The organism is Acinetobacter terrae, from assembly GCF_013004375.1.
Lineage (GTDB): Bacteria > Pseudomonadota > Gammaproteobacteria > Pseudomonadales > Moraxellaceae > Acinetobacter > Acinetobacter terrae.
Genome location: NZ_JABERI010000040.1, coordinates 1 through 115,343 on the forward strand (window position 1 = coordinate 1; position 115,343 = coordinate 115,343).

Below are 115,343 nucleotides of genomic sequence, written 5' to 3' on the forward strand. Positions count from 1 at the left end.
GATGCATGGATATTTGTGGTCATAAATTAAGTCCCCACTTATTTTTAAGTGGGGACTAACATAAGGCTAATTAGAGAGATTGGTAAGGAGGTGCTTTGCCGGATACTTACGGTATTTGGTGGAGGTGGCGGGAGTTGAACTCACTAGAGTTCAACTATATCAAAAACTATCTAATATAAGCCTTTGTAAATTAAGTATTTCAAGCTTTTCTATTTGATAGTCTTTGATAAATATTAAAAAAAGTGTGGCAAAAAATGTGGCAAAGAATATTTAATTACATCTCGTATAAATACATAACTAATTTTTTTGTGTACAAGCCGTGTACAAAAAAATTTATGTGTAAATGGGAGTTGAACTCAGGATTTATCTTTAAATCAGATGGCCTGTGTTGCACAAACCTACCGTTAAGACCTTATTCCACAATATAATTTTCAGATGAAAATATCATCATTTTTACAATTAATAAGATGTAACGATATTTTATTCATTGTGATTCAATTTTTTAATCTGTACTTTTGTTTTGGACTTTTAGGTTTATCAGGGAGAGTACACTCTATCAACCCCGCTTCTAATGCTGGGTTTAAATAGTTTTTTTTGGAATGTTGCTCGATGTGATAGATCCAGTAAAGACATCAGCTCACTAAGACTATATTCGCTCTGCTCAATACTTTCAATTAAGCGCTTAACTTGGTCGCCAACTTGTAGCTAGCTTGAACCATATCTTGATCGCTCGTGGTAGATGCAACGATTGCATCTAAGATCATTTGCAGAATAAATTCAATAAATGGTGATGAATCTAAACGGTCTGTACTAACCTGAAGTGCATCATAATAAGTTTTTTGGTTTTGATAAATCAGGCTTTCTACAGGAATATTGAGAAAAATGGGATTCCACTGGCTTAATATTAAAGTTTGCCATAAAGGCCCCATACAGAACGCTATCGAAATAGACGGAAAAGATTCGGTTTACGCATTAACTTAATCGCTGCACTGGTAAACTGAATCAACTTGCAATAACGACTTTCGCAAGAGATCTAATGATGTATCTTCAAAATGAGGCTGTCTCGCGTCTAAAATACTGGGAGCAGCCCCAAAAAAAAAGAAAAAAGTGGGATGAAATAATCATCCCATATCAATTCTATATTACTTAATAACATAGAACGTAACAGGCTATAATGTTTTCCTAGTTCGTATTAACAGAACCTGAAAAACTAATTAATAAATTAAATACAGATTTTATTACTATCACTTCCGTTAAAAAATTTGCCTATTATCATTTATGAAATCGGATTATCTATCAGTAAGTAATCAAAATAACCAGAGCCATTTAGATCTTTACTTGTTATAGCACCTCTATCAAGTAATGAATTATATACTTCGCACGAAGTCTCTGGCAGTAAAGCGCAGTTATGACAAGCAGCCAAGTTCATTCCATTAGGCCCTTGCCCCCCATCATAACCAACCTCACGACAAATTGGGTCTGAGCTACACCAATTAGAACTTTCAATTGCTTTTTTAATGATTGGTTCTAGTGTTCCAGGCGTAGCCATTCGAACTAAACCGCCCAATGATCCTTCACTATCTCCAGAAGCGGTATATATTAAAATGCCATACATTTCCATATCGTTAGCATTATTAACATATAACCTTTCTCTTAATGAAGCAGTGCTATATCCACATTCAAAGATAAGCTGATTAATCAAAAGATGAGCAAAAGTATGAATCAAAAGAAACTCAGGACTAAGTTCTTCTAAATGATGAAATAGGCTTGAACTATTTGCTCTATTAGCTAGTTTTTTAAATGATTCATTTAAAATAAAATTCTTAGACCATTGTTTTATTAGATCTGCTTTAAATTCTAAAAATATACCTTCACCATATACTTTTACTGCTGGCAACCAATTAGATTCTTTATTTGGAAAAGCTCTTAAGGCTTTCTTATAGTTTTCAACTGTTCGGTTATTTTGAGACTGGATACGATCGAAACCATATAGAGCATTCGTAACAGTTAATTCCTTCACCTGTGTTACTGCTGAAAAGTACTCTGTAAACCAATCATCAAAAGAAGATATAGATAAAGGTTTAGTTACCAGTACGCCCTCTTTAATTTCACTGAAAAATTTACGATGTTCTTGAAATCTATATTCAGCCTCAGATTCGATATCATTATTAATTACTGACAGAGCTTGATTTTGTTTCTCTAAATATGAGGTTACATCATCCTTTGAAAACTGATGACTTAAAGCCATAACTAACATATTAATTTTATGATTTAAATCTCCACAAGAATTAATTAACTCTTTATCATCAGTTGACAATTTTTCATAAGCTGCTTCTATTTCCAAGTTTTTTGAGTCAGAGTCATCTTCAAGTTGTGGAATTAAAATAGAAGACTCTGTTTTTGAAAAATAAATGTTTGTAGATTGACGTAAGGCACCTACCAATGGGGCATCGCAAATTTCAGAATGATTATGCCCCAACCAAGGTGAATATCCTGGGCAAGCAATGCCTTTTTGCTCTAAAGTTGATGTCATCTTCCCTTGAAGATCAGAGTCCTTGGTAAAAATTCCAGATAGTGAAACAGCTCTGGAGTTATGTGTCTTACATCTCACTTTTACATCTGAAACAGAAGCACTTCCGGTCCCTACCAAAGCCAGATCACATGACTCCGTACAATTTGACTGATTATGATGGTTTAACCACGCAACCCATGGAAAGTCCTGTAAATGCCCATTACTACAACAACTTACAAATCTGGCTTGATATGCAGGAGCCTTACATTCTCCGCATTTCACTTCATTCTCATCAATAGCAGATACTTTTATAAGTTTCTGGCAGGATGTATTACTACAGATATGCCAGTATGGAAAACGAATACCGGGGATAGGCGCATCAATTTTATGCCCTTCATCTAATATCACAGCATTTGGAGGTATTCTGAAATGATCTACATTCAATCTTTTAGCCAATCTAGAATCTTTAAATATATATCTTGAAATCAATGACTTACTTAAAGACTCTGTTGTTCCTGATTTGGTGTACCAGTAATCTAAACCACATGCAATTATTGAAATACCATCCTTATTAATCTGCATCGCTCCAGGTCCAAAAGTATGAATAAGCTGACCTTTTCTTGTTCTTACTTCACTCTTTTTACTCATCAAAGTAACCCTCATCTTGTTGATAATGTTCATAGACATCTGTAATCCACAAACTGGACTCAGCATCTACATTCCTCATACTGGTTGGACATGGGATTTTATTTTTTGTAATGCCCATTGATCCTAAAGGATAAAGTAGATCAGTCTGCTTTGGCTCACTATCAGGTATTAACTGGCCCCACTCATTATAAGTTTGCTTTTTCCGGTCCCAATTTTTAATAAAATTATTAAACATCTTCGTAATATCATCAAACTCATCATCATTCATGGTGTGTTTTCTGAGATTAAAGAACCTCTCCGTCCACTGTTTAATAACTGAAAGATCAATGTTTGTGGGTTTTGCTTCTATATGAGAAAATTGTCTCACGTTAGCGACTGTAATTGCTTCCAATCCTCGTTTTAATGCAGGTCTAGAGAATGGAGTAACTGTAGAAGGTTCAACTTTTGCATACAGCCGTTGGTGATATGCACGAAAATCTTCATAATGTGATTTATCTCGTGGCTTTGAATTATTATAAATAGTGACAACAAGACCTGGTATATCAGGTCTACGACCTACTCGGCCTGACACCTGAATATATTGTGCAGTTGTCTTAGGCTGACCAATAATTGACATTACTGATAGTCTATCAATATCAACACCTACTTCAATAATACTTGAAGCCAGACAAAAAGCTTGTACTTTATAATTTTGGCACAGGTCATAAAACTTTTTAGCATTTTCAGGCAATTTTGCTTTAGGTGTTTTATTTTTCAAACCTAAATACAATTTCTCAAAATGATAATAGTTTTCCAAACTAACTTTATTATCCCTTTCGATACATTGAATCAATTGAGATATTGATTCTTTGAATTCGGAATGTTTCTTTTCAATTTCTTTAAGCTCAGCAACTAACTTGTGAAAAAAATTAGAATCCGCAAGCTCGGAATTATTAAGTTTTTCCTCAAGAGCAACTATCGCTTTAGGAATATCATCATCCTTTAGTCGACTCGTTAACTCCATACCTCTTTCATGAACATTTCTTCTTGGTAAAAGCCAACGTGGATAACGTCTTTTCTGTTCCAAGAGATAACTTACTATATCCGATTGAAATAAGGTTATTGCACCACCTAACTCTCTTATACTGTTGTAAAAAGCGAGTAACGTAACCCATGGATCCCTATCTTCTACTTCAACCCTATTTGCAGCGAAAAGTAATGCAGATTGTGTTCTAACTTGAGTAGTTAAAACAGAACCTAACCCTGGAGCACAAACTCCAACATATTTACGTCCTGGCAGTAATTTCCCATTCTGATCTCGAGCATATCTAGCAAAAAAAGAATCCTCTGCATCAACACCAGCAGGAGGAAAAATACTAACATTTTTGCGTCCATATATACCTTCTATTTGATCTTGATAGCCTTTAGTTGTTGCAGTCGCACAAACAATTTTAGGCTTTGAAGAACCGTCAGAACACATCTCTTCAATAAGAGGTTCATAAAGAGCGACCATAGAACCTAATGGTCCAGAAATCAGATGTAACTCATCCTGAATAATTAACTGAGGTGGTAATGCGAATCTGTTTCCATCATTATTTATACCAAAAATACTTCTTATTTTAGGCTGCCAAGCGAGCATGGCAAATTTATCAACCGTTGCAATTACAACTGATGGACGCTCTTCATAAATATCTTCATCAATTACAAAAACAGGTACTTGTTTATGAAATACACAAGTTGGATCTACACAAGAAAAGATAACTGAATTAGTTTGCTTATCAGCTTTATATCCAACTACTGTTTTTTTGAAGTTTTTATTAGTATTAACAATACCCATCTGACTTGCACAATAAGGGCAACGATCTAGTAAAAAGGGGTTGTTAAATTCTTTTCCAGTTTCAACATTTCTTTTTAATTTTTTAAGATCATTAATTGCATTTTCTTTAGTATTCGGAGTGTTTTTCCCTCCGACCCATAATCCAATACTGAATCTTTTACCAGGTATTTTTTCTTCCTGGCGAATAACCTCAAGGCAACAAATTAAAGTCGCCGCTCGTTGTAATTGTTGGGCTGTAAGAAGGCGTAACGTATAACGCATCAGGACTTGAACACCATCTGCCTTCTCACCTAACTGCAATCTTTTAAAGAGAAGTGTAAAAGCGGCTAATCCAAGGTATGCCTCTGTTTTTCCGCCACCAGTGGGGAACCAAATTAAATCTACCTTTTCATGATCAGGATGTGCATTATCAATAGCACCTTGAATACACATTAATAGGAAACCGATCTGAAAAGGTCTCCAAATACCCTGTGCATGGATATTTTCATGGAATGGAGTGGCTACAAAAGCATGTCCCCCTGAATCTTTATCAAAATTTACAGGACGAATTTTTTTTGGAGCATGTTTCTGTTGTTGCAACATTGCTTTATTTGCTAATTTAAAAGCACGCTGTATCTCAGGATACTCACATACAAGTTTATAACCTGCATTGATTCTTGCTAAAGCTTCTTCACAGTTTTTAATATGTTCTTTTGCTGTAAGTTTCAACTCATTACTTAGTTCAGATTTATCAATGTAATCTTTATTCTTTTGAATCCATTTATTATATGCTGTTATCATTGACCGAATTTGTTGATCACCATCACCATCTGGTGTGAAATTCGCTAGCGCTTCCATAGTTATTTTAAGTTTAATGCCATTTTCAATTTCAACGTCAGATGAAATACTTGGAGTCTCAAATGCAGGAAGTGCTTCTGTAAAAACCTCTGTAACGCTATTACATTCAGTATATGCAGCTTTATTCCAGTTACATGCAATACCATGTCCTCTCGCAAAAACAGGTGCTTTTCTATAGAGTAACTGGTTACTTAAGTCATCCTTACTATCATTTATCAATTCAGGATATGGAAGAATTGCAGGCTTATTTAAATTAGGTACATTAATACTTAATTGTGTTTGGAATAAACTTTGTCTATTTCGATTAATAAATTTACTACTAGACTCTGTATCTTGTTCCGTGTGACGATTAACAACTGCAACCGTAATTAAAAGCTTTCCTTTGTGCTGTCTTACTACCCCCTCTACATAAAATAATTTTAAGAAATCTTCAGAAGGTTTATCAGATTCATCATATAAATTATATTTAAAACTACTCTTTAAATCGGCTACTTTTTTTCCAAAATTCACTTGAATTGGCTTACGATACCACCATGTATCTTTTAATATTTTTCCTTTTTTTGTTTCATATTTAATATCAAAATCTTTATAAAATGCACCTGAGATATTAAAAACCAATTCATCAGTTTGTATTGAATCCAATAGAAATGATAAACCAATACTGGATGGAGCTCTAGCATTAGCTAAAGATATATCAAAATCATTATTATCATCATAGGTAGATTTTTTTTTTAAATTCTGTCTTTTTCTACTTACTATATCGCCTTCATCAAAATCTTCTGTTTTTTCATCTATAATAATTTCTGAGGTTTCTACACTCATGGAGTCCTGATCGGATCCCATAGGATATATTACGCCTACCCCATATCGCTGAATTGGATAAACTTTAAGTATCTCTTCTTTATCATTTTTTGTCACATATGGTACGTCAGGATTTGTTAATAATGTGCTATTTAGTACATCAAGCTCTTCTCCATATGGACAGGGACCTAATAGTTCTTCCTGTAAGGTCTTAAATATTATTTCATCTCTAACGATAGCGCCCCTACTCATTACTTGTTCCTCTGTAAATATAAATATAATGTTTTTTCAACTTTTTTATGGAAAAGGTAGTGCACAGAATCTGTTGCACGACTAGCCCCCGTAAATAACATTCTTTTTGCATCATCTGATTCAATTTCATCAAAATCTGTAAGAATAATTACAGGAGCTTCCAATCCCTTAAACTTATGGATTGAGGTATATCTTAAACAATTTAAATCCAAATCGTAAACGCTTAGATTTGCATTTATATTATCTCTGTGAAGATGCAATAAACTTTTAGATTCTGCCAATTTTGAAAGGATAACTATATCAGAATAATGAAAACCTTCTTTTAAACAGTTTTGGATAATTTCATTTACCTTCTTTAGTTGTTCTGATTGATTTGAATACATATAATATTTCGATACCAATATTGGTGGATATTTTCGAAGGTACCCAGAGTAAGGTGAATCCATTGATAAAATATTTAAATTCACACGTGTAGATGCTTCTGTATTTCTACAATTTTTCTTAAGTTTGAAGTGTACAAACCCAGAATTCCTATCTCTTAAGTTTTTTATAAAATCACTTTCTGATAATTTTTTTGTATAGATATTTTGATAAACAAAATCACCAAAAATATGCCAGCAACCTTGTGTCAAACCTTTTTTAAGTAATAAATCTAGACAATCAAGCCATAGATTATTCCAAATAATATCCTGTGCTTCATCAACAATTAACAAATCATAGCTTTCATCTTGAGATTTATTAATTATATTAGTATATGCTATTTGTGGTAAAAGATGATTCCAATATTTTTCATCATTATCATTTAATGTATTGACGTCAAAATCATAACCTCTCATTAATGAATGTAAAGTTGAAACTTTAATACTAGCCCAACTTTCAAGTTTATTTTTCAGAAAATCACCAAGTAATTTATTCATACAAACAAATAAAACTTTTTTTCCTTCACGAGCTGCACGAATTGCGGATTCAACAGCAATAAAAGTTTTACCTGTACCTGGTGCTCCATTAAATAAAACACATGGATGATCAGCTAATGAGTCAAGAGCTTCATACTGTTCTGAAGTAAATTTGAATAGTTCTTTCTCTATTATGGAACTATTACTTTCCAACTGTATACTTGGTTCAATATTTGGACGTAAAATTTTAATCAATCTAACCATATCATTTGAATCAGGCCGATTACTTTCTACCAACCAAGATAAGTTATTTTTTCTTGAAATTTCTTCTCTAAATTTTTTTATTCTATTTTTAAGTAACTCAGATAGCCTAGTGTTTCGAAACTCTTTACAAGATACGTAACTATTTTTATGAACTTCAATACTTACAGGATGAAACTCACAGTGAGTAAAAATAACTAATGGAAATATTGGAATATCTCTAAATTCTATATTCTGATCAGTAATATAATTTTTTAGACTAAATAACGTTTTATTTAATTGGACAAATGGACTAATTGAACCATTTTTATCGGTCCGACCAAGATGCCAGACTCCATCTTCAACCTTAATTTCAAGATGAGATTTAATCTCAATTGCTAAAATTCCAAGTTTAGGAATAATAACTATAAAATCCAATTCACCCATTACTCGAGTTTGATGATAAGCAACATTTAATGAATGTAAGACAACCCAATTTTTAATTTCTTCATCCCTTGAGATTCTTTCAAAAAAAATCTTCTCTCCCGGACTTGAATTATTATTTAAATCAAATATTCGAGGAATCATTTTTGGCATAATTATTAACCTAATGTGATAATAGAAAAACTTATTCCGTCAACTTCATAATTAGATCCAAGATTATCAATAGATTTAATTTTTTTAAGGAAATCAATAACTATTTCTTGCCCAACTACTCTTTTCTCATGCCCCTCACTTATGGAATCTCCCCTAAGCTTCTTGGCTAGTTCAAAGAATCGATCTATCTCTTCTTTATCAGTTATACCTGCGAACAGTAAAACAGCCTTATAATCCTCAAAACTTCTGGGAGCTATATTATCAGGACTACACCAATTTTTAATATTCTGCATAGTAGCTTTCATAGCACCTAATTTTTCCAATTTAGATATTAAAATTTCTAAATTAGGATAATCTCTTAATGGTTTTTTCCATTTTTCCATAATAGATTTCTTAGCACGATTTAAGTTTTCAGAAGTTAAATTTATAGTATCAATTTCCTTAATAAGGTATTTAACATTATGAATTTGATTTGAGTTTTCAAACACTGAAAAACCAATCACTCCTTTATAATCAATAGTTAAATACTGCTTATTGCATTCAATCCAATGGGTATTACCATCTTTATCCTTTATATCTATGGAGCACAATATTCTTTCATTATTAAATAACTCTACATTTTCAAAATTTGATTTTAAACCCTCATAAAATTTAGAATTATCTTCTTCATTACTAGAAAATTTTAAATTAAATTCATAACCACCATCTATTTCAGTAGATGGTTTTTTTATAAACTTAATATTATCAATCTCTGCCTCTATTGAACTATTATCTGGAGCTTTAAAAACCAAGCTTGAATACGTTTGATTATAAATAAATTCAGGATGTATGAAAAATAAATTTTTTGCTGGTGGTAAAATTATTAACTCTGAAATCCATGAAATAGGAAGAAATGTAATAATAGGTATATTAAAATATTTTTCCTTTATTTCATCCTTAAAAATAGGCTGTATGAAATCAATTAGATCACGGTCCTTCAGAATAGAAAATATATAATCCCATTGATTTCTCTCTACCAATAAACCATATTTATTAAAGATATTATTTAAAATTAAATTTTCCAGCACTTCCCCAATTATTACTAAAGGATTAACATACTTAAAACACTTATAAATTATTTTTGCATTTTCCCTAAGATCAGATCTAGAAAGCCCTCTTTTCACAACCTCTCTTATATTATTGATATCATCATTATATATCTCCCTTACAGAAATATACTTATTCACAATTAACATACATTTTTTAGTTATATCAATAACTTGATATTCTTCACCTGCAGTTTTTCTTATTTCAGAAATTGCATGAACAAGTAATGATAAAGGCTTATAATCATAAGGAATAAAAAAAATATTTGCCTGTTCAAAACTTGGAAAGAACATACTCATTTAACTACCTCCTTCATTATCGTAGCAGTTAAAATTGTTTTATTAAAACCAAGTCTTTTTAATTCTTCTGACACATTATCAAAATCAACATAAACTAAATTTTTTTCTGAATATAAATCATCAACCTGCATTATCAAATCTTTAAAATTACTATTAAATGGGGATATAATTATTAAAAACCTACCTTTATCAATATTTTCAGGAACCTCATTTACCCAAATCTGATTTGGATAATTACTTCCATTAAAGCTTTGTGACGTATATATATCTAATGCACTAATATTACTGTTTTTTATTGAACTATTAAGAGCACACTGCATTGAAAAATTTGGATATAAATCAATACCAAGTGGCATATTTTTCCAGTAGTTTACTTTTGATTTAGCATCTCGACCAACAATTACAGGAAATAAAGAGTTTGATAGATTTTTCAAATCTTCTTCTACAATATTACGTTTTCCTAACCAATCTTTCTCAACTTGATATGGAAAAACTTTACCTTCCGACTCTATCTCAGAACATTTACTTGCGTGTCTTTCAGGTTCACAAATTGAATTTGCACGTGGTTTACGACGCCTAAAATAATAAAACTCCCCCCCTTCAAACACAACAGTTTCATCAATTACTGCGTGAAAATACCCCTTACTTTTGTCTTTTTCAGGCAACAAAATACAAGTTCCAGAAAGATAAGGTGGAGAAATGTCAACTTTCGCCCCATGACAAGCAATCAAAGCTGTCAAATATGGGTTTTTAGAAAGAATTGCTACACACTTGAACTCTTTTTCTAAAAAAAGTTTTCTTGAAATTGTATAAAATAATTGATATTGCTTTGGTAATTTTTCCAAGTTCATATTAATTTAATTAATCAAAAGATATAAAAAAGTATTTAGTTTTATTGATTATACTATAAATTATTTTTTATACTAAAAATTATAAAAATATTTTTTAGTATTTCTAAAATGATTCAATAACTTTATATTATGAAGTAAAACTAAACAGTTTATTTACACCACAGCTATCAAATAAATAATTTTATTTTTTTAAAATTATAGCTACAGAAAAGCAATTAGCTATATATATTAGACCTCTGACGAAAGTATGCTTTTACCTAATTTTTGAATCAGCTAAAACCTTATAAAATATAGCTTGCGGCTGTTTAAATTTTGACTAACGCAAGAGGTCTATTAATTCCATCCACTTACTTAATTCTTTCAATACAGAATTAATCATGTTATCCCTCTCCAAAATAATTGAAGCAGATCATATCATGTATTAGCAGTTGAGCTGGATTTAACATTCACAAGTTATCAACATTAATCTTAGTATGCAATTTTTAAAATTTAGAGTGAAGATCAAGTAAATTTTCTTATGGAGCTTCTAGCTTCAAAAAAGTATTTCAAGTATCTACTTTAGAGTAAAATTCTAATTTTAACTTAAAGCAAATTACCAATTATGAACAGATTTATAATGCAAATCCTTTTCAGCTATTGTGTGATTGATAAGACCTGGTATCATGCATGTGTTTTTTAAGTTATCAGGCTACTATGAAAGATAATGATATTTTAGTGATTGATCTGTTCTCTGGTCCTGGAGGATTAGGTGAAGGATTTGCATCTTACCAAAATAATAATGAAAAACATCCTTTCAAAATCGGTATGTCTGTTGAAAAAGATCCACATGCTCATATGACACTGACTACTAGAGCTTTTTACAGGCTTGCAAAACAAAAAGACTGTCTAGAGGGTTACTACCAATATTTAAATGGCAAAATTTCCAGAGCAAAGCTTTTTGAATCACATAAAGAAATTTATGAATCAGCTTTTCAGGAAACATTAGAAGGTCCTTGTGAATTAGGTAAAGATAATGATCAAATTCATAACAGAGTAGATGATTTAGTAAAAAACCATAAAGGACCTAAAATTTTAATTGGAGGACCACCTTGTCAAGCTTATAGCTTAGCTGGCCGTTCCCGAAATGCGGGTAATAAAAACTATGTACCTAAAGAAGATCATCGTCATTTCCTTTACAAAGAATATTTGCAGGTTTTATCAATAGCGCAACCTGATATTTTTGTAATGGAAAATGTGAGGGGCATTCTGACTGCAAAAGTTGATAATCAATTAATATTTCCTCAAATTCTTAATGACCTGCGTAATCCATCAAAGATTACCGGATCCGAGAGTTGCCCTTCATATCGAATATATTCCCTTGTGGAGAAAACCAAAGATACTTTAGATAGCTCTGCTCCAGCCAACCTGAACCACCTGATTAGATCCGAAGAATTCGGGATTCCTCAAGCAAGACACCGAGTTATTCTGCTTGGAGTAAGAGAAGATATTAAACAGATACCTGATATCTTGGATAAAAATATTTATCCTAAAGTTTCGGTTAAAGAAGCTATTGGCGATTTACCTAAATTACGAAGTGGATTATCAAAAAAAGTTGATTCTTATGACTCTTGGCAGGAAGTTGTTTCAAAAAATGCAGAGACATTAAGCAAATTACATAATATCGGTGTTGATGTTAATAAAACAGATCTTCAACCATATGAAGATTTAAAAAGAAAAGAAACTGTTCATAAAAATAAATCATCAAACCAGTTGCCAGACCATTTGAGAAAATGGATTCTTGATCCTGAGCTAAATCTAGTACTCAATCATGAGACGAGAGGACATATGGAGTCAGATCTGCTCAGATATAGTTTTTGTGCATTACATGGCGAACAAAGAAGATTCTCACCTAAAGCCGAGAATTTCCCGGCTGAACTTGCTCCTCAACATCAGAACTGGAATTCCGGGTCTTATAATGACCGCTTTCGTGTCCAGATTTCTACCAAAGAAGCCACTACAATAACAAGCCATATTTCAAAGGATGGTCATTATTTCATTCATTATGATCCAAAGCAGTGTAGAAGTCTTACTGTAAGGGAAGCCGCTAGATTACAAACCTTCCCGGACAATTATATATTTGAAGGAAATCGTACTAATCAATATACGCAGGTCGGAAATGCTGTCCCCCCTTTTCTAGCGCGCCAGATCAGTGAAATTGTGTTTTCATTGTTAAAAAAACATTATAGTAATTTATAAAAATTGAAGTCCGATGTTCAGTCATAACTGAGTGAACATCGGACTTGCTGCATGGTCATTAATCCTAAAAGCGAACTTAAACAATTTCAATAAAAGAACTCTCACCACGTAACCATTCGGAAATAATATTAATTACTCTACTTGGATCTTTGGTTGCACCCCTAATACTACATTCCCATACAACACATACTCTCCAGTCATTATCTAATAATAATTTTATTGATTTACTATCATTAAACTGGTTCTTGGTTATTTTTTCTTGCCAGAATTCAGTTCTGGTAGCAGGTAATTTAAATAAATAGCAATTCTTATGGCCATGCCAAAAACAACCATTTACAAAAATGGCAGCCTTATATTTAGGTAGAACAACATCAGGCTTACCGGGTAGATCCTTTACATGAAGGCGGAATCGAAATCCTTTTTTATGTAGTAATTTACGGATTAATATCTCAGGTTTTGTGTTCCGGCTTTTTATACCAGCCATCATACGACTACGAGTGGAGCTATCAACAATATCTGTCATAAGTTTGACCTTTTATAGATATCGACTTTTACATATTGGATTCAAGCTACGCGTACAATAATATAAAAACCAGCTAAAACTTATTTGAGTACATACTCCCAAAATTAGGATGATTCACCACTGAACAATATGAAAACTTCTATCAACAGTAAGGATGTTTAAAAATCTGATCTTCAGTGATCGTCATAAGTGAAAATCAAGTTCTGAAGCTCATCTTCCGGAGCTTTACAGAATTCTCTAATCCTTTCAGCTACTGTTTCTGGACCGGTAAACTCTTCATCTGCATAATTACTGTAATCAAAGAGTACTTCCGCCATCCGAGGATATCCACCAACTGCGGAAGGGATCCGTACGGCCGCTCAAATTAGAGGTGACTTAAAGAAAAAAGCCAATTGGGGAATTTTAACGGAAAAGGACATTGCTGAAGCAAAAGGCATAGATGTTGCAGAAACTGAGTCAACAAATGATGAGCAGGTTTTATTCCAAGATGTCGCTCAAAAGTTTTTGAAGTTCTCTGTCGCAAACAAAGACTCTAAGAATGGCTACCGTAAGATTTTAGAATGCCACTGGATGCCCTATTTTGCGCTGACACCGATCACACAAATTACGACCGAAGATATTGAAGAAGTGATCATTGATCGTGATTTTAAAACAGCTAAAACCTTTAATAATTGCGCCACCCCATTGCGAGGCATTTTTGAGGTTGCGTTTAAGCACAACATTATTTCTGAAAATCCAATGAATAAGATTAAAAATCGTAAAGTTCAAGTGGAAACACCAGATCCATTCACACGAAAGGAAATGGAAACATTATTAAATTGGCTAGATCAAAGCTTAGAAGCTGAGGATCGATTTTATCGTTGGTACTTTGAACTTGCCTTTTGGACAGGCTGCCGTCCATCAGAAATGATCGCACTCAGAGAGAGTGATATCGATTGGTTTAACGGTACGTTCAAAGTCAGTAAAAGCCGTGTGCGTGGCTTAGAGAAAAAAGTGACGAAGACACATACATCTAGAGAAGTTTATTTAAATGAAAGGTCTAGTTTAGCATTGAAGTCCCTGATCCAATTTAAGAAAGATCAAGGTTACACATCTGACTATTTAATGCTTTGTCCTCAAACTAAGGAACCTTTTTTTAATGAGAAACCACCTAGAGAGCGTCTTGTCGCTGCTATGAAAGCCTGCCAAGTTCGTCATCGTCCTGCATATAATGCACGGCATACCTATGCGACGATGTTACTGATGGATGGCGTCAATCCAATGTTTGTTGCTGACCAACTTGGACATAGTTTACAAATGCTAATTAAGCGATATACAAAGTGGCTGCATGGAGACAAAAACAAGCAAGAAATAGCAAAATTAACAGTGGAACGCACTGTTTAAACTCACCAAACTCGACAGTTCTTGAAATGAAAAATGTGGCAAAAGTGTGGCAAATAAAAAAGCCACTCGATTAAGTGGCTGATTTATAACAAGAATTTTGGTGGAGGTGGCGTCAATTGAACTCAAAACCTAACCAATTCATTTTAAACATAATTTTACAAATATAAATATTCATTGACCCAATTTTGACCCAACTTAGATTTAGTGCATTGAATCACTTTAATATCTTGTTCAAATCCAATTTCAGGATTTGAAATGGTGTACGGCATTATAGCAGAACATTATACTTAAAATAAATGCAACGCTATAACATTTCAATTAACTCATTATGATATTAATAATCACCTCAACCTCATTATGATTCAATTTTTAATTTGTATTGTTGCTTAGGACTCTTAGGCTTATCAGGAAGGGTGCGTTCAACCACACCTGCTTCTAATGCTGGAGTTAAATAATTTTTTTGGAATGTTGCTCGGTGGGACAAGTCTAATAGAGCCATCAGCTCAGTTAGGCTATATTCCTTCTGCTCCATATTCTGGATGAGACGTTTAACTTGATCGCTAACTTGTACGCTAGCTTGAGCGGTATCTTGATCGCTAGTATTAGAACTGAATATTGCATCTAGAATAATCTAAAGAATAAAGTTAATAAATGGAGCTAAACCTGAACGATTTATGCTTTCTTGGTAGCTCGCAACAAGGGCTTTAATGGCTGTTTTCTTTATTCGTAGTAGTTTAGCCACCAGATTTATATAACAATGACAGCCCGGTCACTTGATTTGACTTTTTACTCTATCTAAATTACTAATTAAGCTTATCTAAAACATTGATTTAATTAATATTATTTTAACTTTTGATTTATTTTTTAGTTAAATATTGATTTATAATTGTGTATAATAGTCAGCAGAAACTAGCTGTAGTTTCTGAATGACATCCTCCATGGTCATTATTTATAGCCCACATCGTCTTTCCCCAGAGTGGGCTTTTTTTTGTATGGAGGAAAGTCATGTCCCTTATTTTAATTCAATTCCGCACTAGCGCTATATGCAGACAGAGGATGTGGGTGGGTTTAGGACATTCAGTTAAAAAGACGGTGACCGTATGATTAAGAAAATCATTAAATCTATTTTTTGCAGGCATGATTACAAACTGATTCGAACTATTCATGGCGATCAAATTAACCACATGAATGCCCGTAGTGAATGGCAATGCGAAAAGTGTAAATGGGTCACATATAGTCATTATTTGGATCGAATTAAATAAACCCTGTACAAGTAAAGTGATACAAGATTTGAAGTTGCTAGATTCACTCAAGGAATGGATCATTTTTAATTTTCTTGTATTCAAAGAAAATTAATATTGAAGCCAAAATCAGTAATCCCCCAATTGCTAAAAAGAACAAATCTTTTAAATAAAGTCCAATCCCGAAGCTAAGAACACTTGCTATTAAAAAGCATACTAAAATTGACAATAAAACAATGTATTTCATGATGAATGTCTCATTAATATTTTCATAGTGCCAACTATATAATAATACTATTAATTCATGTTAATCAGTAAGTTATATTTTTTTAGGCGTATTTCTGCACAAACGAACCTTGCTAAGGTTTTTAATTTCTGCGAATGTATTTTAAAGTGTCGGTTACACAAATGATGATGACTATTGAATAACTCTATCGAATCGAATGTTTGAACATACTATTCTCTTGGTTGAATAAGTGATGGATCGCAATGAAAGATGAAGAAAACCCAACATGAGCTTGTATCGTTTATCTATCCTAAATCCTATCAACCTGCTTATATCAACATTAAGTAATTTGAAAATGGATATAAAGAATCCCCGCAAAATGCGGGGATTCTTTTGTTTAATCCATACTTTTTAACGGGTATTATTTACCGCCAAAAACGTATGACACACCTACACGACCACCAACTTCACTACCACCAGCAAAACCAAGTGCTGCACTTACAGAAGTACGGCCATCAGCAAATACACTTGCAACACCTAAAGCACCTGCAGACTCACCTTCATAGTGACCTACACCACCAAATACTGCGAACTGACCAGCACCGATGTTAGGAATTTGTTGTTGAGCCGCTAACGCGATAGCGATACCACGGTAAGAAGTTTTCTCAACATCATCAACACGTGAATTCAACTGGTTCACACGTGAATTTACATTGGCTACTTGTGTATTTGTATAAGCATTTGCAGATACTAAAGTTGCTGTATCGCCTGCATCAGCATAAGTTTTAGCAGAAGATAAAGTTGCTGCATCGCCACTCACCATTGCTTGATTTACACGAGCAAATTCAGCTGTCGCTTCAGAACGTAAAGTTGCAGCAGTTGTAGCTGTAGTTGCATTTGCTGAAGCTAAAGTAGCAGTGTCACCATCAACGATTGCTGTGTTTACACGAGCAGATTCAGCTGTCGCTTCAGAACGTAAAGTTGCAGCAGTTGTAGCTGTAGTTGCATTTGCTGAAGCTAAAGTTGCTGCATCGCCATCAACAATTGCTGTATTTACACGAGCAGATTCAGCAGCAGCTTCGTCACGCAAAGTTGCAGCAGTTGTAGCTGTAGTTGCATTTGCTGAAGCTAAAGTTGCTGCATCGCCATCAACAATTGCTGTATTTACACGAGCAGATTCAGCAGCAGCTTCGTCACGCAAAGTTGCAGCAGTTGAAGCTGTAGTTGCATTTGCTGAAGCTAAAGTTGCTGCATCGCCATCAACGATTGCTGTATTTACACGAGCAGATTCAGCAGCAGCTTCGTCACGCAAAGTCGCAGCAGTTGAAGCTGTATTTGTATTTGCAGCAGTTAATGTAGCAGCATCGCCATCAACAATTGCTGTATTTACACGAGCAGATTCAGCAGCAGCTTCGTCACGCAAAGTCGCAGCAGTTGAAGCTGTAGTTGCATTTGCTGAAGCTAAAGTTGCTGCATCGCCATCAACAATTGCTGTATTTACACGAGCAGATTCAGCAGCAGCTTCGTCACGCAAAGTCGCAGCAGTTGAAGCTGTAGTTGCATTTGCTGAAGCTAAAGTTGCTGCATCGCCATTAGCAATGGTAGTCGCCAAATCTTGGCCATCTAAAGTAATTGATGAAGCAGATACATTCCCCGTTGTAACATCTTTTGAAGTAACGACTGTTTCAAACTCACCAGTTACATCTTTGCTACGAACCGTTAATGCTGTCTCACTACCAGCAGTTTCCTTACCAACAATAATGGTATCTTCAGCTACTTTTTCCAAATCCAAGGTTGTTGTTTGACCAAGTGGTGAATTTGGACCATAAGTTGCCACACCATTTGCATCATAACTAATGTCAGCAGTATATTGATCTGTAGTGGTTGTTGTGCCTTTCTCAACTTTCGAAGAGAATGTTAAATTATTTTCATTATAAACTTGAGACTGAGTATTAACAGTTACAGCATCTGTTTGTTCTTTAGTTTGAAGCAAGGTATCTGGACGACCATCACCATTAACATCTGCACCAAATTCTGGTGTTGTGGCTGGAGTACCCGCCTGATCAGTTATTGTTGTAGATTTAACGTTGTTTACAGTCACTTCACCATTTAATTGGCTTGGACCATTTACTGTTAATGAAGCAGTTGTTACACCAGCAGCAATACCATCTGTGATTGCTGTATCAGCCGCAGCACGTGTTGCAGCTTCAGTACCAATATTTGCTTGTAATTGAGTATCTGCTGCTAAACGAGTGGCTGCTTCTGCATTAATATTGTTCTGTAAAACTACATCTGCTGCTGCACGAGCATTTGATTCAGCTGTATCAGCCGCAGCACGTGTTGCTGCTTCTGCATTAACAACTTCAGCAAACCCGATTTGCTGTAGTGCCTGCGCACTTAAATTTACCCCATTTAAGCTACTGACACTTAAATTGCCATTGATTGTAGTGTCAGTGTTAATGACTGTTCCACCATTGAAATTATCATCAGCTGTAATTAAAGCTACAGTACCTGGAACACCCGCTGCACCTTTAAACACATTAAAAGAGCCATAACTACCGTTATTATTATCCGCGTAAATATTTACATTGCTTACGGCACCAACATTTACATCTTCATAAGCTGAAATATTAACATTCCATGGATCCACACCAGCATCCACTGATGACTCAGTGATAGTTGTTGCTTGGGTAGCCATAGACATACCCATTGCTACGGCTAATGCAGTCAATTGAAAAGATTTTTGTAAACTCATAAATAGCTCCGATTTTTTATAAAAAGACTGGCTTACCCTAGGATGCTGTAAACCAGTAAAACTCTGATCAAGGCGTGGTTATTAGAAGTCTTCACCAATCCACCTCTAACCATCACCATGGTTACGAGCTAATCATATACAAAAAGAAACACTGTTATCAATCAATATTTGATTTATATTTAGATTGGAATTTTAAATTAATAGTTATGATAATTATTAAATTTTAAAAATTATTTATAATCAATAGCTTTATTTATTTTTTGAAAAATATATAATTGAGTTTATAAACTAATAATTGATAAGAACAAAAACTATTTAAATTTTTTGAATAATTAAGTTTGATTAACAAATAAATTAAGCGAGCAAGTCATGTTTTTCAGTAGAAATACCTTATGCTTAAAGGAATGCAGGTTTGTTGACATACATCACAAATTTAGTTTTTTAATTGACACATTTATTCTTTTCATTAATTTTACTTAAAAAAATGTACAATTTAATAAACAATTTAATAAACAATTAAGTATAAACAAGTATAAAATACTAAAATGTATAAGGTTTATTTCGCATTATGAGTAATCAACAAGAAAAAAAGTTATTTGCTGAACGACTAAGTAAAGCTTTGACGGAAGCTAAGCACCCTATTAGTCCTACATACTTATCAAACGAATTTAATCATCGTTATGATGGTCAACCTATTAGCGTCCAATCTGCAAATAATTGGCTATTAGGCAAAGCCATACCCAATCAAGACAAGCTTGCTATATTGGCTTTATGGTTAAACGTCTCCAATCAATGGTTACGTTTTGGTGATGTTGATCAAACCAACACACTTAATATAAATTCTTCAAATTCGGCTGATTTAGATTTCTTTTTTAAATTCAGACGCCTGAATAATTCACAAAAAAAAATCATCATTTCACTTATAAATGAATTTATTGAATGATCTATTGTGATAGAAGCTTCATATAGTGTTGCTTCTCCCTCTTATAAACTTCAATTATTTCTTCAGATTCTTTTAATCTTTTATACAAACTCTTAAGCTCTTGCTTTTTAATCACTACTGATTCAGTACAGTTGTTGCAATAACCCATGCAACTCTTGTTTATTTTTTCCATATTGAAAAGTAATAAATTAATAATTGATCAAATCATAAACCAGTTTTTAAATAAAACCAACAAAAAAACAACATTTATATACCTTTGTATAAGAATATATTACCTATTATAAGAAATAAAAATTATCTATATCAATATCTTAATTTAAACAAATATTCTAAAACCCTCCACTTGAACAAAAAAAATTCCCGCAAAATGCGGGATTTTTTTCAGATCGGATGATCAGTATGAATTACATCATGCCGCACAACTGCGTCGTTACGTATAACCTTGCATTCCTATGGTGTACAAGAAATTGTTTTTAAAAAGATTTGTGTTACCTGACATCACCTTGATACACATGACATTACAAAATTCTGTGAGTAACCTTGTAAGTAACAAAACTAGTTATAAGACTTTACTCACATCTACATGTTAAATAATCTTAAAATCAAACAATTGAAAGCTAAAGATAAAATATATCGTATCGCAGACCACTCTGCTTTATGCATTGAAGTAAGAACATCAGGACGTAAGTTTTGGTGCTACCGCTATTGGTATCTGAATATCACTAAAATATTGACGATCGGCTCCTACCCTGAGATCAGTTTGTCCTACGCCCGTGACAAGACAAAAGAATACCGAGGGTATGTGCTTGCCAAAAATCCGGACCGATCCAAGAACAGAAGAAAGAAATTGCTTTAGCAATTGAAGCAACTCAACAGACCTTTAAAAGCATTTCAATCGAGTATTTAGAAAAGTACCAAAAAAGTCACTCAAAAGAGTGGTACGAAAATAGACTTCGATATTTCAAAAAAGATATTTATCCCGTGATTGCAAATAAGCCGATCAATGAAGTTAATTCGAATGACATTCGTATCATTTTAGACAATACGATCGCACACATAAGAAAAAGTAAGAGAGGTACTGTAGAAGTCAAAGCCACATATGTCAGACAAATCTGCTCTGAAGTAATGCACGCAATCATCACCTTACGGATCATTACTTATCCAACATCCGCTTTGAGGCGTTATATCAAGTGCTCCCCTGTTAAACATGCAAAAGTATTAAAAGACAGGGACAAAAAAGTTATTCTCCCACTCCTTCAGAATTATGGTGGTTGTACCAGCATAAAAAATGCATTACTTACTGCCCTTTATAGTATGTTGAGAACTATAGAGATACGCAGAGCTAAGTAATCAGTGAGATAACTAATCCACTAGTTCTTTTAAATTCTGCTTTGCTGTATCTTTAATTTTAAATATACGAAAGAAAGTGCATTGTTCAAAGTTATAGATGGCTTAAAAAATATGAAGCTATTGATCAGTGAATGGCTTATAGGAAAAAATGAAGCATTGATCGAATGCACCTCTCATACAGTTTTGTAGGAGTTGCAGCCTTATCCATTCATCTTGGGCATTCATCTTGGGCATTCATCTTGGGCATTCAATAAAATTTATAGTTCAAATCGTTTGCACTGACCCTGTAGTTTTAGACCCATTGGTTAACAAATAACACAACTTATACATAGAGTTTTCATGCAATAGGGCTAACTTATAGTTGTTTTTGTGATATAAATCACATCGCTTTTTCTCATTAAAAGTTTGAATTCACTACAATGGTTTTAGATCTCCATGCAGACATATATTCCTTATCATCTTAGGGTACAGTTAAAACAAATCGACCCTATTCTTGATAAACATTGGCAGCAACAACTGAATTCTATTCTATCTACGACACCGCAAGCACTACATCAAAAAATAGAAGACCAGTATCTAAAAGCAAAAAATATCTCATGGAATTACCTGAACCAAACTTTTGAGTTTAAAGGCCATATCAGCCTCAAAGAACTTCAGCTCAACACGCAAAATTCCGAGTTACTACAACTTGCGCACAGAATTAATACAACCTTTAGCTATCTACAAAGCTATCAAACTGACTTCCAGATTGCAGATTACTTAGAAACTATTGTTCGTGAGATCAATCAAATCGATTTGGACAATCCAAAAGACATTCAAGCACAACAACTGATCAAAAAAGCATTTCTGTATGATGCAGCCCTCATCATTCGAGAATTAAATTTTTCTGTTTCTGAAAATCACCGTCACTTGAATATTGAACAAGTCCGTACCTTTATCTTTGAAGTCTTTATGAAAAGTGAAATTTTGGGAAGCTGGTTTGCCCATATTTTACCGAGTGAATATGCCGATCAGGAACTGGCCATTTTTCAGGATTATTTTATTCGTGAACAACAGGTGCGTGATTTTGAAATTATCAAAACCTTTCAATATTATTTTGTCCTGAGCAGCTCTTATGACAGTTCAATTTCCGCTTATTCAATTCGCCGCTTTTTAACCGAAGAAAGCTTTGGTAAAGAAGATAGGTTCTATATCAGTGGTTTGGTTCTGGTTCCGCAACAGCTTAATCAACCAAATTATTTTGAAAATTTCAAACAGCTCATGACCCGAATTATTGGCATTCAGAGCAAAATGAATCCACATATTGTAGAGCTAGTTGAATCGCTACACGAGTATAACCATCAACGGCTCATCCCGAGTTTGAAAGAAATCTTAAATATTCAAAGTTTTTCCATCGAGCATTTGGTCAAAGAACATCTAGAAATTTTAGAGAAAGATTTATCCTTAAATATTCTCGAACCTTTCCTAAAAGGATTAAAAAACAGCGTTCAACATACTGATGAATTAGAGTTTTGTTATTTAAATATTTTAAGATTAATCAATGAATTTCTACATCAACTTGAAATTTTATCGCAGGAGCCGATTCTGCAGTTTAATCCCCATGCACGCCTGTTTAAATATCGGTTAATTGCCTATTTAAAATTATTGGAACAGCGACGAGCACAAATTTTTGTGCTCTTTCATGATGAGTTTCACTATCAGCAACATGTGCGAGAGGTTTCAGCACCCACTCAGGAAATGAGAGAATTGCTCAATGATGCGATTGAGCAAACTCGTCAGATCCAACAACACATACGCCAATTAGAACGCGAAACGCAAAATAAACAAAATGCCAGTTTCATTAAACGGCTCTTTAAAAAGCCTGAAAATCATGAATTTAAGATCAATGAATTAAAACAGAATATTATTCATGTTCGAGATCGTTGCTATCTCAGAATTATTGCTCTTCAAAAACAGACCACTCAGGTAAGTGTGTATTTAGAAGCAAAAAATTTAATTCCGGTGGACTCCAAAATGCGCCATTATGCCTTTGCCAATGGTGAAAATGGGGTGACACGTTTACCGCTGCTGTTACAACTGCCTGAAGAGCGTAATAGCTTCAATATGCAGAGCATGCTCTTGGCTTTAAACTATGAATTTATGCTCTCAGCAAAAGCTTGGGGAATTTCACAGAAGACTTAGAGCCTGTTCAATTAGCAACCTGAGTAGCCAACAAAGTTAGTGGTTACCCAATCAATAGATTTTTCTCAATAATGTATAATGAATTAGAAAAAAAATTAACTATACTTTTATAATATTTCCAAGAATTTTTCTAATTCTTCTTGGTTATATTCACCTTCTAGCATATAAGTCTTTAAATGCAGTTCTATTAACTCATTCATAAGACCATTGAGTGCCCCTTTAATAGCAGCTACTTGTTGTAATATTGCTATACAAGGTACATCTCTATCCGTGACTGCACCATGAATAGCATTAATCTGCCCCTGTAATCTTCGAATTCTATTTAAAACTTTTTTGTCACTATGTAAATGACCCATAGCTTTGCTCTGCAATTTTTAATGTATTGAGATTGAAAATATTTCATTTCTCTTATAATCACTAATAACATCTGATCTTTTAAACCCTAGGATGGGTTTGATAAAATCAATCTATTTTAATTGAAATATTGAATAATAAGTGTGATAATTTTCACTATTTATTAAAATTTGTATATTTATCTCTCATGTATAATAAATTTAGCAAACAATCTCATAAATTTAAGGGTTTTACACTTATAGAGCTCATGGTGACTATCGCAATTGTGGCAATCTTGGCCGCAATTGCACTCCCTTCATACCAAAATTATATTAAAAGGTCTAACATTAAAGCTGCTCAGACAGATCTAGTTACTTTGAGCTTAGTCTTTGAAAATTACTATCAACGTAATTTATCTTATCCTAATCAGGACTATACAACTACAAGCGCACTTAGTGCTTCCACTGCGTTCCCGCAATGGTCTGCAAGCAAAATAGATATTTTTGAATTCTCTAGCACCAAAGTAGATAGTGGAAAAGGTTATGAATTAAAAGCAACTGCGAAAGATTCTAGCAATCTTAAGGGATGTATTTTAAAACTATCAAATACCAATTTGAGAACTGCAACAACTAGCTGTGATGGTAAAACCACATGGTAAGTTTTAAGCTAAAAGAACGTGGTGTAAGCCTTATGGAGCTTATGATTACAATCACGATATTAGCTATCTTAGTCGTAACTGGAACTTCATTAACAGCTTTATGGTCAAAACAAGCAGAACTAGATAAGGCTACAATGTCTTTAAAAAGTGCGATGAGTTTAGCCAGATCAACAGCAATTCGGAACGAGTTTCCTCAAAATTCAGATTACGCTGCCAGTCAAATTTGTTTTGATCAAAATAAGAATGAACTTTCTGTACATAAAGCTACAGCAACAGAATCAGCCAGTTGTACTACTACTGTTGTATTCAGTTACCCATTAAGTTCGACTATAGAAATAAAAAACGCTAACAACACTGATTTCAAATGTTTTTCTTTTAACAGTTTCGGTCAAATTACGACTGAAATTACCGGAAATTGTAAAACCAACTTATCACTTACGATAAGTAATGGATCTCTCAATGAAACCAATAATCTCATCTAAATCAAACCAAAAGGGTGTTGGCTTATTAGAAGCTCTTATTGCAGTAGCATTATCAAGCATTGTAATTTTGGGTGCTGTATATAGCACTGGTCGGATGCTGAAAAGCCAGCAGCAAAATAATTTGCAATACATTGTAATTAATGAGTTACGTACCAAACTACAGAGTGCGACAGTTGAACAAAAAGAGGCTTGGTGTACAGGTACTTCACATCCCACTATTACTCTGCCCAACGAAACAGAAGCTATTGAAATAACTGTAACTTGTGAATCAATTGAAGTTACTGTTAATAATGCTGCTAATCCGACTTATAACAAAACAATCACTGAAAAACAGCCTATTAAATTTGAAATTGAAAGCGCTTCTTTAGGTGGGAAAGTTACTGTGGGAGAGGCACTAAAATGAAGTATCAATCAGGCACAACATTAATCAGCTTATTAGTAGGTTTATTGATTGCAATGCTATGTATCCTTGCCCTACTCAGTTCTTATCGCACGATAGTTAAAACTGGTGTTGAGTCTCGTATTGCAGCAACTCATGATACACAGTTACAAGCTGGCCTAACTACAGCACAGATGTTTTTGCAAAATGCAGGTTTTGGCTTAAACGGCTCTAATAATCTATTAACTACAACCATTCAAGTTGGATCAAAAAATATGTCAGCTGTGTTATGGCGTTATAAGAATGGCACCCAGATGATTTGCCAAGGACTTGCTGATACTGAAAGTTCAGATAATAAAAAAAGACTATTTGTTTTACTTGAAGGTTTTGAAAATGATAGTGATGCTCCGTGTAATGAAACACTAAATTTAGGTTCATTTAAGTGGAAAATAAAAAGTACCTTGGCCCATTTAGAAGATTATTCTACTGACAAATCAAATCCTAAGCAGATCACATTCAACCAAACAACATCTACCTGCACTCCCTTTGGAGCAGGAACAGTAGAAGAAAGTCCCCAGCACCCTTTGATTATTATTTCTGCAAAAACAAGTACTCAAAAAAATGCAGGATTAGAATCAGTTCAAGTTCCTGTTTGTCTTTTAAACATTCAGTCTTAATGGGGAAATCTTATGACAATAGAAAATAAACAGATTCCACATACACAACGTGGCTTTGCGACGGTTCTCGTAGTTCTACTTGTTGGATTGGCTGTTGCTGCTTCGGCATTAGGAACAGCTTATTATATTAACACCTCTCAAAAAAGTTTAATTTCAAGTCATGCTTTAACTAATGCTCAATCCGGGGCATGGACGGGTGTAGAAATTTTTAGAAAGTACTTAAATAGTCTTGATGCTGCAGGTATCTTATCATTAGATGGACAAAATTTAACTCTTAATGTCCAAGATGGACGTGAACTAAAAGTAAGTAATATCGCTATCCAAACAGTTACTGATGCTGAGCAATACCGTGTGACTGCAAATATTCAAAATATAAGTACCTCCTCAGATGCATCTTCAACTATACAAACTGTTTATGAGGTTTCCTTAGTTCCAGAATCCTCTACAGAAGATTCAGATACTGGAAATACCATTTCATTCCCAAGTGCAATGAATTTTTATGGAGATCTTGATGCAAATGGTGGTATTAGTTTCTCAAATGCTGGGGATCGCGCTGTAGTAAATGTTGCTGGAGACTTTCGAACAGGTTCAGGATTATCAGGAATTAAAGAGCTCAAAGTGTTAGGGGATGTTGATATCGCTGGTGGAGGAATCACAGGGTTAGAAAATATTTATTCAAATGGTAATGTTACTTTAAAAGCTAGCGGAACAGCCTCTCTAGTTTCTGCTAAAGGTAAGGTAACAACAACTGGTAGTGTAGCTGTTAATGATATTTATGCTGATGAAGATGTAAGCATTGGTAGTAGCGGAAACTTTAATAGTATTGATACGAAAGCTTCTCTTTCAGTTAATGGAAATGCCAATATTACTAAAGCAACGGCAGGAAATAAAATCACCGTTAAAAATGGAACTATTTCAAATGCATTAGCGAATTCAGATATTGAATATAATGTTTGGAATGAGATAGTTGTAGCTAAAAGTGGAAATATATTCAATTGTGTAAGTAAAAATTGGAACAACTATAAACAGATATCTGCAGTTGGTTTTAAGTCTTGTCCTGATGATAAATCTGGGAAATTTACTTATTTGACCGCTGGCACGAAAGTAGCATTTCCAACTGGCGCTCTAGTCACAGTTACAATGGCCCAAAAGCCGCTCATTAATGCACTAGACTATGAAGAACAGGCTAACTATGTATTTAGTGTTAATAACAACAATCAAATTATGGTCTATGTTCGTAATGTTGAAGGTATTAGTGAAGGGAATTACCATCTTGGAAAAGTAAATATTAACTATTCCCAATCATGGGGCTATTTATGTAAGAACGTAGATGCTAATAATTTCTGTACAAGTACTGTTGTTGGTAATTTTGCAAAAAAATATGGCTGGGTAAATGAAATTATCACATATTCAAATGGTGTGTGGACACTAAAAGATACACAAAATACAGAAACTTCGATTGCTAGTGGGGTTTTGTTATTTAAAGGTACATCAGTTAATTTGAGTATGGGTAATTATGCCAATACTATTATTTCTACTGGTGACATCAGATATGGTGGAAGTATTACTCTAAAAGCCCCTAACTACGCAGGTGCAACAGTAGTTTGTGGTTCAAATTATTTTTCAAGGCCACAAAATTTATGCAGCTCACAAAGTAGTCTAAGTTTAGCGAGTATAGGCAATATCGCATTAATTGCGGGTTCTTGTACTGATGCAAGCTCTTTAGAAACATGTAGTGCGAGTTATGTTGGCGGCAATATTAAAGTAACAGCTCAGGCATCAATTGAAGGAAATATTATAGCTGGCAATAGTTTAGATACATCAGGACAAACAGTTATCAAAGGTTCCATCCTGGCTGCTGCTCTAGGAGCAAATAATCAATCTAAAATGAGCGGATCAACCACTATTGATTTTAATGGTACAACCAGTACGGATACGACTATTAGTGTGCCAGGTAAAGAAGATCAAGAAGAAGTAGAAGACGAGACCACAACTCAAAGGGTTAGAATCAAATGGGCTAGATATATTTGAGAGGAAAGCCATTGCTAGAATATACAGAAGTTTAAGATAACATTTAGGTAACTAGATTTCTCAAAAAATGGTAGCACGGTTGCCATTTTTTGGACCTGTAAATAATTTTTTTGTATTTTCTTTTTTATAAATTAAAGGTAAGTATCTCGTTAAATACGATATAGCTGATCAATTAAAGTTAAAATGATTTCTTAGATGGTGGCAGTTGAACTGACATTATTTTTTTATAATTAACAGCAAGATATTAAAAGAAACTCACAAATAAACATCCAATATTTACCCATAAAATATAAAGAAGATGGCTATAAGGCCTTCTTCTTTTACTATTAATCAAAATGCAATTTCAAAATAGTTTCATGTACGCCTTGATGCACAATTTCAAACCTTTCTGATCGATTGATCTGAAATGCGCCATGTGATAATTCGAAACAAAAAAAAGCTGGATCCGCAAGTAACTCGTTCAGTGAAATGGTTTCTCTTTGATTAGAGTACATTACAGACTCACATAGCCAAGTAGCAAACACCGGATCGTGTAACTTAATTTTTGCTAAAGATTTTACTTTAGCTTTATCTGAACAATCTAATATATTCCATTGGTTTAAACTTTGGAGAAACCATTGTCTCACACAATTGTTTATCCAATTTATTTTAATAAGGCTATCATAAATTGAGACACGGTTGAGAGATAAGCATACCTGTATAGTTAATATTTAGTTTTCATTCTAATAACGTTAATTTAACGTAAATATTAATGTATTGAATAATATTTATATAAACGTTAATATTATAAATAATAAATTTACAGAAAAATGAAATGATATAACATTTCATAAAGTGATGGTTTTTATGGCTAGACCAATGCAAAATTTTGAAGATTGGTGCAAAACTGACACCGAACTAAAATTGATTTTTTTTAGAGACTTGGTTCAATCAAGAGTACTTATCTATCATGTAAGTAATGGTAACGAGTATTTTCTAGATGCAAGTTGCCCAAACTATGTTCCTAATTTTGTTATTAAACAAAATCAATTCACTTCTCAATCACCCTCCCCTATAAGCAATTACCCGAATCCTGCATTCGATCAAGGTTCATACTCAAATCAAGCTTCTGTTCAATGTAATCCTCCCACAACACCATCCTTCACAGAAAACAATCCATACCCTGGAGCACAATCTCTTTTGGAATATAAATCCGAAAAGTTTTCAATAGCCATTACCCCAATTCTTTTCAAAAAACTAAAAGAAAATTTCAGGTTATTTAAATATAAACAAAATAATAAAATAAAAAATCGGAAAGTTTACAACTTCAACCTGGAAGATAAAACAATTGAAAGACTTGATAAATATATACAAAAATATGAATTAATTAATCGAAATCAGGCTTTAAATTTTTTAATGGATAATGTAAAAAAAGCAAATATTCTAAATTTTGATTCATTAATTAAGCGACTTAATATAAAAATTGAAGAATTAACTGAAGATTTAACAAATACCTATAAGGAAATAGATAATTTATCAATTGAAAATGCAAAATTCAAAGACTTTAATTTCATAAAAGAAGCTTTTATAGAAAGTTTATTAGACCAGAATACCAAAGCCTCAAATGAAACCAATATAGTTTCTCGTAAAGAAATTGAACTCAAACTGAATGAGATAATAAAAGATATCCAGCTTAAACAAATAAATAAAAATCCTATATCAAACTCAACTAAGCCTATGCAACAAAGAACTAGTGATGTAAAAATTGCTATAAATTACGAAAAACCTGTTATTGTTAAGAAGATAAGGTAACACTCTAATAAAGACTAGTTTTTTATTAGCGTGTTAGAATGACCTAATACTACTTAAAACCATCTAATTCAAATAAATGGTTAGACCATATACTTAATGGACTTATCGGTTTTACTGGGGCCAATAGAAACTCCTCCCTGATAGCTCTAGAAAGTATATTTAGAGAAACCCATCACTATCACTCTACATACTCTAGACTAGAGAAATTTCGAAATTCTGCGGCTAAATTGAGTAAGCTCGCTCTATATTTGAGGATTTGATAGTTAGTATCAAATATAAGAAAGTTACCTTTGTTTGATTAAGATTCGATATTTTCTTAAAAACGGATAACTTTCTATTTTTAGTAAGAATTTTAGATAAATTCGGAACTAATAAATTTTAGCATTCTACCAACCAGCCCGTCACCTGCTCCCCGTACCACTCTATTAACCTTACCCTTTCATCCCAATATTGCGCTCGGTTATATGCCGAGCGAATTCTATTTTGAGGCACATGAGCAAGCTGGCGTTCAATGGCATCTGGATTAAACAGATTCGATTCGTTTACGACTGTACTGAATAGCGATCTAAAACCATGTGTGGTCATCCGACCTGCATAGCCCGAACGTTTGATCACGGCCAAAATAGACTCGCTACGCATAGGTTCTTTGTTATTTAAACGATGTGGAAATAGCAGTTCCTGATTATGGGTAAGTCTCAAAGCCTGAAGCTCGGCAATCATCATGTCCGTCAACGGTACACGATGTGGAAGACGGTTCTTCATCCGCTCTTCAGGGATATCCCACTTACGTCCTTCTAGATCAAATTCTTCCCAGCGTGCTTGCAGCAACTCACTAACCCGAACGCCTGTCAGCATGATCAGAATAATGGCATGATGTGTTTGAGCATCACTTGGGTATGCTCTAACCTTCCTTAAAAACTCCGGCATCTCAGTAGCAGTAAGCGAAGCTAAGTTTTTGACTCTTTTGTTCTTGAGAGCATAGACCAGATCACCTGCCGGATTATCATAACGATAGCCATGCGCAATTGCGTACTTCATGACCATGCCACAACGAGACAAGGTACGTTTTGCAATTTCAAACGCCCCTCTAGCTTCAATCTTCTTAATGATCTGCAGAATCTCCGGTGCCTGAATTTGATTAATACGCTTATTAGCAAGAGCAATATAAAGCTCATCCAAGGAAGCTCGAACATTACTAATATGTTTGGATGACCAAGTTTCTTTTTGATTATTGAACCAATCCTCTGCGACCTCCTTAAAGTAAGGCTGCTCCTCTTCGACCTCAACTGTATTCTTGAGTTTATATCTCAGATCAAGCGCTATCTCTCTTGCACGCTTTAAACTCAGTTCAGGATATACACCTAATGCTTTGGACTTCCTTTGTCCATTTTCCGTATACCGGATAGACCAATATTTTTTCCCATTTGGATCGATTCGTAAAGACAGACCATTAATATCAGAAAGGCGGTACTGTTTTTCCTGCGGTAGTGCTTTTTTACATTGCACATCAGTAAGTGACATATCTTTGTCCCACATAATTAAACTTATTTAGTGGGTCAAATTGTCCCAATTTTGACCCCCAGAAAGCAAAAATAGGGTCAAACAGCTTAGGATAGGGTCGGACAATACAGCCAATAAAAAAGCCTTTAAACATTGAGTTTAAAGGCTTTTTTAGATTCCGATGGATTACTTCGGAAAGAATTTTGGTGGAGGTGGCGGGAGTTGAACCCGCGTCCGCCAGCATTACGCTCGAGAATACTACATGCTTAGATATCGTCTATTGTTTTAACTCTTTGTGACCCGACGAACAGGGTACAAATCGCGATCCTCTTAATTTAGTACAAAGCCCCGAGGCTTGACTTTATACGGCCTTGTGTGCGTGCGCTTCAGTCGGTCTCTCTAACCACAAGTATTCGGAGAGGCGGACAAGCTGCCCTTAGGCAGCTAGAGCGTATGATTCGTCGTTTGCGACTAAAAAATGCAAATTTGATTTACGAGAGAAAATGCGCTCTCGGCATGCATCTATGAGTTTCATCACCAGCGTCGAAGCCAGAAACACCCCCAAAGTACAAAGCGATCATAGCATAAATGTTAAAAATTACGACCTCTTTTCTAAACATTTACACAACTAGATGCGCTTAATTACATTATTGCGCTAATATTTTACTTTTCAAGTCAATTAAAAGAAAAAATTATGAGCTATTTACTTGCACTCGATCAGGGAACCACTTCTAGTCGGGCGATTATTTTTAATGAACATGGGCAAGTGCAGGCAACCGCTCAACGTGAAATCCATATCAAGACACCACATTCGGGTTGGGTTGAGCAAGATGCCCAAGAAATCTGGACAACGCAAATTGCTGTGGTGCAACAAGCACTCGCCTCTGCCCGCATTCTTGCCAAAGACATCAAAGCCATTGGGCTGACTAATCAGCGAGAAACTACGGTCATTTGGGATAAAAGAAATAGTCAGCCACTCGCCCCTGCCATTATCTGGCAAGATCGTCGTGCAACCGAATGGTGTAACCAGCTCACACAACAAAATTTGCAGGATAAAATTCAGCATAAAACAGGTTTACGTATAGACCCCTATTTCAGTGCTGGAAAATTGGTTTGGTTACTGGAAAATGTAGATGGCTTGCGTGAACTTGCCGAACAAGGACATGTGGCTTTTGGTACTGTCGATAGCTGGCTGATGTGGAACTTGACTCAAGGTGCTGAACATGTGATTGAAGCCAGTAATGCGTCACGTACCATGCTGATGAATCTGCAAACTCAAACTTGGGATGAAGAACTGCTTGAGCTGTTTAATATCCCCCATTCAATTTTACCCAAAATCATTTCCTCAGATAGCTACATTGCCGACACTGCCACCGGTCTGCTCGGTGCCAATATCCCGATTACCGGTATTTTAGGCGATCAGCAATCTGCCTTGTTTGGTCAATCTTGTTTTGATGTGGGCACTGCGAAAAATACCTACGGTACGGGTTGCTTCATGTTATTTAATACCGGTCATCAAGTTCAATTTAGTCAAAATAAATTACTCAGTACACTTGCATGGCAATGCCAAGACCAAACCACTTATGCACTGGAAGGCAGCGTGTTTATGGCAGGCGCCATTGTGCAATGGCTACGTGATGGTTTAGAGATTATTCAAAATAGTAGCGAAGTTGAAAAACTGGCTTGCCAAGTGGATGATACTGACGGCGTTGTTTTGGTACCTGCTTTTACAGGACTTGGCGCACCACATTGGGACAGTGAGGCTCGTGCTCTACTTTGCGGAATGTCTCGCGGAACCAATAAAGCCCATATCGCCCGTGCTGCCTTAGAATCGATTGCTTTTCAAGTATCCGATGTGCTCACGGCGATGCAATCCGATATTAGCCATCCCTTGAAAGAGCTACGCGTAGATGGGGGGGCAAGTAGAAATGACATGTTGATGCAATTCCAAGCGGATATTCTCAATGTTCCGGTGCTACGTCCTAAAATGCTGGAATCCACTGCATGGGGTGCTGCTGCTATGGCAGGCTTAAAAGCCGGTGTATTTTCCAATCTGTCAGAGATTTCCGAATCTTGGCAATTAGACCGTGCATTCGAACCGAATATGCAGGCTGATCAGCGTCAAAGCCGTTTAAGTCAGTGGCAAACCGCTTTAAAACGGACACGATCAGATATATAAAATTTAACTGCAATATTTCTTGCCATAAAAAACCGCTAAATTCAGCGGTTTTTTATGTCTTAAAGGATGAGCATTAATGCGCGTGACCACCGCCACCCAAACCCAATTTAGGTCTTGGCGCAAGCCAGACAATTAAAGCAGCAAAAACAAAAACCATCGCTAAAATTAAAAACACATGATTGGCAGACAAAGTTAAGGCTTCTTTATCCACCAGACTCGATATATAGCCCAGCGCACCTTCTGAACTCATGCCACTTTGCATCAAGGTATTTTGCACCTCATCCACATGCAAGTTGGAAACCATCTCACTACGTGCAACTTTGGCGTGATCATCCCACAAGGTTACGGCAATGGAAGCACCGATTGCCCCAGCCATGGTACGCAGGAAGTTCATTAAGCCAGCAGCAGATGCCATTTCATGTGGCTGCACCGAAGCCAATGCCATATTGGACAAAGGAATAAAGAAAAATGGCACAGCAAAGCCTTGCAGAATTTGTGGCCATGCCAATGCCATAAAATCAGAATCCGTGGTCCAGAACGCACGCATCAAGGTCACTGCAGCCAAAAGACTTAAACCAAAACTGGCTAAAATCCGTTGGTCATATTTGGTCGCCATCTTTGCCACAATCGGTGACATCAGCAAACTGCCAAAGCCCATGGTCGCGGTTAGATAACCTGCCCATGTAGCGGTATAGCCCAAGTTGATTTGTACCCACTGTGGAATGAGGACAATACTGGAGAAGAAGGCCCCAAAGGCAAAGGCTAAAGATAAGACCGAGAAGGTAAAGCCACGATATCTAAAAATCTGGATATTGACCACGGGATGCCGTTCGGTGAGCTCCCAGATAATAAACAGAACTAACCCGACGACAGTAATCACGGCCAAGGCACAAATAAAGCTACTATTAAACCAGTCATTTTCATGGCCGAGATCAAGCATTAACTGTAATGCGCCAATCCATAAAATCAGCAAAAACAGCCCAATGGTATCAATTTTAATTTTAGAAATTAAAGTTTCCGCAGGTTTTAATAAACGTAATGCGGCAATCGCACAGAATATTCCGACTGGAATATTGATAAAGAAAATCCAGTGCCAGGACAAGTTATCACTAATCGAACCGCCTAAAATCGGGCCAAGAATCGGTCCGACTACGGTGGTCATCGCCCACATACCCATGGCTTGAGATTGCTTTTCCGGCGGGAAAATACGCATCAACAAGGTTTGACTGAGCGGCATGATTGGCCCACCAAACAAGCCTTGTCCAATCCGGCACATCACCAACATTTCCAAACTGGTGGATAATCCACAAAGAACGGAAAAAACCGTAAAGCCAATCAGACTGATCACAAACAGCCGCACCGCACCAAAGCGCCCTGCGAGCCATCCTGTCAGCGGTACACAAATCGCTTCTGCAACCGCATACGAGGTAATGACCCAAGTCCCTTGCGAACTGGAAACTGCCAGACTGCCTGTGATATGCGGCACTGAAACATTGGCAATGGTCATATCCAAAACCACCATAAAGTTGGCCAAAGCCAACACAAGGGCAGCAAGGATCAGGCGTCCCCCTTTCAGGTCGCCAAATGGTAGGTAATTATTATTCATCAGCCACTACTTCAAAGCGATGTTGATTTTCGCTTCCATCGACAAGCCGACCCGTAAAGGATGCTCGGCCAGTTCTTTAGGATCGAGTGCAATACGTACCGGTAAACGCTGAACCACTTTAATCCAGTTGCCGGTCGCATTTTGTGCAGGAATTAAGGCAAATGCGGAGCCTGTACCGCCCGAAAAGCCAACTACTGTGCCGTGAAACTCAACATCATCGCCATATAAATCAGAAGTAAGAATCGCTTTCTGTCCGGCTTGTACCTTTGCCAGCTGGCTTTCTTTAAAGTTGGCATCGACATAGAGTTTATTAATCGGCACCAGCATCATTAACACAGTACCTGCAGCAACACGTTGTCCAACCTGAATATTTCGACGCGCAATCACCCCATCAAACGGCGCTTTAATTTCAGTGCGTTCTAAATCAAGCAACGCCTGTTTCAATTTTGCCTGAGCAATCAGTACATCAGGCGTCGAAGTTTCATTACTGCCACGAATCAGCGCTTCATTTGCCGCTAAAGTACTTTGTGCGGCTTTTTGACTCGATTGCGCCTGAGCCAAGCCGGCTTTAGCCAAATCCAAACCAGCCTGAGCTTTATTCACGGCACTTTGTGCAGTACTGAGTTCTTCTTTCGAAATCGCACCTGATGCACTGAGCTGTGTACGACGGGCCAAATCATCTTGGGCTTTATTTAGCTCGGCTTGTGCTTTAGCCACCTGAGCCTCTGCACTATGAATGCCGTCATCACTGACAAAAACCTGTGAATTTAATGCACTGCTATTGGCTTGAGTTTGTTTGTATTGACGTTTTGCTTTCATCAATTCTGCTTGCGCCTGTGCAAGCGCAATTTCTGCATCACGATTGTCCACCCGAACCAAGACATCGCCCTGTTTAACCTGCTGAGTATCGCTGACCAGTACCTGCCCGACTTGACCATTCACCATGGAGGTGATGGATGCCGTTTCTGCACCGACATAGGCATTATCGGTAGTGACTGAACGATTTAAAAATAATGCCCAGATTGCATATAAAATCACTGCAATAATAAAGATCAACGCGACCAAGCTTAAGGCTTTCTTGCGTTTTGTTTTTGCAGCAGTGTCGGAAATGTCTGCGTCTGGTTGTGTTTCTGGCAGGGTATTTTGCGCATCTGTCATCGATTATTCCTAAATCCAACAGACTTGGTCACTACACATCATATTTGTCGTTCTGATTGATCAGAAACGAACAGCTATGCAAGACAAGTGAATGTCATGAGATGGTGTCGATGAGAAAGTCATTTTTTATTTAATATTGCTGCGCATTTTAATGACAAAAAATCATGATGCGATAATAAAAATGTAACTCATCAGTCTTTAAAACGATTTCGGCACTGAATTTCCATTCAATGCCAAATATTTTTGTTACATCTACTGAGTTTAATTTGCCTACTTTAAGGCAAACTTAATAGGCATAAGATGCGATCGCCGTGGCAATCGGCTTATCTTCATCATTGACCAAGGTCATCCGCATGGTGCAGCCCTTACGCCCCAAACGTAAGGTTTCAGCGCGAGCAACAAAACATTTGCCACGACCCGGAGCCAAATAATCAACCCGCATATCGACCGTTGCCAAGCGAGTGACTTTTTTAATGGTATCCGGCAGGTCGGCAGCTTCTGTCTTTCGATATAACTCGCCCATCGCAACAATACCGCCGATACTGTCCAAAATCGTTGCTGCTACACCGCCGTGTAAAATTTGAAAGGCAACATTGCCAATCATAAAAGGCTGCATTTCAATATAGGCTTCAATTTGTCCATCAACGACACGCATGACCATCTCGTTGTGTTTGAAGTAAGGAGAACTATTGAATGCATGACACAACTGCTTGAGGACAACATCAATATCCACTTTCGAGCCCAAATGAATATTCCCTGTCCAATGTTTATCTGAATTACTCATAATCTGCTCGAATACCTTAATTTGAGAAATAGCTATTAACTTTTGCCCCAAAATTTTATTCTAGGGCTACAATAGCCATAGTTTAATACTGATCATTGAGATTGTTATGACTTATACGTTCAATCGTCCTGCATTTCCTGCTACGCGCATGCGCCGAATTCGAAAAAATGAAAAATTACGGTCTATGGTACGTGAAACCCAGTTGACGACAGATCATCTCATTTACCCAGTATTCGTACTTCCGGGGCAAAACCAAACCCAAGATATTCCAAGCATGCCGAATGTTCAGCGACTTTCTGCTGATCTGCTGTTAAAAAAATCAGAACGCTTGCTTGAATTGGGGGTTTCTAAACTCGCTTTATTCCCTGTCACACCACAAAAAGATAAAAGCTTAACGGCTGAAGCTGCTTGGGATGAAAATGGTCTGGTTCAAAATACCATTCGCCTGTTAAAAAAAGAATTACCAGAAATGGTATTGATCACTGACGGCGCACTGGATCCTTATACCACGCACGGTCAAGACGGCATTATTGATGACACGGGTTATGTGCTGAATGATGAAACGGTTGAATGTTTGATTAAACAGGCTTTAAGTCATGCTGAAGCCGGTGCAGATGTAGTCGCGCCAAGTGACATGATGGATGGCCGTATTGGCGCGATTCGTACTGCACTCGAGGCCAATGGTCATATCTATACCAACATCATGGCTTACTCGGCTAAATATGCATCGAGCTTCTACGGTCCGTTCCGTGATGCGGTCGGTTCATCAAGTAACCTGAAAGGTGGCAACAAATACAATTACCAGATGGATATCGGCAACCGTTCCGAAGCATTGCATGAAATTGCACTGGATATTCAAGAAGGTGCAGACATGGTGATCGTGAAACCGGGGATGCCTTATCTCGATATCGTGCGTGAAGTGAAAGATACTTTTGGTGTCCCAACTTTCGTTTATCAAGTTAGCGGTGAATACGCAATGCTCGCTGGTGCCATTCAAAATGGCTGGTTATCAGACGATGTGATTATTGAGTCATTGATGAGTTGCCGCCGTGCCGGTGCCGATGGCATCTGGACTTACTTCGCTGAAGAAGCTGCGCTTAAACTCAAAGACATGAAATAAGGATTAGTGGCACAAGCGATGAAAATTGCCATTATCGGAGCAGGCATTAGCGGTCTATTGTCTGCTTTAGAACTTGTGGAACAAGGATGTTCCGTCATCATTTTCGATCAGCAGCAAGCAGGCAAAGCTGCTTCGTGGGCTGGTGGAGGCATCCTTTCTCCGATGTATCCATGGCGCTATCCACGCGCGGTGAATCAATTAGCGCAATATGGCAAGTCGCTGTATTTAGAATGGAATGAAAAATTAAAACCTGTTACGGGCATTGATTTTGAAATCCATGATACTGGTATGTTGATTTTAGATGAAAGCGATTTTGACATCGGACAGCGCTACGCTCAGCAGTTTGATGAACCGATGCAGCAATGCCAACTTATCCAACAGCCCCAACTGCAGCAGATCAATCCGCATATTTCCGCGCAATTTAGTCAGGCGCTGTATTTTTCGCAGTTGTCTAATGTACGTAATCCACGCCTGCTCAAATCCATCATCAGCTATTTAAAACAGCATCCGCGCGTACAGTTCCATGAAAATACCTGGGTGGATCATTTTCATATTCAACAACAGCGTGTGACCTCTCTTCAGACCCAATCCGGTCAACAGATTCAGGCCGATCAGATCGTCATTGCAACCGGCGCATGGTCCGCGCACTGGTCACAACAATTGAATATGACCATTCCGGTCAACCCTGTTCAGGGACAAATGCTGTTGTTTAAAACGCCTGAACAGTGGTTGCCGACCATCTGCATGAATAAGGTGATGTACCTGATTCCACGTCAGGACGGGCATGTGGTCTGTGGTTCCAGTATGGATGAACTGGGTTTTGAACATCGGCCCAATATGCAAACCCAACAGAATATTTACAAAGCCTGTCTGGAGATGGTGCCGGAACTTGAACGGTTTCCGATTGTGAAGCAATGGGCAGGATTAAGACCGAGTTCGCCTACCGGTGTGCCCTATATCGGAAAAATGCCAGAGCTTGACAATCTATGGGCCAACTTCGGACATTTCCGTAATGGCCTATGTATGGGACCAACTTCTGCACGCTTATTACGACAGCTGATGCTTGAGCAACCCACATGTGTAGATCCTGCCGCTTTTAGCACTCAGAGATTAAAATCTGAAGTTTTAACCACCCGCTAAAATATCAGCCAAAGTCAGTTTTAAAGTAGGATATTTAAACTCAAATCCCAGTTCCTGCAATGCTTTTGGTTGTACATATTGACCGTTCAAAACCAGTTGTGATTGTTCACCCAGCATCCCCTTCAAAACAAAAGCCGGTAAACAGAATAAAGGTTTACGATGCAGTTGCTGCGCAGCTGTTTTAGCAAATTGCCCTTGGGTCATTTTTTCGGGACAGACCACATTAAAAATTTGCGTGCTGGTTTCATTTAGCATTAGAAATTCAATTGCCCGCAGTACATCCTGAATATGTACCCACACGACCGGTTGCCGCCCATGTCCAATTCGCCCCACCATATTCAGTTTAATCGGCAACAGCATACGTGGAAGAATGCCCCCATTCTTTGCAAAAACAATACCGAAGCGCACGATTTTAGTGTTCTGTTGGTGGAAACTTAATGCCGCCTGTTCCCATAACTGACACAGTTCCGACATAAAAATAGATTGTGGTGCAGACTGTTCGGTACAAACTTCTGACCATTGTTCGGTCGGATCAATGCCGTAATAGCCCACTGCAGAACCTGAAATAATACGTTTCGGAAAAATCTGTCGTTTTTCTAAATATCTGTACAGCTGATGGGTCATTTCAACCCGACTCTCAATGAGTTGCTGCTTTCTCTGTGCTGTCCAGCGCGCTTGGCCAATATTTTCACCAGCCAGGTTAATCACATAATCAATCCGATCTGTTTTAAGGTCCTCTAGACTCTGAACCCATGTGAGATCGGGATGATTGGATATCTTGTTTTTCTGACGGGTCAGCCCAAACACCCCATAATCACGTGCCAATAAATAAGGCAGTAGATGCGAACCAATAAAACCACTTGCACCCGTCACCAGTACGTTTTCTTTTAGCATTCGACCACCTCACTTGAGTATTCCTATCTATAAAATAGGATCATTTTTAATTCAAGCGTATAGCAATTTATCTTAGCCAAACATTTTTTTTGCCATACGTTGTGCCTGTTTACCATAAAACCAATAGGTTAAAAGGTAAAGTGGCGTAGCAATCAGTAAAAACATAATCAATACGATGCTTATAAATTGCGTATTTTTGAGATATAAAAGGAAATTCTGCCAAACTTCGGGATCGCCTTTGGAAAAAATTAAAATCCCAAGCAATAAAAATGCAAGGTTATAACCCCAAAAAATCAGACTGAACCCTAAAGTTATTTTTTTTCTTTCTTGCTCGCTTGGTGCACGTTGTTGTTGTTTTAAAAATTTATACAGTACTAAAATCATTGCAGTTAGATAAGGAACAATGGTAAGAATACCGCCCATGCCTGTAGGCAGTAAAGCTGCTAGCACACCGCAGATACAGGTGAAAATAAAACAAAAAAAGAAAAACCATAAAAAATATCGACTTAGTGACACCGCATACCTGCATAAGCAACTTTTAGACTACCAGTATAGAAAAAAATGAGTTTTTTTTCATTTTATTGTCAACCAATCTGTAATCCCCTGCGTTATATAGGGTAAGAAGTTCATAAACCCGTTAATTTGTACCGGCATCCACAATATTTTCGGTGAACTTTTCCTAAAGCAATAAACTTGGTTTCAAGTTTTAGTACGGAACAGCAGCCCAAGCTAAAACTTGCGACAGATTTTTTTTGACCGACGATTTCATCATCACTCGAATCGTCGGTCTTTTATTTTCTACAGTATATTTTTTATCTATCGATTTTTTATAAAATCATTCTTGTTAGATCATCCTATTCATATTTACTTATATTCTTTTACCTCATAAGAAAAGCTAGAGGACATGAAAAAATCATAACAGTAAAAAAGCTATTATCCCCCTACTAATTTTTAAATTAACTGTGAACTTATTTCTCCAAAAATAAATTTATTATCTTGAAATTATTGAAAAAATAATTAGAATACCGATGTTTTTATGTTTTATATTAATTATCGGGGTACTTATGAAAAAATTACTAGCAGTTGCTTTAGCAACTACAGCAGTTGCCTTCTCTGGCTGTTCAATCCGTATGGCGGATATGACTGTAGCTTCTACTAAAAACTACAATATTAATTCAAATCAATTTGTAAAAGGTGAACGTGTTCGGGCTGAAGATAAAGTACCTGTAGTGCTCTTTCCACTTGGTATTCCTAACTTTAAAACAGCAGTAGACAGAGCTATCGAGAAAAACCCTTGTTCAGTTGCGTTGTCAGATGTAGTTATTACTCAGTTAAATCAAGCATTTATTTTCGGTCAAATCGGCTATCGTGTTGAAGGCACTCAAATTCTTGATATGTCTCAACCGAACTGCAAAAAATAAAAAGTCATATTACTTTATAAAAAACCCTCGTTAATCGAGGGTTTTTTATAATTCAAATAAAGTTATTTCATTCCAAAAATGAGTTTTAACCCAAGCAAAGTCATCACCCCACCTGCAATACGATCAAATAGTGCTTTGAATTTTAAATAGACTTTTCGTGGACCTTCAGCTGACAAAGCGACTGCGACCAATGAATACCAACCTGCATCAATAAAGAAACACAGCACCGGCAAAACCACATAAAAATAAGCAGGAATATCTTTGGGTAAAAGTGCCGTAAAAACACTGGCCAAAATAATCGCAATTTTGGGATTACTCATTTGCGTAATTAAACCCAAACGGTATGCCTGTTTGTAACTCATTGGTTGAACTGAAGTATCTACCGAATCCATTGGCTCTTTAGCATGTTTAATAATTTTAAAAGCCAACCACAGCAGATATAAACCACCACAGATTTTTAAAGCCAAATACGCAGATGGCACAGCCAGTAAAACGGCTTGCAAACCCATCACGGCAAGTAAACCAAATATCGCTGCGCCTGTACCTGTACCTAAAGCAGTAAACAAGCCATGCTTACGTGAAATCGCAATTGAATTTTTAGCTACGTAAATAAACGTTGGTCCTGGGCTGATTGCACCCAACATTAAAGCCAAAGTAATTGAGCCTAATATCAATAATGATTCCAATGCTATTTACCTTAAATCATGAGGGAAAATGTGTTGGCCAATTCTACGTGTTTTATATTCTTATTGCCGTAATAATTTTATGTTTCTGCTCGATTCAAAAATCCAATTTTAGATAGATATAAAATACAACTGATGTTTTTATTTAAGCATCATCTACACCACAGTTGGTACATATTGAGCGCGTACCAGACCTTTTTATAAAGTTCATAAGGATTTAAATAGGGCAAACTGTTTGCAAAAATTAAGGCATCTATTCAAATTTCCGCAAATCTGGCGTAGATACCTTAATTTCGTTCCAGTCTCTTACTGTTGAACCACCGGCTTGGTTTCGCGGGCGTTGAGCTCTGAGAGACGATAATCACTATCATGAACTGGCATACCGCCAATAATCATGGTTCGAACTTCGGTTTTCGGCTTGTTATAGTCATCTTTTGCATCACAAGCTGTCAGCAACAACAGCAAGCAAACGGATAAACCCACGGATAGCTTTTTCATCACATATCCTCTTTTTTCATCATTGTTATATTTTCTAGCTTAGCACCAATGTGTATTTTTTGATCGTTTTTTTATTTTTTTAATTCAACTATTTAAAATATTTTACAAATAAGCATAGATCGCAAATCTACATACACAGAAATGTCTGTTCGAAATTTATTTCAATCAACTTACTTGTAAAAATTGAACGCCTTCACTTTCGCATGTCTGTAATGATCTCCATACATACACAGTCTCAAGCAAATAATATGACTGTAGATAAAAATATTTTGCGTACAATACAATTGAATATTCAAGGATAGTGATGAGATGTTTGATCAGATTGCACAGTCAGTGGCCTACCAAAAAATTAATCTTGATGCTGCTGTTTCAGTCACGGTTAAGCGGTTAGATCAGATCCATCCGCAAATTTCCGGCAATAAATTTTTTAAACTGAAATACAACTTTTTAGAAGCACAAAAACAAGGTTTAAATAAAGTCCTGACCTTTGGCGGAGCTTATTCCAATCATATTGCTGCAACAGCATATGCAGCACATTTATTTGGTTTCAAAAGCGTGAGTGTTATTCGTGGTGAAGAACTGGCAGCCAAACCATTAAACTCTACTTTAGCCACGGCGCAACAGTTTGGCATGCAACTGCATTTTGTTTCGCGTGAACAGTATCGTTTAAAAGATCAGCCCGAATATCTTGCTGAATTAACACAGCAATTTCCTGAACATTTTATTATTCCTGAAGGTGGAACCAATCCGCTTGCCATTCAAGGCTGCAAGGAAATTTTAAATGCCGAAGACCTGGAAAATTATGATGTGATCTGCTGTGCTGTGGGTACAGGTGGAACTATTTCAGGAATCATTGAAGCAAGTTCAGCGCATCAAAAGGTTCTGGGTTTTTCAGCGTTAAAAGGTGATTTTTTACAGCATGAGGTAAAACAATGGACCACGCAAAAAAACTGGCAGATGACCGATGCTTATTGCGGTGGAGGTTATGCCAAAACCACGCCGGAGCTTTTACAATTCATGCAGTCTTTTGAAGTCGAGCACAAGATTCCTTTAGAGCAGGTCTATACCGCCAAAATGATGGTCGGTTTATTTGATTTAATTGAACAAAATTATTTTACACGCGGCTTGCGTATCTTGGTGATTCATACTGGTGGCTTACAAGGTCGGTACACTGGCTAAGATCAAGCCTGAAATTAGCAGCAAAATTGTCTATAATGCCCTGCTTTTATCTCCCGTGAGTTGTCCCATGTCTACAAATCAGTACGATGTCATTGTTTTAGGTGCAGGTGCATCAGGTCTGATGTTGGCATATATGGCGGCACAACGTGGTCGTAAAGTCTTGGTGGTTGAAAAAGCCAACAAAGTCGGTAAAAAAATTCTGATGTCTGGTGGTGGTAAATGTAACTTTACCAATCTGTATGTCGAACCTGAAAATTACATTTCACACAATCCGCACTTCGTTATTTCAGCGCTGACTCGTTATACCAACTGGGACTTTATTGGCTTGGTGTGCGAACACGGCATTGAATATGAAGAGCGCAAACACGGTCAGCTCTTTACCTTAAACGGCGCTAAAGAAATTTTAGCCATGTTATTGGCTGAATGTGATAAAACCGGTTTGGTTGATATTAAAACCAGTTGTGAAGTGAAAAGTGTAACCCCTGTTGAAGGTCAAGGTTTTCAAGTGGCAACTTCTATGGGTTATTTTCAAGCTGAATCTGTGGTGGTGGCAACCGGTGGTTTATCGGTGCCGACCCTAGGGGGTTCAGGGATTGGTTATGAGATTGCCAAACAGTTTGGGCATCATGTCCATCCCACCCGTGCAGGTTTAGTGCCCTTTACCTTTTCGGATCAATTCAAAGAAGTTACTACCCGTTTAAGTGGGAATGCAGTAGATGCAACCCTATCCAATGATTTAAACAGTTTTACCGAAGCCCTGCTGTTCACCCATCGCGGTTTAAGTGGGCCAAGTTCACTACAACTCTCCAATTATTGGGATGTCGGTCAGCGCTTTAATATTAACTTCCTGCCTTATATCGACCTGGTTGATTTCTTTAAATCGAAAAAAGCCAGTCAACCGAAAGTCTTATTACGGACTTTGTTAAATGAGCATCTTCCTAAAAGTGTGGTACTGGAATTACAAAATTTAATCTGGGCTGAATCGGCAGATATGGCAATTGGTAATTTGAGTGATGAAAAACTTGAACAGATTGCTCAGCGCTTGCATGCTTTTGAAGTTAAACCCTCAGGAACTGAAGGCTATCGTACTGCAGAAGTAACTTTGGGCGGTGTGGATACTACAGAAGTTTCATCCAAGACTATGGAAAGTAAAAAGCAAAAAGGTATTTACTTTGTCGGTGAAGTTCTTGATGTATCCGGTCATTTAGGTGGTTTTAATTTTCAATGGGCATGGGCGTCTGCACATGCCGCATCGCAATATGTTTAAAAAATACAGATTATTCTAAATAATCTGTATGTAATAAACGAACAGGTTTAGCCTGCTGTAAACGAGTAATTGTGATCTCCATTTTCGCAATTGCTTGTGCTTCAGATGAAGCTTCAGCAACGTTCAACATAGTCGCAAGTGACTTAAAAAATTTATTTAATAACATTATGATCTCCTTTTATTATTACCATTCATACATCCAGGTATGATCTACAACATTTCATTCATATTAATCTAAATGCTTATATTCTATGAAATAGTTATTTTATAAATAGCATAAAAAGCCAAGAAAAACGATCATTTTTTAGCTATTTTTCATTTTGGTTTTCTTGTGACTTATCCACTGAATAATCACGCTTTACCTGTTTATGTGCTTGCTTCGCTCTAGCAAATACAAATTTATAAGCACTGATAAAGAAACCTGCGGTAATTCCTGCAATCACAATCGGTGCGATAAATTTATTCGGTTCTTTTTTTGACATCATGATCTCCTTTTGAATATTAAATAAAAGACCGACCACATTGATGTGATCGGTCTGCTACAAAACTTATAGGCTATTTAGGGTCATCTTTAGGATGAATATCAACATCTTGTTCAGGTTCACCTGTTGAACCATACGGGTTATTTAAAGGCTTATGTTCGGGATCGACCTGTAGACCATTATCAGATGGAGTAAGACGCACATCATTGGTTGATGTTGAACTCTCTACTATTGTCGATGGAGGTGGTGCGCTTGAAGATGTTTTAGGGACATCCGGTTGATAATCTGGATTAGGATGTTTTGCTTTCTCTTTGGCTTTATTAATCAAGTCAGTCAATACGCGCTCAGCAGGCTGACGACCGCCTAAACCAAAGGCCAAAGCAAATGCCACTGCCACAGCACCCAGTGTTAAACCAAAGGCAAGATTCACGATAGAATCGGCAATACCCATTGCACGTAAACCCATGGCAATCACTAAGCCCATAATCAGGATACGCACCAAGTTTGCTAACCATCGTGAACTGTTATATTCACCACGTCCAATGACTTTCGCGACCAAATTTGCGAGCCAGAAGCCGATCATCAAAATAACAGCGCCCAGTAAAATATTGGCACCGAACTGGATAAACATCGAAATAAGCGCACTAACCTGTTCAAAACCAAGTCGGTTTGCTGCCTCAGAAACTGCAAATAACATGGTAAAGAAAACAATCATGTAACCCACAATGCAAGACACTTTAGTGGTGCCTAAAAAGCGTTGTGCATCCATTTTGGCAGGTAATTCATCAACACCTGTTCCAGCCAATACGTCAACCACCAAATTGGCCACGAAACGTGAAACCACATAAGCCAAAATTAGAATCAGACCAGCCGCAATAATATGCGGGATGGCATTCATAATCTCATACAACATCGCAGTCGCGGGTTGTGAAATGGCTTGAATACCTAAGGCTTCAAATGCAATGATGAGGGAAGTAATAATAATGATGGCGAAGACAAATGAACCCAGAACTTTTGGCAAATTAGAATTTTTTAAGAAACCAATTTTTTGTGCCTCATGCTGCAAATTCAGACTGCCAACCAAACCTTCTACAATACCGCGTACAATTTTTGCCAAGATATAACCGACAAAAACAATAACAGCAGCAATAAAAATATTGGGTAAGAATGAAACGACTTCATTCAGCATATTCTGTATCGGGAATAACAGCCCGTTGAGACCTAAAATAGACAATACAATCGGTAGGAATAACAATAAAATAAGCCAATAGACAATATCGCTAATATTTTGACTGATTGGACTAACACCAACATCCGCACTCAATTTTTCATCTAGCTTAGTACGGTCAAGCAGTTTTTGCATCCCTACTTTAACCAGATTAGCCACAATCCAGCCAATAAAACCAACTGCAACTGCAGCTAAAAGTTGTGGAATAAACAATAGGAATTGCTGAATCATATTGCTAAATGGGCCACTCACACTGGTGAGATTAAGCACATTTAATGCACCTATGACCGCAATAATCATCACGATCCAAAATACGACACGCGATACGATACTTTCAATATTTGAGCGATGTCCAGTTGCACTTGAAAGTCTTTGATTTGTTCCTATTTTTTCTAAAACTTTTTTAACTCCTGCTGCAATAATAAGAGCAAGAATCCAACCAATCAATAAAATAGCAACAGCGGCTAGAATGGGATGGAATTGATTCCAGTAATACATGGCATCAAATTCTCCCCCTCTAGGGCCTCCAGAAAAATATTCATTCATGTTGTATTTCCTCTTGTTATTACTTATTGAAGTCTTACGGCGATGAATCGCTTTATTATCTTGACTAAGTTATCTTGACTAAGCCTATTGAGCGTGAGCCGAACCAAAAATCATCAGGTTAAAAACACATTAGAATTTGCTTATTTTTTATTCAATACAAACCATCACAAATACAACAAAAGCGCACATTAGATTGCACAAAAGCCCTAGTCTTTTCAGACTAGAGCTTTAATAAAAAGAGAGTTTAAGTTTCAAGTTAATAGTCTTTTGCAGTGGCCGTATCTTTATCGGTAGCAACTGCTTCATCACCCGGTGTACCGGTTGTCGTATTATTCGGTGTCGCTGTTTGGGCTGAAGGATTAGGATGTCCAGGAGGGGCATCTTTAGGATCTGGTTTGGGATCCGCAAACATGTAAGCGAGTAATGCAATAAAGAAAACACCCACAAGAATTAAAATATAAACAGGCAAACGTTTCTTCTGCGATTTTTCTTCTGGAGTGATTACATGAGGCGGTTTATTGAAATCATGTGTCATATTCCTATCCCCTCTTTTTTGTCATGTCCGTATTTTTATATTAGCAATACTTGTTGCTCTGTTATGTGTAGAAGCATAGTGACATGGTGAATACATGTAAATTTCACTTAAGCAGCTTAAGTTTAAAAAATACGTTTGGGATTGGTTGGAGCGACTGACTCCACAACCATCTCATGTTCATCTTTCAGTTTGACACCAGAAAGTTGCAACTGTCGTGATTTTTTCATCAGTGCCATTAAACGCTGAATGGCAATTAATTCCGATAATCCAGCAGGACGAACATTGGAAATACAATTACGCATGGCATCATGGCAGCCTTTATAGGCATTCCAAGTATAGTAAATTCCCATACTGTCGGGGGAACTCAGACCTGGGCGTTCACCGATCAGCATCACCAACATTTTGGCGTTTAGAATCTGCGCGACTTCATCACCCAATGCCACACGACTTCCCGTTGCAATGACCAGAGGTGCGATAGACCAACCTTCATTGATGCAAGACTGGTGTAATTCTGCAATAAAATGTGGCGCATTATCTTCAATGGCACGTGCAGATAAACCATCACCCGTCACAATCACCACATCATATTCTGCTTGATGTTGCTGTTGATATTGTTTTAATAATTGTCTGGATGCTTCCGACAGTTCCCGACCTAAATCTGGGCGTTTTAAATAAAGGTCTTTATCTTCTGCACAACTGGAAATATGCAAAATATCGCTGTTCGGTTTCGCCAACTTTTCCACTAATGCCTGAACATCAAGAACTTTTAAAACTGCATCTTTGGCCTGCGCATGTTCCAGTTGAAATTCCAATGAAGGCTTGGTCGGTTGACTGCCACCAACGCGTCCCAAGGCAATTCGGGCATCGGTAAACTGTTTCAGTTGTTCCCAGGCATTTTGCGTAAGTTCGGGTTGAAATTGAATATCGTATTGAACTTTCATTCTTAAACCCTCAACTCATGACAGGATTAAACGGGAAAACTTTTCTGGAAGTTGGCTTGGCCATTGCAGTTGTGAGGACTGCTGTTTTAAAATTCCCTGTTGTTCAAGCCAAGCTGAAAACTCAGGGGCAGGTTGCAAACCTAATAACTGGCGAATGTATAAAGCATCATGAAAAGAGGTGGTTTGATAATTCAGCATCACATCATCTGAACCAGGAATACCCATAATAAAATTAATGCCGGCATTGGCCAGCAAAGTTAACAGCACATCCATATCATCCTGATCGGCATCGGCATGGTTGGTATAGCAAATATCACAGCCCATCGGCAGACCCAGTAATTTCCCACAGAAGTGATCTTCCAGTCCAGCACGGATAATCTGTTTGCCGTTATATAAGTATTCAGGTCCGATAAAACCGACCACGGTATTAACCAAAAAAGGATGATACTTTCGAGCCACGGCATAGGCACGGGCTTCCATCGTTTGTTGATCCACCCCGTGATGGGCATTACTGGATAAGGCACTGCCCTGTCCGGTTTCAAAGTACATCACGTTTTGTCCAAGCGTGCCGCGCTTTAAACTTAAAGCAGCTTCATAGCCCTCCTGCAACATGGCTAAATCAATCCCGAAAGCGCTATTAGCGGCTTGTGAACCAGCTATTGACTGAAACATTAAATCGACCGGAATGTTTTTATTGGCCAGTTCTATGCCCGAACTCACATGGGTCAAGACACAAGACTGGGTCGGAATTTCATATTCATGAATAATATGATCCAGCAGTTTCAGCAGTTCTGATAAATTTTGAAGATTATCGGTAGCAGGATTAATGCCAATTACGGCATCACCATTGCCGTACATCAAGCCGTCTAGAATACTGGCCGAAATACCGAGTAAATCATCGGTAGGATGATTCGGTTGTAATCGGGTTGATAATCGCCCTTCTAGACCAATAGTGTTACGAAATTGCGTAATCACCCTGCATTTTTTGGCGACCAGAATTAAATCCTGATTGCGCATAATTTTGCTGACTGCAGCCACCATTTCAGGTGTCAGACCAGATTGTAAATTTTGCAATTTTTCTGTGGTTGCATCCTCACTCAACAGCCAGTTGCGAAAGTCTCCCACAGTAAAATGGGCAATTGGATAAAAAGCCAAGGCATTATGTTCATCTATAATTAAACGAGTCACTTCATCCTGCTCATAATCAATCAGCGTTTCATTTAGAAACTGCTTGAGCGGTACGTCTGCCAGACACATCTGCGCTGCGACCCGTTCTGTTGCATCGTGTGCTGCAATTCCTGCCAACTGATCTCCTGACCGTTCAGGCGTAGCTTTTGCCATCAATGTTTTTAAATCCACAAAAACATAATGATGATGGGCAACATTGATTTGATACAACATGATGCATTGCTCCTGATTCTATAATTATTATTTCAGTTCCTGTTCCGCTGCCTGAATATTGGCAAACTCTTCTTCTGGCGTTCCGGCAACCAATTGATTTCGGCTATATAAGAAGAAATAAGCAATAAAGGCTGCATAAATTGCTGCCGCCATCAGCCACACTTTTGGGTCAACCACAAAGCCTGCCACAACCGCAATGGCGGCAAGAACCAAAGCAATCGATGCGGTGATGATTCCGCCTGGTGCTTTATACGGACGTGGCATATCCGGTTTTGAAATTTTTAGTTTGATGTATGCCATCATCATCAGCACATAAGAAATGGTTGCACCAAAAACAGCCATCAAAATAAGCAGATCACCTTCTCCGGTTAAAGACAGCATAAAACCAATCATACCCGGAATGATAATCGCCCAATGCGGAGCATGGTTGTTATTTGTTAAAGAGAGTTTTTTCGGTAAATAGCCTGCGCGTGACAGCGCAAAGACTTGACGAGAGTAGGCATAAATAATCGAGAAGAAACTCGCAATTAACCCTGCCAAACCGACAAAGTTCACAAAGCCTGCAAGCCATGTATTTTCGCCATATACTGCTTTTAAAGCATCAACCAGTGGTGCACCTGAATTTTTTAAAGTATCTGCACCCGCTGCACCAGTCCCTAAAACCAAAATGCTTAATGCAAAAATGGCTAGGATGACCATGGAACCGATTAAGCCACGCGGTAAGGATTTATGTGGTTCTTTGGCTTCTTCAGCGGCTAAAGGTACACCTTCTACTGCAAGGAAAAACCAGATTGCATACGGTACTGCTGCCCAAATTCCTAGATATCCCAAAGGCAACAATGAGCTGGAACCGACTGCCTCAGTATTTACTGCAATGTTAAACAAGTTTTCACTATTGAAATACGGCGCCATGGCGAAAATAAACACCAATAAGGCGACAGCGGCAACGGCGGTAATCATAAAAATGATTTTTAAGGCTTCACCTGCACCTTTTAGATGCATTCCCATAAACAGCAAATAACAAATGAGATAAATAACCCATCCACCAATGCCAAATAGCGACTCGCAATAAGCGCCAATGAAACAGGCAATCGCTGCAGGGGCAATCGCATATTCAATAAGAATCGCAGTTCCTGTGAGATAGCCACCTAAAGGCCCAAATGCAGTTCGGGCAAAACTATAACCGCCGCCAGCTGTGGGCAACATAGTCGACATTTCCGACATCGCCAAACACATACACAGGTACATAATAGCCACGATCACGGTGGCAATGAACATGCCGCCCCATCCGCCCTGAGCTAGACCGAAGTTCCAGCCAGCAAAGTCACCCGAAATCACATACGCTACACCCAGACCGACCAACAACAACCAGCCGACTGCACCTTTTTTTAATTGTCTTTGGGCAAAGTATTCTTCTGCTGTATTTCCCGCTATTGGGGCATTCTCGATGACATCTTTAACATCTGACATACGCACCTCTTATTTTATCTAATCAATAAGAGCGTTATGCATAAGCCATACCAATTTTAAAATTTGGTAAAAAAGCGGATGAACCAACTATAATATGGAAATAAATAAAGGGGATTTTTATCTTTGATCTGGAATGAAGATGAATCTGGCTTTAGGTGCTGAAAAAGCTAAAATGAGCTATAATTATGCACCTTGTTTTTCATGCTGCTTAACTTTATGGCGTATCGACAGCAATCTGTAACGCTTGATCTGGACACTGATGTCACTCATCAATGTAGCTTGCATTACACTCGTGATGAACATCTCATTGGGATTATTGAATTTAATAAACCCAGTTACGTGCTTAAATGGGGTGATCTAGAATATTTTCGTCGTCGTACAGAAGAGCTTTCAGTGATGCCTTTCCCTGAATGCATTAACGCGATGGTGATCGATATTCGTAATATCGCACCTTTTTTAGACAATGAAGTGCCGATCATTCCTTGGCGTTTATTGGAAGAAGAATGCCCAATTCGTTTGGTGGTTCCACAAGATCGTCTTGAACATTATTCAGGTCTGTTTGAACCGACTTGGCTGACTTCGGACGTTGAAACTGCGATCCAAGAAATTCGTGAATATATCGATATGTTTGTACATTAATGATAATTATTAGATTTACTTTATATATCCCTCTTTAATGAGGGATTTTTTTATGGCTTCATTTAATGAAATTCCCTCGCCTTTTAGGAGATGAGGAATATATTCCGCAAGGAAGATGTCTATTAAATCTATATCCCCTTACGCAAAAGTATTGCTCACCTTTAAAAAGAAGAAAGAAAAATAATCTCTTTTCTGAGCTGTACTCCTAAGTACCCCTCATCCCAACCCTCTCCCTCAGGGAGAGGGAGTAAAATCATTTACCTTCTACCAATAATTTTCGACTGCAATATTACCTTCACCACGACGATTCATCTTTAAACCACGTGCCTTTAATGCTTCTTTAGTATCTTCTACCATTTGTGGGTTACCACAGAGCATGACGTGACTGGTTTCAACATTAAATTCCACACCTGCCGCTTTTTCTAATTCACCATTTTCGATCAGTACAGGCAAGCGGTCATGTAATGCTGCGTTTGGATCACGGGTGATAATCGGGATAAATTTAAAGCCGCTATGCCCTTCACCAAAAGTTTCTGCAATTTCCTGAATACGCTCTACATAAGCCAATTCAGCTTCGGTTCGTACACTATAAACCAGATTAATCTTTTGATATTTAGACCATGTTTCGAAATCTTGCAGCATGGATAAAAATGGTGCCAAGCCTGTGCCCGTAGCGAGTAGCCACAAATCATTCGGTAACGGAAGCTGATAACGTGCCAGCGTTAAGAAACCATAGGGTATTTTTTCCAAGTACAATTCATCGCCGACTTGCAGATGTTGCAAATTCGAAGTGAAGGCACCCGCTGGAACCACAATTGAAAAGAATTCCAAGATTTCATCAAAAGGTGATGACACCACAGAATAAGCCCGAACCACCAGCTCATCTCCCACTTTTAAACCAATACGCGCGAATTGCCCTGCGGTAAATTTAAAATGCGCAGGTCGTGTCATGGTAAAACTGAATAAGGTATTGGTCCAACGGTGTACAGATAAGACTTTTTCTAAGCTAAATTTTTCAATTGACATGATTTCAACGTGGCATGAAAGACTGCGCTCATGGTAGCATGACAACATAATTTATTAATATTTTTTAAATGTTAAGGCTCTATTCATGCGCATGACTTTACGCCAGTTGGCTGTTTTTGTAGCAGTCGCCCAAGAAGGCACAGTAACCAAAGCCAGTGATGCCGTAAAACTCACCCAAAGTGCTGCAAGTATGGCTTTAGCAGACTTAGAAGATGGCTTAGGCGCTCCGCTGTTTGACCGTTTGGGTAAACGCTTGCAATTAAATGATTTAGGTCGTTATCTCTTGCCACAAGCTTTAGAGATTTTAGGTCGTTGTGATGCTTTTGAGCAAGCGGCAAAAGGCGAACTACAAAGTATCGACTTGCGCTTAGGGGCAACGCTGACCATTAGTGACTATCTGATTCCAGACCTGATGGCAGATTTCCTTCAAATTCAGCCACAAGCGCATTTACAACTTCAAGTCGGCAATACCCGCCAGATGATTGAAGCCGTGAACCAGTTCCAACTGGATTTAGCACTGATTGAAGGTTCATGTCACCTACCACAGCTGCAATGTATCCATTGGCGTGATGATGAACTTGCGGTGTGCTGTTCACCAAATCATCCGCTGGCGCAAATTGAACGCGCATTAACCCCTGCTGATTTTGAAGCGGCAGGCGTAGAATGGATTTTACGTGAAGAAGGTTCAGGTACCCGTGAAGTCTTTGATAACGCGATTTTAAAAGACTTACCCGATGCCAATATCCGTTTAACCCTTGGTCATAATGAAGCAATTCTGAAAATTGTGGCAGGTGGTATCGGTATGTCATGTATTTCTAAACTGGCGATTGAACCTTTGCTTGAAAAAGGTCAGTTGGTCATTTTAGAGACACCGTTCTGGCAACTTACTCGTCCATTGTTCATGTTAGTACATCGTCAAAAGTATCAAGGTCCGGGTTTAAAAGCCTTCATGAAATTCTGCGAAGAATAATTTAAAGTCATAAAAAAGCGCCTAGATGGCGCTTTTTTTATTAGCGTCCGAATTGGCGCTCGCAAGGTTGACCATCATTATTACCATCCATTTGAGTTCCCGGACAGTTTCTTAAAAAGAATACCGCTTCTTCATAAGAACGCATTTGTGAACAATGAGTACGTCCATCACACTTAAATTGTGAAGACTGCTGATGTTGCACACCATTTTGTTTATCAATACTGGCACTGACTTTTTCTGAACGTGGTTTATTAGTCGAATATGTTTGATCTTCCAGATTACGGTGCCCCTGTTCAGACAGTACCTCTACCGGCAAATTCCCCAAAGCTTCTCGCTGCTGTTCCACAAATTGTGCCTGTTGTTCAATCAATTGTTGTGCTTTCAATTGTTGTGCCTGTCTATAATCTTGATATTTGTTATAAACCAACACGGCTAGCACAGCGATAACGATTAGCCCAACAATCGTGAAAATACCACCTTTAGGGCTACGTTTATTAAAACGTGGCGAAGCATTGTGATTCGCATAAGAACGTTGTGGTAGATGTGCTTCTAAATCTGCTGTGTTCTGCTTTAAATCTAAACGAACAATCTGATCAGCTTTTAATTTGCCGTTATCTTCGACAATACGAAACTTTAACTTTTCCCCTATTTTAGGTTCGACACTTTTATTGGGAAAATCCTTGATATGAAAAAATAAATCTTTCGACTCCCCCTCAATTGCAATAAAGCCAAAGCCACGCTCTGTGATGTAGCTTTTAATTTTCCCCTCAATAAACATTTCAATCTCTTATTGTTTAAATCTTATGCCGAGGATTGTAATAAAAAAAGCGCCTAAATGGCGCTTTTTAATGAGCATTTTAATCATCTAAATAAAACAATGAGATGACGCAAATTTATTCAATCAACGTTTGAAGTTTGATAACAACGCTGTTGAAATGGCTTCATTGTGTTCCAATATTTTTTTCTGTTTGGTTTTGGCTGGATTTGGATCAACACGCTCAATACGTGTTGCTTTCATCTTCTCGCCATTTTCTTCAAGCACAAATTTTACTTTTTCATTGCGTTTTGGCTCAACCTCTGTGGCTGTGGCAAAATCTGAGATATGGAAAAATATATCTTCACCTGCCATTGAAATAAAACCGAATCCTTTTTCAGGATTGTATTTGAATACTTTGCCGAATCTATATTCTAATTTCATGAACTTTACTCTAATCTGTAAACGCTATTACTACAGTATATAAAAAAAGAGGCGTAAAGCCTCTTTTTTCGTTCTTTAAAAAGATCAATTAATCTTTTTGTACAGAACCAAAGATTTTATCGCCCGCATCGCCAAGACCCGGAACGATATAACCATTTTCATTCAAACCATCATCAATGGATGCGGTAAAGATGATGACATCAGGATGAGCCGCTTCAACGCGTTTGATCCCTTCCGGTGCAGCAACCAAAACCATGACACGGATATCTTTACATCCGCTTGCTTTCAATACATCAATCGCAGCAACCAGTGATGAACCTGTTGCTAACATTGGATCAATAATCATCGCAAGACGGTTTTGCACGTCTGGTACCAATTTTTTGTAATAAGTACGTGCTTCTAAAGTTTTTTCATCACGTTCTAAACCCAAAACCGATACTTTTGCACTTGGAATAAGATTTAAGAAACCATCCAACATGCCAATACCGGCACGTAAAATTGGCACAACGGTAATTTTTTTACCGACAATACGATCTACCGTTACTTTACCGTTCCAGCCATCAATTTCATGGTCACATACCGGCAAATCTTTGGTTGCTTCATAAGTGAGAAGCATGGTGACTTCTTGTGCTAATTCGCGGAAGTTTTTTGTACTAATGTCTGCACGGCGTAGCAAACCAAGTTTATGTCGAATGAGCGGATGACGGATTTCATGAATAGCCACGGGAGAACACCTAAAAGATGAGATAAAATTACTTCTATTATAAATGTTTTTTATAGCTCTTATAAACCGAAAAGCCCCCTAAGTTAGGAGGCTTTTTGGTTAAAATTAATCGTTTTTTTAGATTACTGCTGAGAAAGCATGAAATGCAGTGGAGATAAAATCTCTGCTTGAAGCGCTAACTTGATGATTGGGTCTGGGTAAATACCGATAACCAATACCGCTAATGCAGCAGCAAGCACCATAATACCACCCACTTTTTGACCCCAATGTTTATCAGCATCAATACGTGGAGTATCTGGTGGAGTCATGTACATCACCACCATCACACGGAGGTAATAATACAAACCAATACCAGAACCAACGATGATCATTGCAGCAAGGAACCAATGTTGCGTTGTTACCGCAGCCATTACTACCAAGAACTTACCAATGAATCCCGCAGTAAGTGGAATACCGGCAAGAGACAACATCATTACAGTCAAAGTTGCTGTTAGGATTGGACGACGCCAGAACAAACCACGGTAATCCGCCAGACTTTCTGCTTCATTGTCATTGTTGTACGGGCTAGACATTAACGCGACCACACCGAACGCACCAATCGTTGTCAACACATAAGTGATCACATAAACCGTTACGTTGCCAAGGCTTGCATAAGTCATGCTGATTAAACCAATCAGCAAATAACCAAAGTGTGCAATTGAAGAGTAACCCAAGATACGTTTCAAGTTGACTTGACGTACCGCAAGGAAGTTACCGACCAAGATTGAAAGCACCGCAATAATCGTGATGATTGTTACGATTGAATCAACCAGGATTGCACCTGAAGAAAGTAAATAACGTACAAACAAACCGATGGTTGCAACTTTCGCAACAGTCGCAAGGAATGTTGCGATTGGCGCTGGCGCACCTGCATAAACGTCTGGCGTCCATTTGTGGAACGGAGCAAGAGACAATTTAAATGCAACAGCACAGATGATTAAGCCTAAACCTAAAATCACCATCGGTTGCTGAATCGCTTGCATTAACGCTTGAACATTGTCATAGAAAGACAATGAACCAGTATAAGCATAGATATATGCCATACCCATCAACAACATTGCAGAAGCAGTTGCTGAAAGAACCAGGTATTTAATACCTGCTTCTAAAGAGCGTGAGCGTTGATGCGTATATGCCAACAGACCGTATACAGGAATCGACATCAGCTCAAGGCTAATGAAGAAAGATGCATAGTGAGAGCTTGCAACCATGAGCATTGCACCCGCTACCGAGCACAACATCAAGATATACAGTTCTTCACGGTTATCTTTGTAGTTTTCAATATAAGCGTGTGACAAAGTACAACAAGCAAGGGCTGCAACAATAATCACCAGTTGATAAAGCATGCTAAATGGATCAACCATAAACATGCCCATCACGTTCGATGGTGCAAATGCCCCACCAAACATAGCGAATAGGATATATACCAAAGCAAGGTTTAAGCCCACTACAGATGCTGTTGCAATTAAATTATGGTTACGTTTAATTGCAATAAGAAGCATCACAACGATCGCAGTTAAAGCCACGATCATCACAGGAGCTAATGGCATAAGCTCAGAAAATGACATTGTGAAGTTCATGGCTTATTGGATCTCCACATTTTGTTGAGATACGACCTGTTGAGTCGCATCGACAACTTCTTGAACTGGGATATAGCTATTTGCTAACCACGCCATGCTTGAATTTGAAATATCAAGGAAGCTTTGTGGGTAGATACCAAGCCATAGTAGAGCAACGGCACAAACCAACAAAATAACAATCTCACGTGAATTTAAGTCTTTCAGTGGGTTTGTATAATGTTGTTTTTGCTCTTCGTTTGGCGTACCAAACATTGCTTTGTGGATAAGGATCAAGCCATAAAGACCTGCCAACACCAAACTGATTGCTGCCAAAATGGTAAAGGTTGGAAATTTTTGGAATGAACCCATAAGAATCAGGAATTCACCAATAAAGTTACCCAGACCTGGAATACCAACAAGGGCCGCAACAAAGAACATCAAGAAGAATGGAAGGTATTGGAACTGACCACGAATACCGCCCATTTTACGCAAGTCACGGGTATGTAAACGTTCATACACTTGACCACACATAATGAACAATGCAGCAGATGAAATACCATGTGCCAACATCATGATCATTAAGCCCTGGAACGTTAAAATATTACCTGCGTAAAGCGCAAGTAACACAAAGCCCATGTGCGAAATAGATGTGTAAGCAAGTAAACGTTTCATATCAGTTTGTTGGAAAGCACACCAAGCGCCGTAGAACACACCAATTAAACCGAAGATGATCGCGATGTCTGCAAACTGTGCAGAAGCCGCCGGGAAGAACGGAATAACGAAACGAAGCAAACCGTATGCAGCTGTCTTAATCAAGATACCTGCCAAGTCGACAGAACCTGCTGTCGGAGCTTGAGCATGCGCATCTGGTAACCAGCCGTGCAATGGGAACACTGGAAGTTTTACAGCGAAACCAATGAACATACAAAGCATCAAGGCATAAGCCACTGATGGTAACTGTGCATCAAGCGTATTCGCCACACCTAACAAGTAGTTGTAATCAAATCCGATCATGCCTGTCATCATGTAACCGTAAACCACGAGGCCTAGGATACCGATGAGCATGATTAAACCTGCTACTTGGGTATAGATGAAGAACTTGGTCGCTGCATATACACGTGATTTGTTGTCCGCCCCCTTATGACCCCATAACGCAATCAGGAAGTAGATTGGTACAAGCATCATCTCCCAGAAGAAGAAGAACAGGAACAAGTCAATCGCTAAGAATACACCGATCACCCCACCCAAAGACCATAAAAGGTTTAAGTGGAAGAAGCCAACGTTCTTTTGAATCTCACCCCATGAACATCCAACTGCAAGTACACCCAGTAATGCAGTCAAGCCCACCATAAGAAGTGAAAGACCATCCACCGCCAAGTGAATGTTAATGCCTAGGGTTTGAATCCAAGGCACCATGAATTCAGCAGCCCAAGTTGGAACTTTAGCGCCTAATTCATAGTTATAAGTACCCGATTGCCAAAGCGAAACAGTTAAGCCCAGTGTTACGAGCATACCGATTAAAGCAATATAACGTGGCAATTTGTCATCGAACTTGTCGACTAACCAGCAAATAAAACCTGCAATGAACGGTACCAGGATCAGCGCGGGTAAAATCCAGTTGTTTGTGATTTCCATCTTATTTCCCCACTACCTGAATCACGATCAAGATCATCAGCAATACCACTACACCGAGTGACATACTTGATGCGTATTCACGCAATGAACCTGTCTGACGTGAGCTTGTGAAGCTATGACCACCTTTAACAATGGCAGGAAGCACTAACCACAAACCATCAATTGGATCACGACCTAAAATTTTCGCGATAAGCAAATATGGTTTTACAAATACGATGTTATACAACGCATCAAAACCGAGTGCATTACGGCAAATATTGGCAAGACCCGCACCCAATGTAGTTTCAGCAAAAGCTTTAACTGCTTTGTAAGCAAAGGCAAACAGGATCACGCCCACTACAAGACCGGCAAGTGCAATACCCACTGCTGTATATTCAGCACCGTGTACACCCGCTTCAAGTGCTTCAGGAATAATAAACGCCGGAATTTTCGCAGAGTTTAAAATTGCTTCTACTGGTGCTTTTAAGAAATAAGCCAAACCAGTTGAAAGCACCGCTAAAATACCCAACGGAGCCCAATAAGTCGCGCCTTTGATTTCGTGATACGGTGTGTTTTCTTTACCAAAGAATACAACCCAGATTAAACGGAATGTATAGATTGAAGTTAAGAATGCACCTGCAACACCTACCCAGTACAAGCTGTTATATACAGGAAGATTTGCAATGTGGCTTTGTGCCCAAACTGCACCAAGGATCGCATCTTTCGAGAAGAAACCGATGGTTAAGAATGGAATTGCAGCCAACGCACCGCCACCAATCGCGAAGCAGGCAAACAGGAATTTGTTATGTTTGAACAAGCCACCCATTTTGAAGATGTTTTGTTCGTGGTGGTAAGCCATAATCACCGCACCAGACGACAAGAACAATAATGCCTTGAAGAATGCGTGTGAAAGCATGTGGAATAAACCAGCTTGGTATGCTTCAGCACCGACAGCCATAAACATATAACCGAGCTGACTCATGGTTGAGTAAGCCAAAATACGTTTGATGTCTGTTTGAACCAATGCAGCAAAACCAGCAACAATCAATGTTACAGCACCCGTGATCGAGATGAACATCATCACTTCAGGTGTCATTTCAAACACAGAGAACATACGGCAGCACAGGTAAATACCTGCAGTTACCATTGTTGCAGCATGGATCAATGCAGAAACAGGTGTAGGACCTGCCATCGCATCGGCTAACCATGTTTGTAATGGAATTTGAGCAGATTTACCGGCAGCACCCAAGAACAACATTAAAGATGTCCAGATCGCAAGTGAATGGTCACCCGCTAAAACTTGAGGTGCATTGGCAACGATTGTTCCGATATGCAAAGTACCAAATTGTTGGTAAAGCAAGAACAATGCGATCAGCAAGAATACGTCACCGATACGCGTTACGGTAAATGCCTTGATTGCCGCAAAACCATTTTCAGGTTTTTGGTAGTAGTAACCAATTAGCAAGTATGAGCAAAGACCCACGCCTTCCCAACCCAAGAACAATAACGCCAGGTTATCGCCAAGTACCAATAACAACATGCTCGCTACGAACAGGTTGAAATAAGAGAAGAAACGCGCGAAGTCTTCATCACCATGCATGTACCATGATGCAAAGATGTGGATTAAGAAACCTACACCCGTCACCATGCCCATCATCAGTAATGATAGACCGTCTAGATGCAAGCTCATGCCCGGTGCTAAACCACCAACGTTGAACCAAGTCCAAAGATGTTGAACTTGAGCAACTGAGCCATTCTCGACAAAGCCCATACCAGCAATCAGTGCAAATAAAGCAGAAAGACCTACTGAACCTACCCCAATAATGGCTGCCACACTTTCAGGAAGCTTGTTACGCCCCGCCGCTAAAAGGATAAAACCAATGAGCGGAAATAATACTGTTAAATATAAATAACTCATCCGCGCATCTCACTAGCAGCATCCACATCCAAATGATGGAAGCGATGGTAGAACTGAAGGACGATCGCAAGACCAATACACGCCTCTGCAGCAGCAAGAGTTAAAATCAGGATGAACATGATTTGTCCATCTGGTTGTAACCATGCGCTACCCGCTAAAACAAACGCAAGTGCAGCTGCGTTCATCATCACTTCAAGGCTCATTAACATAAATAATAGGTTGCGTCGCACCATTACACCGTAAAAACCGAGTGCAAAAAGAATGGTTGCAACGATCAAACCATGTTCTAAAGGGATGTTGCCCATTATTCTTTTTCCTTTTCTGCACTTGGTTCACGTTTACCTAAATGGAATGCTGCAACCAAGGCTGCAAGCAATAACATCGCGGCAACTTCTACCAATAGTAAGTAGTGAGTAAAGAGCGCTGTACCAACAGCTTTAGGTCCAATCACTTCTGTGCCCATGACAGGACCAGCAGTGGTGTAATCTGAACCGAGCATCCAAACAAGCACTAAGCCCATAAGGAAACTCACCATTGCAGGATATGCCCATGCAGATGAAGTGAGCCACTTACGTTCCTGATCAACTGTATGTTGACCAAGATTCAGCATCATCACCACAAACACGAACAACACCATGATCGCGCCTGCATAAACAATAATTTCCAGCGCACCAGCGAATGGTGCACCGACGATCATGAACATACCCGCAACTGCAAGTAGAGACACGATCAAGCTAAGCAATGCATGTACAGGATTCGCGTTGGTGACAACGCGAATCGTAGAGACAATGGCCACAAGTGCCATCAAATAAAATGGCCACATCATGGTAATAAGCTCCGTACGTCAACAGGCGCGCTTTCGCGTTGTGCTTGACCTTTATCTTTACCTGCTACAGCCATACCGGATACGCGGTAGAAGTTGTAGTCAGGATATTTACCAGGACCTGAAATGAGCAAGTTTTCTTTCTCATAAACCAAGTCTTGACGAACATATTCGCCTAATTCGAAATCTGGTGTCATCTGAATTGCAGTCGTTGGACATGCTTCTTCACACATACCGCAGAAAATGCAACGAGAGAAGTTGATACGGAAAAACTCCGGATACCAACGACCATCTTCTTTTTCTGCTTTTTGCAGTGAAATACAGCCCACCGGACAAGCAACCGCACATAAGTTACATGCAACACAGCGTTCTTCGCCATCGGGGTCACGTGTTAATACAATACGACCACGGAAACGCGGCGGAACAATTTGTTCACCTGGTACTTCTGGATATAAAATGGTGTCACGTTTACGTGTCACGTGGCTGAAAACCATCCACAATGAACGTACGATTGACCCGAATCCAGCTAGAATTTTATACATTTTGTACTCCCTGCTGTCCTAGGCCTGATTCATCAGAATCACAGCACCAGTCACCAACAAGTTGACCAACGCCAATGGCAAACAAATCTTCCAACCAAAGTTCATCACCTGGTCATAACGTGGGCGCATTAACGAGCCACGTGCCAAGACAAACATCATTACAAAGAATGCTGTTTTGATAATGAACCAGAATACTGGTGGAATAAATGGAATTTCTAGGTTGAATGGCGCTAACCAACCACCGAAGAATAAAGTTACGATCAGTGCTGAAATAAGAACCACATTGACATATTCTGCAACGAAGAACATACCCCATTTCATACCGCCGTATTCGACATGGTAACCTTCCGCCAATTCTTGTTCAGCTTCTGGTTGGTCAAATGGATGACGATGCGTTACCGCCACACCAGCAACAATAAAGATCAAGAAACCCAAGAATTGAGGAATAACGAACCAGACATCACGTTGTGCTTCAACAATCTCACGCATGTTGAATGAACCCGCAATTGCGACTACACCCATCAGCGAAATACCCAAGAACACTTCATAAGAAATGGTTTGAGCTGCAGAACGAAGACCACCCAATAACGCATATTTGTTATTTGAAGCCCAACCACCAAAAAGCACTGCGTACACTGCAATACCGGCCATTGCCATAAAGAACAATAACCCGATACTCATGTCAGCAACACCCAGTGTTGGACTTACAGGAATCACCATGAACGAAAGTACCGCAGTTGCCATGGCAACTGCTGGTGCTAAACGGAAAGTGAGTTTGTCAGCAAACTTAGGTGTCCAATCTTCCTTAAACATGATTTTCAGCATGTCGGCAACGATTTGGAACATCCCCCCAGGACCAACACGGTTTGGACCGTAACGGTCTTGCCATAATGCAAGTAAACGACGTTCGATGAATGACATCAACGCAGCGACAAGCACCACCACAAGCAAGATCACAATTGCTTGAACTACAGAGTAAGCGATTGGCCAGTTCTCAGCCCAAAGCGGTGTTTGACGTATTAATTCTTGTTCCATGAATTACACTCCTACCGCGACTGATACAGGCTCTGCAAGTGAAACCGTTGGTGCAAGACCAATTGGATAACCAATATAACCTGTAGGTAAATATTCAATCACTTGAACTGGAAGGCTAATGCTTGCCTCACCTGATTTCACAGTAATTTTTTGACCGTCTTGAACATTTAAGCGTGCTGCATCTTGTTCACCTACTGCAAATACCGCTTCAGGAATACGCGATTCCATTGCAGGTGTTTTTACAGTGAACTCACCAGAACCGAAAATGTGGTGCATCGGCACTAAACGGAAGCTTTCCGGATGCGTAACGACTGGCGTTGGAGCAACGAAAGTACGTGAAGGACGTTTTTTCAAATGATCGAATAAACGAACGCCTGAATCACCACCTTTTAAGTGACCACCCACGTTGTCTTGGAATTTGTTCCAAGCTTGTGGAGAGTTCCAGCCCGCAGACCATGCAAATGGTACCAGCGCTGATGGTGTTTGATTCCCCACGTAACCTTCCATAGAGAATGTTAATGCAGAATCGATATCGATCGGTTGTTTTGGTTCATGTACCGATAACGGCGCACGCATTGCAGTACGACCTGAATAACGACGTGGTTCACGCGCAATTTTCAAGCCATGCACACGGTAACCCGCATCTGGAGCTACATCTCGAATCGCTTCAAGTGCAGGAACATTTTTCGCAACAGATTCAATCACGTCATCCAGCAATGTCCATGAAATCGCCTTACCTTGTAAGCCAGTTTCAAGGGCATGTAACCAGCGCCATGATTCTTTAATCGCATATTCTGGTTTGTAGTAGCTTGGGTCATACACTTGGTAGAAACGTTGTGCACGGCCTTCCTGAGATACTACAGTACCATCACCTTCCGCGAAGCTTGCCGCTGAAAGTACAATCGATGCTTTCGCAACCGTTGCGGTTTCAGCATGATCAAGCACGATCACTTCATTTGCTTTGTCAAATGCTGCATCAACTTGAGCTGTTGGTAAACGACGGTATAAGTCATTTTCAACCACGATGATTGCATCATAATCTTGAGCGAATGCTTGTTCTAAGCTTAAACCACCGAAGATTGCCAAGCCCATTGAGTTCACTTCAGGAACAGTCAATGTAAGACCCGCATTTGAACCAAGGTTTTGCGCAACTTGTGCAGCCGCTTCCAGGATTGCAGGGTCTTGCAAGCTTGTACCCGAGATGATCAATGGTTTTTTCGCAGCTTTTAATGTGTCAGCAATGGTTTGCGCAAATGCTTTCGCATCGTCATCCAAACCAGTGATGTTCTCACCAGCAACTGCCGCAGCAACCGCAAAGCCTAAACGCGCGATGTCGTTTGGAGAAGCAACCACTTCGCCTGTCGCAACATCAGATAAACGAGTTTGCGTAGCAGCAAGGATGAAAATCGGAGATTTCGCATCTTGACCAATACGTTGTACCGGTTCAGCCAACCACTCTTGAGTACGACGTTCTGCAGCCATTTCTTTGGCTTTGTTTTTCGCAGCTTGGCGAACAGACAATGCCATGCGTGGTGCAGTTTGAGTTAAGTCTTCACCCAAGATCAACACTGCATCGTAGCTTTCGATTTCACGCATCGTCGGATTATAAACACCCTCGGTTTGCATGATAGAAGCCGCAAGTTCAACCAGGTTCTGCTCTTTTTGAGACAGACCTGTAGAGAAGTTGTCTTGACCTACCAGTTCGCGAAGCGCGAAGTTAGATTCAAGAGATGCACGTGGAGAACCAATACCCAATACTTTTTTGCCTTGGATACTTTCAATCACGGTATCAAGCGCCTGATCTACAGAAACTGTAGTCACGTTTTCACCTGAACGGAATTGTGGTTGACGTGGACGATCTTCACGATTTACATAACCGGTACCGAAACGACCTTTATCGCAAAGGAAGTATTGGTTAACGTCACCGTTAAAGCGGTTTTCTACACGACGCAGTTCACCATAACGCTCACCCGGAGATATGTTACAACCTGAAGAACAGCCTTGGCATACGCTTGGCGCATACTGCATGTCCCATTTACGGTTATAGCGTTCTGAGTGAGTTTTATCGGTAAATACACCTGTTGGACAGACTTCAGTCAAGTTACCCGAGAATTCAGATTCTAGAGTTCCTGATTCAGGACGACCGAAGTAAACACGAGAAGCGCTCGCATAGACACCAAAGTCTGTACCACCTGCGTAGTCATTGTAGTAACGAACACAGCGGTAACATGCGATACAACGGTTCATTTCATGAGAAATGAATGAGCCTAGCTCTTGGTTGTAATGCGTACGTTTGGTGAAACGGTAGCGACGACGATCGTGCTGTGTCATCACCGTCATATCTTGTAAATGACAGTGACCACCTTCTTCACACACTGGACAGTCGTGTGGGTGGTTGGTCATCAAGAATTCAACAATAGAAGCACGGAAATCTTTCGCTTCTTTGTCTTCAATCGAGATGTAGGTATTGTCAGATGCAGGCGTCATACATGACATGACTAAACGACCACGCGTATCTTCTGGATTCGCGTACTGAGTCACGGCACATTGACGGCAAGAACCGACAGAACCTAAGGATGGATGCCAACAAAAGTATGGGATGTCAATACCAAGACTCAAACATGCTTGTAGCAAGTTTTCCGAGCCGTTGACTTCATACGATTTGCCATCGACATGAATTGTAGCCATAGTCGAATTCCTTAAGCTTGTTCTACGTTGCTAGTTTGAGCGGCGGCATTGACTACCTTCGCTTCAAATTCGCCACGGAAATGTTTGAGTGCGCCCATAAGCGGTTCCATTGCACCTGGAGCGTGAGCACAGAAAGTTTTACCAATCCAAAGCTTACGAGTAAGCTCTTGTAAGTGGTCGATATCTTCTTTCTTACCTGTACCATTTTCCAATGCTTTAAGCGCTTTAACCGCCCAAGGTAAACCATCACGGCAAGGCGTACAGAAGCCACATGATTCACGCGCAAAGAATTCTTCAAGGTTACGTGTTGCTGAAACCATACATTGGGTTTCATCAACCACCATCAGCAAACAGGTACCTAAACGTGAACCTGCTTTCATGATGCTTTCTGCATCCATTGGCAAGTCGATATGCTCTGCTGCCAAGAAGTCAGTAGAAGCACCACCTGGTAACCATGCTTTTAAAGTCAGACCATCACGCATACCACCGGCATGATCTTCAATCACTTCACGCGCAGTCGTACCAAATGGCAGTTCCCAAAGACCCGGGAATTTAACCTTACCTGACGCACCGTAAATTTTTGTACCTGGATCTTTCGATTTACCTTGAGATAAACCGATATACCATTCAGGACCACGTAGCATGATTGCTGGCAAGTTGTTATAGGTCTCTACGTTGTTGACAATCGTAGGACGCCCCCAAGCACCTGCAACTTGCGGGAATGGCGGTTTGGTACGTGGATTTGCACGACGACCTTCAAGCGAGTTAATCAATGCAGTTTCTTCACCGCAAATATAACGACCCGCACCGGTATGCACGTGTAAATCAAAGCTCCAGCCAGTACCGAGGATATTGTCACCCAGGTAACCTTTGGCACGAACCTGCTCAAGCGCTTCATTTAAGTACTGCGCAGCTTCGATGTATTCACCACGGATGAAGATATAACCTTGAGTTGCTTCTAATGTATAAGCAGCAATTAACATCCCTTCAATCAATTGGTGTGGAAGATCTTCCATCAACAAACGGTCTTTGAAGGTACCCGGTTCCATCTCATCGGCATTACAGATCAGGTAACGTGGACCACCATCATTTGGCGCCATCAATGACCATTTAATCCCTGCTGGGAAACCTGCACCACCACGACCTTTTACAGTTGCAGCTTTAACCACATCAAGCACTTCAGCCGGTTTCATGGCAATGGCTTTTTTAAAGCCTGCATAACCTTCAAGCGCTTCGTAATCATCAGCATTACGAACATTGGCTTGTTTGCTTAAACGCCAAGTGAGTGGATGAGTTTCCGGGTTACCGTCACCGTAAATTGGTTTTGGTTCAGTATTCATAGATACTTCTCCAATAACTGTTTAATTGAAGTCACTTCAACCAATCCGTGAGTGTCTTCATCAATCATTAACGTTGGACCTTTGTCACAGTTGCCTAGGCAGCAAATCGGCAGCAAAGTAAAACGACCATCAGCGGTGGTTTGACCAAACTGAATACCGAGTTCACGCTGGAACGCTTCAGCCAAAGTTTCTGCGCCCATAAGGAAGCAAGCAATCGAGTCACATAACAAAATTACGTGACGACCAACAGGTTGGCGATAGATACGGTTATAGAAAGTCGCAACACCTTCTAAATCTGCAACGCTCATAGAGAGCATTTGTGCAATCGCATTCATTTGCGCATCATCCACCCAGCCATTACGGCGTTGAACGCATTTCAATGCATCCAAACATGCCGCACGCGGGTACGGATAATGTTCAATGTGATGTTCGATATCGTGGATTTCTTCCGAAGTTAAAATCCCTTCAACATTCACACGTGGCTTTTTATCAGTCAAAATCATCATAATACGTTTACCCCTTAGCGATCCACGTCAGCCATAACGACGTCAATAGTCGCTAAATAAATGATCAAGTCAGATACAAGACTGCCGTTAATCACGGAAGGCATTTGCTGTAAGTGCGTGAAGGTTGGTGTACGAATACGGGTACGGTAACTCATGGTTGACTTGTCTGAAGTCAAGTAGTAGTTAGATGCACCTTTTACCACTTCTGCCATTACAGAAGCTTCACCTGCAGGCATAACAGGACCCCATGACACGCTTAAGAAGTGCGTAATCAAAGTTTCAATATCTTGCAATGTCTTGTCTTTTGGCGGTGGAACAGCCAACGGATGATCCGCTTTATAAGCACCAGAAGGCATGTTATCTAAACATTGCTTCACGATTTTCAGTGATTCTTCAATTTCACGGAAATGCACCATGACACGTGCGTAAGCATCGCCTTCGTACTCTAAAGGCACGTCGAAGTCGTAGTTTTCGTAGCCGCTATAAGGACGGTATTTACGAACATCGAAATCAATACCTGTAGCACGCAGACCGGTACCGGTTACACCCCAAGCCAATGCAGATTTTGCATCGTATTGCGCAACATTACGGGTACGACCAATAAACACAGAGTTTTTAAGCGCTGCTGTGTAGTACTCTTTCAAACGGCTTGGCATCCATTCGAGAATTTCACGAATGAGTTTTTGCCAGTTGTTTGGAAGGTCGTGCGCAGTACCGCCAATACGGAACCATGCCGGGTGCATACGGTAACCTGTGATCGCTTCGATGGCGTCATAGATTTTTTGACGATCGGCGAACATATAGAATACTGGCGTCATACCGCCGGCATCCTGAATCGCAGTACCGATATATAACAAGTGGTTATTAATACGGAACAATTCAGACATCATGACACGGATACATTGTGCACGGTCAGGAACAGTGATTCCTGCCATTTGTTCCACACCTAATACATAAGGCATGTTTTGCGCACAACCACCCAAGTAGTCAACACGGTCGGTATAAGGAATGAATGAATGCCAGGTTTGACGTTCAGCCATCTTTTCCACACCACGGTGGTGATAACCGATGTCAGGCACACAGTCTTTCACTTCTTCGCCATCTAACTGCAAAATTACACGGAATGCACCGTGCGCAGATGGATGGTTCGGACCCAAGTTCAAGAACATGAAGTCTTCGTCTTCATTACCGCGTTTTAGACCCCAATCTTCAGGAACAAAGCGCAAGTGTTCTTGCTCGAAATCCTGTTTCGCCTGGTTCTGCATATACGGGGTATATTCAGTCGCACGTGCAGAATATTCTTTACGAAGCGGGTGACCTTCCCAATAAGTTGGCAACAAAATACGACGGAGCATTGGATGCCCTTCGAAATTAATGCCGAACATATCGTATGCTTCACGTTCGTACCAGTTGGCATTTGGCCAAATGTTGGTTGCTGTTGGAAGATTTACATCATTCTCATTCAAGGCAACTTTAATACGAATATCACTGTTACGCTCTAGCGATAACAAATGATAGAACACGGTGAAGTCAGACGCAGGTAAACCGTCGCGGTGTGTACGTAAACGCTCATCCACCGCAGACAAGTCGAATAACATCACGTATGGACGTTCTACTTTCCGCAAGAACATTAAAACGTCTTGTACACGTGCGCGCTCAACCCAGACCGTTGGAAAATCTTCAAAAGTCGCTTGCACGTAGAAGTTCTCACCAAACTTGGTTTTGAGATCTTCTACAATTGCAAATGCTGGGCGTGAATCAACTGGAGTTGATTCTGGCATAGCAATGTCAGTTTCAGCCATTGGCTTGGCTTCCTATTTAATACAAATTCAAGTCAACTTTAACGACAATTACACCCAGACCGGGTGCATCAATATTTCATCGTTAAAATTATTCAATTTCATCCATAGAGCGTAAGTTTTTCACTGCAATACGTTCAGCATTCTTACGGTCACGTTCTGGCTGCATCTTTGGCTTATATACTGGCTGAAGATCATCACCAATGACCGCTGAAAGTGGACGGCGCTCTAATTGAATTTGGTCTTGTAACAACATTAATGCTTGCAACAATGCCTCAGGGCGTGGTGGGCAACCTGGGATGTACACATCGACAGGAATGATTTTATCCACACCTTGTACAACCGAATAAATGTCGTACATACCGCCAGAGTTTGCACAAGCACCCATTGAAATCACCCATTTAGGCTCTAACATTTGCTCGTATAAACGCTGAATTACAGGTGCCATCTTCACGAAGCAAGTACCTGCAACAATCATTAAATCCGCTTGACGCGGTGAAGCACGAATAACTTCGGCACCGAAACGTGACATATCATGCACACCGGTTAGGGTAGTTGCATACTCTACGTAACAGCACGATGTACCAAAGTTAAAAGGCCATACAGAGTTTTTACGACCCCAGTTTACAGCTGTATGCACCACGTCCTCTAAACGAGTCATGAATACATTCTTATTCACTTCTTCTTCAAGCGGATCGCTAACGATCTGACGCTCCTGAAGTGGATATTGATCAGCATCCGGATTCGCACGGGTTAATGTATATTTCATCCCGAGTTACTCCTTAATAGATGATGTAGCCGGTGTTTTTGCTTTCACACGACCAGAAGATTGAGCTGGAATTTGACCTGTAGGGTCCATAACTAACTCTTCGATGGAGTTAAAGCGAGTAATGTCTGCAAGGTTCATATTTGCTGAACCCATTTTCGATGCCGTAGCTGCTGATTTTCGACGGTCAGTAGGAGCCCAATTCAACGCGCCTACTTTCACTGCATAAATCAACGCAATCAATAAATCGACCACAAAAATGACAACAGTTGTAAAACCGAACCAACCTACCTCACGAACCGATGTAGCCCATGCGTAGAGATAAAGTGCTTCTAAGTCAAATACTACAAAGAAAATCGCCACCAAGTAGAACTTAGCAGACAAGCGGATGCGTGCTCCACCAGCACCTACCACACCTGACTCAAATTGCTCTTGCTTCGCACGGCCCCATGACTTACCCCCAAGGAGTAAAGGAACTGTGAGCATAAAGACGCAAAGAAATGTAACGCCGATCACGAAGGCAATAATTGCCCAATCGTATGGAGTAATGGCACTCATGCGGGGATAACTCCTGGCAGGCCTAATTTATTAACAAAGAATGTATGTATTGGCCTTCAAATACACCAAACACAAAATTAATCCCGCCAATTGTACCTGATTTATGATTTCACTTGCTAGCTTATAAGCCTTAGTCTTTTGGATGATTTTTTAGTCATTTTGCCTTTTTTTCAAAGCTTAAGCCCTATTGTTTATCTAGCAATCGCTTTATTAAATCAAAAAAAGAAAATTGATTATTTTTTTCAAATTCATGAAATCCAGGTTCATATTTTCTAGAAAAATCCAAATTATAGTGTCATCTATTTATACAAGCACATCTTCAATCAGCGTAAAACGATCAAACTTCGGTCCAATGTCTTTCTGGCTCCCACTCTCACATCAAACTATTTTTGTTTTATTTCTCCCATAAAGATCAGCGCTTTTAGCAATGCAATGATAAATATGAGAACTCTTTTTAGTCTGTGATTTTTTTTAAAGCACTAACATCTATATAAAGCAATAAACACGACCTCCTAGTACATATTTTGTGTGTTTTTTTGCAACTCTAATGCATCTCATGATGATCTCCCCCCCTATTTATGCTATTCCTATCTGTATTCGTAGAATAAAGAATAAGGAGCAAACACATGGGCTTAGCATACAAACACGAATCTGAGTATTTTTTCTTTGCGCAGCTCTTAGTGCGTCATGTGGAAGGGTATATTGAAAAACATCCAGATGCCCAGGATGCGATTTTCGACCTTCGTGATATTTATGAACTTTTCCGCCAAGACTTTGCTTCTGCAACCACAAATCTAGATGCTATTTTAAATATTGCAGATCAATATAAAGTTGAAACACTGAACGGCGATCAAAAGCTGATTAGTCATTACGCCGTCGATCCTAAAAACAATTCTTTGCTGCTGGATTTCAATGCTGAGGCTCTAGAAAGCCTGAGACAAGGCAAACCCATTATTGAACCCGATGCCACTCTTCACGAATAAACCATAAAAAAGCACCGAATCTGGTGCTTTTTATTACATTTTTTTATTAAGTTATTTAAAACTCTATGCTGTCTTTAGTTATACCGGTTTTCTTGCCAGATTTATTAAATCTTTTTACAGGCCATGTCATGGTAAAACGCGCCCCACCCAAAATCGGGCTTTTATCGACATCAATATTACCGCCAAACCAGTACGCAATACGACTGACAATAGACAGACCCAAACCATAGCCACCAGAAGCACGGGTACGACTGTCATCTAAACGTGCAAAAGCTTCAAAGATGCGCTTGCGCTCTTCTTCAGGAACCCCTGCACCATCATCTTCAACCTGCACATAAGCCAGACCTTCATCATTAATCCCTCCGCTTACAATCACTTTATGATCACAATATCGAACCGCATTACCCACCAAATTCTGTACTACACGGTGTAAATAACGACGTTCAGCATCCACCACAATGTTAAGAGGTGGTGCTTGAAGCTCAATTTCTTTCTGTGTTTTGAGCGCTTCAGTTTCAACGACAACTTGATCTAATACGTCAAATAAGACAATTTTTTCAAAATCTAACGAAGGTGTACCCTGCTCGAGTTTTGCATAGGTCATGATTTCATCAATCAGGGTATTCAGCGCTTCAATATCTTTATCAATCTGCTCAACCTGTTGCAAGCGATATTCATAGTCATCTTCTTCTGCCAGCATTTCCATACCAAAACGGATACGTGCCACAGGTGTGCGTAATTCATGCGAAACCGCACGCATCAATTCGCGTTGCGCTTCAATCAAGCGCTGAATGTGATCCGACATACTGTTGTAATTGGTCGCCAGACTTGCCATTTCATCGGTCCCATCGACCGGTAAACGCAAGGTCATGTCCCCGGACTTCATGCGATGCAAGGCATAATTCACTTCACGCAAACGACGCTGCATTGGCACAAGCAAGCCATATACACCTAGACTCAGCACAAATAAGCTGAGCAAGGTAATCCCGGCAGCAAGCTGAAAAGGCATCCAATTAAATAGCGGCACAGGACCGAGCACCAACACCTCAGAAGGTGAACTTGGCATAGGCGAAACAATAGAAATTGTAGTCCCACGAACTGACGCACTGTCACGGTATAAAATAATACTGTGATCTAATCGAAGTCGACCAATCTGTTCCGAATCGAGGGGAAGATTTTGAATTTTTTCAATTTGAATGGGATAAGCAAAATTCGATTGAATTTTTGCAAGATATTCTTTTTCTTGTCCCGGGTAATACACCAGATAATCCAGAATAAAAATTGGCAACGCTTTCATTTGACGTTCGCCAATTTTATCTACTTTTATATAAAGCAAATGTTTTGGATCATCTTTCAAGCCAATAATCACGTAAGCAATCGAGTTTTGTGCATCATAACGAACCGCAGCTTTACGCTCATTAATTCGTCTTTGCTCGGTACGCGATAAATCAACTTTATTGGCATCTACATAATAAATGGGCAGTTCCAGCAAATCCGAAGCATCAGAAATCCAGTCTTTTTTCTGTTGCTCATTCGGCTGCCGCGCGATGCCCTCGCTAATAATATAAGACACACCATCGGTTAAAGATTCACGATATTCTTGCGCACGCTGGTAATTAATAATCTGTACCAACAGGTAGCCAAATACTGCGACCAAGGCGACTAAAATCACTAACCCCGCATAAATACGCAAAAATATACTGTGTTTAAACAAGAGGATGTCCTATAAAAATTAGGTACAACGATTAAAGACCGTTGGTTTCTTTAACGAACAAATAACCTTTACTACGTACTGTTTTAATACGTTTTGGATTTTCAGGATCATCACCAATTTTTGGACGAATACGTGAAATACGCACGTCGATTGAACGGTCTTGACCATCGTATTCAATACCACGCAGACGCTCAAAAATATCTTCACGAGATAGAATGCGACCCGCGTTTGAAGCCAATAACCATAACAAGTCATATTCGGCACTAGTGAAATCAACTAACTCACCATTCAAAGTCACCGAACGACCACCATTATCGATTACAAGATCATCAAATTCGATGCGTTGTGCAACTTCATCTTCAGGTGCCTTGTCTGTACGACGCAGTAATGCACGAATACGCGCTAAAAGAACACGTGGCTGAACAGGTTTTGCCACATAGTCATCCGCACCCATTTCCAGACCCAAAACCTGGTCCATATCTTCGGTACGTGCAGTCAGCATCAAAATCGGTTGATGATAATGTGGACGAACTTCACGACAAATGGTTAAACCATCTGCACCTGGCAACATCACATCCAGTACCACTAGATCTGGTTGTTCAGCAATGATACGACGGATTGCGCGATTACCGTCAGGTTCTACCCCAACTTCTAATCCATTACGAATCAGGTATTCTTGAGTCAAACGTGCAAGACGTTCATCGTCTTCAACAATTAAAATTTTAGGTAACTTTTCTTCTTGGCTCATAAAATGCCCCTTTATCTGGATTAAGGTATCCTTAAAAATCCGACGGATATGCTTTAATATATTCAGCAATATACACACGTTTACATTGTAAACAAGATAGCATTCACCAAACTGATACATCAAAGTGGTTTTTTGTTATATTTTTATTAAGTGTTGAATTAATTGATATTTTCAAATTTAATGCCCATTTCAGCCATTTTACCGATACATCTTGTTACAAAATGATGATTTTATATACATTTTGCCATTTTGTTCAGAATATGAGTAATTAATCGCACTCTTTTAACTTATCCACAATGTTATCTATAAGCACTTAATCCGAGCTTTGTTATGCTAGACCCCTGTCTAATCAGGCTTATACAAGAAACATAAAAATAGAGATTTTTTTGCAATGAGATATTGCGGAGAAATAGAAAAATTTTTACTAAAATGTCAATATTGATCTAAGCTCATTTTTCCCGTATCTTGTGTTCAATTCGATTTTAAACCACTAGTTCTTGTGTTTATTCCTCAAACACTGAGATGAGATTTCGTCCAGTTCAAATGGTCCACACACATAACAATAGATGACAATGGAGCTATGCCCACATGAGCGTAATCACTTCAATTCCTGGTCAACTTCAGGTGATTAAACGCACCGGTGATGTTGCTACTTTTGATGCGGAGAAAATCTCTGTCGCGATAGGTAAAGCTTTTCTGGCTGTAGAAGGTCAACAAAGCGCTGATTCAAGCCGTATTCATGACCGTATAGAACAACTCACTGAAATGGTGATGAATACTTTTAACCGTCGTTTACCGTCAGGTGGCACGATTCACATTGAAGAAATTCAAGACCAAGTTGAACTTGCGCTTATGCGTACCGGTGAACAGAAAGTTGCACGTGCGTATGTCATCTACCGTGATCAACGTGCTGATGCCCGTAAACAGACTGGCGCACACCACCACCCGACTTTACAAGTGACTGCTGCAAATGGTCAGCTTCAACCGCTTGACTTAGGCGCGCTAAAAGCACATGTAGAAAAAGCGGCTGAAGGTCTAGAAGGTATTGATGTTCAAGCGATCGTCGATGAAACCATCAAAAACCTGTATAACGGCGTAAAAGAGTCTGACATCGCAACAACGATGATGATGGCGACCCGTACCCGTATTGAACAAGAACCGAATTATACTTATGTGACTGCACGTTTACTTCGTGACAATTTAGTTGCTACAGGTTTAGAGTTCCTGGGTCTGTCTACAGACACCAACGAAGGTGATGCTTTAGAAACCTTCTTAAAGAAAGGGATCGAGCTTGATCTTCTCTCTCCAGAACTTCTTAACTTTGACCTTGCGAAATTGGCAGCAGCGATTCAACCAGAACGCTCAAACCAGTTCACCTACTTAGGTCTGCAAACATTATTTGACCGTTACTTCATCCATTCAAATGGCATCCGTTTTGAATTACCGCAATTGTTCTTCATGCGCGTTTCAATGGGTCTGTCGTTAAATGAAGAAAACCGTGAAGATCGTGCCATCGAGTTCTATAACTTGTTGTCTAGCTTCGACTACATGGCTTCAACACCTACCTTATTCAACTCTGGTACTTTACGTCCGCAGTTATCTAGCTGTTACTTAACCACCATTGGTGATGACCTGTACAACATTTATGGCGCAATGCGTGATAACGCAATGTTGTCTAAATGGGCAGGCGGTTTAGGCAATGACTGGACGCCAGTTCGTGCCTTGAACTCATACATCAAAGGGACAAATGGTAAATCACAAGGTGTTGTTCCGTTCCTTAAAGTTGCCAACGATACTGCAGTAGCGGTAAACCAAGGTGGTAAACGTAAAGGTGCAGTGTGTGCATACCTTGAAACTTGGCACTTGGACATCGAAGAATTCCTGGAGCTTCGTAAAAATACCGGTGATGACCGTCGCCGTACACATGACATGAACACTGCAAACTGGGTTCCAGACTTGTTCATGCAACGTGTATTTGAAGATGGCGATTGGACTTTATTCACGCCTTCTGAAACACCAGATTTACATGATTTAATGGGTGCAGAATTCGCTGAGCGCTATGCTTACTACGAAGGTATCGCCAAAGAAACAAACATGTTGCACAAAGTGATTCGTGCAAAAGATTTGTGGCGCAAAATGCTTTCCATGTTATTTGAAACTGGTCATCCTTGGATCACATTCAAAGACGTATGTAACTTGCGTTCACCACAACAACACGTGGGCGTAGTGCATTCATCTAACTTGTGTACAGAAATTACTTTGAACACCAGTGAAGATGAAATCGCGGTATGTAACCTGGGTTCAATCAATCTTGTACAACACGTTCAAGGCGGTGTGTTAGATCGCGAAAAATTGGCGCGTACAGTAAAAACTGCTGTTCGTATGCTCGACAACGTGATTGACATCAACTACTACGCTGTACCACAAGCACGTACTTCAAACATGAAGCATCGTCCAGTGGGTATGGGCATCATGGGCTTCCAGGATGCTTTATATGAAATGAACTTGGCATACGGTTCTGATGCTGCAGTTGATTTTGCCGATGAATCGATGGAAGTGATCAGCTACTACGCGATTTCAACTTCAAGCGACTTGGCTGTTGAACGTGGTACGTATGAGACATTTAAAGGTTCATTGTGGGATCAAGGGATCTTGCCAATCGACTCTTTAGATATCGTTGCAAAATCACGTCCAGAACGCATGTTCGAAGTTGACCGTACCACTCGTCTAGATTGGGATACTTTACGTAGCAAAGTTCAAAAAGACGGTATGCGTAACTCAAACGTAATGGCGATTGCACCGACTGCAACCATCTCGAACATTTGTGGTGTTTCTCAGTCAATCGAACCGACTTTCCAAAACCTTTATGTGAAATCTAACCTTTCTGGTGAATTCACAGTGATCAACCCGTACCTGGTACGTGCGTTAAAAGATCGCGGTCTTTGGGATTCTGTGATGGTGAACGACCTTAAACACTTTGAAGGTTCTGTTCAGAAGATTTCACGTATTCCTGAAGAGCTTAAAGCCATCTTCGCGACTGCGTTTGAAGTTGAGCCACGCTGGATTGTGGATGCAGCATCACGTCGTCAAAAATGGATTGATCAAGCACAGTCTCTTAACCTTTACATCTCTGGTGCAAACGGTAAGAAACTGGACATGACTTACAAAATGGCTTGGTTACGTGGTCTTAAAACCACTTATTACCTTCGTGCATTGGGTGCGACTTCTACAGAGAAATCGACCATTAACACTGGTGCATTAAACGCAGTAAAATCAAACATGGGCCCTGCTGTTATCACTAGCGCACCTGTAGTTGAAGAAGTGAAAAAACCTGAAGCAGTAGCTGAAGATGATTTTGCTCAAGCAGCACCAGTGCCATTGGCTTGTTCAATTGACAATCCTGATTGTGAAGCTTGTCAGTAGGGCTGAGTTTTAAATCCTCCCCGACCCTCCTTTGATAAAGGAGGGAGATTCCTCGAAGCAAATAACGGGATGCAAGTCCCCCTTTGCAAAAGGGGGATTTAGGGGGATTCAAGAAATCAAAAAAGAATAAAGGAAATTTCCATGCTCCATATGACCCATAACTATATGTTAGGACTCGCAGTATTGGTCATTTCCTTTATTGTTTGTTTTTACGTACCTCTGACCTATGCATTTGTTAAGGTTCGAGCACAACAGCGCAAGCAAAATAAGTAGTGCGGGTATCTGCTCTATCGAACAAGTTTAGTGCTTTCATCGGCAAAACTTAATTTTGCTTACACGTAATAAGCGTATAGTAGACATCTTCGTTTGTGAGATGTCAGATAACAGATATAAGCATCGAAGAGAGAATTGATATGTCTATCCTAAGTTGGGACGATTTCGAAGATGATTCGCAAAAACCGGCTGCACCTGAACTCAAGTCTGCGCCCGTCGAGCCGCAAAAAGCGACTCATACACAAGTGGTATCTGATGCACAACCATCAGCGTCGGATTTGGGTGCTGCACAACCCGCTAGAACCAGTCAAGGTCGAACAAAACATTCAGCCGATTCGTTGGCAAGAGCATCTGCTGCCTTAGAAACACTTGATGTTGCGCCAGGCTTGGAAGAGCTTGAAATGGGCGCACAGCGTGTGCAGGTTGATGATAAAGCAATGATCAACTGTCGTGCTGACTTAAACCAGCTTGTTCCGTTCAAATATGAATGGGCTTGGCAGAAGTATCTAGACGGTTGTGCAAACCACTGGATGCCGCAAGAAGTAAACATGAACCATGACATCGCACTTTGGAAGTCTGAAAATGGCTTAACCGAAGATGAACGTACGATTGTGATGCGCTCACTTGGTTTCTTCTCGACTGCCGATTCATTGGTTGCAAACAATTTGGTATTGGCGATTTACCGTCACATTACCAACCCTGAATGCCGTCAGTACATCTTGCGTCAAGCATTTGAAGAAGCGATTCACACGCATGCTTACCAATACTGTATCGAATCTTTAGGTATGGATGAAGGCGAAGTCTTCAACATGTACCGCGAAGTACCGTCAGTAGCACGTAAAGCGGCTTGGGGCTTGAAATACACTCAATCTTTAAGTGATCCTACTTTCAAAACTGGTACACCTGAAAACGACCAGATCTTGCTTCGCAACTTGATCGCGTTCTACTGTGTACTTGAAGGGATCTTCTTCTACTGTGGTTTCAGCCAAATCTTGTCTATGGGTCGTCGTAACAAGATGAACGGTGTTGCTGAGCAATTCCAGTACATCCTGCGTGATGAATCTATGCACTTGAACTTTGGTATCGACATGATTAACCAGATCAAGAATGAAAACCCAGGTCTGTGGACAGCTGAATTCCAAGAAGAAATCATCCAAATGATTCTTGAAGGCACGATGCTTGAAATTGAATATGCACGTGACACGATGCCACGCGGTGTATTGGGCATGAATGCTGCAATGATGGAAGAATACTTGAAGTTCATTGCAAACCGTCGTTTAGCGCAACTTGGCTTGCCTGAACAATTCGCTGGTGTGAATAACCCATTCCAGTGGATGTCAGAAATGATGGACTTGCGTAAAGAGAAGAATTTCTTTGAAACACGTGTAACAGACTACCAAACTGGTGGCGCGTTAAGCTGGTAAAAAATAGAGCGGAATCATAGGATTCCGCTTTTTTATTCAAATAAAAATAAAGGTAAACAAAAATGACTAAAGGAAAAAATCAGCATGTCGTACCTCATCCGGATGGATGGGCTGTCAAAGGTGCTGGTAATTCAAAAGCAACAAAAATTACAAGCAATCAAGCTGAAGCAATTAAAATAGCCGAAGGTATTGCACGTAACCAAAAATCAGATACAAAAATTCATGGTCAGAATGGTCAAATCCGTGCTGGCAATAGTTATGGTAATGATCCTTATCCACCCGTTGATAAAAAGTAAATATCCTCAACATAATCCTGCTCTTTCAGCAGGATTTTTTATAAAAATAAAACAAGATTTTACTTTAACTTTATAACCATGTTATTCAATATGATACGCAATAACTATTTAAATTCACTTATATAAACATAAAAATAGAGGCTAAAATGAAAGGGCAAATTCTAGATTTTTCAATCCAGACTAACACAGGCATCATCAGTGGTGATGACCAAAATCGCTATCACTTTACCGGTGCAGAATGGCGAGGTCAGCGCCCTCCCTCACGTGGAGAACATGTCGATTTTAATATTGACACTGCCGGCAATGCTACTGAGATCTACATTGTAGTAGACCAGAACCCGATCATTCAAAACCTGTCCCAACAACTCGATAAAATTTCAAATCTGAATCAATCTGAAGAACAATTCAACATGATTGACTGGTTTGTAAAATGTTTAAAAAATTATGTTAATTTTGATGGACGTGCGCGACGTAAGGAATTTTGGTTCTTTGTACTCGTTTCTTTCATTTTAGGCATTATTGTACAAATGATTGATGCGATATTAGGTACGCATCAAACTTTAAACGGTTTATTGAATCTGGCCTTACTCCTCCCTAGCTTGGCTGTAGGTTCTCGTCGTCTACATGACACAAATCGATCGGGTTGGTGGCAACTTCTTATCCTGACTGTTATTGGAATTATTCCTCTCATTATCTGGTGGGCTTCAGATACCAAACGGGAAAATAATCAATGGGGACAACCTGCTAAATAAAGCAGATAAAAAAGGGCGAGATCGCCCTTTTATTCAATCAAAATTTAGCCATACTTTCGGGCAAAATCTTCATCTGAGGTACACAAGTAAATAATGAACTCGATAAAAGCCACCAAGGCTGGAATAAAGGTCCAGCAGAAAATCAGATAAACAATGCCCCAACCGATTTGCCCCAAATAAAATTTATGAATACCGAAGCCGCCGAGAAAAAAAGCCAAGATTGCTGCAATAATCCTGTTTTTATCGCCCACTTGAGTTGGAAATACTAAAGGTGAACTGAGGATATAAATGTCATTGGCCTGACCTGTTCCATCCACGGTAAAATCAACTTTCTGCCCCCGTGCAGGTGGAACTTGCCCACGCCAGTGCGCGCCAGAAAATTGATAACGGTTTTGATCATCACCACTGATCACTCCCGAATTGGTCTGAATGGAAAAATCCAATATCTGCCCTTTCATAAATACCCTTAGTTTTCTTTATATTATCTTTTTAAATTATAGGTTTAATTGGATAAATTTAAAACAAATATCAACAACCTAATAATTCGAACAGGACTTAAAATACTTGTACTTATAATCTTCTCTAAATATTTTATAAAATAGTCCAACTAAACAACTTCATTACAAAAGCGCTTCAAATAAAAAAACCCGGACTTTTTAATCCGGGTTTTTAATGAATGATTTAAGCGTTGCTATAATTATCGTAACTCGATTTGATTGATTTTTTCCAAACCCTGTATGGCAGCAGAGAAATCCAGTTTACTCGCCTCATCTTTTTCAAAGTGGGTAAATTGCTCCTGAATCAAGTGCATACTTGGAAGCTGCAATGACTCTTGCTGGATCAAATCGACCGCAATGCCAATATCTTTTTGCAACAGATCCAGAGCAAAGGTTTTATCAAAACTTCGACTGAGTACCCGCTGCGCCATAATATTTTCAGAGATACTACTTTTTCCACTGGAGTGATTAATACAATTCAAAGCAGCAGACAAATCTACCCCTTTGGATTTAAGCACTGTTAAGCCTTCTGCCAAAGCCCATAAATGGGTGGCCATCAAAGTATTATTAATGGCTTTTACCGCAAAACCTGAACCACTTTCCCCAACATATTCAATTAAACCTGAAAATGCAGCAATGATTGGTTTAGCTTTTTCAAAGGCCTCTGTATCACCACCAATCATCACGGTTAAAGTGCCTTTTTCAGCGCCAATGGTCTGACCTGAAACAGGGGCATCTAAATATTCAACCCCCATTTTTTTAAGACGTTGACTTAAGATTTGAGCCGATTGCGGAACACCACTTGTGCAATCAATCCAGATACTGCCTGGCTTGGGTGGATGCATTGCAATCAATTGTTCTATATCTGCACTGGTCGGTAGGCAAGAGAAAATAAAATCAGCTTGTACCGCTTTTTCTATCTCTACAGATTGGGTTTGAAAGCTAATCGAATGATGATCTGCCTTGGCTTGCGTTCTGTTCCATACCCAAACTTCGTGTCCAAGTTTAGGAAGATGGGAGGCCATATGCCATCCCATTGCCCCGAGTCCAATAAATGCAATTGTATGACTCAAAATAAACTCCTATTGATTGACTACAGGTGTAACTGAACTTTCTGTATTTTCACCGACTGAATTGGTTGCGTCTTCGCCACGATTTAAAAACAGGTTCAGGGCAATTGCAGCTAAAGTTGCAGTACCAATACCGCCTAAATCGAAGATGCCAATTTTCAGGCTAAAGTTACCAGCTCCCATAATCAGGCTAACCGCAGCAATAATTAAAGTGCTGTTTTTAGTGAAATCTATTTTGTTATCAATCCAGATTTTTGCGCCAGCCACAGTAATCAAACCAAACACCATGATGGATGCACCGCCCAATAATGCCACTGGAATGGTACTGATCACGGCACCAAATTTAGGTGAAAGACCGAGTAAAATCGCGAACACACCGGCAATGACAAATACCGTCGTTGAATAGACCTTAGTTACCGCCATCACGCCAATATTTTCTGCATAAGTGGTCATACCTGTACCACCAACCGATGCTGACATTGAAGTACATACACCATCTGCAAAGAATGCACGGCCCATATACGGGTCCAAGTTCTTGCCAGTCATGCCAGATACTGCTTTAAAGTGACCCAGGTTTTCAGCCACTAAAATCAGTGCAACGGGTGCAATCAATAAAATGGCATTGGCGTTAAAAACAGGACTATGGAAAGTTGGAAGACCAATCCAGGCCGCGTCAGAAATGACGCTAAAATTAATCGGCATACCGAAACCCATGACATTGGTCATCAGGAAATAAATGAAATAGGCAGCGACAATACCGAGTAAAAGTAATAAACGACGCACCAGCCCGCGGGTAAACACCGCGACCATGCTAATACATATAATGGTGACGACCGCCATCCAGGTATCAAATGAACTTGCAGATACACTTTTAATGGTCACTGGCGCAAGATTCAAGCCAATGATCATTACAATTGCACCAGTCACAATCGGCGGCATCAGTTTTTCAATCCAGCTGGTACCAGTTTTCATCACAATCAAACCAATACCTGCATAAATCAGACCACAAACAATGGTTCCGCCAAGCGCTAAAGCAATATTGGGATTAGACCCTGCACCGGCATAACCGGTTGCCGCGGCAACTGCACCAATAAAAGCAAAACTAGAGCCCAAATAACTCGGCATGCGCCCGCCGGTAATCAGGAAAAATAGAATGGTTCCGATCCCGGTAATTAAAATAGTTAAGTTCGGATCGAAACCCATCAACAAGGGTGCAAGCACCGTTGCGCCAAACATTGCAAAAGCATGTTGTAGACCTAAAACAATGCTTTTCCCCGCAGGTAAATATTCATCCATTTGGACTGGTGTTGTATCTAAATTGCCTTGGTAAGGCTTAAATTCCGGAAACCACGATTCTTTTTTTTGCATGGGTTTCCCCTCCCCTCAATTAGGAATATTGGATTAGTTCATGGGATATGGCTCGCAATACGTACGATTGAAATACATCAATGCATTCATACCTTCATTTTGTTTCATTGCTTTGACCTGACAAATCAGTACATCATGACTGCCGACCGACATGCTTTGCACCACCTCACAGTCAAACGAAACCAGTGCATCATCTAAAACTGGTGCTTGTGTGATCAGTGTTGACCATTTTCCACGCAAGAATCGTTCCGACATTGATGTTTTCCCACCAAAAACATTCGATAATTCAGTGTGATGTGCCGCGAGAGTATTTACGCAAAGTACATGGTTGCATTTAAAGGTTTCAAATACCGATGCCGAACGATTTAAACACACCAATAAGGTTGGCGGTGAATCGGTGACACTACACACTGCAGAAGCAGTAAAACCGGCCTGACCCGCTGCACCATCTGTAGTAATCACATTGACGGCTGCACCCAAATTGGACATGCCCTGTCTAAAAGTTGCCTGATCAATTTCTGTATACGCTTCAGGCGCAGTCATTTGAAAACTTTGCGCATGTTGTACTAAATCTTTTGTAGATTGAACCGACATGATTTTGCTGTTCATCACCACCTCCATCACTGAAATTCGACTCTTGAGCATTCAAACTGAATTTCAGCTTTGTCCTTTATTGATATCTGGTTAGATCTGTTTTTCTTGAAAACTTTCTTAATTTAAACATGGGCAATAGATGCAATTTCAACTAAAGCATCCGGTTTCACCAAGCCGGTTTGTACGCAATAGCGTGCCGGTTTATCACCCGGGAAATACTCGGCATAGACAGTATTGATCGCGGCATAATCGGCCCAGTCTTTGACAAAGACATGATTAAAGGTCACGTCATCCATCGTCCCACCCGCTGTTTCAATGACTTTTTTAATGGTTTGCAAAATATGACGGGTTTGTGCGGCTGCATCGCCGACATGTACGACATTGTTATTTTCATCAAAGGCCAAAGTGCCCGACACATAAACAATATTGTCCGCTTTGGTAGCAGGTACGTACGGTGCAAGTGGCTTACCAGTACCTGCTGGTAAAATAATTTCTTTAGGCATGATGTTCCCCTATGAAGTTTTAAGCTGATTTTTCTAAAATGTTGCTATTGGCTTGAAAGGTTTCGACAAAGTTTGCTGTGTCCGATACCCAACCAAAGAAGGTTTTAATGTTATATAAACTGGCTTCATGTGCTTCAATCGGTCCTGCCTGATAACAGGCATCACCCAGTACTACGCCAAAATACTCAAGAAAAAAACCGTCTCTTAAAGTTGATTCCACACAGACATTGGTGGCAATACCAACAAACACCAAATTGCGAATCCCTTTGCTGCGTAACATGCTATCCAAAGCGGTATTAAAGAAACCGCTATAACGGGGTTTTTCAATCACGATGTCTTGAGCCAAGGGTATGAGTTCATCAATCAGTTCAAAGTCCCAACCGCCTTTTGCGAGTAATTTTCCTTGTAATTCAGGATGCTTACGCATGGTTTTTAAGGCATTGGATTTATGAAAATTAGGGGAATTGATACCACCCGCTTCGACATACTGATCATCCCAGCCATTTTTGAAATAAATCACTTGAATACCGGATGCATGCGCGGCATCCACTGCTTTTTTGATGTTCTCCACTACAGGTTTGGTTTTTGAAACATCAAAACCCGCCAAGTCTAAATAGCCGCCTTTTGAGATATAGGCATTTTGCATATCAATCACGATTAGCGCGGTTTGCTCAGCTGCAAGTTGAATCGCTTCAGGCTGTGCCTTTAACACTTTTCCAGTGCCAGCTGATTGGGTAAATCCTGCACAAACCACATTTTCTAAAGATTCATTGGTGTTCATGCTGATTTCTCCAAAACTGAAACTTGAGTTGCTTCACCTTCAACCACAATATGCTCACGGCATTTCATCAAAGGCTGAATTTTTTGGCCAAAATCTTCTACGCCTTGAATAAAATCATCAAAAGTTAAAAGAATGCCTTCAGTTCCTTCAATTTCACCAATTTCATCCAGCATGCTTGCGACATTTTCAAAAGAACCGACAATGGTGCCCATATTGATATTGACTGGTGACACACTGGATGCCATTTGACGAATATTGGTATCTGCACCGGATTTGGTATCTTTACCGCCTTGGTTCATCAGCCAGTTAATCGCCTCGACATCTGCCCCATCGTTATAGCTTTGCCATTTTGCGAATGCTTCTTCATCGGTCTCTGCTGCAATCACCATAAACAGCACATAAGTCTGAACATCGCGTCCGGTTTTATCGGTATGTGCCTTTAAGCGATCATTAATATCTGCATAAGCCTTCGGTGTATTAAGACCTTTACCAAAGACAAAGTTGTAGTCTGCATATTTAGCCGAGAACTCCAGCCCCGTATCGGATTGCCCTGCACAAATGATTTTCATATCGGCTTGTGGAACTGGACTCACCCGGCAATCATCCATTTGGAAATGTTCGCCTTTAAAGTCCGATTTTCCAGTCGCCCAAAGCTCACGTAAAATTTCGACATATTCAGATAAATAGTCATAACGTTTCGCGAAGTATTCATCGCCAGGCCACATACCCATTTGTTTATATTCAGGCGCTTGCCAGCCCGTCACTACATTTAAACCAAAACGCCCATTTGAAATGGAGTCAATGGTGGATGCCATACGTGCCACAATTGCAGGTGGCATCACTAAAGTTGCCGCTGTGGCATAAATTTTAATTTTGCTGGTGACTGCAGCCAGTCCTGCCATTAAAGTAAATGTTTCGAGGTTATGATCCCAAAATTCGGTTTTCCCGCCAAAGCCACGCAGCTTGATCATGGAGAGTGCAAAGTCGAAGCCATAATGTTCTGCACGTTGCACAATTTGCTTGTTCATTTCAAAACTAGGTTTATATTGCGGTGCATTTTCAGACAGTAACCAGCCATTGTTTCCGATTGGACAAAAGACGCCTATTTTCATTATTAACACCTCATTTTTACCATTTGGTTATAAAATTGCTTCAAGCAATCAACTTGATTTTTATAATCAATATTTAGCAAATGCTGTGCCAATTTTATTTAATATATAACTATCAATAAGTTATAAATATATTATTTTAACAAACAGTAAAATATAAAAGAAAAATCATGCACTGTTATGGCGATAATGGCTCCAAAAAAATGCACAATTGTTAAAATCAGCAACTCAATTTTGATCAATACCAGATTTATTTTTATGAAAAATGAATTAAAAAAACCGCGATATTAAAATCACGGTTTGTTGAAATAGTATAAAAACACCTTGTGCATATTTCTAAAAAATAAAAGTTTTAGCTGTAGATTGACTCACTCAACACTATTAAGAAGCCACTTTTAAAAAATGATTTTGGAAAAATTGAAGCATGGTTTTATTCAATAATTCAGGCTCTGTGACCGTGGATGCATGTGCTCCTGAAGCAAGAATACTCAGTTGTCCATGACCAAGCGCGTTCTTTAAATCACTCGACTTGTGGACGGGCACTAAAAAATCATCTTGATTGGCTATGAAGTGTAATTGGCAATGCTGCAATGCCTGTATGTGCTGTTCATTGATGCTAAATTTCTGTGCAGCCTCAATGCGCTTCAGTACATTTGGAGCCGGTGGAAAATCTTCGAGTTGAATATTTTCTAAGGTCTTTAAATGTGCATGATTTTTTGAAATCCAGGCTGGCGGATAAAGAAATAATCCCTGTGCTCTTACATAGGCTTCGGCACCTGCTGACTTTAATAAATGAAGACGAGCTTCAAAACATTTTTGGGTATGCGGATCGAGTTCATCCCATGAGTTGATACAAGTCAGACTTAATAATGTCGTTTCAGATGACTTCATTAATACCGCCAGTTCTGCTCCGATAAATCCACCAATAGCATGTCCAATAAAATGAAAATCCTGAATTCTTTCTAATTTTATAATTTCTATTAACTGTTTTGCCAGATCGGTAATTGCATACTCCTCTGGTAAAAGAGCGGAATCTGCATGACAACCTTCTTGATCATAACTCAGCACATGAAAATACTGGGTTAATGTCTCAATTTGAGGTTTCCAAAAACTGGCATGACCGCCTAAACCCGAGGATAAAACCAAGAACTCGGCATTTAAATTTTGTGTACATGGATGAATTTGATAGCTCATTTTTTACCATTCATTAAAATAAATTTAAGAATAAATAGCAAAAATTGTGCCTGAAAAAAATTACATAAATTTAGATTAGATAATCAATATCAAATCCTGATTACAGTGAAATCCAGAAAAAATATATAAAACAAGAAAGAGTAAAAATTTGAATCTAAAAAACTGCATAACAAGATTTACTTTCACACTCAAATCTACAACAAAAATAGATGAATACAAGAAAGACAAATATAAGAAAATAATATGCTAAAACAAGTATTAAAAAAATCAAAAGGTAACTTAGGAGTTAAGTTTATAGCAACCGTATGCATTAACTGTCTCATAATGGAACAGTCAGTGCGCTAGGAATAGCAATCACACCCTATCTATACTTTTCTTGAAAGGTGAGGGTTCATGGACATAGCAACTGAATATCCCCTATTTCAATGTCACTATCTGCCGCGTTATTTCATTGGGCTGATTTTTATCCCTGCTATATTTATTGTTTTAGCGCAGCACTCACTCAATAACTTCAATATGGTTCAAGATGTTAGTAGTCTGATTCAGTATTTATTAGATCAATCCCTGTCGGGATGGTTAATGGTCACACTCATCATTATGCTGGCTTGTATTGCCATGAACATGAAACTTGTGGTCACTAGCCAGACAATCTCCATACAAAGTATTGGAATAAAGCTCAATAGCATGGTGCAGCGTAATACGCTGTCCAAAGCCCAACTCTATTCCTCGCATGCCTCAAAGTATCATCTGCTTAAACCACTTACAATAAAAGGATTAAGCCAACAACAGTGGAAAACGTGCAGTATCGGCTTTATTTTAAAACCTGAATTTCGCAAGCAATATAAAATGGCACAGATTGATCTGAATATGTTGAATAAAGACAACCGACGACAACTGATCCAGATTTTAGTGCAGCACTATCATTTAAACCCTAAAGTTTTTTTAGGTAGAGAACAACTTGCCAGACGGAAACTACAGCACAAATTTTAATAAAAAAAGGCGCTCATAGCGCCTTTTTACCTATCCAACATTAAGCTGGAATACGAAGTACTTGTCCTGGATAAATATCATCAGCATCTTTTAACAAAGGACGGTTGGCTTCAAAAATTTTATTATATTGGTTTACATCACCATAATGTTCCTTTGAAATTTTAGACAAGGTATCACCCGATTTAACCGTATAGAATTTACTTTCTGGTGCAGGAGTTGCTACTGTCATTTGATCATCGACTTTTGCGACATGATCTACATTCCCTACTGCCAATACAATCTTTTCACGATCTGCCTGACTTTGCACTTGCCCTTTAATGGTCGCCAGATCAGAAGTCCCATTATAACTCACAGATAAGCCGGTTACAGGCAGGCCCAAAGCTTTGATATGTCCGAGTAGTTTATTTGCAATTTCTTGTGCAGATGGCTCTGCGGGAGTAGTTGAAGCTGCTGGAGTTGCCTGTGGTTCGGCTGCTGCTGTATTCTTCTTACCAATACCTTTTACAAAATCAAAAAGACCCATTTTATTTCTCCATATTGTTATTTATGCTATTTAAAAAAATAGTGTTCTATTTTTATACCTAAAATTTATATAAAAGAAAGGTTGTCTTTGGTGAACCAAACGTAATGATCTGTAATGAAGGCTGTTTAAAATAGTTTTGATTTTCCAATAAAAAAGCCACCTAAAAGGTGGCTTTCATTTTCAGCAAAGCTGAAACAACAATTAACCTAGTTTCTTAGAAACATAGTCAATCGCTGATTGAACAGTTGTGATTTCGTTAGAATCTTCATCAGGGATAGTGATGTCAAAATCATTTTCGAAAGACATAACAAGCTCAACTAAGTCCAAAGAGTCAGCACCTAAGTCATCCATAAAAGATGCTTCGTTTTTAATCTCTTCAGCTTTAAGACCAAGTTGTTCTGCAACCGCTTGTTTGATACGTAGTTCGATATCGCTCACAGGAATTCTCCTCATTGCTTGTGGCGTTTTTAATGCCGTTAGTTTAATTGAATATCTAATTTTTTGAAAGTTTATACATCAGCTAATTAGCTCATGTACAAACCACCATTCACATGTAAAACAGTACCAGTGATATAACTTGCCTTCTCGCTAGCCAGAAAGCTCACTGCATTTGCGATATCTTGTGGATCACCTAAACGGTTCAATGCCACTTGTTCACTCATTTTCTTGCGAATTTCTTCACTTAACTGTTCTGTCATTTCTGTTGCAATAAAACCTGGTGCAACAGCATTCACCGTAATTTGGCGACTACCCATTTCTTTTGCAAGGCTACGACCAAACGCTTCTATGCCTGCTTTTGCGGCAGAATAGTTAGCTTGTCCCGGATTTGCAAAGTGGGCAACAACAGAACTGATATTAATAATGCGTCCAAAACGTGCTTTGGTCATGCCTTTTAAAACACGCTTAGATAGACGATATACGGCTTTCAGATGAATATTGAGAATATCATCCCAGTCATCTTCAGACATACGTAGTAACAAATTATCTTTGGTAATTCCAGCATTGTTCACAAGTGCAAGAACAGGACCATATTTTTGTTCAATATCTGTAACCAAAGCATCAATGGCAGTCGCATCACGTACATCAAGTACTGCACCCGCACCATTTTCAGCAAAGTCTGCAGATAATTTTTCTGCGCCTGCTTCGGAAGTTGCCGTACCAACGACAAAATAACCGTCTTGAATGAGTTGCTGAGCGATGGCTGCTCCAATCCCTCTGCTCGCACCTGTTACCAATGCGACTTTACGTTCTTGTGTCATGCAATTTTCCCTTCAGCCACTAAAATGGCATTTAGTGCATCTTCCAAACGACTTTTACTGTCGAGCGGAAATGCTTTTTCGATATTTGGTAAACGCTTAGCAAGATTGGCAAGGACATTACCCGGACCACACTCAACCACATATTGCACACCTTGATCTTGCAGGTATTGCATGGTCTTGGTCCACTGCACAGATTGATACAATTGTGCAGTCAATGCCTGACGAACTCCTGCCACATCAGTTGCGATTTCCGCGTTGACATTTTGTATTACAGGAAGGCCGGGTAGCTCAATGGCAGTTTGTTCCAAAGCTGCTGCAAACTTTTCAGCCGCAGGTTTCATCAACGAACAATGTGATGGAACAGAGACCGGTAATGCAATCGCTTTACCTGATTGTTCTTTTGCTGCAGCCATTACCGCTTCTACAGCTTCTTTATCACCGGCAATAACCACTTGACCTTGTGCATTGTAATTTGCGGCTTCTACTGAACCGTTCGCTTGTGCATTGACTTGCTCACAAAGCTCAATCACTTTGGCATCTTCCAGACCTAAAATAGCCGCCATTGCGCCCTGTCCTTGAGGAACAGCTTCTTGCATGAGTTTGCCACGCAAATTCACCAGTCTCACTGCATCACCAAGGCTCATCGCCCCTGCAGCAACCAGTGCGCTGTATTCACCCAGTGAGTGACCTGCGAGATATTTTGGTGCAACACCACCCAATTCTAACCACACGCGCCATAAGGCGATACTTGCAGTCAGCAATACAGGCTGTGTAAATTCTGTTTGGTTTAACCCTTCACCACTTTGAGCAATGTGCCATAAATCAAAACCAATCGCTTCTGAAGCTTCAGCAAAAGTTTCTTGCACACCACTAAACTGTTCTGCAAGTTCAGCCAACATGCCAACTTTTTGTGAACCTTGACCAGGAAAAACAAATGCAGTTTTTGTCGCTTGAGCTGCTTGATCGAGTCGTTTAGCAGACATATAAAAATCCTTTCATGAGTCTAAGCTCGTTTACGAAGCGAAATTTAACACTTAATTTTTGTTTTGGTAATTGCCAAATACAACAAAAAATGGCGACAAAAAAAGGGAGCTTACGCTCCCATTTTTTCTACTAAGCTTGACGCTTAATACATCGAAAATTATTCAGCAGATGCTTTAGCGAATAATTGACGACCACGGTAGAAACCATCTTTAGTTACATGGTGACGACGGTGAGTCTCACCTGTAGTTTGGTCTACAGTTAATGCATTCTCGGTTAAAGCGTCATGTGAACGGCGCATGTCACGGCGAGAGCGACTTTTACGGTTTTGCTGAACGGCCATGATGGCTCCTTACAAAGATCGAAAAAATGGATCAGAACAAATTCAGTTGTCTTATACTTTACAGTATAACACAAAAATTAGTTAAGTTTACCCTTCAAACCTGCCAAAACATCAAACGGATTATCCCGTTTTTCTTCGACAATGTCTTCATCGGCGGGTTGATGCTTATGCACACAAACGTCATGCTTGGGAGACAAGGGCATCAACAATAACAATTCATCTTCTATCAACGCGAGTAAATCAGCCGACGCAGGCGCATCAATGCTACCTTTAGTCGTTGCTTCACTTTCACCAAAGACGATGAAATCAGCATCCTCATCCAAGCGCTCTATCAGTGATTCATCATCTATAAGCGCTAAATGGAAATCTGAAACAAGATCAATTTCAACGGTCTGCAGACAACGCTGACATTCCATTGGGACTTTTGTTTCAACATGACCATCTAACCATACGATACGATGATACGCATCCATTGATAGCTTACAGTCTATGTTAATCAATTGATCATCAATTGATCCAACAGCTTCACGGGAAATGCGAACAAAGCGAGACAATGGCAGGGTACCTGACCATGTAAAGCCTTGTTCAGCCCATTTAAACGGCTCAATCTGTGCCGGAAAGGTATTTGCTGACATAATTAAGGCGGCAATTCTACAAATTCATCGGTACTCTGTCAAAGATTAAGATACAATTTTGTACTTATTTAGACAGATCATTTGGGTAATACAAGTTATGCATCAGTTGCAGCCGCAACCTGAAGTCACCACTTCATTACGGTTAACCACTCATTCAACCTCAAATTCTGCTGTTTATCTAGACCATGTGCAACTCTCACCTTGGGCTAATTTGCAAACAGAAGTTCAACAAGTAGATTGGCTTATACTACACTTTAATCACTGGTTTTCCCACCTAAATGTGACGCTTGTTCGTGGTGATTTTGAACCTGAATATTTTCCAGCGACTAAAGATACCCCTGCCCGCATTCAGTTTGCGCATGGTTTCTTTAATAGCGCGTTGCATGAAATCAGTCACTGGAGCATCGCTGGCGACAAAAGACGCTTATTGGCAGATTTAGGTTACTGGTATGCACCGGATGGTAGAACTGCTGAACAACAAGCCTTATTTGAACAGGTGGAAATTAAACCGCAAGCCATTGAATGGTTGTTTTCTAAAGCATTTGCTCGAAAATTCCGCGTATCTTTGGATAATTTAACTGGCGATGGCGGTGATGGGGCAACTTTCAAAGACAATGTTTATGCTCAAGTTCAGCAATATTTTAAGGGTGAAGCCAAACTTCCTCGCGATGCTGCACACTTTATTCAATGTATCTGTGCCTGCACGCGAAGTGGCAAAACATTACAAAGTGATGAGTTTCAACGTGAAATGTTAGACTGAATTACACAAACTCATCAAAACCTGATTGCAAGACTTTGTAAACTCAACAGATAATGTCTAAAAATAAATCGGGAGATAATAAATATGCTTCATTTAAGAGTACATCCTGATAATCCCCAACCGCGTTTGATCAGTCAGGCAGTAGAACGTATCCGTGCAGGTGATGTAGTGGTCTACCCGACCGATGCTGCGTATGCGATTGGCTGCCAAATCGGAAATAAAAATGCCATGGAGCGTATTTCACAAATTCGTGGCCTGGGTCCAAAACACCAATATGCCATTATCTGTTCCGATTTATCTGATATTGCCACCTATGCCAAAGTGGACAATGCCATGTATCGTTTATTGAAAAACAATACCCCGGCAGTGACCACCTTTATTTTACCGGCGACCAGCGAAGTACCTAAACGCTTGATGCATCCAAAAAAGAAAACCATTGGACTGCGTATTCCGAGTAACCCGATTTGTCGAATGTTACTTAAGGAATTGGGCGAGCCACTTTTAACCAGTACGCTGATTCTTCCCAATCATACAGATCCTTTAGATGATCCTTATGATATTGAAATGGAGTTGGAAAAACGTATTGATGTGTTTATTGATGGGGGTCTAGGTATTTTAAACACCACCAGTATTGTGGATTTATCCGGTGATCACCCTGAAGTGATTCGTCGTGGTGTTGGAGATGTAAGCGCTTTTGAATAAGCGCTTTATTCAACTTCCATGAAAAGAATAAATAAAGATGTTGAGAAAGATGAAATTGACTTATTTCAGGTGTTACTCAATATCGATCAATTTCCCGAAGACGATACCATTTATGTTGAGCGCCCTTGGACACTGGAATCTGAAGCCCAGGTCATCCATATAAAGGATAAGGCTACCCCCACTGTTCACCTTGAAAATAAAGTTTATACGTACTTTCTTGATATTTATTTAGTAGATGAATTAGTGGCTCAATTTGCGAATCAAAATTTATGCATCCGAGATACATACCAACGTATCGTTGAGTTTGCGATGAATACTTAGCAACTGAAATAAGTCCATCGCTTACTTATTTATATAAATCGATAAAGTCTTTTAATCGCATCTTTTGTTGCCCATTTTGATCAAAATTATCTGCTTTTAACCAAGCCAGATATGCTTTCTGAAGATTGCCCCATTCTTCATCTAAAATTGAAAACCATGCCGTATTGCGATTTCGACCTTTTGCTATACGGTGTTGACGAAAGGTTCCTTCATACTGAAATCCAAAACGTAAAGCTGCACGTTTTGAAGGTTGATTCAATTCATCACATTTCCACTCCACACGTCGAAAACCCTGCTCAAAACACGCTTTCAATAACAGATAAACCACTTCAGTTGATGCCGTAGACTGCTTTATTTGATGAGAAAAATAAACATTTCCAATTTCGATGACATGATCCGCAGGACATTGATTAATTAAACCCACCCATCCCACCAGAGTGTGGTTCACTTCAATTAAATAATGTGTTGTTCCATTAAAACCAAAATGACTCCTTAAAGCACTTCGTAACTCCTCTTCAGTTTCAAAACCTGAATAAGGTAAATAGGTCCAGCAACTGCGATCCACTTCCGTTTTTACACAGTGCCAAATTTGCTTAAAATGCTCTTCACTCAGTGTGGTTGCAGACAAATCATGTAATGTGACACTGTTTCCATATAGATTTTCTGCTAAAAGATGTACTGCTAAAGGATTGGATATTGGCATCCCAATGATTTGACCATATTCATTTTCTTGTACTTTTTGATAATTTTTCATAGCTGATCACAAAGTATTTTCTTGATTTTATATTGCTTAAAAAACCTCCTTTCCGCCAGTAAAAAATATATATCTAACAATGACATCATGTGTGTTTTTTTCACTTAGATAAAAATTCCCTATTTATTTTAGGTTTTTTTGTCATTTGTTAGCTTTTGTAATTTATTTGAACTCCGTTTTCCTTTAGACTACGCAGATTAATTATGTGCTTTTTCTCATCACCCAGCACCTATACTGACCGCTGATCTGAAATAGCATCTTCATGCCTTTGAAAATTCGCGTGGCCTATAACTGTAATGAATCAACCGATCCATAATCCTATGGAGCAAGCTTCACCCATCCGCGTTATGGATGAGTGGCAAGAATCAATTCCAGAGGATTTGTATATTCCTCCTGCTGCATTTGAAATTCTTTTAGAGCATTTCGAAGGACCACTCGACTTCCTGATTTACCTGATTCAAAAAAGCGGTTTTGACTTATTACAACTTGATATTGCCCCAATTGCGGCCCAGTATTTATCGTACATGGATGCAATGAAGTCACTCAATATTGAATTAACAGCGGATTATATGGTGATGGCGGCTTTATTGGCCGATCTTAAATCACGCTTATTGCTTCCAAAAGCAAATACATCCATTGTTATTGAAAAAGATCCAAAACAACAACTGATTGATCGTCTAGAAACTTATTTACGTGTAAAACAAGCGGCTGAACGTTTGGGCCAAATGCCAGTTCTAGAACGCGATACCTTCCCAACCAATGTCAGTTTGGGTCATATTGCACAAAACAACCAAGGCTATGATATTAGCCTTTTACGTGATGCCTTATTTTGCGTGTTCAATCGACCAGAACCGGTTACCCATCAAATTCAACAAGAACCCGTACTGCTAGAAGAACGCATTGCTTTTATTCAAAGCCGCTTACAGTCAGGTGAAATCCTGCATTTCGAAGCCTTGCTGAAACCGAGTCAAGGGCGTATGGGTATGGTGGTTACCTTTATGGCCATTTTAGAACTTACACGCCAACAAAAAGTGAATATTATTGCGACAGGTATTGAAGCACCACTTGCGATTCAAGGAGTACAAGCATGATAAATGATCAAGCGATACCTCTATCTGTTGCGGATAACCAACACGAAGTTTTGATGCAACTGGAAGCAATTATTTTTGCCAGTGAAGCAGCAGTTTCGCTTGCACGTTTAAAAGAAGCGTTCCAAAATCAATATACCAAACCAGAATTGCGTCAATTCTTACAACAGCTTGCTATGCTACAACATGGCAGATCGATCGAACTGGTGGAAACAGCACAAGGTTTCCGTTTTCAGGTTCGTGCTAAATATCGCAATATCATTACCCAGGTTTGGCCAGAGCGACCAACTCGCTTATCGCCAACCCTGCTCGAAACCATTGCTGTGATTGCTTACCATCAACCAGTAACACGAGCAGATATTGAACAGATTCGTGGGGTTTCAAACAATAGTCAAATACTAAGATCTTTGTTTGACTGGAACTGGATTAAAGAGTCCGGATTCAGAGAACTCCCTGGAAGACCCGCGTTGTTAGTTACAACGCCACAATTTTTAAATGCATTTGGCCTGTCTTCACTGGGTCAATTGCCTCCCCTGCAGGATGCCAAGGAAGCTTTTATGGCCCTCGATGCTCACGCACCGAAGTCATAGATAGGTGAACTGTTGATGATAATTTCTAAGGTTATGCTGTCATGAGTGAAAAATTACAAAAGGTGCTTGCACGCGTTGGTTTGGGTTCTCGCCGTTATATGGAAGAAGTCATTGCCGCTGGTCGTGTAAGTATCAACGGACGTGTTGCCCAAGTGGGTGAACGCATTGAACCAGGTGATGAGCTTCGCATCGATGGTCGTAAAGTCCAATTCCAGATTGAAGACGAAATTCGTCGTCGTGTGATTATTTATTATAAGCCTGAAGGCGAAATTTGCTCACGCAGCGACCCTGAAAACCGTCCAACCGTATTTGAACAATTGCCGTCTATTCCGGGCGATCGTTGGGTGATGGTCGGTCGTCTGGACATTAACTCGACTGGTCTGTTATTGTTCACAAACGATGGTGAATTGGCAAACCGCTTGATGCACCCTTCAAACGAAATTGAGCGTGAATACGCGGTTCGTGTTATGGGTGAAGTAACGCCACAACTCAAAAAGAACATGACTGAAGGTGTTGTTCTGGATGATGGTCCGGCAAAATTTGAATCATTCTCTGAAATTGGTGGTGAAGGGATTAACCGCTGGTATCAAGTGGTTGTAAAAGAAGGTCGTAACCGCGAAGTTCGTCGTATTTTCGAATCGCAAGGTCTTAAAGTCAGCCGCTTGCTTCGTACCCGTTATGGCACTGTAATTCTACCTCGCGAACTTCGTACGGGTCGTTGGATTGAGCTTGACAAAGGTGATATCGATAACTTGACTAAATCTGTTGAGTTGAAACCACGTCAAGGTACTGGCTTGTTTGGTATGGCAAAACGTCGTAACGAACGTATGCAAGAAAAACCAATGGCTGCACGTCGTGGTGGTTATTTACGTCAGCAACGTCGTGATAATGAAGGTGAAGCTCAACCGGAACAGCGTCGTGACCAACGTCAAGCCAGTCCTGAAAATGGCCGTGCTGATAACCGCAGCGACAACCGTTTCAATAATCGTCCTGTTCGTACAGAAGGCACTAGCGATAACCGTTTTAACACTCGTAATGATCGTTCAGAACCGCGTGGCGATGATCGTGGTAACCGTGCGCCTACTGAGCGTAATGGCAATACGTTTGAAAACCAAAACCGCGCTACAGATAAATTTGCACAACGTAAACCATTTGGTTTGAATAAAGGCTTTAAGAAATTTTAATTCTTAAATGCTTTTAAAAGGAAAGCCACTCAAATGAGTGGCTTTTTTTCCTCTTCTAGAAAGAGAAAGCTTTAAAGCACTGGAATATCCATCCACTGTGCCTGAGGAAAATGTTTCGCCAAATACGCTTTTAAATAATCCGAAGTGTCTTTAGAAATAAGCTCATCTTGCGATTCATCATTTAAGTTATAAGCTAACGCATACAATTCTAACCCACGACTTTTCAAAGCTTCCAAGCTCAGCAAAGTATGATTAATACTGCCTAAACGTCCTGAACTGACCAAAATTACAGGAAATTTCTTTTCAGCCAGATAATCAATCGTCAGCAATTCTGTGGTTAAAGGCACCATCAAACCACCTGCCCCTTCCAGTAAAACCACCTCATATTTATTAGCCAATTGTTGAGTCGCATCTGCAATTTTCTGAAAATCAATTTCACGACCATCAATTTTGGTTGCTAAATGTGGCGAAGCCGGATAAGTAAAAATCTCAGGCATGGTCAGTTTAGTTTCATCTTCAGGAAACCAGCCCATCTGCATAATTTCGCGGTGCTGTTCAATATCTTCAGAAATATCAGTATTTCCGGTTTGTACCAACTTTTGGGTAATGGTTTTCTTGCCCTGTGCGTTCCATAACTTTGCCAGATAACCCGTGGTATAGGTCTTGCCAATACCGGTATCAATACCACTGATAAAATAAACGGGTGCTGTCATGGCTTGCTCCGTGCAATGCAATAAATAGGATGATAACTCAGCTGATAATGGCGCTGACCACGCTGATCAAGTTCTGAAAATTGCTGATAATCTTGATAAAATTGCTGCAAAGACTGTTTGCTCCAACGATGCTGCGATGCTGTTGCAGTCACACCGGTAGCTTTTAAATGTTGCAGCACTTGTTTAGGATGTTGAAAAATTAAAGTTTCAATATTTTCTGAAAGATGCAGGATTTCAAAATCCTGCTGCATCAACTTTTCCTGAATCTCTTCAAGACTAAGATAATCCAAACCCTGTCCAGTCAGTGCCTTAATTTCTTTTAAATTTTGCTGACCAAACGTCGAGAAACAAAAATAGCCTTCATCAATTAATGCATCAGAACATTTTTTAAAGATAGCCTCTAAATCACAGATCCATTGCAAAGCTGAACTGGATGCAATCAGGTCAAGGGATTGTGGAAAATCTAGTTGTTCAATATCCCCAATCAGCCATTCTATTTTTTTAGATTTAGAAAAATGTTGTTGAACTTCTGGATACAGGTCATTTAAAAACAGTTGTTTGATTTGAAAATTTTGCATCAGCAAATGGCTTAAATTACCCGAACCACAACCGATTTCAAAAACACGATCTAAACTGTTTTTGGATAAGTGTTCTTGCATCAACCCAATTAAATTCTGGCAAATCTGTTTTTGCACCACCGCATGTTGAGTATAACTTTGTGCTGCTTTCTCAAAACGCTGCGCGACTTGTGATTTATCAATATTCACCATGCAAACTCACAACAATGCCACAAGCTGATCGAGATCAGTTTGGCTCACCTGCGTGGTCAGTGAAATACGCAATCTTGAACTGTGTTTTGGCACAGTCGGTGGACGCACCGGCATGATATAAAAACCGGCCTGCTGAAGCTGCTTTGCTTTAGCCACAGTCTTTTGCGACTCTCCGATAATCACCGGCACAATATGCGATGTTGAAGGACAATCAAAACCTTTTTTCAGAACCGCTTGTTGTAGATACTGACTGATACTATGTAAATACTGACGCTCTGATTTTAATGCCAAAACCTTTTGGAAAATAAAATCAGTCCATGCCATACAGATCGGTGGTTGTGCAGTACTGAAAATCAGCGGACGCATGCTATTAATCAAATATTCACGGATAATAGAATGACAAATCAGATAACCACCGACAGATGCCAGCGCTTTACCAAAAGTCCCCACCAGCAAATCAATATCATCAATCACGCCATATTGTTCAGCGCAACCCAAACCTTGCTCACCTCGCACACCAATAGCATGGGCTTCATCGACATAAAGCATGACTTTAGCAAATTGCTTTTTAATCCGCACCAGTTCAGCCAAATCTGTTTCATCACCATCCATACTAAAAATGGATTCAGTCACCACAATAATGCGATCAAAAGCTTCATCTGCATGGTACTTTTGCAAAAGTTGAGTCAGATGATTCAGGTCGTTATGTCGATAACGGACATACTTCGCCGTTGATAAACGGATACCATCAATCATACTGGCATGCACCAGTTTATCTGCAAGAATTAATGTTCGACTGTCACTCAGCGCAGGTAAAATCCCGATATTCATGTGATAGCCACTGTTAAATAACAGTGCAGCACGACCATGAAACGCCTGACTTAAACTTGATTCCAGTTGCTCATATTCAGGAAAATTCCCGGTCAGCAAACGTGAAGATGATGAACTCATGATTCGCAGTTCATTCGGCGTTTCATTAAAAAACTGTTCACGCAAAGTTAAATCTGATGCCAAACCCAAATAATCATTGGATGAAAGGTTGAGCATCTTCTGACTATTAATTTCGATCATCCGACCTTGCTGAACATTTGAAGTAAATTGACGCAGATTACCCTCCTGCTTTAACTCATCTAGCTTCATTGCATAGTTATTTAGCAGAGTGTCATTCAACAAGTTCATACTAAAACCTCTTGCATCTGCTCAACCACTTCAACCAGTTGTTGCAACAAGGTATTGAGTTCTTGCTCACTAATCACGTACGGTGGCATCACATAGACCAATTTGCCAAATGGACGTATCCAGACCCCGCGTTTAACAAACTGTTGTTGCAAGGTTTTCATGTCGACATTAAAGCTCAATTCAACCACACCAATGGCACCCAGTACCCGCACATCCTGTACATAATCAAGTTGTGACAGGGGTTGTAAATGTTGTACTAACTGTTTTTCGATACGTTGAATATTCGCTTGCCAATCCTGCGCCAATAAAACCTCGGTGCTTTTCAACGCAACAGCACATGCCAGTGGATTCGCCATAAAGGTGGGACCATGCATAAACACCCCCGCCTCGCCCTGACTAATGGTTTCCGCAACATGCTTGCTGGTTAAAGTTGCCGAAAGCGTCATATAGCCCCCCGTCAAACCTTTACCGATACACATGATGTCAGGTTCAACTTGTGCATGCTCCCATGCAAACAGTTTTCCGGTACGCCCAAAACCGGTGGCAATTTCATCGAAAATTAACAGCACATGGTATTTTTCACAGAGCAATTTGGCTTGGCGTAAATATTCAGGATGATAAAACCGCATCCCGCCTGCACCCTGCACGATGGGTTCCAGAATTAAACCGGCAATAGTCTGGTGATGATTTTTTAGGACTTGTTCTAATTCAGCGATATCTGCTTGATTCCATTCATCATAAAAACCAACTTGTGGTGCGGGAACAAAGAAACGATTCGGTAGACTGGAACCAAAAATTTGATGCATCCCTGTGACTGGATCACAAACTGACATCGCATTCCAGGTATCGCCGTGATAGCCAGAGCGTGGCGTCACGAAATTGGTCTTTTGAGACTGACCTTGTGCAGACCCATCTTTTGAAGACCCATCTTTTGCAGACCAGTATTGCACCGCCATTTTCAGTGCCACTTCAACAGCGACCGATCCTGAATCGGCATAAAAAATTTTATCAAGACTGGGCGGTGTTATTTTTAACAGAATTTTGCCGAGTTCAATCGCAGGATCATGGGTAAACCCACCAAACATGATGTGTGACATCTTCTGTAATTGATCAGTTACTGCCTTGTTCAGCTCAGGATGGTTATAACCATGAATGGCACACCACCAAGATGACATGCCGTCAATCAGTTGTCGCCCATCTTCCAGTTCAATGATTGCACCATAGGCCTTTTTCACTTTAAAAGTCGGCAAGGGTTGCGTCATGGAAGTATAAGGATGCCAGATATGTTCAAGATCAAATTCTAGATCAGTTAACTCGGTCATCCTTACCTCTAACAGTGCATAAAAATCCTAATTTTTAGATCTTAAACCGACACCGAACAAAAAGGAATTGCGAGATAAGCCATTTATCAAGATGTTTGTTTTATTTTCTTTAAATACTGGAATATTTTGTCACTTGTTTCTTCTGCATGGGAGATAGGAAAACCATGCGAGCCAGCAATCAGATTAACATCTAAAAACTTTGCATTTAAATTTTGAAGATTATCTATAACTTTGCAACTAACTAAAGCATCTTGCTGTGCAAGCAAATGATATTGCTTCCCCTTATAGTTTTTTAATATATCTGCAACATTTAATTGCTCCAGTAAATTTAAACCTTGCTTTAATAGCTGAATTTGCTGTGGCTGAATTAAACTTTGCAATGTGACGAAATCTGCCTTGGTACTTTTTACCCCCTGACAGACCATATAGCCAAATTTCTTTAAGGTTGTAATTGCATCCTGTTCAAAGGACTGTTTAAATTGTTGAAATGTATGCTGAGCCATTGCCGTTTGCCATGAATCATTGGCAACAAAACAAGGATTAGACGCGAGGGTGATCAGGACTTTTCTTTCTGCATATTGTTGTTCAATTTGATCCACCAGCAAAGCGGCCAGCTGCCCACCTAAAGACCACCCCAGAATGACATCAAACTGTTTAGCCAGTTCAACGTGTTGTTGCAATATCTGCTCATCAAAGGCATTAAAGATATTGATCAATTCAACTTGATCACCTTGTTGTTGCAAGGCCTGTTTTAAAGAATTAAGCAGTTTGGTGCCACCACCCCAACCTGTGATAAGTAAAATACGTTGCTGCAATGTTAATCCTTAAATCCGTGCTCTGACTGACTACAGTATATAAAATTTTATTGATTTTAAACTGCACAAAATCCATCAAAAATAATGTACGTTTGATGAATATTATTTTGTTAGTATTTGCAGAGATCCTAACAAAAAGAATATGCAGAATATTATGAACGCTTCTAAAATATGCAAAATCACTTTGCTGTGTATGAGTGTAAGCTTAAGTCTTACTCAGCTCGCATCTGCTGAAAGTTCCATTTTTTCAAAGTCTGAAACTTCTCAAAAACAATGGGTCGGAAAATCCGCACCTGCGTTTAAATTACAGGATCAAAACAGCAAATGGCATTCCTTAAGCCAATACAAAGGCAAATGGGTGGTTTTGTATTTTTATCCCAAAGACAATTCACCGGGTTGCACTCAAGAAGCCAATCAGTTCAAGGCACTGTATCCACAATTTTTAAAAAGTAATGCGGTGGTGTTGGGCGTGAGTTTGGATGATGTTAAATCTCATCAAAAATTTTCAGAAAAGTTGGGTTTACCTTTTCCGATCTTGGCTGACAATCATCATCAACTGGCAGATCAATTCGGGATTGTCCGTAACCTCGGTATTACTAAAATCGCCAAGCGAGAAAGCTTTTTGATTGATCCCAAAGGAACTATTGTTTATCACTACAACAGTGTAAATACACAATCACATGCCGTTCAAGTCTTGGCAGATATTCAAAAGTTTTCAAAATAGATCTTCGATTATTCAAATATTCAAAATCCAGACAGTATGATTCGGCTCAAATGATAAAATTTAAGACATAAAAAAGCCCGACTCTTGTCAGGCTTTCTCTATCTAAATCTGCAATCTTACATTTGCGATTGAATATAATTCTGCAAACCAATCAATTCAATCAAACGAATTTGTTTTTCCAACCAATAAGTATGATCTTCTTCAGTATCAGACATTTGCTGACGAAGCATCTCACGGGTTACGTAATCGCCTTTTTCTTCGCAAAGTTTTACACCTTGCGCCAATTTTTCACGCACATGATATTCGAGTTTTAAATCTGCCTTTAAACACGTGACAACATCTTCACCTGTTTCGATGTCATCACGGTTCATATTCGGTGTACCTTCCAGGAATAATACACGGCGAATAAGCGAATCGGCATGCGATGCTTCTTCTTGCATTTCATGGTCGATACGTTCAAAAATCTTCGTTAAACCCCAATCTTCATACATACGAGAATGGATCAAATATTGATCACGAGCAGCCAGTTCGCCACCGATCAACATATTTAGATAGTCTACGACTTCTGGATTGCCACGCATTTCAATTACTCCATACCCTTTTTCTAATATTATGGACAAAAGCTACCACCAATGCAAAATAAAAATTATGTAAGTTTATGATTTTTATAAAATTAAAATGAGAAACATACGCATTTGCAGTGTATTTAACAAAACTTTCCATATAAAAAATAAGCCTTTGCGTAATTGAAGCAATTTCAGCAAGGCTGATTTAAACTATAAAAGTATATTTTTAAGATTTGTAACGATTACAAATGGTTCTTATTCCATCAACGAATAAATGACTTTAACCTTGTGATACAGGTCTTGGTACATCATTCGGTAGCAATTACATCTCATTTAAACGAATTAAATACAAGTTCAGCTGCGACTAACAACAAGTAGAATGCTGCTACATACAAATTTTAGCTGAAGTAAGCATCAATCGGTCAAAGACAAGCCTGCGATTTCACTCTAAGATAGACACAAATTTAAAAACAACAATGGTTTAGCTATGACAAATCCACAACATACCGCACCCGTTCTTGTGACAGGTGCGACAGGCTACATTGCCAGTTGGGTGATTAAAAATTTACTGGAGCAAGGTCATACCGTACATGCCACTGTTCGTGATCTCAACAAAAAGCCAAGCTTTGCACATTTAGATAAAATTGCCGCTGAAACCACGGGCACGCTTAAACTTTTTAAAGCCAATCTGCTTGAACCAAATTCATTTGATGAAGCCATGCAAGGCTGTGAAATCGTGTTGCATATGGCATCACCTTTTGTAGTGAGCAACTTTAAAGATGCGCTAAAAGACATTATTGAACCTGCTGTTTTAGGCACTGAAAATGTGCTGAACAGTGTCAATAAAACCGAGTCAGTGAAACGTGTGATCGTGACATCAAGTATTGCCGCGACTTATGGCGATGCCATTGATATTCAACACACCGCAAAGAATGAATTTGATGAATCGCATTGGAATACCACGAGTTCAGAAACGCATCAACCGTATCCTTACTCCAAAGTCATTGCGGAACGTAAAGCATGGGAGATGCAAAAAGCACAACAACGTTGGAACTTGGTGTGCATTAACCCGGCACTGGTTCTCGGTCCATCATTAACCGCAAATACCCAGTCAGGCAGTGTGGAAGTTCTACAACAATTTGCTAACGGCATGACCTTGCTCGGTGTACCGCCTATGTGGAATGGGATCGTCGATGTCCGTGATGTTGCAGAGGCACACGTTCAAGCTACATTTAATGCTGATGCCGAAGGGCGCTATATTATTAGTGGCGGCACTTTGAGCTTACTGGAAATGGGCAAAATTTTACGTCAGAACTTTGGTCCTAAGTTCCCTTTCCCCCGCAATAAACTCCCGAAGGCGGCTTTCAAACTGCTTGGTCCTTTGGCAGGTTTTTCCAAGTCATTTGTTGAACTGAATATGGGCTATCCGATCTACTTTAATGCCAATAAAAGTCAGCAAGAACTCGGCATTCAATACCGCAACATTGAAACCAGTTTGATTGAGCATTTCCAGCAGTTACTGGATGATGGTGTAGTGAAAAAGTACATTCCTTAACATCTAAAAAAAACCACATGCATCTGACATGTGGTTTTAACTGCGCTGCTTGAAACTTTAAGCAGGTATTAAACTTGTACTTGTCCGTATTCAGCCATCAAGTTTAAAAAGTCAGTTTCATTCATTACTTGTACTCCCAGCTTTTCGGCTTTTTCAAGTTTAGAACCCGCTTTTTCACCTGCAACCACGCATTTGGTTTTACTCGACACGCTACCGCTGACACGCGCGCCTAAGGCTTGGAGTAACTGTGTCGCTTCATCACGTCCCATACTGCTGAGCGTACCAGTAACCACCCAACTCTCACCATTGAGTGGCTGACGTGTTGGTGCAATTGGTGCATCCCAGTGAATTCCGGCTTCAAGCAAACGATTCACCACTTCCACATTATGTTCAGCCTGGAAAAAATCGATAATCCATTCAGCGGTAATGTCACCGACATCGGGCGTTTTCTTTAAAGCTTCAAGATCAGCAGCTTTAAGGGCATCAAAAGTTTGAAAAGTATTGGCCAGCATACGTGCTGTTGTTTCGCCGACACCGCGAATACCCAAGGCATAAATAAAGGAAGCCAGTGTGGTTTTCTTACTATTTTCTATCGCATCAAACAGGTTCTGAACAGACTTCTCCCCCATTTTCTCAATCGTCAGCAACTGTTCCCGATGTTCATGCAAGCAATAAATATCAGCGACATTTTTCAACAAATCGAGGTGTAATAAAGATTCCACCCAACGATCACCCAGACCTTCAATATCCATGGCTTTACGCGAGACAAAATGACGAATCGCTTCAATACGTTGTGCCGCGCAGTACAAACCGCCTGAACAGCGCGCCAAAGCTTCACCTTCTGGCATCACCACTGGCGAATCACACACTGGGCATTGCTTTGGAAGATGGATCTCCTGGGCCTCCACTGGTCGGAATTCTGGCCAGACTTTCTCCACCTTCGGAATAACATCGCCACTACGGTAGACACTGACGGTATCGCCAATACGCACATCTAAACGGTGGATTTCTCCAATATTATGCAAGGTGACATTGGATACTGTTACACCCCCTACAGCCACAGGATTTAAACGTGCAACTGGTGTTAAAATTCCCGTACGACCCACTTGCCAGTCAATATTTTCAACCGTGGTTAAAGCAGCAACTGCGGGGAACTTATACGCCGTTGCCCAACGTGGTTCACGACTTAAGAAACCCAATTGTTTTTGCTGCTTTAAGCTGTCCACTTTAATGACCAAGCCATCAATTTCAACACTCAAATTCGCGCGTTTCGCATTGATTTCTTCATAGCATTGCTGCACTTCCTGAATGCTGTCACAAATAAAATGACATTCACCTACCGCAAAGCCAAATTGAGTGAGCCATTCAAGACTGGCAAACATGGTAGTTTGACCATGATGTGGTTCGCACTGCGCAATGCCATAGGCATAAAATGCTAAAGGGCGTGATGCTGCAATAGCTGGATCCAACTGACGTAAACTCCCTGCAGCTGCATTACGCGGATTGGCAAAGGTCTTTTCACCTTTAGCTTCATTCTCGGCATTGAGTTTTTCAAAGCCCGCTTTTGGTATAAGCACTTCACCACGCACTTCTAATAACGTTGGAACTGGATCTTGAGCAGATGAAAGCACTTTCGGTAAGTTGCGAATGGTTTTGACATTATGGGTAATATCTTCGCCTGTTTCGCCATCTCCTCGTGTTACCCCACGAACCAGCACACCATTTTCATACCATAGGGAAATGGCCAAGCCGTCGAACTTCAATTCGACATCATATTGAATTTTTTGATTCGGCAAACGCTCTTCTACACGGCGCGCAAAGGCAAACAGGTCTTCTTGGTTAAACACATTCCCCAATGACAGCATCGGTACCTTATGGGTTACGCTTGCAAATTTAGGGAGTGCTTTGCCACCGACTTTATTGGTCGGGGTATCCGGCTGTACACATTCTGGATATTGCTCTTCTAAAGCTTTGAGCTGATGAAAGAGTTGATCATATTCACTATCTTCAATGCTTGGTTGATCCATCACATAATAGGCGTGGTTATGCTTGGCTAAAATTTGAATCAATTGACGCATTTGCGCTTTGATAGTTGAATCTTGGGTCATACACTCACCATAAAAAAGGGCGGTTGATTTCCGCCCTTAAAAAATATTTTATCTACTCGCTATTATAGAAATCGAGTCCGTCAGTTTCAAACTAAACTTCAGCAGTTTGTCCTGCACGATAGTCGATTGCATGATGACGCCATTGCTCACGCAACTGAGGTGTGAATTCCTGATTGTTCTGATCATAGACGGTGCCATCAATTTCACGTGCAATCAGACGTGAAAGACTGTCCATGGTATCAAAGGCATTTTGCACATCACTATGTGGCAAAGCCAAGAAGAATGCTAAACCTTTCACTTGTTCAGTGGACAAGGTTTCAAGGTCAAAACCAGCAGCGCCTTCATCAGTAATTTGTAAAACTGAAAACAGTAATTTGCTGTCGTCTTGGCTGTAACGATGGAAACACGCCATTTCACCAAAACGTAGACCATACTTAAGCAATACTTTTAAGGTTTTTTCACCTGAAAGTACGCGGCGTTCCGGGTAAACATTTAGCGCAATAAACTCAACTGCAGTGGATAAGGCACTTTCTTCATCAACGCGTTGCTGTTCATGTAAATGTTCATCCAAAATACTGCTTTCATCTTCAAATTCTAAAATTTCAGCTTTTTCGATATTCGCATTTACGCTATGTTCTGCTGAATCTTTTGCTACAGTTGGTTCAGCTTGAATCGCTTGGTCTTTTACAGCCTCTGTTTTTGATTCAACTTGATTGGTTGTTTCTGCTACGATTGGCGCTTTAACTTCAGTATTTTCAGATTTTGCTTGTGCTTTTTTTGCATCTTGAGCGAGCTCAACAGCCGATTCTGCCAACTTGGGTTCAACACGTTCTATACTTGATGGCTCATTGACACTTTGTAATTGATCACGGACATGGCGAGGAATCACGGGTTGCTGGCTATCTGTGTCTACATGAAGTTCTGAATCTAATGAAGGTGCTGCATTAGCAGGTTTTTTAAACAGTATTCTTAAACCGAATAACATAATGATAACGGCGATAACAATACCAACGACGGTGGTGATTTCCATACTATGACTCCGCGACTAAACCGTATTCTTTTGCCTGTTCCAAATCGACAGTGACTAATTTTGATGTACCAGGTTCTGGCATGGTAACACCTAACAAATCGGTTGCCATCGTCATTGCAACTTTATTATGGGTAATGTAAATGAATTGAACTTGTTCAGAAAGTTCTTTTACCAAATTACAAAACCGCCCCACGTTTGCATCATCCAAAGGGGCATCAACCTCATCCAGAACACAGAACGGTGCCGGATTTAAACGGAAGATTGCAAACACCAATGCCAATGCTGTTAATGCTTTTTCACCACCAGACAATAAGGCCAAAGAGCTGTTGCGTTTGCCTGGCGGTCGAGCCATTAGTTTTACACCCGATTGCCAGTCATCTTCAAGACTTAAACTCGCTTCCCCACCATTAAATACCTTAGGAAACAAATCCTGTAGCTCGAGATTGACCTGATCGAAGGTGGTCATAAACAACTTGCGGGTTTCCTGATCAATACTTTTCATGGCGCCTTGTAATTGATCAACCGTTTTTTCCAGGTCTTCAATTTGATGGCTCAGCTCTTCAAAGCGCTTGGAGACTTCTTGGTATTCTTCAGAAGCAGCCAAATTAACTGCGCCCAATTTTTCAAAGCGTTGTTGGGCTTTTTCCAGCTGTTGCTGATGGGCAACGATATCAATATTTAAACCAGTAATCACTTCACTATTCAAAGCATTAAGTTGTTCTGAATAATGCTGAAAATCCGATTTGGCCACTTGCCAAGCCAGACGTTTTTCTTCCAGTTGACCGCGTAACTTCTCATCTTGCTGTTGATGCTGATGACGTTGCTCAGTTAACTGTTGCTGTTTTTCTTGAATATTATTCAGTTCAACTTGCCATTCATTCCAGGTCTTTTGCAACTTCTCTGTGACTTGCGATTGTTGATTAAATTGTGATTCAAGTGCTGGCAATTCTAATTGTACAGGATCGACAAATTTTTTCGCCTGTTCCATTTGCGCAATAATCTGCTGATATTGTGCTTTTGAGAAGGAAGCATCTTTTTCCAGCAATTCAACTTGCTGCCCAGTTTGTGTAGCTTGACGACGTAACAGCTCCAATTCCTGTTGAGCTTGCTGCCAGGTGTGCTGGGTATTTTCCAGCTGTTCGGTGAGTTCTTCAACCTGAAATTGCAGGGTTTTATAATTCGGTAAAGCCTGTTCAAGTTTCAGATTCAACGCATGCAAATCAATTTCCAGATCATCTTTTTGCATGGCATCTTCTTCAAGCTGTGCATCGAGTTGCTGTAACTGATTTTGCAATTGTTGTTTCTGTACTGAAAATGCCTGAGCCGTACTTTGTACTTTCGCAATGTTGACATCAAGCTGTTGCAAGGCCTTTTGCTGTTGCTTTAACTGGTCTTGCTGATCTTGAAGGTTTTTTTGCAGGGTTTGAATCTGTTGTAGGATTTCCGGCAATTGTTGTTCCGCGGCTTCAAGCTGAGGTAACTGCTGTGCCAGTGCCGTTTCAATTTCATCTAAACGAATACGATGGCTGAGTGCACCCTGTCCAGCTTGGCTTGCTTCATCATAAAACAAGCCAATCACCCAATCCGCAGCAACATGATAGCCATCCAAACTTAAGATGGACTGACCGATGCCTAACTGTGATTGCAAAGACAAGGCTTGGTTGAGATTGTCCGCAAGCGCAACCTGCTGCCAGATAGAATGTTGTGGCGACTCAATCCAGTCAGCCAAGCAAGGCAAACCAGCGAGCTGAATCTGATCTTGCGAAACATGGGTTTTCAGCTGACGGGCAATACTTTCAGCGAAATCAGCATCCGCATCTAATACGTGTGCAGAAAGCCATTTTGCCAAAAACTTTTCAATCAGATTGGCATGCGCTTTGGCCTGATCTTTCAGCTTTAACACTTGCATCAACTGCACAGCATCATTCTGAACTTTCGGACTGTTCTTAATCAGCAACTGATTGAGATTTTTCTGTTCCGATTGCAGTACTTGAATGGCTGACTTCAAACTTGAAACATCATTTTTCTGCTGTGCGTATTGTGCTTGCAGCAACTCTAATGATTGTTTCTGCGTTTGAATACTTTGTTCTAACTGTTCAATCTGCTGGCCAAGTTGAACTTTTTCACTTTCCAGCTGTTCAATATCATCTTGCTGATCTTGATTTTGAATCTGAATCGTTTGCTGTTGCAGAGTTTGTTTTTGCTGTTCGATCCGGGCAATATTTTTTGCTAACTGCTCACTTTGCGCCAGCATCTGCATTTTTTGCTGTTGCTGTTTTTCAACTTGCGCTTTGATCAGTTCAAACTGTTGCTGCGCTTGCTGCTGCTGTGCTTTTAAATCAGCAAAACTTTGGGTTTGGTTTTGGTTCTGGCTTTCTTGTTGCTGTAATTGCTCAGTCTGTTGTTCATGTTGTGATTGCAAAGTTTCAATTTGCAATTCAATTAATTGTAGTCGTTCTTTGGTTTGTAGTTTTTGCTGTTCGAGCTGAGTTAAAGTCGAAGTATTTTGCTGGAACAAAGACTGTTTTTGTTCCAGTGTCATTTTCAATTCAGAGAGTTTTTTCTCGGCTTGTTGCCACTCATTTTGCAGGGGTGTGGACTGCTGAATCAGGCGTTGGAACAGTTCACTGGTTGCAGTTAAGTCATGTTCCAAAGTACTTAACTCTGAACGAACCAGCTTAAATGTTTCGCCCAACTCATTCATTTGAAGAGTATATTCTTGCTGCAAGCGGCTGCTTTGCTCGCATTGAAAAGACAACACTTCAACTTTGATGGTGCGAATTTGGGTTTCGAGTTCTTTATATTGCACAGCAGTTTCAGACTGACGTTTCAGGGTTTTCAGCTGTGACTTGAGTTCCGATGCAATATCTTCCAGACGCGATAAATTTTGCGTGGTGTGATCCAGATGCAACAAGGTTTCACGACGACGTGCCTGATAACGCGAAACACCCGCAGCTTCTTCAATATACACCCGCATTTCTTCAGGTTTGGCATCAACCAGACGGTTAATCATGCCCTGTTCAATAATCGCGTATGACCGTGGACCAAGACCGGTGCCTAAGAAAATATCGGTGATATCACGACGACGGCACTTGGTGCCATTTAAAAAATATTCAGACTTGCCATCGCGGTTGACCTGACGACGCACCGCCAATTCATTATAGGCATTGTATGTACCACCGAGCTTGCCATAGGTATTATCAAAACGCAGTTCAACACTGGCTACGCCTACAGGTTTACGTTTGGCGGTACCGGTAAAAATGACATCTTGCATGCTGCCACCGCGAAGCTGGCGTGCACTGGATTCCCCCATCACCCAACGGATGGCATCAATCACGTTAGATTTACCACAACCGTTTGGCCCAACAACAGCGGTACGATTCGCCTTGAAATGTAAAGTCGTACTATCGGCAAAAGATTTAAAGCCGGAAAGTTTTAAGCTGCTTAAACGCATAATGTCCTGATCAACGTCGTGAACGTCTTGCCCATGCAAGTTCGATTTGTTTCATCCGTGTTAGAGATTCCAACACAAGGTTGCGCAAGTGTCGACAAAAATCATCCATAAATAAAGTAGCTTGTTGTGATTTTCGGATCAAAACTGCATCAGTCACTAACTTAAACAGTTCAAATGATTCCTCTAGCTCGCGACGAGAGATATTTAAGGTTAAAAAATAGCTGCGGCGCATTGAGGGTAACAGCTCTTGATAGAACTTCATCAAATAAGGATTACTCACCATTTCGTGCTGGCGCGCCATACCTTGAAAGATTAAATCATAGAATTTTTCAGTATGCCCCTGACGCGTTTCTTCATGCAATTGCTGCAATAATGCCTGAATTCTTTCAGCTTCATGGGTGCGCCAAGTTTCTGCTACACGATGCACAATTTGTCCCAATAGCAACGCGCTCATATCAAATAAAGCACGGACTTGTTGCGCAGACATTTCTGACACAACCGCACCACGGCGTGGGTAAATTTCAATCAGTTGCGTGCGTTCTAACAACAATAATGCTTCACGCACGGAGCCACGACTGACATCGAGTTCAGCCGAGATTCGCAACTCTTGAATGCGTTCACCTTCAACCAATTCGCCACGAATAATTTGCTCACTAATATGCTTCGCAATTTGTTCGGACAAACTGTTCTTTTCTTGTTCTTGCATACTCGTCCTATCTTGTTTTTATAAGATGCAATCGAAAAATTTTCACACGTCTTGATTGACCCTGTTATTTTTACTACGTTTTATCAGCAAAAAAATATGACATTGTCAGACAATTCTTGAGTCTTTAAAGCCAATAGAAAAGGTGTGAACACTTGAACTGTAGCACACCTTTTCATTCTATTTTTCTCTTATTTAAAATTAAAAATAGGTCGAAAATCCTTGATATATAAAATATAAACCGACAATACTTAAAAGGCAGGCAAAACATCTTTTCAGCATGGCGGGCGATAACTTATGTGCCACTTTTGCCCCGAGTTTTGCAGTAATAAAGCTCATCACACTAATGCCGATAAAGGCATAAATATGCACATAACCAATACTATGCGGTACTTCAACTTGAGTATTCGAACCAAACCACATAAAACCTAATGCCCCGGCAATCGCAATCGGTAAGCCACCTGCTGCAGAAGTTGCTACCGCTTTCTGAATCACCACACCATGACGGATTAAATACGGTACCGTAAGACTACCACCACCGATGCCGAAAATAGCCGATGCAATCCCGATGCCTCCACCTGCAAGCAATTGCATCCCTTTAGATGGTAAATGATGCGAAGGATCAACGGGTTTACTTGCACCGTTAAACATGCCATATGCGACCCAGACCGCAAAGAATCCGATTAGCAACTGCAAGCCCTGACCCGATATATAGTCAGCAATACCAGCACCTAAAAATGAGCCGAAAGCCAAACCCGGTGCTAAATTACGGAATACATTCCACATCACAGCACCGCGTTTGTGATGTGCTGAGACAGAGCTGATTGAGGTCACAATAATGGTTGCCAATGAAGTGCCGACAGCCAGATGCATAATGACTGAAGGATCATAATGCAGTTGCGTGAACACAATATATAAAATTGGCACAATAATCAGCCCGCCACCGACACCAAACAGTCCAGCAGCAAAACCAGCCATTGCACCAATCAATAAATATATGATTAACTCCATTATTCACATTCCACTGTTGCTTAGATTTAAATGGATTTAGAGACTCGACAACTGCAAAAAATCCTCGACGAAGCTCATCAGCTCCCTGAAGTTTTAATACTGAAACCAGTCACGACTTCAACCAATGATGATGTACGGGAAATTGCACTCAAAGGCGTTCAGAGCGTTTTAGTCTGTAGTACGAGGCAAACTCAAGGTCGTGGACAACGCCAACGACAATGGGTCTCCCCTGAAGGGAACATCTATTTAAGCACATTGCTGAATACGCGAACACCCATTGATGGCCGGCTTGCCCTTGAAATTGCATTAAATATTCTACAAATGCCAAGTCTGAAGAACCTGGATTTGCAAGTAAAATGGCCGAATGATCTTTATAGTACCCAAGGCAAATGGGGTGGAATTCTGGTTGAACCGCTTTCCCCGCATCAGGTGATTGTTGGTGTAGGGATCAATCTTGAACCTGTGCCTAAAGAACACATTGATCAACATGCAACCTCATTGAGTGAATTGGGCTTGACCCATATTTCTCGTATTCAGCTTGTTGCAGAGTTATATATGGCGATTCAACAGGCCAGTGAATGGTTTGATCATCATTGTTATAACCTGGCTGCCCGTTTCAATCACTATGCGGCTTTTAAAAATCAGGCGGTTGAATTTGAGCATCATTCGGGGCTATGTTCAGGTATCTTTTTAGGGATTCAGGATGATGGTGCGGTCAACATTGAAACCAGCGAAGGC

At 39.6% G+C, this 115,343-nt stretch carries 107 protein-coding genes, 1 other RNA gene and 2 pseudogenes (1 of these 110 running past the window's edge); 36 read left to right on the top strand and 74 right to left on the bottom strand.

Features of this window, described 5'->3' with window-relative positions; translation table 11 throughout:
* Positions 1-494 precede the first annotated feature (494 nt).
* The 6 genes and pseudogenes from HLH14_RS16085 to HLH14_RS14100 all read right to left on the bottom strand — a co-directional run.
* Positions 495-929, bottom strand: a pseudogene (locus HLH14_RS16085) (Fic family protein); the annotation flags it as partial.
* Positions 930-1,276: 347 nt separating this feature from the next.
* On the bottom strand, positions 1,277-3,199 hold the full coding sequence (gene drmB, locus HLH14_RS14080; RefSeq protein WP_235940523.1) for a DUF1998 domain-containing protein: 1,923 nt from the start codon (positions 3,197-3,199) through the stop codon (positions 1,277-1,279).
* A complete protein-coding gene (locus HLH14_RS14085) occupies positions 3,153-6,866 on the bottom strand; it encodes a helicase-related protein (protein ID WP_171533308.1) in 3,714 nt (1,237 codons plus the stop codon). Before HLH14_RS14085 ends, drmB begins: the two co-directional genes overlap by 47 nt.
* Positions 6,866-8,599: a nuclease-related domain-containing DEAD/DEAH box helicase gene (locus HLH14_RS14090; RefSeq protein ID WP_171533309.1), complete on the bottom strand. Its 1,734-nt coding sequence runs from the start codon at positions 8,597-8,599 to the stop codon at positions 6,866-6,868. The genes HLH14_RS14085 and HLH14_RS14090 overlap by 1 nt, the downstream gene beginning before the upstream one ends.
* Positions 8,600-8,604: 5 nt before the next feature.
* The gene (locus HLH14_RS14095; protein WP_171533310.1) at positions 8,605-9,984 is read right to left on the bottom strand and encodes a hypothetical protein; all 1,380 of its coding nucleotides are present in this window, start codon (positions 9,982-9,984) and stop codon (positions 8,605-8,607) included.
* Entirely contained in the window at positions 9,981-10,835 is an 855-nt protein-coding gene (locus HLH14_RS14100; RefSeq protein ID WP_171533311.1) for a hypothetical protein, read from the bottom strand. Before HLH14_RS14100 ends, HLH14_RS14095 begins: the two co-directional genes overlap by 4 nt.
* Before the next feature lie 693 nt (positions 10,836-11,528).
* On the opposite strand from HLH14_RS14100, the gene HLH14_RS14105 reads away from it, so the two are divergent.
* The gene (locus tag HLH14_RS14105; protein ID WP_171533312.1) at positions 11,529-13,070 is read left to right on the top strand and encodes a DNA cytosine methyltransferase; all 1,542 of its coding nucleotides are present in this window, start codon (positions 11,529-11,531) and stop codon (positions 13,068-13,070) included.
* Positions 13,071-13,146: 76 nt separating this feature from the next.
* On the opposite strand, the gene HLH14_RS14110 is transcribed toward HLH14_RS14105, so the two are convergent.
* Together HLH14_RS14110 and HLH14_RS14115 are read right to left on the bottom strand one after the other, a co-directional pair.
* Positions 13,147-13,593 carry a very short patch repair endonuclease gene (locus HLH14_RS14110; protein WP_171533313.1) on the bottom strand — a complete coding sequence of 149 codons (447 nt, stop codon included), beginning with the start codon at positions 13,591-13,593 and terminating at the stop codon, positions 13,147-13,149.
* A gap of 173 nt (positions 13,594-13,766) precedes the next feature.
* Entirely contained in the window at positions 13,767-13,910 is a 144-nt protein-coding gene (locus HLH14_RS14115; protein WP_171533314.1) for a hypothetical protein, read from the bottom strand.
* Here HLH14_RS14115 and HLH14_RS14120 point away from each other — a divergent pair.
* Positions 13,909-14,976, top strand: a complete 1,068-nt coding sequence (locus HLH14_RS14120; RefSeq protein ID WP_171533353.1) for a tyrosine-type recombinase/integrase — start codon at positions 13,909-13,911, stop codon at positions 14,974-14,976. The genes HLH14_RS14115 and HLH14_RS14120 overlap by 2 nt on opposite strands.
* Before the next feature lie 355 nt (positions 14,977-15,331).
* On the opposite strand, the pseudogene HLH14_RS14125 reads toward HLH14_RS14120, so the two are convergent.
* The 3 genes and pseudogenes from HLH14_RS14125 to HLH14_RS14135 form a co-directional block, all read right to left on the bottom strand.
* Positions 15,332-15,655: pseudogene (locus HLH14_RS14125) on the bottom strand (Fic family protein); the annotation flags it as partial.
* 626 nt (positions 15,656-16,281) lie between these two features.
* On the bottom strand, positions 16,282-16,464 hold the full coding sequence (locus HLH14_RS14130) for a hypothetical protein (protein ID WP_171533315.1): 183 nt from the start codon (positions 16,462-16,464) through the stop codon (positions 16,282-16,284).
* Between the two features lie 400 nt (positions 16,465-16,864).
* Complete coding sequence (locus tag HLH14_RS14135) at positions 16,865-19,198, bottom strand: YadA C-terminal domain-containing protein (protein ID WP_171533316.1); 2,334 nt, start codon at positions 19,196-19,198, stop codon at positions 16,865-16,867.
* A 568-nt stretch (positions 19,199-19,766) separates the two neighbouring features.
* On the opposite strand from HLH14_RS14135, the gene HLH14_RS14140 reads away from it, so the two are divergent.
* The 4 genes from HLH14_RS14140 (at position 19,767) to HLH14_RS14150 (ending at position 23,672) form a co-directional block, all read left to right on the top strand.
* Positions 19,767-20,141, top strand: coding sequence for a hypothetical protein (locus HLH14_RS14140; protein ID WP_171533317.1), 375 nt, complete (start codon positions 19,767-19,769; stop codon positions 20,139-20,141).
* Positions 20,142-20,724: 583 nt separating this feature from the next.
* Positions 20,725-20,997: an Arm DNA-binding domain-containing protein gene (locus HLH14_RS16090; RefSeq protein ID WP_228283962.1), complete on the top strand. Its 273-nt coding sequence runs from the start codon at positions 20,725-20,727 to the stop codon at positions 20,995-20,997.
* Positions 20,998-21,035: 38 nt separating this feature from the next.
* A complete protein-coding gene (locus HLH14_RS16305) occupies positions 21,036-21,491 on the top strand; it encodes a phage integrase central domain-containing protein (protein ID WP_378320695.1) in 456 nt (151 codons plus the stop codon).
* A 435-nt stretch (positions 21,492-21,926) separates the two neighbouring features.
* Positions 21,927-23,672, top strand: a complete 1,746-nt coding sequence (locus tag HLH14_RS14150; protein ID WP_171533318.1) for a hypothetical protein — start codon at positions 21,927-21,929, stop codon at positions 23,670-23,672.
* A 107-nt stretch (positions 23,673-23,779) separates the two neighbouring features.
* Here HLH14_RS14150 and HLH14_RS14155 read toward each other — a convergent pair whose 3' ends face one another.
* Positions 23,780-24,028, bottom strand: coding sequence for a metal-sensing transcriptional repressor (locus HLH14_RS14155; RefSeq protein WP_171533319.1), 249 nt, complete (start codon positions 24,026-24,028; stop codon positions 23,780-23,782).
* A 245-nt stretch (positions 24,029-24,273) separates the two neighbouring features.
* Here HLH14_RS14155 and HLH14_RS14160 point away from each other — a divergent pair, with 245 nt between their 5' ends.
* Genes HLH14_RS14160 through HLH14_RS14180 form a run of 5 tightly spaced genes read left to right on the top strand, consistent with a single transcriptional unit; the run spans position 24,274 to position 28,232 of the window.
* Entirely contained in the window at positions 24,274-24,663 is a 390-nt protein-coding gene (locus HLH14_RS14160) for a type IV pilin protein (RefSeq protein WP_328703775.1), read from the top strand.
* Positions 24,657-25,145 carry a GspH/FimT family pseudopilin gene (locus HLH14_RS14165; protein WP_171533321.1) on the top strand — a complete coding sequence of 163 codons (489 nt, stop codon included), beginning with the start codon at positions 24,657-24,659 and terminating at the stop codon, positions 25,143-25,145. Before HLH14_RS14160 ends, HLH14_RS14165 begins: the two co-directional genes overlap by 7 nt.
* Positions 25,123-25,548, top strand: a complete 426-nt coding sequence (locus tag HLH14_RS14170) for a type IV pilus modification PilV family protein (RefSeq protein ID WP_171533322.1) — start codon at positions 25,123-25,125, stop codon at positions 25,546-25,548. Before HLH14_RS14165 ends, HLH14_RS14170 begins: the two co-directional genes overlap by 23 nt.
* On the top strand, positions 25,545-26,201 hold the full coding sequence (locus HLH14_RS14175) for a PilW family protein (protein ID WP_171533323.1): 657 nt from the start codon (positions 25,545-25,547) through the stop codon (positions 26,199-26,201). Before HLH14_RS14170 ends, HLH14_RS14175 begins: the two co-directional genes overlap by 4 nt.
* A gap of 12 nt (positions 26,202-26,213) precedes the next feature.
* Positions 26,214-28,232, top strand: coding sequence for a hypothetical protein (locus HLH14_RS14180; protein ID WP_171533324.1), 2,019 nt, complete (start codon positions 26,214-26,216; stop codon positions 28,230-28,232).
* A gap of 326 nt (positions 28,233-28,558) precedes the next feature.
* Here the strand turns inward: HLH14_RS14180 and HLH14_RS14185 are convergent, their stop codons facing one another.
* Positions 28,559-28,858 (bottom strand): hypothetical protein, encoded by a 300-nt coding sequence (locus HLH14_RS14185; protein WP_171533325.1) that lies wholly within the window; start codon positions 28,856-28,858, stop codon positions 28,559-28,561.
* A gap of 220 nt (positions 28,859-29,078) precedes the next feature.
* Between HLH14_RS14185 and HLH14_RS14190 the strand changes: the two genes are divergently transcribed.
* On the top strand, positions 29,079-30,023 hold the full coding sequence (locus tag HLH14_RS14190; RefSeq protein ID WP_171533326.1) for a hypothetical protein: 945 nt from the start codon (positions 29,079-29,081) through the stop codon (positions 30,021-30,023).
* A 378-nt stretch (positions 30,024-30,401) separates the two neighbouring features.
* Here HLH14_RS14190 and HLH14_RS14195 read toward each other — a convergent pair whose 3' ends face one another.
* Together HLH14_RS14195 and ssrA are read right to left on the bottom strand one after the other, a co-directional pair.
* Entirely contained in the window at positions 30,402-31,544 is a 1,143-nt protein-coding gene (locus HLH14_RS14195) for a tyrosine-type recombinase/integrase (protein WP_171533327.1), read from the bottom strand.
* 183 nt (positions 31,545-31,727) lie between these two features.
* Positions 31,728-32,086, bottom strand: a transfer-messenger RNA (tmRNA) gene (ssrA, locus tag HLH14_RS14200).
* Positions 32,087-32,217: 131 nt separating this feature from the next.
* On the opposite strand from ssrA, the gene glpK reads away from it, so the two are divergent.
* Positions 32,218-33,702 carry a glycerol kinase GlpK gene (glpK, locus tag HLH14_RS14205; protein WP_131270963.1) on the top strand — a complete coding sequence of 495 codons (1,485 nt, stop codon included), beginning with the start codon at positions 32,218-32,220 and terminating at the stop codon, positions 33,700-33,702.
* A 73-nt stretch (positions 33,703-33,775) separates the two neighbouring features.
* On the opposite strand, the gene HLH14_RS14210 is transcribed toward glpK, so the two are convergent.
* The 3 genes from HLH14_RS14210 to HLH14_RS14220 form a co-directional block, all read right to left on the bottom strand.
* Positions 33,776-35,308, bottom strand: a complete 1,533-nt coding sequence (locus tag HLH14_RS14210; RefSeq protein WP_131270964.1) for a DHA2 family efflux MFS transporter permease subunit — start codon at positions 35,306-35,308, stop codon at positions 33,776-33,778.
* 6 nt (positions 35,309-35,314) lie between these two features.
* Complete coding sequence (locus tag HLH14_RS14215; protein ID WP_067726383.1) at positions 35,315-36,466, bottom strand: HlyD family secretion protein; 1,152 nt, start codon at positions 36,464-36,466, stop codon at positions 35,315-35,317.
* A 286-nt stretch (positions 36,467-36,752) separates the two neighbouring features.
* Positions 36,753-37,250: a thioesterase family protein gene (locus tag HLH14_RS14220; RefSeq protein WP_067726385.1), complete on the bottom strand. Its 498-nt coding sequence runs from the start codon at positions 37,248-37,250 to the stop codon at positions 36,753-36,755.
* A gap of 106 nt (positions 37,251-37,356) precedes the next feature.
* Here HLH14_RS14220 and hemB point away from each other — a divergent pair, with 106 nt between their 5' ends.
* Together hemB and thiO are read left to right on the top strand one after the other, a co-directional pair.
* The gene (gene hemB / locus HLH14_RS14225) at positions 37,357-38,370 is read left to right on the top strand and encodes a porphobilinogen synthase (RefSeq protein WP_067726387.1); all 1,014 of its coding nucleotides are present in this window, start codon (positions 37,357-37,359) and stop codon (positions 38,368-38,370) included.
* An 18-nt stretch (positions 38,371-38,388) separates the two neighbouring features.
* Positions 38,389-39,510 carry a glycine oxidase ThiO gene (gene thiO, locus HLH14_RS14230; RefSeq protein ID WP_067726604.1) on the top strand — a complete coding sequence of 374 codons (1,122 nt, stop codon included), beginning with the start codon at positions 38,389-38,391 and terminating at the stop codon, positions 39,508-39,510.
* Here the strand turns inward: thiO and HLH14_RS14235 are convergent.
* Both HLH14_RS14235 and HLH14_RS14240 read right to left on the bottom strand, forming a co-directional pair.
* Complete coding sequence (locus tag HLH14_RS14235; protein ID WP_067726389.1) at positions 39,496-40,404, bottom strand: TIGR01777 family oxidoreductase; 909 nt, start codon at positions 40,402-40,404, stop codon at positions 39,496-39,498. The two genes, thiO and HLH14_RS14235, sit on opposite strands and share 15 nt — an antisense overlap.
* Before the next feature lie 72 nt (positions 40,405-40,476).
* The gene (locus tag HLH14_RS14240) at positions 40,477-40,920 is read right to left on the bottom strand and encodes an ABZJ_00895 family protein (RefSeq protein ID WP_171533328.1); all 444 of its coding nucleotides are present in this window, start codon (positions 40,918-40,920) and stop codon (positions 40,477-40,479) included.
* Between the two features lie 548 nt (positions 40,921-41,468).
* On the opposite strand from HLH14_RS14240, the gene HLH14_RS14245 reads away from it, so the two are divergent.
* Positions 41,469-41,825, top strand: coding sequence for a hypothetical protein (locus HLH14_RS14245; protein WP_067726393.1), 357 nt, complete (start codon positions 41,469-41,471; stop codon positions 41,823-41,825).
* A gap of 62 nt (positions 41,826-41,887) precedes the next feature.
* On the opposite strand, the gene HLH14_RS14250 is transcribed toward HLH14_RS14245, so the two are convergent.
* Positions 41,888-42,469, bottom strand: coding sequence for a LysE family translocator (locus HLH14_RS14250; protein WP_171255229.1), 582 nt, complete (start codon positions 42,467-42,469; stop codon positions 41,888-41,890).
* Between the two features lie 345 nt (positions 42,470-42,814).
* Positions 42,815-43,006, bottom strand: a complete 192-nt coding sequence (locus HLH14_RS14255) for an NF038215 family lipoprotein (RefSeq protein ID WP_171533329.1) — start codon at positions 43,004-43,006, stop codon at positions 42,815-42,817.
* Positions 43,007-43,315: 309 nt separating this feature from the next.
* Between HLH14_RS14255 and HLH14_RS14260 the strand changes: the two genes are divergently transcribed.
* On the top strand, positions 43,316-44,185 hold the full coding sequence (locus HLH14_RS14260; RefSeq protein ID WP_067726399.1) for a 1-aminocyclopropane-1-carboxylate deaminase/D-cysteine desulfhydrase: 870 nt from the start codon (positions 43,316-43,318) through the stop codon (positions 44,183-44,185).
* Positions 44,186-44,252: 67 nt separating this feature from the next.
* The gene (locus HLH14_RS14265) at positions 44,253-45,452 is read left to right on the top strand and encodes a BaiN/RdsA family NAD(P)/FAD-dependent oxidoreductase (RefSeq protein ID WP_067726606.1); all 1,200 of its coding nucleotides are present in this window, start codon (positions 44,253-44,255) and stop codon (positions 45,450-45,452) included.
* A gap of 10 nt (positions 45,453-45,462) precedes the next feature.
* On the opposite strand, the gene HLH14_RS14270 is transcribed toward HLH14_RS14265, so the two are convergent.
* The 7 genes from HLH14_RS14270 to eat all read right to left on the bottom strand — a co-directional run bounded on the left by HLH14_RS14270 (position 45,463) and on the right by eat (position 52,055).
* Complete coding sequence (locus HLH14_RS14270; RefSeq protein ID WP_171255226.1) at positions 45,463-45,618, bottom strand: hypothetical protein; 156 nt, start codon at positions 45,616-45,618, stop codon at positions 45,463-45,465.
* Positions 45,619-45,760: 142 nt separating this feature from the next.
* Positions 45,761-45,934: a hypothetical protein gene (locus tag HLH14_RS14275; protein ID WP_171255227.1), complete on the bottom strand. Its 174-nt coding sequence runs from the start codon at positions 45,932-45,934 to the stop codon at positions 45,761-45,763.
* A 73-nt stretch (positions 45,935-46,007) separates the two neighbouring features.
* Positions 46,008-47,708 carry a mechanosensitive ion channel gene (locus HLH14_RS14280; protein ID WP_067726401.1) on the bottom strand — a complete coding sequence of 567 codons (1,701 nt, stop codon included), beginning with the start codon at positions 47,706-47,708 and terminating at the stop codon, positions 46,008-46,010.
* A 256-nt stretch (positions 47,709-47,964) separates the two neighbouring features.
* Positions 47,965-48,243: a hypothetical protein gene (locus HLH14_RS14285; RefSeq protein WP_067726403.1), complete on the bottom strand. Its 279-nt coding sequence runs from the start codon at positions 48,241-48,243 to the stop codon at positions 47,965-47,967.
* A gap of 122 nt (positions 48,244-48,365) precedes the next feature.
* Positions 48,366-49,184, bottom strand: a complete 819-nt coding sequence (gene eutC / locus HLH14_RS14290; protein ID WP_067726405.1) for an ethanolamine ammonia-lyase subunit EutC — start codon at positions 49,182-49,184, stop codon at positions 48,366-48,368.
* Between the two features lie 15 nt (positions 49,185-49,199).
* Positions 49,200-50,585 carry an ethanolamine ammonia-lyase subunit EutB gene (locus HLH14_RS14295; protein ID WP_067726407.1) on the bottom strand — a complete coding sequence of 462 codons (1,386 nt, stop codon included), beginning with the start codon at positions 50,583-50,585 and terminating at the stop codon, positions 49,200-49,202.
* Positions 50,586-50,612: 27 nt separating this feature from the next.
* Positions 50,613-52,055, bottom strand: a complete 1,443-nt coding sequence (eat, locus tag HLH14_RS14300; protein ID WP_067726409.1) for an ethanolamine permease — start codon at positions 52,053-52,055, stop codon at positions 50,613-50,615.
* A 216-nt stretch (positions 52,056-52,271) separates the two neighbouring features.
* On the opposite strand from eat, the gene HLH14_RS14305 reads away from it, so the two are divergent.
* Positions 52,272-52,694, top strand: a complete 423-nt coding sequence (locus tag HLH14_RS14305; protein ID WP_067726608.1) for a hypothetical protein — start codon at positions 52,272-52,274, stop codon at positions 52,692-52,694.
* A gap of 264 nt (positions 52,695-52,958) precedes the next feature.
* Here HLH14_RS14305 and HLH14_RS14310 read toward each other — a convergent pair whose 3' ends face one another.
* A complete protein-coding gene (locus HLH14_RS14310; RefSeq protein WP_067726411.1) occupies positions 52,959-53,720 on the bottom strand; it encodes a ferredoxin--NADP reductase in 762 nt (253 codons plus the stop codon).
* Between the two features lie 85 nt (positions 53,721-53,805).
* Between HLH14_RS14310 and gigC the strand changes: the two genes are divergently transcribed.
* Entirely contained in the window at positions 53,806-54,690 is an 885-nt protein-coding gene (gigC, locus tag HLH14_RS14315; RefSeq protein WP_067726413.1) for a LysR family transcriptional regulator GigC, read from the top strand.
* Between the two features lie 40 nt (positions 54,691-54,730).
* Here the strand turns inward: gigC and HLH14_RS14320 are convergent, their stop codons facing one another.
* The 16 genes from HLH14_RS14320 to ndhC all read right to left on the bottom strand — a co-directional run bounded on the left by HLH14_RS14320 (position 54,731) and on the right by ndhC (position 71,796).
* Positions 54,731-55,468, bottom strand: a complete 738-nt coding sequence (locus tag HLH14_RS14320; RefSeq protein WP_067726415.1) for a cold shock domain-containing protein — start codon at positions 55,466-55,468, stop codon at positions 54,731-54,733.
* Between the two features lie 123 nt (positions 55,469-55,591).
* Entirely contained in the window at positions 55,592-55,888 is a 297-nt protein-coding gene (locus HLH14_RS14325) for a cold shock domain-containing protein (RefSeq protein WP_067726417.1), read from the bottom strand.
* An 88-nt stretch (positions 55,889-55,976) separates the two neighbouring features.
* Positions 55,977-56,612 carry a uracil phosphoribosyltransferase gene (upp, locus tag HLH14_RS14330; RefSeq protein ID WP_067726419.1) on the bottom strand — a complete coding sequence of 212 codons (636 nt, stop codon included), beginning with the start codon at positions 56,610-56,612 and terminating at the stop codon, positions 55,977-55,979.
* 122 nt (positions 56,613-56,734) lie between these two features.
* Positions 56,735-58,228 carry an NADH-quinone oxidoreductase subunit NuoN gene (gene nuoN / locus HLH14_RS14335; RefSeq protein WP_067726421.1) on the bottom strand — a complete coding sequence of 498 codons (1,494 nt, stop codon included), beginning with the start codon at positions 58,226-58,228 and terminating at the stop codon, positions 56,735-56,737.
* A 3-nt stretch (positions 58,229-58,231) separates the two neighbouring features.
* Entirely contained in the window at positions 58,232-59,836 is a 1,605-nt protein-coding gene (nuoM, locus tag HLH14_RS14340; RefSeq protein WP_171255230.1) for an NADH-quinone oxidoreductase subunit M, read from the bottom strand.
* 7 nt (positions 59,837-59,843) lie between these two features.
* The gene (gene nuoL / locus HLH14_RS14345; protein WP_067726425.1) at positions 59,844-61,739 is read right to left on the bottom strand and encodes an NADH-quinone oxidoreductase subunit L; all 1,896 of its coding nucleotides are present in this window, start codon (positions 61,737-61,739) and stop codon (positions 59,844-59,846) included.
* Positions 61,736-62,044, bottom strand: coding sequence for an NADH-quinone oxidoreductase subunit NuoK (nuoK, locus tag HLH14_RS14350; protein WP_067726428.1), 309 nt, complete (start codon positions 62,042-62,044; stop codon positions 61,736-61,738). The genes nuoL and nuoK overlap by 4 nt, the downstream gene beginning before the upstream one ends.
* Positions 62,044-62,562, bottom strand: a complete 519-nt coding sequence (gene nuoJ / locus HLH14_RS14355) for an NADH-quinone oxidoreductase subunit J (RefSeq protein ID WP_171255231.1) — start codon at positions 62,560-62,562, stop codon at positions 62,044-62,046. The genes nuoK and nuoJ overlap by 1 nt, the downstream gene beginning before the upstream one ends.
* Positions 62,562-63,104, bottom strand: coding sequence for an NADH-quinone oxidoreductase subunit NuoI (gene nuoI, locus HLH14_RS14360; protein ID WP_067726432.1), 543 nt, complete (start codon positions 63,102-63,104; stop codon positions 62,562-62,564). The genes nuoJ and nuoI overlap by 1 nt, the downstream gene beginning before the upstream one ends.
* 18 nt (positions 63,105-63,122) lie before the next feature.
* Positions 63,123-64,139, bottom strand: coding sequence for an NADH-quinone oxidoreductase subunit NuoH (gene nuoH, locus HLH14_RS14365; protein WP_067726434.1), 1,017 nt, complete (start codon positions 64,137-64,139; stop codon positions 63,123-63,125).
* A 3-nt stretch (positions 64,140-64,142) separates the two neighbouring features.
* Positions 64,143-66,827 (bottom strand): NADH-quinone oxidoreductase subunit NuoG, encoded by a 2,685-nt coding sequence (gene nuoG, locus HLH14_RS14370; RefSeq protein WP_067726436.1) that lies wholly within the window; start codon positions 66,825-66,827, stop codon positions 64,143-64,145.
* A gap of 11 nt (positions 66,828-66,838) precedes the next feature.
* Positions 66,839-68,167, bottom strand: coding sequence for an NADH-quinone oxidoreductase subunit NuoF (gene nuoF, locus HLH14_RS14375; RefSeq protein ID WP_067726438.1), 1,329 nt, complete (start codon positions 68,165-68,167; stop codon positions 66,839-66,841).
* A complete protein-coding gene (nuoE, locus tag HLH14_RS14380) occupies positions 68,164-68,673 on the bottom strand; it encodes an NADH-quinone oxidoreductase subunit NuoE (RefSeq protein ID WP_067726440.1) in 510 nt (169 codons plus the stop codon). Before nuoE ends, nuoF begins: the two co-directional genes overlap by 4 nt.
* 14 nt (positions 68,674-68,687) lie before the next feature.
* On the bottom strand, positions 68,688-70,475 hold the full coding sequence (gene nuoC / locus HLH14_RS14385) for an NADH-quinone oxidoreductase subunit C/D (protein WP_067726442.1): 1,788 nt from the start codon (positions 70,473-70,475) through the stop codon (positions 68,688-68,690).
* An 88-nt stretch (positions 70,476-70,563) separates the two neighbouring features.
* On the bottom strand, positions 70,564-71,241 hold the full coding sequence (locus HLH14_RS14390) for a NuoB/complex I 20 kDa subunit family protein (protein WP_067726444.1): 678 nt from the start codon (positions 71,239-71,241) through the stop codon (positions 70,564-70,566).
* 6 nt (positions 71,242-71,247) lie between these two features.
* The gene (ndhC, locus tag HLH14_RS14395; protein WP_067726446.1) at positions 71,248-71,796 is read right to left on the bottom strand and encodes an NADH-quinone oxidoreductase subunit A; all 549 of its coding nucleotides are present in this window, start codon (positions 71,794-71,796) and stop codon (positions 71,248-71,250) included.
* Between the two features lie 626 nt (positions 71,797-72,422).
* On the opposite strand from ndhC, the gene HLH14_RS14400 reads away from it, so the two are divergent.
* The gene (locus HLH14_RS14400) at positions 72,423-72,779 is read left to right on the top strand and encodes a hypothetical protein (protein ID WP_067726448.1); all 357 of its coding nucleotides are present in this window, start codon (positions 72,423-72,425) and stop codon (positions 72,777-72,779) included.
* A gap of 55 nt (positions 72,780-72,834) precedes the next feature.
* Here the strand turns inward: HLH14_RS14400 and bfmS are convergent, their stop codons facing one another.
* Both bfmS and bfmR read right to left on the bottom strand, forming a co-directional pair.
* Positions 72,835-74,493: a sensor histidine kinase BfmS gene (gene bfmS / locus HLH14_RS14405; RefSeq protein WP_067726450.1), complete on the bottom strand. Its 1,659-nt coding sequence runs from the start codon at positions 74,491-74,493 to the stop codon at positions 72,835-72,837.
* Positions 74,494-74,524: 31 nt separating this feature from the next.
* Positions 74,525-75,241 (bottom strand): response regulator transcription factor BfmR, encoded by a 717-nt coding sequence (bfmR, locus tag HLH14_RS14410; protein ID WP_067726452.1) that lies wholly within the window; start codon positions 75,239-75,241, stop codon positions 74,525-74,527.
* Positions 75,242-75,829: 588 nt separating this feature from the next.
* Between bfmR and HLH14_RS14415 the strand changes: the two genes are divergently transcribed.
* The 5 genes from HLH14_RS14415 to HLH14_RS14430 all read left to right on the top strand — a co-directional run bounded on the left by HLH14_RS14415 (position 75,830) and on the right by HLH14_RS14430 (position 81,409).
* Positions 75,830-78,664, top strand: a complete 2,835-nt coding sequence (locus HLH14_RS14415) for a ribonucleoside-diphosphate reductase subunit alpha (protein ID WP_171533330.1) — start codon at positions 75,830-75,832, stop codon at positions 78,662-78,664.
* Positions 78,665-78,805: 141 nt separating this feature from the next.
* The gene (locus HLH14_RS16095; protein ID WP_228139769.1) at positions 78,806-78,937 is read left to right on the top strand and encodes a preprotein translocase subunit YajC; all 132 of its coding nucleotides are present in this window, start codon (positions 78,806-78,808) and stop codon (positions 78,935-78,937) included.
* 140 nt (positions 78,938-79,077) lie between these two features.
* Positions 79,078-80,361 carry a ribonucleotide-diphosphate reductase subunit beta gene (locus HLH14_RS14420; RefSeq protein ID WP_171533331.1) on the top strand — a complete coding sequence of 428 codons (1,284 nt, stop codon included), beginning with the start codon at positions 79,078-79,080 and terminating at the stop codon, positions 80,359-80,361.
* 62 nt (positions 80,362-80,423) lie between these two features.
* The gene (locus tag HLH14_RS14425; RefSeq protein WP_067726458.1) at positions 80,424-80,657 is read left to right on the top strand and encodes a DUF2188 domain-containing protein; all 234 of its coding nucleotides are present in this window, start codon (positions 80,424-80,426) and stop codon (positions 80,655-80,657) included.
* 146 nt (positions 80,658-80,803) lie between these two features.
* Positions 80,804-81,409 (top strand): DUF805 domain-containing protein, encoded by a 606-nt coding sequence (locus HLH14_RS14430; protein WP_171533332.1) that lies wholly within the window; start codon positions 80,804-80,806, stop codon positions 81,407-81,409.
* 44 nt (positions 81,410-81,453) lie between these two features.
* Here HLH14_RS14430 and HLH14_RS14435 read toward each other — a convergent pair whose 3' ends face one another.
* The 8 genes from HLH14_RS14435 to rutD all read right to left on the bottom strand — a co-directional run bounded on the left by HLH14_RS14435 (position 81,454) and on the right by rutD (position 88,525).
* Complete coding sequence (locus HLH14_RS14435) at positions 81,454-81,867, bottom strand: TM2 domain-containing protein (RefSeq protein ID WP_171533333.1); 414 nt, start codon at positions 81,865-81,867, stop codon at positions 81,454-81,456.
* Between the two features lie 239 nt (positions 81,868-82,106).
* Positions 82,107-82,979 (bottom strand): NAD(P)-dependent oxidoreductase, encoded by an 873-nt coding sequence (locus HLH14_RS14440; RefSeq protein ID WP_171533334.1) that lies wholly within the window; start codon positions 82,977-82,979, stop codon positions 82,107-82,109.
* A gap of 9 nt (positions 82,980-82,988) precedes the next feature.
* Positions 82,989-84,344 (bottom strand): pyrimidine utilization transport protein G, encoded by a 1,356-nt coding sequence (gene rutG / locus HLH14_RS14445; RefSeq protein ID WP_171533335.1) that lies wholly within the window; start codon positions 84,342-84,344, stop codon positions 82,989-82,991.
* A gap of 33 nt (positions 84,345-84,377) precedes the next feature.
* A complete protein-coding gene (gene rutF, locus HLH14_RS14450; RefSeq protein WP_235940527.1) occupies positions 84,378-84,887 on the bottom strand; it encodes an NADH-dependent FMN reductase RutF in 510 nt (169 codons plus the stop codon).
* 173 nt (positions 84,888-85,060) lie between these two features.
* Positions 85,061-85,441 (bottom strand): pyrimidine utilization protein C, encoded by a 381-nt coding sequence (gene rutC / locus HLH14_RS14455; RefSeq protein ID WP_131270989.1) that lies wholly within the window; start codon positions 85,439-85,441, stop codon positions 85,061-85,063.
* Between the two features lie 19 nt (positions 85,442-85,460).
* Positions 85,461-86,222, bottom strand: coding sequence for a pyrimidine utilization protein B (gene rutB, locus HLH14_RS14460; RefSeq protein ID WP_171533337.1), 762 nt, complete (start codon positions 86,220-86,222; stop codon positions 85,461-85,463).
* The gene (gene rutA, locus HLH14_RS14465; RefSeq protein WP_131270991.1) at positions 86,219-87,334 is read right to left on the bottom strand and encodes a pyrimidine utilization protein A; all 1,116 of its coding nucleotides are present in this window, start codon (positions 87,332-87,334) and stop codon (positions 86,219-86,221) included. The genes rutB and rutA overlap by 4 nt, the downstream gene beginning before the upstream one ends.
* 378 nt (positions 87,335-87,712) lie before the next feature.
* A complete protein-coding gene (rutD, locus tag HLH14_RS14470; protein WP_171533338.1) occupies positions 87,713-88,525 on the bottom strand; it encodes a pyrimidine utilization protein D in 813 nt (270 codons plus the stop codon).
* A gap of 393 nt (positions 88,526-88,918) precedes the next feature.
* Between rutD and HLH14_RS14475 the strand changes: the two genes are divergently transcribed.
* Positions 88,919-89,515, top strand: coding sequence for a hypothetical protein (locus HLH14_RS14475; RefSeq protein WP_171533339.1), 597 nt, complete (start codon positions 88,919-88,921; stop codon positions 89,513-89,515).
* 40 nt (positions 89,516-89,555) lie between these two features.
* Here the strand turns inward: HLH14_RS14475 and lysM are convergent, their stop codons facing one another.
* The 6 genes from lysM to HLH14_RS14505 form a co-directional block, all read right to left on the bottom strand.
* Positions 89,556-90,038 carry a peptidoglycan-binding protein LysM gene (gene lysM, locus HLH14_RS14480; protein ID WP_171533340.1) on the bottom strand — a complete coding sequence of 161 codons (483 nt, stop codon included), beginning with the start codon at positions 90,036-90,038 and terminating at the stop codon, positions 89,556-89,558.
* Between the two features lie 201 nt (positions 90,039-90,239).
* Positions 90,240-90,476: an acyl carrier protein gene (gene acpP, locus HLH14_RS14485; protein ID WP_004651013.1), complete on the bottom strand. Its 237-nt coding sequence runs from the start codon at positions 90,474-90,476 to the stop codon at positions 90,240-90,242.
* A gap of 86 nt (positions 90,477-90,562) precedes the next feature.
* A complete protein-coding gene (fabG, locus tag HLH14_RS14490) occupies positions 90,563-91,297 on the bottom strand; it encodes a 3-oxoacyl-ACP reductase FabG (RefSeq protein ID WP_067726478.1) in 735 nt (244 codons plus the stop codon).
* Positions 91,294-92,280, bottom strand: a complete 987-nt coding sequence (fabD, locus tag HLH14_RS14495; protein WP_171533341.1) for an ACP S-malonyltransferase — start codon at positions 92,278-92,280, stop codon at positions 91,294-91,296. The genes fabG and fabD overlap by 4 nt, the downstream gene beginning before the upstream one ends.
* A 158-nt stretch (positions 92,281-92,438) precedes the next feature.
* Entirely contained in the window at positions 92,439-92,621 is a 183-nt protein-coding gene (rpmF, locus tag HLH14_RS14500; RefSeq protein ID WP_067726483.1) for a 50S ribosomal protein L32, read from the bottom strand.
* Positions 92,622-92,698: 77 nt separating this feature from the next.
* Positions 92,699-93,256, bottom strand: coding sequence for a YceD family protein (locus tag HLH14_RS14505; protein WP_171533342.1), 558 nt, complete (start codon positions 93,254-93,256; stop codon positions 92,699-92,701).
* A 97-nt stretch (positions 93,257-93,353) separates the two neighbouring features.
* Between HLH14_RS14505 and HLH14_RS14510 the strand changes: the two genes are divergently transcribed.
* The 3 genes from HLH14_RS14510 to HLH14_RS14520 all read left to right on the top strand — a co-directional run bounded on the left by HLH14_RS14510 (position 93,354) and on the right by HLH14_RS14520 (position 95,039).
* Positions 93,354-94,016, top strand: coding sequence for an elongation factor P hydroxylase (locus HLH14_RS14510; RefSeq protein WP_214645765.1), 663 nt, complete (start codon positions 93,354-93,356; stop codon positions 94,014-94,016).
* Between the two features lie 84 nt (positions 94,017-94,100).
* A complete protein-coding gene (locus HLH14_RS14515; protein WP_086194281.1) occupies positions 94,101-94,718 on the top strand; it encodes an L-threonylcarbamoyladenylate synthase in 618 nt (205 codons plus the stop codon).
* Between the two features lie 18 nt (positions 94,719-94,736).
* Positions 94,737-95,039, top strand: coding sequence for a hypothetical protein (locus tag HLH14_RS14520; RefSeq protein WP_081406259.1), 303 nt, complete (start codon positions 94,737-94,739; stop codon positions 95,037-95,039).
* Positions 95,040-95,064: 25 nt separating this feature from the next.
* Here the strand turns inward: HLH14_RS14520 and HLH14_RS14525 are convergent, their stop codons facing one another.
* Positions 95,065-95,793 carry a GNAT family N-acetyltransferase gene (locus HLH14_RS14525; RefSeq protein ID WP_067726496.1) on the bottom strand — a complete coding sequence of 243 codons (729 nt, stop codon included), beginning with the start codon at positions 95,791-95,793 and terminating at the stop codon, positions 95,065-95,067.
* A gap of 296 nt (positions 95,794-96,089) precedes the next feature.
* Between HLH14_RS14525 and HLH14_RS14530 the strand changes: the two genes are divergently transcribed.
* From HLH14_RS14530 to rluB, 3 genes are read left to right on the top strand one after another with little or no spacing between them, the layout of a single operon-like run.
* Positions 96,090-96,884: a segregation and condensation protein A gene (locus tag HLH14_RS14530; protein WP_067726499.1), complete on the top strand. Its 795-nt coding sequence runs from the start codon at positions 96,090-96,092 to the stop codon at positions 96,882-96,884.
* Positions 96,881-97,471 carry an SMC-Scp complex subunit ScpB gene (scpB, locus tag HLH14_RS14535; protein WP_067726500.1) on the top strand — a complete coding sequence of 197 codons (591 nt, stop codon included), beginning with the start codon at positions 96,881-96,883 and terminating at the stop codon, positions 97,469-97,471. Before HLH14_RS14530 ends, scpB begins: the two co-directional genes overlap by 4 nt.
* A 41-nt stretch (positions 97,472-97,512) precedes the next feature.
* Positions 97,513-98,655, top strand: coding sequence for a 23S rRNA pseudouridine(2605) synthase RluB (gene rluB, locus HLH14_RS14540; protein ID WP_081406260.1), 1,143 nt, complete (start codon positions 97,513-97,515; stop codon positions 98,653-98,655).
* A gap of 71 nt (positions 98,656-98,726) precedes the next feature.
* Here rluB and bioD read toward each other — a convergent pair whose 3' ends face one another.
* From bioD to HLH14_RS14565, 5 genes are all read right to left on the bottom strand, one after another.
* On the bottom strand, positions 98,727-99,368 hold the full coding sequence (gene bioD, locus HLH14_RS14545) for a dethiobiotin synthase (protein WP_067726502.1): 642 nt from the start codon (positions 99,366-99,368) through the stop codon (positions 98,727-98,729).
* Positions 99,365-100,138, bottom strand: a complete 774-nt coding sequence (gene bioC, locus HLH14_RS14550; RefSeq protein ID WP_067726504.1) for a malonyl-ACP O-methyltransferase BioC — start codon at positions 100,136-100,138, stop codon at positions 99,365-99,367. Before bioC ends, bioD begins: the two co-directional genes overlap by 4 nt.
* 6 nt (positions 100,139-100,144) lie before the next feature.
* Positions 100,145-101,278: an 8-amino-7-oxononanoate synthase gene (locus HLH14_RS14555; RefSeq protein WP_378320699.1), complete on the bottom strand. Its 1,134-nt coding sequence runs from the start codon at positions 101,276-101,278 to the stop codon at positions 100,145-100,147.
* Between the two features lie 35 nt (positions 101,279-101,313).
* Positions 101,314-102,639 (bottom strand): adenosylmethionine--8-amino-7-oxononanoate transaminase, encoded by a 1,326-nt coding sequence (bioA, locus tag HLH14_RS14560; RefSeq protein WP_067726508.1) that lies wholly within the window; start codon positions 102,637-102,639, stop codon positions 101,314-101,316.
* Positions 102,640-102,725: 86 nt separating this feature from the next.
* A complete protein-coding gene (locus tag HLH14_RS14565; protein ID WP_067726510.1) occupies positions 102,726-103,454 on the bottom strand; it encodes an alpha/beta hydrolase family protein in 729 nt (242 codons plus the stop codon).
* A 151-nt stretch (positions 103,455-103,605) separates the two neighbouring features.
* On the opposite strand from HLH14_RS14565, the gene HLH14_RS14570 reads away from it, so the two are divergent.
* The gene (locus tag HLH14_RS14570; protein ID WP_378320701.1) at positions 103,606-104,178 is read left to right on the top strand and encodes a peroxiredoxin; all 573 of its coding nucleotides are present in this window, start codon (positions 103,606-103,608) and stop codon (positions 104,176-104,178) included.
* A 116-nt stretch (positions 104,179-104,294) separates the two neighbouring features.
* On the opposite strand, the gene ftn is transcribed toward HLH14_RS14570, so the two are convergent.
* Complete coding sequence (ftn, locus tag HLH14_RS14575; protein WP_067726514.1) at positions 104,295-104,759, bottom strand: heteropolymeric bacterioferritin subunit Ftn; 465 nt, start codon at positions 104,757-104,759, stop codon at positions 104,295-104,297.
* A gap of 472 nt (positions 104,760-105,231) precedes the next feature.
* On the opposite strand from ftn, the gene HLH14_RS14580 reads away from it, so the two are divergent.
* Positions 105,232-106,299 carry an SDR family oxidoreductase gene (locus tag HLH14_RS14580; protein WP_067726516.1) on the top strand — a complete coding sequence of 356 codons (1,068 nt, stop codon included), beginning with the start codon at positions 105,232-105,234 and terminating at the stop codon, positions 106,297-106,299.
* 68 nt (positions 106,300-106,367) lie between these two features.
* On the opposite strand, the gene ligA is transcribed toward HLH14_RS14580, so the two are convergent.
* From ligA to HLH14_RS14605, 5 genes are all read right to left on the bottom strand, one after another.
* Positions 106,368-108,407 (bottom strand): NAD-dependent DNA ligase LigA, encoded by a 2,040-nt coding sequence (gene ligA / locus HLH14_RS14585; RefSeq protein WP_067726518.1) that lies wholly within the window; start codon positions 108,405-108,407, stop codon positions 106,368-106,370.
* A gap of 91 nt (positions 108,408-108,498) precedes the next feature.
* Entirely contained in the window at positions 108,499-109,437 is a 939-nt protein-coding gene (locus HLH14_RS14590; protein ID WP_067726520.1) for a cell division protein ZipA C-terminal FtsZ-binding domain-containing protein, read from the bottom strand.
* Position 109,438: 1 nt separating this feature from the next.
* Complete coding sequence (smc, locus tag HLH14_RS14595) at positions 109,439-112,891, bottom strand: chromosome segregation protein SMC (RefSeq protein WP_067726522.1); 3,453 nt, start codon at positions 112,889-112,891, stop codon at positions 109,439-109,441.
* A 10-nt stretch (positions 112,892-112,901) separates the two neighbouring features.
* Positions 112,902-113,597, bottom strand: coding sequence for a GntR family transcriptional regulator (locus tag HLH14_RS14600; RefSeq protein WP_067726524.1), 696 nt, complete (start codon positions 113,595-113,597; stop codon positions 112,902-112,904).
* Positions 113,598-113,795: 198 nt separating this feature from the next.
* Positions 113,796-114,605 carry a sulfite exporter TauE/SafE family protein gene (locus tag HLH14_RS14605; RefSeq protein ID WP_067726526.1) on the bottom strand — a complete coding sequence of 270 codons (810 nt, stop codon included), beginning with the start codon at positions 114,603-114,605 and terminating at the stop codon, positions 113,796-113,798.
* Between the two features lie 30 nt (positions 114,606-114,635).
* Here HLH14_RS14605 and HLH14_RS14610 point away from each other — a divergent pair, with 30 nt between their 5' ends.
* Positions 114,636-115,343 carry the 5' portion of a biotin--[acetyl-CoA-carboxylase] ligase gene (locus HLH14_RS14610; protein ID WP_067726528.1) on the top strand. It continues 51 nt past the right edge of the window, so the window shows 708 of its 759 coding nt (coding positions 1-708); its start codon is at positions 114,636-114,638; its stop codon lies off the right edge, out of view.

Coding starts and splice junctions, on each gene's coding strand:
- drmB (WP_235940523.1), bottom strand. CDS start 3,199: ATGTCTATGAACATTATCAACAAGATGAGGGTTACTTTGATGAGTAAA.
- HLH14_RS14085 (WP_171533308.1), bottom strand. CDS start 6,866: ATGAGTAGGGGCGCTATCGTTAGAGATGAAATAATATTTAAGACCTTA.
- HLH14_RS14090 (WP_171533309.1), bottom strand. CDS start 8,599: ATGCCAAAAATGATTCCTCGAATATTTGATTTAAATAATAATTCAAGT.
- HLH14_RS14095 (WP_171533310.1), bottom strand. CDS start 9,984: ATGAGTATGTTCTTTCCAAGTTTTGAACAGGCAAATATTTTTTTTATT.
- HLH14_RS14100 (WP_171533311.1), bottom strand. CDS start 10,835: ATGAACTTGGAAAAATTACCAAAGCAATATCAATTATTTTATACAATT.
- HLH14_RS14105 (WP_171533312.1), top strand. CDS start 11,529: ATGAAAGATAATGATATTTTAGTGATTGATCTGTTCTCTGGTCCTGGA.
- HLH14_RS14110 (WP_171533313.1), bottom strand. CDS start 13,593: ATGACAGATATTGTTGATAGCTCCACTCGTAGTCGTATGATGGCTGGT.
- HLH14_RS14115 (WP_171533314.1), bottom strand. CDS start 13,910: ATGGCGGAAGTACTCTTTGATTACAGTAATTATGCAGATGAAGAGTTT.
- HLH14_RS14130 (WP_171533315.1), bottom strand. CDS start 16,464: ATGAAATACATTGTTTTATTGTCAATTTTAGTATGCTTTTTAATAGCA.
- HLH14_RS14135 (WP_171533316.1), bottom strand. CDS start 19,198: ATGAGTTTACAAAAATCTTTTCAATTGACTGCATTAGCCGTAGCAATG.
- HLH14_RS14140 (WP_171533317.1), top strand. CDS start 19,767: ATGAGTAATCAACAAGAAAAAAAGTTATTTGCTGAACGACTAAGTAAA.
- HLH14_RS16090 (WP_228283962.1), top strand. CDS start 20,725: ATGTTAAATAATCTTAAAATCAAACAATTGAAAGCTAAAGATAAAATA.
- HLH14_RS14150 (WP_171533318.1), top strand. CDS start 21,927: ATGCAGACATATATTCCTTATCATCTTAGGGTACAGTTAAAACAAATC.
- HLH14_RS14155 (WP_171533319.1), bottom strand. CDS start 24,028: ATGGGTCATTTACATAGTGACAAAAAAGTTTTAAATAGAATTCGAAGA.
- HLH14_RS14160 (WP_328703775.1), top strand. CDS start 24,274: ATGGTGACTATCGCAATTGTGGCAATCTTGGCCGCAATTGCACTCCCT.
- HLH14_RS14165 (WP_171533321.1), top strand. CDS start 24,657: ATGGTAAGTTTTAAGCTAAAAGAACGTGGTGTAAGCCTTATGGAGCTT.
- HLH14_RS14170 (WP_171533322.1), top strand. CDS start 25,123: ATGAAACCAATAATCTCATCTAAATCAAACCAAAAGGGTGTTGGCTTA.
- HLH14_RS14175 (WP_171533323.1), top strand. CDS start 25,545: ATGAAGTATCAATCAGGCACAACATTAATCAGCTTATTAGTAGGTTTA.
- HLH14_RS14180 (WP_171533324.1), top strand. CDS start 26,214: ATGACAATAGAAAATAAACAGATTCCACATACACAACGTGGCTTTGCG.
- HLH14_RS14190 (WP_171533326.1), top strand. CDS start 29,079: ATGGCTAGACCAATGCAAAATTTTGAAGATTGGTGCAAAACTGACACC.
- HLH14_RS14195 (WP_171533327.1), bottom strand. CDS start 31,544: ATGTCACTTACTGATGTGCAATGTAAAAAAGCACTACCGCAGGAAAAA.
- glpK (WP_131270963.1), top strand. CDS start 32,218: ATGAGCTATTTACTTGCACTCGATCAGGGAACCACTTCTAGTCGGGCG.
- HLH14_RS14210 (WP_131270964.1), bottom strand. CDS start 35,308: ATGAATAATAATTACCTACCATTTGGCGACCTGAAAGGGGGACGCCTG.
- HLH14_RS14215 (WP_067726383.1), bottom strand. CDS start 36,466: ATGACAGATGCGCAAAATACCCTGCCAGAAACACAACCAGACGCAGAC.
- HLH14_RS14220 (WP_067726385.1), bottom strand. CDS start 37,250: ATGAGTAATTCAGATAAACATTGGACAGGGAATATTCATTTGGGCTCG.
- hemB (WP_067726387.1), top strand. CDS start 37,357: ATGACTTATACGTTCAATCGTCCTGCATTTCCTGCTACGCGCATGCGC.
- thiO (WP_067726604.1), top strand. CDS start 38,389: ATGAAAATTGCCATTATCGGAGCAGGCATTAGCGGTCTATTGTCTGCT.
- HLH14_RS14235 (WP_067726389.1), bottom strand. CDS start 40,404: ATGCTAAAAGAAAACGTACTGGTGACGGGTGCAAGTGGTTTTATTGGT.
- HLH14_RS14245 (WP_067726393.1), top strand. CDS start 41,469: ATGAAAAAATTACTAGCAGTTGCTTTAGCAACTACAGCAGTTGCCTTC.
- HLH14_RS14250 (WP_171255229.1), bottom strand. CDS start 42,469: ATGTTGGGTGCAATCAGCCCAGGACCAACGTTTATTTACGTAGCTAAA.
- HLH14_RS14255 (WP_171533329.1), bottom strand. CDS start 43,006: ATGAAAAAGCTATCCGTGGGTTTATCCGTTTGCTTGCTGTTGTTGCTG.
- HLH14_RS14260 (WP_067726399.1), top strand. CDS start 43,316: ATGTTTGATCAGATTGCACAGTCAGTGGCCTACCAAAAAATTAATCTT.
- HLH14_RS14265 (WP_067726606.1), top strand. CDS start 44,253: ATGTCTACAAATCAGTACGATGTCATTGTTTTAGGTGCAGGTGCATCA.
- HLH14_RS14270 (WP_171255226.1), bottom strand. CDS start 45,618: ATGTTATTAAATAAATTTTTTAAGTCACTTGCGACTATGTTGAACGTT.
- HLH14_RS14275 (WP_171255227.1), bottom strand. CDS start 45,934: ATGTCAAAAAAAGAACCGAATAAATTTATCGCACCGATTGTGATTGCA.
- HLH14_RS14280 (WP_067726401.1), bottom strand. CDS start 47,708: ATGAATGAATATTTTTCTGGAGGCCCTAGAGGGGGAGAATTTGATGCC.
- HLH14_RS14285 (WP_067726403.1), bottom strand. CDS start 48,243: ATGACACATGATTTCAATAAACCGCCTCATGTAATCACTCCAGAAGAA.
- eutC (WP_067726405.1), bottom strand. CDS start 49,184: ATGAAAGTTCAATACGATATTCAATTTCAACCCGAACTTACGCAAAAT.
- HLH14_RS14295 (WP_067726407.1), bottom strand. CDS start 50,585: ATGTTGTATCAAATCAATGTTGCCCATCATCATTATGTTTTTGTGGAT.
- eat (WP_067726409.1), bottom strand. CDS start 52,055: ATGTCAGATGTTAAAGATGTCATCGAGAATGCCCCAATAGCGGGAAAT.
- HLH14_RS14305 (WP_067726608.1), top strand. CDS start 52,272: ATGGCGTATCGACAGCAATCTGTAACGCTTGATCTGGACACTGATGTC.
- HLH14_RS14310 (WP_067726411.1), bottom strand. CDS start 53,720: ATGTCAATTGAAAAATTTAGCTTAGAAAAAGTCTTATCTGTACACCGT.
- gigC (WP_067726413.1), top strand. CDS start 53,806: ATGCGCATGACTTTACGCCAGTTGGCTGTTTTTGTAGCAGTCGCCCAA.
- HLH14_RS14320 (WP_067726415.1), bottom strand. CDS start 55,468: ATGTTTATTGAGGGGAAAATTAAAAGCTACATCACAGAGCGTGGCTTT.
- HLH14_RS14325 (WP_067726417.1), bottom strand. CDS start 55,888: ATGAAATTAGAATATAGATTCGGCAAAGTATTCAAATACAATCCTGAA.
- nuoN (WP_067726421.1), bottom strand. CDS start 58,228: ATGAACTTCACAATGTCATTTTCTGAGCTTATGCCATTAGCTCCTGTG.
- nuoL (WP_067726425.1), bottom strand. CDS start 61,739: ATGAGTTATTTATATTTAACAGTATTATTTCCGCTCATTGGTTTTATC.
- nuoK (WP_067726428.1), bottom strand. CDS start 62,044: ATGGGCAACATCCCTTTAGAACATGGTTTGATCGTTGCAACCATTCTT.
- nuoJ (WP_171255231.1), bottom strand. CDS start 62,562: ATGTGGCCATTTTATTTGATGGCACTTGTGGCCATTGTCTCTACGATT.
- nuoI (WP_067726432.1), bottom strand. CDS start 63,104: ATGTATAAAATTCTAGCTGGATTCGGGTCAATCGTACGTTCATTGTGG.
- nuoH (WP_067726434.1), bottom strand. CDS start 64,139: ATGGAACAAGAATTAATACGTCAAACACCGCTTTGGGCTGAGAACTGG.
- nuoG (WP_067726436.1), bottom strand. CDS start 66,827: ATGGCTACAATTCATGTCGATGGCAAATCGTATGAAGTCAACGGCTCG.
- nuoF (WP_067726438.1), bottom strand. CDS start 68,167: ATGAATACTGAACCAAAACCAATTTACGGTGACGGTAACCCGGAAACT.
- nuoE (WP_067726440.1), bottom strand. CDS start 68,673: ATGATGATTTTGACTGATAAAAAGCCACGTGTGAATGTTGAAGGGATT.
- nuoC (WP_067726442.1), bottom strand. CDS start 70,475: ATGGCTGAAACTGACATTGCTATGCCAGAATCAACTCCAGTTGATTCA.
- HLH14_RS14390 (WP_067726444.1), bottom strand. CDS start 71,241: ATGAAATATACATTAACCCGTGCGAATCCGGATGCTGATCAATATCCA.
- ndhC (WP_067726446.1), bottom strand. CDS start 71,796: ATGAGTGCCATTACTCCATACGATTGGGCAATTATTGCCTTCGTGATC.
- HLH14_RS14400 (WP_067726448.1), top strand. CDS start 72,423: ATGGGCTTAGCATACAAACACGAATCTGAGTATTTTTTCTTTGCGCAG.
- bfmR (WP_067726452.1), bottom strand. CDS start 75,241: ATGAGCCAAGAAGAAAAGTTACCTAAAATTTTAATTGTTGAAGACGAT.
- HLH14_RS14415 (WP_171533330.1), top strand. CDS start 75,830: ATGAGCGTAATCACTTCAATTCCTGGTCAACTTCAGGTGATTAAACGC.
- HLH14_RS16095 (WP_228139769.1), top strand. CDS start 78,806: ATGCTCCATATGACCCATAACTATATGTTAGGACTCGCAGTATTGGTC.
- HLH14_RS14420 (WP_171533331.1), top strand. CDS start 79,078: ATGTCTATCCTAAGTTGGGACGATTTCGAAGATGATTCGCAAAAACCG.
- HLH14_RS14425 (WP_067726458.1), top strand. CDS start 80,424: ATGACTAAAGGAAAAAATCAGCATGTCGTACCTCATCCGGATGGATGG.
- HLH14_RS14430 (WP_171533332.1), top strand. CDS start 80,804: ATGAAAGGGCAAATTCTAGATTTTTCAATCCAGACTAACACAGGCATC.
- HLH14_RS14435 (WP_171533333.1), bottom strand. CDS start 81,867: ATGAAAGGGCAGATATTGGATTTTTCCATTCAGACCAATTCGGGAGTG.
- rutG (WP_171533335.1), bottom strand. CDS start 84,344: ATGCAAAAAAAAGAATCGTGGTTTCCGGAATTTAAGCCTTACCAAGGC.
- rutF (WP_235940527.1), bottom strand. CDS start 84,887: ATGACTGCGCCTGAAGCGTATACAGAAATTGATCAGGCAACTTTTAGA.
- rutC (WP_131270989.1), bottom strand. CDS start 85,441: ATGCCTAAAGAAATTATTTTACCAGCAGGTACTGGTAAGCCACTTGCA.
- rutB (WP_171533337.1), bottom strand. CDS start 86,222: ATGAACACCAATGAATCTTTAGAAAATGTGGTTTGTGCAGGATTTACC.
- rutA (WP_131270991.1), bottom strand. CDS start 87,334: ATGAAAATAGGCGTCTTTTGTCCAATCGGAAACAATGGCTGGTTACTG.
- rutD (WP_171533338.1), bottom strand. CDS start 88,525: ATGAGCTATCAAATTCATCCATGTACACAAAATTTAAATGCCGAGTTC.
- HLH14_RS14475 (WP_171533339.1), top strand. CDS start 88,919: ATGGACATAGCAACTGAATATCCCCTATTTCAATGTCACTATCTGCCG.
- lysM (WP_171533340.1), bottom strand. CDS start 90,038: ATGGGTCTTTTTGATTTTGTAAAAGGTATTGGTAAGAAGAATACAGCA.
- fabG (WP_067726478.1), bottom strand. CDS start 91,297: ATGACACAAGAACGTAAAGTCGCATTGGTAACAGGTGCGAGCAGAGGG.
- fabD (WP_171533341.1), bottom strand. CDS start 92,280: ATGTCTGCTAAACGACTCGATCAAGCAGCTCAAGCGACAAAAACTGCA.
- rpmF (WP_067726483.1), bottom strand. CDS start 92,621: ATGGCCGTTCAGCAAAACCGTAAAAGTCGCTCTCGCCGTGACATGCGC.
- HLH14_RS14505 (WP_171533342.1), bottom strand. CDS start 93,256: ATGTCAGCAAATACCTTTCCGGCACAGATTGAGCCGTTTAAATGGGCT.
- HLH14_RS14510 (WP_214645765.1), top strand. CDS start 93,354: ATGCATCAGTTGCAGCCGCAACCTGAAGTCACCACTTCATTACGGTTA.
- HLH14_RS14515 (WP_086194281.1), top strand. CDS start 94,101: ATGCTTCATTTAAGAGTACATCCTGATAATCCCCAACCGCGTTTGATC.
- HLH14_RS14520 (WP_081406259.1), top strand. CDS start 94,737: ATGAAAAGAATAAATAAAGATGTTGAGAAAGATGAAATTGACTTATTT.
- HLH14_RS14525 (WP_067726496.1), bottom strand. CDS start 95,793: ATGAAAAATTATCAAAAAGTACAAGAAAATGAATATGGTCAAATCATT.
- HLH14_RS14530 (WP_067726499.1), top strand. CDS start 96,090: ATGAATCAACCGATCCATAATCCTATGGAGCAAGCTTCACCCATCCGC.
- scpB (WP_067726500.1), top strand. CDS start 96,881: ATGATAAATGATCAAGCGATACCTCTATCTGTTGCGGATAACCAACAC.
- rluB (WP_081406260.1), top strand. CDS start 97,513: ATGAGTGAAAAATTACAAAAGGTGCTTGCACGCGTTGGTTTGGGTTCT.
- bioD (WP_067726502.1), bottom strand. CDS start 99,368: ATGACAGCACCCGTTTATTTTATCAGTGGTATTGATACCGGTATTGGC.
- bioC (WP_067726504.1), bottom strand. CDS start 100,138: ATGGTGAATATTGATAAATCACAAGTCGCGCAGCGTTTTGAGAAAGCA.
- HLH14_RS14555 (WP_378320699.1), bottom strand. CDS start 101,278: ATGAAGCTAGATGAGTTAAAGCAGGAGGGTAATCTGCGTCAATTTACT.
- bioA (WP_067726508.1), bottom strand. CDS start 102,639: ATGACCGAGTTAACTGATCTAGAATTTGATCTTGAACATATCTGGCAT.
- ftn (WP_067726514.1), bottom strand. CDS start 104,759: ATGCGTGGCAATCCAGAAGTCGTAGACTATCTAAATATGTTGATCGGT.
- HLH14_RS14580 (WP_067726516.1), top strand. CDS start 105,232: ATGACAAATCCACAACATACCGCACCCGTTCTTGTGACAGGTGCGACA.
- ligA (WP_067726518.1), bottom strand. CDS start 108,407: ATGACCCAAGATTCAACTATCAAAGCGCAAATGCGTCAATTGATTCAA.
- HLH14_RS14590 (WP_067726520.1), bottom strand. CDS start 109,437: ATGGAAATCACCACCGTCGTTGGTATTGTTATCGCCGTTATCATTATG.
- smc (WP_067726522.1), bottom strand. CDS start 112,891: ATGCGTTTAAGCAGCTTAAAACTTTCCGGCTTTAAATCTTTTGCCGAT.
- HLH14_RS14600 (WP_067726524.1), bottom strand. CDS start 113,597: ATGCAAGAACAAGAAAAGAACAGTTTGTCCGAACAAATTGCGAAGCAT.
- HLH14_RS14605 (WP_067726526.1), bottom strand. CDS start 114,605: ATGGAGTTAATCATATATTTATTGATTGGTGCAATGGCTGGTTTTGCT.